Below are 115,343 nucleotides of genomic sequence, written 5' to 3' on the forward strand. Positions count from 1 at the left end.
GCCTCGACGTCGTGTTCTTCCACCCGGTCTCGAAGCCCCAGCTGCTGCGCACGTTCCCGAAGCTCTTCCGCGGCACCCACACCAGCCACCCCGCCTACGAGCACCACCGGGTCCGGCAGGTCACCATCGCGGCCCGCGGCATCGTGGCCTACGGCGACGGCGAGCGGATGGCGTCGCTGCCGCTGACGGTGACGGCGGTCCCCGCGGCCCTGCGTGTCCACGTGGGCCCGGCCGTCGCGGAGACGCCGTGAGCACCCCGTCCGAGCGCTACGCCCGCTTCCGCGCCGAGCAGGGCAACCCCGTGCTCGCCGACTTCCGCGCGATGTACGACTTCGCGCTCGACGACTTCCAGGTGCGTGCCTGCGAGGCGCTGGAGGCCGGCGACGGCGTGCTGGTCGCGGCGCCGACGGGCTCCGGCAAGACGATCGTCGGCGAGTTCGCGGTCCACCTGGCCCTCCACCAGGGCCGCAAGGCGTTCTACACCACGCCCATCAAGGCGCTGTCCAACCAGAAGTACGCCGACCTCGTCGACCGCTACGGCTCCGACCGGGTCGGTCTGCTGACCGGCGACAACACGGTCAACGGCGAGGCGCCGATCGTGGTGATGACCACCGAGGTGCTCCGCAACATGCTCTACGCCGGCTCCGGCACGCTGGCCGGGCTGGGGTTCGTGGTCATGGACGAGGTGCACTACCTCGCCGACCGCAGCCGCGGCGCGGTGTGGGAGGAGGTGATCATCCACCTGCCCGAGTCGGTGGCGGTCGTCTCCCTGAGTGCCACGGTCTCCAACGCCGAGGAGTTCGGCGACTGGATGGCCACCGTGCGCGGCTCCACCACGACGATCGTCGAGGAGACCCGCCCGGTCCCGCTCTACCAGCACGTGATGGTGGGACGACGCCTCCACGACCTCTTCGAGGACGGCTCCGGCTTCGCCGACCCGAGCTCCCGGGTCAACCCCGAGCTGGAGCGGGTGGCGCGCGACGACTGGCGCCGTACCCGCACCACGGACCGGCGCGCCAAGGGCGAGCGGGGCAGGGGGCCGCGTCGCCCACCGCCGCGCGGTGGGCTGCCCAGCCGCTACGACGTCGTCGAGCGCCTCGAGCGCGACGCCCTGCTGCCGGCGATCTACTTCATCTTCAGCCGCGTCGGCTGCGACGCGGCGGTGCAGCAGTGCCTCGACGCCAACCTGCGCCTGACCAGCCCCGCCGAGCGGGACGAGATCGTCGCCTTCGTGGAGGAGCGGTGCTCGCACCTGCCGGAGGAGGACCTGCACGTCCTCGGCTACCACGACTTCCTCGACGGCCTGAGCCGTGGCGTCGCGGCCCACCACGCCGGCATGCTGCCGACGTTCAAGGAGTGCGTCGAGGAGCTCTTCGAGTCCGGCCGCTGCCGCGTCGTGTTCGCCACCGAGACGCTGGCGCTGGGCATCAACATGCCCGCCCGCTCGGTGGTGATCGAGAAGCTGACCAAGTGGAACGGCGAGACCCACGCCGACATCACGCCGGGGGAGTACACCCAGCTCACGGGTCGCGCGGGCCGCCGCGGCATCGACGTCGAGGGCCACGGCGTGGTGCTGTGGAGCCCCGGCATGGAGCCGAAGTCGTTGGCCGGGCTGGCCTCGACCCGCACCTACCCGCTCCGCTCGAGCTTCCGCCCGTCGTACAACATGGCCGTCAACCTCGTGCACCAGACCGGGCGCACCACCGCCCGCGAGCTGCTCGAGTCGTCCTTCGCGCAGTTCCAGGCCGACCGGGCCGTGGTCGGGCTGGCGCGCCAGCTGCGCAAGGCCGAGGAGGGGCTGGCCGGCTACGCCGAGTCCGCCACCTGCGACAAGGGCGACTTCATGGAGTACGCCGGGCTGCGACGCCGGCTCTCCGACATCGAGGCCGGGGCCGCCCGCGCCCGCAAGGCCGACCGGCGCCAGGAGATCGTGACCTCGCTGGAGGCGCTGCGCCCCGGCGACGTCATCGAGGTGCCGACCGGGAAGTACGCCGGCTTCGCGGTCGTCATCGACCCCGGCACCCGCTCCGGGCGCGAGGATCCCCGCCCGTACGTCGTCACCGAGTCGCGCCACGCCCGCCGCCTGACCCTGACCGACTTCAACCGGCCCGCCGAGCGGCTGACCCGGCTCAAGGTGCCGCGCAACTTCAACGGTCGCAACGCCCAATCCCGGCGCGACCTGGCCATCACGCTGCAGATGCGCGCCGGCCAGCTGGACCCGGGCTCGCCGTCGCGGCGCGAGCGGGCGCGCGCGCAGGGCGGGCCCGCCGGAGGCCACGAGGACCCGGAGGTCGCCCGCACCCGCGCCGCGATCCGCTCCCACCCCTGCCACTCCTGCCCGAACCGGGAGAGCCACGCGAGGTGGGCCGAGCGCCACCACAAGCTGGAGCGGGAGACCGCCACCCTGCGGCGCCGGATCGAGTCGCGCACCAACACCATCGCCCGGCAGTTCGACCGCGTCTGCGACGTGCTGACGTCGCTGGGCTACCTGGTCGACGACGAGGTCGGCGAGGCCGGGCGCACGCTCATGCGCGTCCACACCGAGATGGACCTGGTCGCCGCGGAGTGCCTGCGAGCCGGGCTGTGGGACGACCTCGACCCGGCCGAGCTGGCCGCGGCCCTGTCGGTGCTGGTCTTCGAGGCCCGCCGGCCCGACGACGCGCACTCCCCACGACTGCCGCAGGGACGCGTGCGCGACGTCATCGCCGACACCGTGTCGCTGTGGGCCGAGCTGGACCGGCTGGAGCGGGAGAACCGGCTGGACTTCCTGCGTGAGCCCGACCTGGGGTTCGCCTGGGCTGCGTACCGCTGGGCGATGGGGGCCGGGCTCGACGAGGTGCTGAACGAGACCGACCTCGCTGCCGGCGACTTCGTGCGCTGGGTCAAGCAGCTGCTCGACCTGGCCGGGCAGGTGGCCGACGCCGCTGCCACCGGCGGCAAGCCGGCCCTGCGCGAGAACGCCCGGCTGACGATCGGCGCACTGCGTCGCGGCGTGGTGGCCTACTCCTCGCTGACGGAGTAGCCGGCTCAGCCGACGGGGCGCCCCTCGTAGGGCGTCGACAGCACGATCGTGGTGCGGGTGGCGACGTTGGCCACCGCCCGGATGCGGGCGAGCAGCTCCTCGAGGTCGAGGGGGGTGCCGACGCGGACCTTGAGGATGTAGGACTCGTCGCCGGCCACGGACCAGCAGGACTCGATCTCGTCGATGCCGCGCAGCCGCTCGGGGGAGTCGTCGGGCTGGGAGGGGTCGATGGGCCGGATGGAGATGAACGCCGTGAGCGGCAGCCCCACCCGGTCGTAGTCGACCAGCGCGGCGTAGCCGGTGATGAGCCCGCGGCTCTCCAGCCGCTTCACCCGCTGGTGCACCGCCGAGGTCGACAGCCCGGTCGCCCGTCCGAGGTCGGTGAACGACATGCGACCGTCCCCGGCCAGCAGCGTCAGGATCTTGCGATCGGTCTCCTCCACGGGGTCAGGCTAGCGGGCGGCGGCCCTCCTGGGCGGCAACGGCGCCTATGCTCCGGACATGTCCGAACGCCCCGACCGCCTGCTGCTGCTCGACACCGCCTCGCTGTACTTCCGGGCGTTCTTCGGGGTGCCGGACTCGGTGACCTCGCCCGACGGCAAGCCCGTCAACGCCGTGCGGGGGCTGCTGGACTTCATCAGCCGGCTGGTGGGGGAGTACGAGCCGACCCACCTGGCGTGCTGCTGGGACAACGACTGGCGGCCGGCCTGGCGGACCGAGCTGCTGCCGTCGTACAAGGCCCACCGGGTGGTGGCCGAGAAGAAGACGGCGCCCGACGTCGAGGAGGTGCCGCACGCCCTGGACGCCCAGGTGCCGGTGATCCTCGAGGTGCTCGAGGCCTTCGGCATCGCGGTGGTCGGCGCCGACGGCTACGAGGCCGACGACGTGATCGGCACGCTGGCCACCCGCTCGGAAGTGCCGACCGACATCGTGACCGGCGACCGCGACCTCTTCCAGCTCGTCGACGACGAGCGCGAGGTCCGCGTGCTGTACGTCGCCCGTGGGGTGAGCAAGCACGAGCGCGTCACCAACGACGTGGTGCGGGAGAAGTACGGCGTCGACGCCCGTCAGTACGCCGACTTCGCCACCCTGCGCGGCGACGCCTCCGACGGGCTGCCCGGGGTGGCCGGTGTGGGCGACAAGACCGCCGCCACGCTGCTGGGGCGCTTCCCCGACATGGCGTCGCTGCTCGCGGCCGTCGACGACCCGGGCTCCGACCTGGCGCCCGGCCCGCGCCGCAAGCTCAAGGACGCCGCCGACTACCTCGCCGTCGCGCCCCAGGTCGTCAAGGTGGCCTGCGAGATCGACCTCGGCGACCCCGACCTGACCCTGCCCTCGACCCCCGCCGACCCCGACGGCCTGGTGAAGCTCGCCGGCCGCTGGGGCCTCGACAGCCCCACCGCCCGCCTGGTCGACACCCTCACCGCCCTCCACTGACCCTCGGCTGGGGGTGTCGGTTTCACTAGGTACCTAGTGAAACCGGCGCTTCCCGAACGAAGTTTCGTGCGGGAAGCGCCGGTTCAGCTCGGGAAGCACGGCCTCACGAGGTACGACGAGCCGGAGCGGCCGGGCGGTACGTCAGCCACCTGGCCCGCACGCCCGAGCCGCAGCGCAGCGACGTACGGGGCGGGCGAGGGGCAGCTTCCCGCACGAAACCGGCGCTTCCCGAGCGAAGTTTCGTTCGGGAAGCGCCGGAACCACTAGGTACCTAGTGAAACCGGCAGGAGGGACCCCGCCTCAGACGGGGGAGAGGTGGGACCGGGCCTCCTCGGCGGCGTGGTCGCGCCACCAGGCCTGGCCGGACTCGGGCAGGGTGTGGATCGGGTCGTAGTAGGCGTAGGTGCGGCTCAGCGCGTCCTCGGCGGTGGCCTCGATGGAGGTCCGGTAGTTCTTGGTCCACTCCGAGACGCCGCGCTCGGTGTCGTAGCTGGCCAGCTGGTGCACCCAGCGCTTGCCGACGAACGGCACGTCGCACACGATGCGCGGGGTCGCGAAGCCCGGCAGGTAGCCCATGATGTGGTGCTGCAGCCGCTGGGCCTCGGCGACCGAGACCCGCCAGTGCTCCGCGGCGGGGATCATGTCGCACATGTAGAAGTAGTAGGGCATGATCTGCGCGCCGTCGAGCAGTGCGAAGCTGAGGTCGAGCAGCGAGTGCGCGTCAGCGTTGACGCCGTCGAGGAGCACGCCCTGGTTGCGGACGTCACGCACGCCGGCGTCCAGCATCGCCCGCGTCGCCTCGGCCACCAGCGGCGTGACGGTGTTCGCATGGTTGGCGTGGGTGTGGATCGCCAGCGACACGCAGCGGGAGCGCGCCAGGCGGGCGACCCGCTCGAGGCCGGCCACGACCTCGGGCTGCAGCCAGTGCTGGGGCAGCGCCGCCAGCGCCTTGGTGGCCAGCCGGATGTCGCGGACGTTCTCGATCTCCAGCAGCCGGGTGACGAAGTCCTCGAGCCGCGGCCACGGCATGTTGGCCACGTCGCCGCCGGAGACGACCACGTCGCGCACCTCGGGGTGCGCGCGCAGGTAGGCCATCATCGAGTCGAGGCGGTCGACCGGCTTGAGGTCGAACTTCAGCTTGTCGACCGTGGGTGTCGAGTTGCCGACCAGGTCCATCCGGGTGCAGTGCCCGCAGTACTGCGGGCAGGTCGGCAGCAGCTCGGCCAGGACCTTGGTGGGGTAGCGGTGCGTCAGCCCCTCCGCCACCCACATGTCGTGCTCGTGCAGCGAGTCGCGGCTGGAGTAGGGGTGCGAGGGCCAGTCGGTGCGCCGGTCGCTGAGCACCGGGATCATGTAGCGCCGGATCGGGTCGGCGTACAGCGCCTCGGTCAGCGAGCCCGGTCCGCCGGGGACCGCGTGCGGCACCATCGTGTTCATCATCTGCGGCGGTACGAGCATCGACATCGTCGCCCGCTCGCGCTGGTCGCGCTCGAGGTCGGCGTAGAACCGCTCGTCGACGAGGTCGCCCATCAGCTCGCGCAGCTGGCGGACGTTCTTCACGCAGTGCGAGCGCTGCCACTGCGCCGAGCGCCACTCGGTCTCGGTGACGCCGGCCCAGCCCGGGAAGCGGGTCCAGTCCGGCTCGACCAGCTCGGTACGCCGGTACGCGTACGGCTGGGGGTGCACGCTCTCGATCGGGGTGCTGACGGTCATGGGGTGCCTCCTCGTGGGCGTGCTTGTCCGCTCCTGCCCGCTCATGCCAGGCTAGAGGGACATTCTTCGGCATGTCCACAAGCGCGCCGCACGATTTCTTGTCCATACTTGTTCCGAGGAGGTTACGTCCGGTGACTGAGGCCCAGCAGACGCGTGCCGGTGACCCCGTGGGGATGCACCGGGTGATCGCGCCCGTCGGCGTGCTGCCGCAGGCCGCGCAGCTGCTCGACACCCGACGCGAGCTGTGGCCCGACGAGACCCGGGTCCGCGTCGAGCGGCTCAACCTCGACGCCGCCTCCTTCCGGCAGCTGGAGGCCGCCCACGACGGCAACGGGGACGCCGTGCGTGCCGCGGTCCTCGACATCGTGCGCACCCGCGGCAAGATGCAGAACCCGGTCACCGGCTCCGGAGGCATGCTCATCGGCGTCGTCGAGGAGGTCGGGCCGGAGGCGTCCCTCGGGCTCGCGGTGGGTGACCGGGTGGCGACCCTGGTCTCGCTGTCGCTGACCCCGCTCGTGGTCACCGACGGCCTCGCCCGGTGGGACGGACGCGGCGAGCAGGTGCCCTGCGACGGGTACGCCGTCCTCTTCGGCCGCAGCATCGCCGCACGGCTGCCCGACGACCTCGCGCCCGCGCTGGCCCTCATGGTGATGGACGTCTGCGGAGCGCCGGCGCTGACCGCGCGGGTGGTCGGCCAGTACGTCGGAGCCGGGGTCTCGACGAGCTCGACCGACGGGGTCTCGACGAGCTCGACCGACGGGGTCTCGACGAGCTCGACCAACGGGGTCTCGACGAGCTCGACCGACGGGGTCTCGACCGACGTGGTGGTCGCGGTCGTGGGCGGGGCCGGCAAGTCCGGGTCCCTCGCGCTGGCCGCGGCGAAGGACGCCGGCGCCGGCGTCACGGTCGGGGTGGTGCCGCACCAGGGCGAGGCCGACCTGCTCACGGACGCCGGAGTGGCCGACCACGTCGTCGTGGCCGACGCCCGCGACCCGGTGGCCCTGCGCGACGCGGTGGCGTCCGCGGCGCCCGGAGGGGCCCACGTCACCGTGGTCTGCGTCGACGTCCCCGGCTGCGAGGGCGGCGCGCTGCTGACGACCCGCGAGGGCGGCACCGTCGTCTTCTTCTCCATGGCCACCTCGTTCAGCGCCGCGGCGCTGGGCGCCGAGGGGCTGGCGGCCGACGTCACCATGCTGGTCGGCAACGGCTACGTGCCGGGTCACGCCGACCTCGCCCTCGACGTGCTGCGCCGCCACGACGGCGTGCGGAAGCTCTTCGAGCGTCGGCTGGACGGGGGAGGATGAGCCGGTGATCCCCACGAGCCCGACGAACCCCACGACCCCGCCGTTCCGCATCCTGCTGCGCGGCGGCCACGTCCACGGCGCCCGCCCGTCGGCGCCCGCCACTGCCCTCGGCATCGAGGACGGCCGCGTCGTCTTCGTGGGCGACGAGGACCGGGCCCTCGCCTGGACCGGGCACGGCGAGGGTGCGCCCGAGATCGTCGAGCTCGACGGACGCCTGGTCACCCCCGCCTTCGTCGACGCCCACGTCCACACCGTGCCGACCGGCTTCCTGCACACCGAGCTCGACCTGGTCGGCTCCCCGAGCCTGGCCGACACCCTCGAGCGCCTGCACGACCACGTCGCCCACGGCGAGAGCCCCGAGGGCACGGTCGTGCTCGGGACCGGCTGGGACGACACGCTGTGGCCCGAGGGCCGCCCGCCGACCGCGGACGAGATCGAGCGGGCCTGCCCCGGTCGACGCGTCCACCTCTCCCGCGTCGACGCCCACTCCGCCGTCGTCAGCCACGCCCTCGCCGACGCCGTGCCCGGCCTGGTGCACCTCGACGGCTGGGAGGACAGCGGCCGCGTCACCCGCGAGGCCGCCCACGCCGTCACCACCGCCCTGGGCAGCCTCATCGGTCCCGTGCAGCGTGCGGCCGCCGCGCGCCAGGCCATGCGGCTGTTCGCCGCCGCCGGCATCGCCGCGGTCCACGAGAACGCCGCGCCGCACATCGGCCCGGAGTACGAGCTCGACCTCGTCGCGCGCGCCGCCGCGGAGGCCGGGCTCCACGCCACCCTCTACTGGGGCGAGCTCGAGGCGATCGACGCCGTGGCCCGGCTCGGCGTGGTCGGCCTGGCCGGCGACCTCAACGTGGACGGCGCGGTCGGCTCGCGCACCGCCGCGATGCGCGAGGCGTACGCCGACGCGCCCGGCACCACGGGCGCGGCGTACCTCGACGAGGCGCAGGTCGCCGCGCACGTGGTCGCCTGCACCCAGGCCGGCGTCCAGGCCGGGTTCCACTGCATCGGTGACGCCGCCCTCGACGTGATCACCGAGGGGTTCGCCCGCGCCGCCGAGAAGGTCGGGCACGACGCGTTGCGCCGCTCCCGGCACCGGCTCGAGCACGTCGAGATGCCGTCGCGCCGCGCGATCGAGGTGCTGTCGGCCTGCGGCGTCTACGCCAGCGTCCAGCCGCTCTTCGACGCGCTGTGGGGCGGCCCCGAGGGCATGTACGCCGAGCGGCTGGGGGAGCGGTGGCGCGCCATGAACCCGTTCGCCGAGCTCGGGTGGGCCGACGGCATCACCCTGGCCTTCGGCTCCGACACCCCCGTGACCGCGGTCGACCCGTGGGCCACCGTCCGCGCTGCGGTGCACCCCTGGCTGGAGTCGCAGGCGCTGCTGGTCCCGGAGGCGTTCCGCGCCCACACCCGCAACGGGTGGCGTGCCGCCGGTGACGACGAGCAGGGGTCCTTCGTGCGCGACGCCCCCGCGACGTACGCCGTGTGGGACACCCCGGCCGGGCTCGACCCGTCCCAGCCGCCCGGGCTCCCGCTGCCCGTCCTCGACCCCGGCGCCCCGCTGCCGACGTGCGTGCGCACCGTCGTCGACGGCCGGACCGTCCACGACCGACTCGGAGAACCGGCCCCGTGATGGAGCAGATGCAGCCGTGAGCCTCACCCTCGACCCCGCCGCCGTACGCCGTGCCCGGGAGCTGGCCGCCCGGGTCGGCCAGCCCATCGTCGACCTGGCCCGGGCCCACACCACCGTCTCGGTGGAGCGGGCCACCCTGCGCCTGGGCGGCATCACCGGCGCCGACCCCGACGGCACGCCGTGGGCGAACCGCCTGCTCGACGTGGTCCGCGCCGACGTCGGGCTCGAGCACGGCGTGACGCTACCGGTGTGGGACGCGCTCGTGCGCGGCGAGGCGGGCGACCTGACCACGCTGGCGCAGAAGGCCGCTGCCGGCTCCGTCCGCTTCCGGCTGCCCGAGGACGACGCCCGCGCCCAGGCCCTGGCCGCCGGCCGCGCGCAGATCGGGGCCGGGATCGCCCGCGTCGACGAGCGCCGCCGCGAGCGCGAGCAGCTGGTCCGGGAGTGGGGCGACCCGCCGCGCAAGCCGTGGATCTACCTCATCGTGGCCACCGGCGACATCTACGAGGACATCCCGCAGGCACAGGCCGCCGCCCGCGAGGGCGCCGACATCATCGCCGTCATCCGCTCCACCGGGCAGTCGCTGCTGGACTTCGTGCCCGAGGGGCCGACCCGGGAGGGCTTCGCCGGCACCTACGCCACCCAGGAGAACTTCCGGCTCATGCGGGCCGCGCTCGACGAGACCAGCAAGGAGCTCGGCCGCTACGTCCGCCTGACCAACTACGCCTCCGGGCTGTGCATGCCGGAGATGGCGGCACTGGCGGGTCTGGAGCGGCTCGACATGATGCTCAACGACTCGATGTACGGCATCCTCTTCCGCGACATCAACCCGATCCGCACCTTCGTCGACCAGCGCTTCAGCCGCCAGGTGCACGCGCGCGCCGGGATCATCATCAACACCGGCGAGGACAACTACCTCACCACCGCCGACGCCGTCGAGGCCGCGCACACCGTGACCACGAGCCAGCTGCTCAACGAGTTCTTCGCCAAGGAGGCCGGGCTCGAGGACTGGCAGCTCGGGCTGGGCCACGCCTTCGAGATCGACCCGGCGGTGCCGGACTCGTTCCGCCTCGAGCTCGCCCACGCCCTGCTGGCGCGCCACCTCTTCCCCGACGCCCCGCTGAAGTGGATGCCCCCCACCCGGCACATGACCGGCGACGTGTTCCGCGGCTACCTGCTCGACGCGTTCTTCAACCTCGCCGGGGCGCTGACCGGGCAGAGCATCCTGCTGGTCGGGATGATGACCGAGGCGGTGGTGACGCCGTGGCTCTCGGACCGCGACCTGGCCCTGCAGAACGTCCGCTACGTCCTCGACGCCGCCGGCCGCCTGGCCGAGGACTTCCACCCCGCGCCGGACGGCTTCATCGCCCGTCGCGCCGACGAGGTGCTGCGCGAGGCCAACGCCCTGCTCGAGCGCATCGCCGACGACGCGGGCCGGGGGAGCACCGCGGGCGACCCGCCGCTGCTGGCCGCCATCGCCGACGGCACCTTCGGGCTGATGAAGCGACCCGCCGACCGGGGCCGCGGCCTCGACGGGGTGGCGCGCAAGGCGCCCGGCTACGCGAACCCGGCCACCGACATGCTCGAGGAGGAGTGATGGTCTCGACAGGCTCGACCACCGGGGACGGCTCGACCACCGGTGGCGGCTCGATCGTCCGGCCCTACGGCGACACCACCGGCGACGGCATGGTGCAGATGTCGTTCACGCTGCCGGTGCCGCACTCGAAGGTCGCCGAGGGGGGCGCGCTCCAGCTGGCGCAGAAGATGGGCCTGGACGCCGCCATGGTCGTCCACGCCAAGCCGATGGGACCCGACTTCACCTTCTTCGTCGTCTACGGGCGCGTCACCCACCTGGTGGAGCTCGACAAGATCCAGGTCGTCGAGCGCGACTTCCCACTGCTGGCGCCCAAGGAGGCCAACCTGGCCATCCGGAGCCTGCTGGGTCGCAAGCTCACGGTGGTCGGAGCCTGCATCGGCACCGACGCCCACACCGTCGGCATCGACGCCATCCTCAACATCAAGGGCTTCGCGGGCGAGAAGGGGCTGGAGTACTACCGCGAGATCAAGGTGGTGAACCTCGGCGCCCAGGTGTCCGTGCCGGAGCTGGTGGCCCGGGCCCAGGAGGAGCGGGCCGACGCCGTTCTCGTCTCCCAGGTCGTCACCCAGCGCGACGCCCACCTGCTCAACACCCGCGAGATGTCGGCGGCCTTCCGCGAGGCCTACCCCTCGGCGAGCCGTCCTGTGCTCGTCGTGGGGGGCCCCCGCTTCGACGAGGGCAGCACCGCCGACCTCGGGGTCGACCGGATCTTCGTGCGGGGCACCACGCCGGCCGACGTGGCGTCGTACCTCGTGCACCGTCTGACCCAGCGCCGGCAGGGCCAGGCTCCGACCCACCAGGAGGCGTCGTGACCGCGCAGGACCCCCGCACCGGGCTCACGGTGACCCACCGCCGCTACGTGCCGTTCTCGCACGCCCACTACGCCGGGGACCTCGTCGACGGCGCCTACGGGCTCGGCCTGTTCGGCGACGTGGCCACCGAGCTGTGCATCCGCAGCGACGGCGACGAGGGGCTGTTCGCCTCCTACACCGACGTGCAGTTCCGTGCGCCCGTGCGGGCGGGGGACTGCATCGAGGTGACGGCGACGCTGACCCGGGTCGGCACACGGTCGCGCACGATGGACTTCGAGCTGCGGGTGGTGGCCCGCGGCCGCCCGGACCGGGGCGCCTCGTCCGCCGAGCTGCTCGACCCACCGGTGGTGGCCACGACCGCCACGGGCGTGGTGGTCGTCCCGCCCCGGCGTGTCGCGCCCGACACGCCGGAAGGTAAAAGTTTCTCCCCGGGCTGACACCTGCTGCTGACCTGTGCATTTGCACGAAACCGCAGGTCACGTAGGGGTTGACGGGACCCCACCGAGGTCGGCAGTGTGCGCGTGGTCCACCGAGCAGGCCGCAGCCTGGAACCCCTCTCGGATGGCTGCGTGACCCGGTCGGGTTCCACGATCGTGGGCGGGCGCAGCTGTCGGGGAGACCGGTCCGAGGCCGCGGGGTTGGAACGCCGGACAGGTCCGGCGCCCAGTAGACAACGGTGATGACCCAGGCAGCCGGTCTGGGCGTCGTCGGTCCGAAGGGCGCCGGACCTTTTCGGCGTCCGGACCACGGCCGGTAGGTTGGGGCCAGGACCCCCGCCCTCACCAGGGCCGACATCAGGAGCGTCGGTGAACCTCGCGCTGCGCACACTCGGGGCCGCCCTCAGCGGCGCCGCAGCCGCCGCGGCCTTCGAGCCGTACGCCGTCGCCTGGCTGCTCCCGGTGGGCGTCCTCGGTCTCACCCTGGCGTCCCGGGGCCTGCGCGGTCGCCGCGCGCTCCTCGTCGGCCTCGCGTACGGCGTGACGTTCATGGGTGTGCTCGTGCCGTGGCTGCAGGTCATCGGGGTCGACGCCTGGATCGGCCTGACGATCCTCGAGGCCGCCTTCTACGGCCTGCTGGGCGTCGCCCTGGCCCGGGTCGGACGGCTCCGGGGCTGGCCGGTGTGGGCGGCGGGCACGTGGGTCGCGGTGGACGCGCTCCGCTCGGCCGTGCCGTGGGGCGGGTTCCCCTGGGGCCGGCTGGCCCTCGCCACGGTCGACACCCCCCTGGCGCCGCTGATGTCGTGGGTCGGACCCGCCGGCACGTCCTTCGCCGTGGCCCTGCTCGGCACCGGCCTGGCCTGGCTGGTCCTGGAGCGCCCGGTGAGCCTGCGCGGCGCCGCCGTGGTGGGCGGCCTGGTGCTGCTGGTCGTCGCGCCCGCCGCCTGGGGGCCGGCGACGCTGAGCAGCACCGCGGAGGTCCGGGTGGCCGCCGTGCAGGGCAACGTGCCCGGGGAGGGCATGGACGCCTTCTCCGAGCGCCGGGCGGTGCTCGACAACCACGTCGCCGCCACCGAGGACCTCGCGGCCCGTGTGGCCGCGGGGGAGACCCCTCGGCCCTCGTTCGTGCTGTGGCCGGAGAACTCGACCGACATCGACCCCTACGAGGACGCCACCGTCTTCGACGACATCTCGTCCGCCGTGGACGCGGTGGGCGTGCCCACCCTGGTCGGGGCGATGGTCCGCGGCCCCGGCCCGGTCGACGTGGAGAACCAGGGCATCGTGTGGGAGCCCGGCACCGGGCCGTCGGCGTCGTACTCCAAGACCCACCCGGTGCCGTTCGGCGAGTACATCCCGATGCGGGCCCAGCTGGCGAAGGTCTTCGAGCGCCTCGACCAGATCCCGCGCGACATGGTGCCCGGCACCGAGCCCGGTCTGCTCGACCTCGGCGGCACCACGATCGGCGACGTCATCTGCTTCGAGGTGGCCTACGACGACACCATCCGCAACGTCGCCGGCGGCGGACCGGGCGGGGCGGCGGAGGCAGCCGGCATGCTCGTCGTGCAGACCAACAACGCCACCTACATGGGCACCGGCCAGGTGGAGCAGCAGTTCGCGATCGCCCGGCTCCGGGCGATCGAGACCGGTCGCAGCGTCGTCGTGGTGGCCACCAACGGCGTCTCGGGCGTCGTCGGGGCCGACGGCGAGGTGCTGCAGCGGGCGCCCACGCGCGCCACCGCGGTCCTCGAGGCCGACGTGGCGCAGGTCGAGGGTGTCACCCCCGGCATCCGGTGGGGCGGCGCGGTGCAGTGGCTGCTCGTCGCCGGCGCCCTGCTGGCCCAGGTGGCCGTGACGGTGCTGGCGCGTCGACGCCGGACCGGCCCGACGACGCCGAGCGCGGAGCCCGCTCCCGCCCGGGCCGGGTGAGCGGCGTGGACCCGGTGAGCCCCGTGGGCCCTCGCATGGTCATGGTCGTGCCGACCTACAACGAGGCCGACAACCTCGCCTGGATCGTGGACCGGCTCCTGACGGCCGTGCCGGACACCCACGTGCTCGTCGTCGACGACGCCTCGCCCGACGGCACGGGCGACCTCGCCGACGGCCTGGCCGCCGCCGACGAGCGCGTCCGGGTCGTGCACCGCACCGAGAAGGCCGGGCTGGGAGCGGCGTACCTGCACGGCTTCCGCGTCGCGCTCGAGGCCGGCTACGACGTCGTCGGCGAGATGGACGCCGACGGCTCCCACCAGCCCGAGCAGCTGCACCGTCTCCGGGAGGCGCTGGACGCGGCCGACCTCGTCATCGGCTCGCGCTGGGTGCCCGGCGGGAGCGTCGTGAACTGGGACGCGCTGCGCCGCGCGCTCTCGCGCAGCGGCAACCTCTACGCCCGGGTGCTGCTGGGGGTCGCCGTGCGCGACCTCACGGCCGGCTACCGGCTCTTCCGCGCCGACACGCTGCGAGCCATCGACCTGTCCAGCGTCCGGTCGGTGGGCTACTGCTTCCAGGCCGACCTGGCCGTGCGCACGATCGAGGCCGGCCTGCGCGTGGTGGAGGTGCCCATCGACTTCCTCGAGCGCGAGCGCGGCCAGTCCAAGCTGAGCGGCTCGGTCGCCACCGAGTCGCTGCGCCGGATCACCGGGTGGGGCCTGGTGCGACGCCGTGACCAGGTGCGACGCAGACTCGGACTGCTGCCCGCCCCCGCCCGTGACCAGGAGCTGTCCCGATGAGCCGACGCCGCCGCACCGTGCTGCTGGTGCTGACCGCCCTGTTCGTGCTGGTCCCGCTGCTGGAGATCTACCTGATCGTCCAGACCGGTCAGGTGGTCGGGGTGTGGTGGACCATCCTGCTGCTGGTCGCGGCCGGCTTCCTGGGCTCGGTGCTGGTCCGGCGCGAGGGTCGTCGCGCCTGGCGAGCGCTGCAGGAGGCCCTGGGATCGGGCCGCATGCCCGCCAAGGAGCTGGCCGACGGCGCGCTCGTGCTCGTCGGCGGCACGCTGCTGGTGACGCCCGGCTTCGTCTCCGACCTGGTCGGGCTGTTCTGCGTGCTCCCGCTCACGCGCCCCCTGGCGCGGGCGGTGCTGGCCCGTGTCATCGCGCGGCGGATGGCGGCCGGCGCCCTCCGCGGCCCGGGAGCCGCTCCCCGGTCCGGGTTCCCGAACGGCTTCCCCCCCGGGTTCCCGACGGGCTTCGGTACGCGGCCCGGCGGCCCGGACGCAGGAACGACGCCCGGCCCGCCGCGAGGCGGACCCGACGTCGTCCCGGGTGAGGTCGTCGACGACGACCGCTGAGTGAGCGTGTGGAGCCCGCCGGTCAGGCGGTGCGGCTCTTGCGGGTGCGGTGCAGGTGGGCGGGGCCGATGGCGCCGCCGCGGAGCAACTCGAGCCGTTCGGTGAGGATGTCCTCGAGCTCCTTCTCCGAGCGACGCTCGAGGAGCATGTCCCAGTGGGTGCGGGCAGGCTTCTCCGCCTTGGGCTCGGGACGCTCGACGTCGCGGGCGAGCGCCTCGGACCCGCAGCGCGGGCACTCCCACAGCGGGGGTACGTCGGCCTCCATCGCCATCGGGATCTCGAACTCGTGGCCCTGGGAGCAGACGTAGGCCACGCGCTGGCGCGCTGCGAACTCGATGCCCCGCTCGTCCTCGAAGCTCTGTCCGCCCAGTCGTGCGCCGCGCAGGGTGCGCTCAGCCATCTGTGCCTCCGGTGGTTGCCGCTGTGCCCTCGTGGGAGGGCCGGTCGGCGAGGGCTGGTGCGCCGGTCCCCGTCGTGGGGGAGCGGTGCTCGGGTCCGACATCGGACGCCTGCCCTCGCAGAAGTTCAACGTTCGATGATGGCCGAAAAGTTCCCGAACACGCAAAATCGGTGCTTCTAGAGGTGTACCCGCGATGCCCGCGGGCTACACCCGCAGGGCCGACGGGCGAGGGTGGTCCAGGCCGCTCCGGAGTGCTACAGGGTGCTCGGGACCCGGTTCCCCGCCTCCTGCACGCCCCGCTCCGCGTCCACACGGGCCAGGAAGAAGGCCCCGAGGGCGAAGAAGGCGAGCAGCGCGAGGATGGAGGGCCGGTAGGAGCCGGTCAGCTGGAACATGAGGTAGAACACCAGGCTGCCGAACCACGACGTGCCGCGCTCCAGCGCCTGGTAGAGGCTGAAGTACTCGCCCTCGCGCCCGGGCGGGATCAGCAGGCTGAAGAACGAGCGGGACAGCGCCTGGGTGCCGCCCATGACGAGGCCGATGAGCACGGCGAGGCCGAAGAACATCAGCGGTTGCTCCGGCGGCAGGAAGAACCCCAGGGCGACGACGCCCATCCAGGCGAACACACCGGTGCGGATCAGCCTCAGCGAGCCGTGGCGCTGGGCCAGGCGCCCGAACAGCAGCGCTCCCGCGACGGCGACGAACTGCACGAGCAGGATGGTCGCGATGAGCGTCGTGGTCTCCAGGCCCAGCTCGCGCTCGCCGTACACCGCGGCGGTGCCGATGACCGTCTGGATGCCGTCGTTGTAGAAGAGGTAGGCGAGCAGGAAGGTCAGCGTCATCGGGTAGTTGCGCATGTCGCGGAAGGTGTCGGCGAGCTGGCCGAAGCTGCGCCGCAGCAACGACCCCTCGACGGCGACCTGGGCCGTCGGCGGGCGGTCCTTGAGCCGGAGGAACGGGATCAGGGTGAAGCCGCCCCACCAGACCGCGGCGCTGAGCATCGCGATCCGCACGGCGTGGCCCTCGGTGAGGCCGAAGGTCTCGTGACCGGTCACCAGGACCAGGTTGAGCACCAGCAGCAGCCCGCCCCCGAGGTAGCCGAAGGCCCACCCGCGCGAGGAGACGCGATCGCGCTCCTCCTCGGTGGAGACGTCGACGAGCAGCGCCGAGTAGGAGACCAGGGAGCAGCCGACCATGATGTTGCTGACGACGATGGCCACGGCACCGATCTGCCAGCTGTCGCCGGTCATCAGGTAGAGGCTGCCGGCGAAGATCGACCCGATCCAGGCGTAGACCGCCATGTGCAGGCGCTTGCGGGGGGAGCGGTCGACGACGGCACCGACGATCGGCAGCACCAGGGCACCGAGCAGGGTCGAGAACGTCACGAGGTAGCCGCCCAGGGAGCCGGCGGCGACCTGGACGCCGAGCACCTCGAGGGTCTCGACGCAGCCGGGGGTGCCGCAGTCGGGGGCGGCGTTCTCGACGATCGCGATCATGTAGGGCCCGAAGAGGACCGTCAGGATCGTGGTGAAGTACGCCGAGTTCGCCCAGTCGTACCAGTACCAGGCCCGTTGCTCGCGGCTCGACCTCACTGGCCCTCCCAGGCTCCTCGCTCCTCGAGCACCTGCTTGAGGACGTCGGTGCGGTCGGTGATGATGCCGTCCACGCCGAGGTCGAGCAGCTGCTCCATCTCGTCACGATCATCCACCGTCCAGACGTGCACCTGGCACCCCGACGCGTGGGCGCGCCGGACGAATCCCGCGTCGACGACCCGGAGCGGGCCGCGCCGCGCCGGCACCTGGAAGACCTCGCCGCCTCCGCGGACCGGTCCCGGCCAGAACCGGCCGCCGGGGACGAAGCGGACCAGACCGGTCGAGAGCAGCCCGCACGTGGTGGCGACCGGGCGGCTGCAGCCGCGCCGGAAGCGGCGGATGGTGAGCTCGTCGAACGAGCCCAGGCAGACCCGGTCGTGCAGGCCCTGGGCCTCGACCAGCGCGATCATCGGCTCCACTGCCCGCGGCGTCTTCAGGTCGATGTTGAGGCGCGCGAAGGGCAGCTCCTCGAGGACCTCCTGCAACGAGGGGACCGGGTCCGCGCCGCCGACCAGGGCGCCGGCCACCTCGGCGTACGGCAGGGACGCGACGCGGCCCGGGCGGTCGGTGACGCGGCCGAGGTCGTCGTCGTGGAAGGCCACCAGCACGCCGTCGCGGGTGACCTGGACGTCGGTCTCCAGGTAGCGGTAGCCGAGGCCGGCGGCGTGCCGGAAGGCCCGCATGGTGTTCTCCGCGCCGACGAGACCGGGGTGGCCGGCGCCACCGCGGTGGGCGAGCGCCAGCACGGCTCCACGCTCGCGCGGCTCGTCCAGGTAGGGACGCCCCGTGCGCGGGGGTCGTGCGCTCACCGGCTCACAGGTCCCGGAAGGTCTCGATGCTGGCGCCGAGCTGGTTGAGGCGGGCGGCGAGGTCCTCGTAGCCGCGGTTGATGACGTAGACCGAGCGCAGCACCGAGGTGCCCTTGGCCGCCAGCATCGCCAGCAGGATCACGACCGCGGGACGCAGCGCGGGCGGGCAGACGACCTCGGTGCCGGACCAGTGGGTCGGCCCCTCGATGCGGACCCGGTGCGGGTCGAGCAGCTGCACGGTCGCACCGAGCTTGGTGAGCTCGGTGAGGTAGATCGCGCGGTTCTCGTAGACCCAGTCGTGCAGCAGGGTCTGCCCGTCGGCGGTCGCCGCGATGACGGCGAAGAACGGCAGGTTGTCGATGTTGAGGCCCGGGAACGGCATCGGGTGGATCTTGTCGATGGGGGAGTGCAGCGTCGAGGGCAGCGTGACCAGGTCGACCAGCCGGGTGCGGCCGTTGTCGGCGACGTACTCCTCGCTGCGGTGGTAGCGGAACCCCATCTCCTCCAGCAGCGCCAGCTCGATCTCGAGGAACTCGATGGGCACGCGCCGGATCGTGATCTCGGACTCGGTGACGATGGCGGCGGCCAGCAGCGACATCGCCTCGATGGGGTCCTCAGAGGGCGCGTAGTCGACGTCGACGTCGATGGCCTCCACGCCGTGGACGGTCAGCGTGGTGGTGCCGATGCCGTCGATGCGGACCCCGAGCAGGTCGAGGTAGAAGCAGAGGTCCTGGACCATGTAGTTGGAGCTGGCGTTGCGGATGACCGTGACGCCCGGGTGCAGCGCGGCCGCCATCAGCGCGTTCTCGGTGACGGTGTCGCCGCGCTCGGTCAGCACGATCGGGCGCTGGGGCGACACCTCGGGCACGACCTGCGCCTGGTAGCGGCCGTCGGAGGTCTTGACCTCCAGGCCGAAGGGACGCAGCGCGGTGAGGTGGGGCTCGACGGTGCGGGTGCCGAGGTCGCAGCCCCCGGCGTAGGGCAGGTCGAAGCGTGGCTCGCGGTGCAGCAGCGGCCCGAGGAACATGATGATCGAGCGGGTACGACGAGCCGCCTCGGCGTCGATGCCGGCGAGGTCGAGCTGGGCCGGGGGCACGATCTCGAGGTCGTTGCTGTCGTTGAGCCAGCGGGTCCGCACCCCCAGGCTCTCCAGCACCTCGAGGAGACGGTTGACCTCCTCGATGCGGGCGACCTTGCGCAGCGTGGTCCGGCCCTGGTTGAGCAGCGAGGCGCACAGCAGGGCGACGCCGGCGTTCTTCGACGACTTGACGTCGATGCTGCCCGAGAGGGTGGTGGGGCCGGTGACGCGCAGGTGGGTCGGGCCGGTGCCGAAGGTGACGATCTCGGAGTCGAGCGCCGCGCCGATGCGGGCCACCATGTCGAGCGTGAGGTTCTGGTGGCCCTTCTCGATGCGGTTCACCGCGCTCTGGCTGGTGCTCAGCACCTCGGCGAGCTGGCTCTGGGTCCAGCCCCGGTGCCGTCGGGCGTCGCGGATCAGGTAGCCGATGCGGGCCAGGTAGTCCTCAGTCACCACCCGACGTTATCTCACTTGTGAGATGAGGCAACTCGGCGCGCACAGCGGGTCAGACCAGCCGACCGGGCGCGTCGAGGGGTCGGTGCGCGAGGCGTCGCCGGGGGTGCGCCCGGCGTCGGCCTGCGGCGCGAACACCGCGGGTCTAGGGTGATCGACATGCGCGTCGCCACCCTCCACGCCCCCCGCGACATCCGCCTCGAGGACCGTCCCGCGCCCACGATCCAGGAGCCGACCGACGCCATCGTGCGCGTCACGGCCGCCTGCATCTGCGGCTCGGACCTCTGGCCCTACCGCGGCGAGAACGACCTCCCGGACGAGCCCCAGCCCATCGGCCACGAGGCGGTCGGGATCATCGAGGAGCTCGGCTCCGAGGTGACCGGGTTCACGGTCGGCGACTTCGTGGTGATCCCTTTTTGTCACAGCGACAACACGTGTGCCGTGTGTCGCAAGGGCATGCAGGCCGGGTGCCTCAACGGCGGCATGACCACCGGGGGGCAGGCCGAGCACGTCCGCGTGACCCAGGCCGCCGGCAGCATGGTGCGCACCCCCGAGGTCCCCGACGACGCGCTGCTGCCCGCGCTGCTGACGCTCTCCGACGTGATGGCGACCGGCTGGCACGCCGCCGTGTCGGCCGGCGTGACCGCCGGGTCCTCCGTCGTGGTGGTCGGGGACGGCGCGGTCGGCCTGTGCGGCGTCCTCGCCGCCCGCGAGATGGGCGCCGAGACGATCATCGCCATGTCCCGCCACGAGTCGCGCCAGGCCGTGGCGCGGACGTTCGGCGCCACCCACGTCGTCGCCGAGCGGGGCAAGGAGGGCAGCGCGGCCGTCCGTGAGCTCACCGACGGCATCGGGGCCGACGCCGTGCTCGAGTGCGTCGGGACCGACGGGTCCATGAAGGACGCCTTCGGTGCGGCCCGCCCCGGTGCGGGCGTCGGCTTCGTCGGCGTGCCCCACGGCGTGACGCTGCCGGTGCGCACGATGTTCGGCAAGAACATCGGGCTGGCCGGAGGCATGGCGCCGGTGCGCAAGTACCTCCCCGACCTGCTCGAGCGCACGCTGGCGGGGCGGCTGGACCCCAGCCCGGTCTTCGACCTCACCCTGCCGCTGGACGAGGTGGCCGAGGGCTACCGCGCCATGGACGAGCGGAGGGCCATCAAGGTCCTCCTCCAGCCGTGACGGCCGAGCAGGGGTCGCCCACCCTGGTCCTGGGCCCGCTGCTGCGCCACGTCGACACCACCGCCGCGTCGGTGTGGGTGGAGACGTCCGCCGGCTGCGAGGTCACGGTCACCGCGGGGGAGCGCTCCTGGACGGGTCGCACCTTCGCCGTGCACGACCACCACTACGCCCTGGTCGAGTGCGAGGGGCTGGAGCCGGGGACGATCACGCCGTACACCGTCACGATCGGGGGTCGGCAGGTCTGGCCCGAGGACCCCGACGGCCTGGGGCTGCCGCCCTCGGTGATCCCGACGCTCAAGCCCGGCAAGCCGCTGCGGCTCGCCTTCGGCTCCTGCCGCACCAGCGTCGAGCACGACGAGGAGGGCAACAAGACCCACGGGGTCGACGCGCTGCGCGCCTACGCCCTCGCCATGGCCCGGGTCACGGTCCCCGACGGCGACCTCCCCGCCGAGCTGCCCTGGCCCGACATGGTGCTGTTCCTCGGCGACCAGGTCTACGCCGACGAGACCACCCAGGCGATGCGTGACTTCATCGAGTCCCGCCGCGACATCGAGCAGGCACCGTGGGCGGAGCTCAAGGACTGGCAGGAGTACGCCGAGCTCTACCGGCTCGCCTGGTGCGACCCCGTCACCCGGTGGCTGCTGTCGACGCTGCCCAGCGCCATGATCTTCGACGACCACGACATCCGCGACGACTGGAACACCTCCGCGCAGTGGCGGCGCGAGATGGAGCAGACCGACTGGTGGCACGAGCGCATCGTGGCCGGGCTGGGGTCCTACTGGGTCTACCAGCACCTGGGGAACCTGACGTCGCAGGAGCGCGCCGAGGACCCGGTCTGGCAGCGCATCGTGCAGCACGAGGGCGACGACGAGCTCGACCTGACCGAGGAGCTGGACCGCTTCGCCGACCGGGCCGACCAGGAGCCGACGTCGTACCGCTGGAGCTATGCCCGCGACGTCGCCGACACCCGGCTCGTGGTGGTCGACTCGCGTGCCGCCCGCGTGCTGGAGGACGACCAGCGCTCCATCCTCGACGAGGCCGAGATGTCGTGGCTGGACGAGCAGCTCCGCGGCGACGTGGACCACCTGCTCATCGGGACGTCGCTGCCGTTCCTGCTGCCCGAGGGCCTGCAGAACCTCGAGGCCTTCAGCGAGGCGCTCGCCGGGGGAGCGTGGGGCCGCCGGGGCGCGAAGGCGGGGGAGTTCTTCCGCCAGGGCGTCGACCTCGAACACTGGGGCGCCTTCCAGGAGGGCTTCCGCCAGGTCGCCGGCATGGTCAAGGAGGTCGCCGTCGGCGCCCGGGGTGCCGCTCCGCGCACGGTGACCTTCCTGTCGGGCGACGTGCACCACAGCTACGTCTCGCAGGTCGTCGGACCCCGCGACGCGAGCAAGGTGGTGCAGGCGGTGTGCTCACCGATCCGCAACCCGCTGAAGCGCCGCTGGCGCTTCGCCACCGCCGCGCTGTCCTACGGCGTGGCCGGGCCGCTCGGCCTGCTCGCCGCCCGCTCGGCCAAGGTGCCCGACCCGCCGTTCCGCTGGAACCGGCTGCGGGGGCCGTGGTTCGACAACAACCTCGCGACGCTCGAGGTCACCGACGCCGGCCTCGACATGTGGTGGGCCACCGGCAACGTCCACGACGGTCGTCACGACCGCCCGGTGCTCACCTGCGTCGAGACCGTCGAGATCGAGGCGCCGCGCCAGGCATAGGCGGGGAGCGGACGGGAACGTTGAACCTATGACTGTCCCCACCATCGCACTGAACGACGGCACCTCCATCCCGCAGCTCGGGTTCGGGGTGTTCCAGGTCCCGCCCGAGGAGACCGCGGCCACCGTGTCGACGGCCCTCGAGGTCGGCTACCGCCACATCGACACCGCGGAGATGTACCAGAACGAGGCCGGGGTCGGCGAGGCCATCCGCGCCTCCGGCCTGGCCCGGGACGACCTCTACGTCACCAGCAAGCTCAACAACGGCTTCCACGAGCCGGACGCCGCCCGCCGCGCCTTCGACGAGACCATGGACAAGCTCGGGATCGACCAGCTCGACCTCTTCCTCATCCACTGGCCGCTGCCCACGCTCTACGACGGCGACTACGTCTCCACGTGGCGCGTGCTGGCCGAGCTCAAGGAGCAGGGCCGCGTGCGATCTGTCGGCGTGTCCAACTTCGAGCCGGCCCACCTCGACCGCATCGTCGAGGAGACCGGCGTCGTGCCGGTGGTCAACCAGATCGAGGTCCACCCGTTCTTCACCAACGAGGACGCCCGCAAGGGCTCGCACCGCCACGACGTCGTCGTGGAGGCCTGGTCCCCGATCGCGAAGGGCAAGGTCGTCGACGACCCGACCATCCGTGAGATCGCCGAGGCGCACGGCAAGACACCGTCGCAGGTGACGCTGCGCTGGCACGTCGAGCGCGGCGACATCGTCTTCCCCAAGTCGATGAAGCGTGAGCGCATGGAGGAGAACTTCGCGATCTTCGACTTCAGCCTCACCGAGGACGAGGTCGCCCGCATCGGTGGCCTCGACCGGGGCGAGGAGGGTCGCACCGGCCCGAACCCCAACACCTTCGACTACGTCCCCGACTGAGACCGCACGGCAGGAGCAGAGCAGTGCCGAAGACAGCCCAGGCCGACCGGGTGGGGCGCGAGGAGATGCTCGCGTTCGTCCGCCCGCGCCACAAGGCCACCCTGGTGACCCGGCGCTCGGACGGGTCGCTGCAGATGTCGCCCGTCACGTGCGGCGTCGACGAGTCCGGCCGCGTCGTGGTCTCGACGTACCCGCAGCGCGCGAAGGCGGTCAACGCCCGCCGCGACCCGCGCGTCAGCCTCGTCGTGCACAGCGACGACTGGGACGGGCCCTACGTGCAGCTCGACGGCACCGCGGAGGTGCTCGACATGCCGGAGGCCGTGGAGCCGCTGGTGGAGTACTTCCGCTGCATCTCGGGCGAGCACCCGGACTGGGACGAGTACCGCGACGCCATGCGCCGGCAGGACAAGTCCCTGGTCCGGGTGACCGTCGAGCGCTGGGGCCCGGTCGCGACCGGCGGTTTCCCGCCCGAGCGGTCCGGCTGACGGGCAGGATGGCGTCCATGCGCGGATCGGTCAGCCTGTTCATGGACGCCCCACCCGAGGTGGTCTGGGACGTCGTCAGCGACATCACCCGGATCGGCGAGTTCAGCCCCGAGACCTTCGAGGCCGAGTGGGTGGAGGGCTCCGACGGACCCACGGTCGGCGCCCGTTTCCGCGGGCACGTGAAGCGCAACGGCGTCGGCCCGGTCTACTGGAGCGCCTGCAAGGTGACCTCCTGCGAGCCCGGCCGGGACTTCGGCTTCGCGGTCTACGGCGGCGGGAAGCGGCTCAACACCTGGCGCTACCAGCTCGAGCCCCGCGACGGGGGGACCGAGGTCACCGAGTCCTTCGAGCTGCCCTCGTCCCTGCCGACCCGCATCTACTGGCTCCTCCTCGGGTGGGCCCGCGGCCGGACCAACGAGAAGGGCATGCGCCAGACACTCGAGCGGGTGCGGGAGGTCGCCGAGCGCGACGCCCACCGGTCCGACTGAGGCACGCGCACCACGTGCTCATATGTCGGCACGACTAGAAAGTCGACCGAGGGGCACAAGTATCACTGCAGCCAACGAGAACCCCCTACGGAAACGCACAGACGCTCTCTGGAACGTCTCGGAAAGGTGACACATGTCGAACCAGGCCCCTCCGCCGCCCCCCGGCGACCAGCCCTACGGCAACCAGCCCCCGGGCAACCAGCCCCCCGGCGGTCAGTACCCGCCTCAGGGTGGCCAGTACCCGCCGCAGGGCGGCCAGTACCCGCCGCAGGGCGGCCAGTACCCGCCCCAGGGTGGTGGCTACCAGGGCGGCTACCAGGAGCAGCCCCGCAAGGGCGGCGCCGGCCTCGCCATCGCCTCGCTCGTCATCGGCATCCTGGCCTTCTTCGGCTCGTTCATCGTGCTCGGCGGCCTGCTGGCGCTGATCGGCCTCGTCCTCGGCTTCGTCGCCGCCGGACGCGCGAAGAAGGGCCGCGCCACGGGTCGCGGCATCGCGATCACCGGCATCATCCTCAACCTGCTGGCGATCGTCATCTCGGTCCTCATCGGCGTGTTCATCGGCAGCATCTTCGACAAGGCGCAGAACTACGCCGAGTGCGTGACCAACGCCGGTGACGACCAGGCTGCCGTCGACCAGTGCGAGCGGGACTTCCGCGACGAGGTCGAGAACCAGACGAACTGACCTCGGCTCCGCAGCGACGTCCACGGCCCGGCCGATCCTCCAGGATCGGCCGGGCCGTGCCGTCGACCGGGGCTTGCTAGCCTCCGGCCCTGTGAGCACCCACGACGCCCCGACGATCCACCTGACCGAGGTGGGGGAGTCCGGCGACCGGGTGGTCCTGCTCCACGGCCTCTTCGGCCAGGGCCGCAACTTCACCCAGATCGCCAAGGCCCTCGTGCCGGACCTGCACTCGGTCCTGGTCGACCTGCCCAACCACGGGCGCTCGGCGTGGACCGAGGAGCTCGGCTACGAGGAGGTGGCGGCCAGGGTCGCCACCGTGCTGGGGGAGAGGTACGCCGACCAGGGGCGCTTCCACCTCGTGGGCCACTCCATGGGCGGCAAGGTCGCGATGGTCCTCGCCCTGCGCCACCCCGAGCTGGTCGAGCGGCTCGTCGTGGTCGACATCGCCCCGGCCGTCAGCGAGGGGGCGGGGGAGTTCGAGCACCTCCTCGACAGCCTGGCCTCGCTCGACCTCACGACCCTGCGACGACGGGGGGAGGCCGACGAGCAGCTGGCCGGGCTCATCGACGACGAACGGGTCCGCGGCTTCCTGCTGCAGAACCTGCGCAGCGCCAGCGGAGACGGCGGCGGGTTCCGCTGGCAGGCCAACCTCGAGCTCCTGCGCCGCGACCTCGAGGTCATCGGCGGCTTCCCCGAGATCGACGCGTCGTTCGACCGCCCGGTGCTGTGGGTGGCCGGTGAGCGGTCGCCGTACATCCGGCCCGAGCACGACGCCGCGATGCGGCGCCTGTTCCCCAAGGTGCGCTCGGTGACGGTGAAGGGCGCCGGGCACTGGGTGCACTCGGAGAAGCCCGAGGCCTTCGTGACGATCCTGCGGGCCTTCCTGCGCGGCTGAGGCTCTGGCACCATCGCGCAGGTGACCGACACCGCCCACGCCGCCGACCAGCACGACCTCATCCGGGTGCAGGGCGCCCGCGCCAACAACCTCAGGGACGTCAGCCTCGAGATCCCCAAGCGCCGGTTGACCGTGTTCACCGGGGTGTCGGGCTCCGGGAAGAGCTCGCTGGTGTTCGGCACGATCGCCGCGGAGTCGCAGCGGCTCATCAACGAGACCTACAGCGCGTTCCTCCAGGGCTTCATGCCCTCGCTGGCGCGGCCCGAGGTCGACCGGCTCGAGGGCCTGACGACCGCGATCATCGTCGACCAGGAGCGGCTCGGCGCCAACCCGCGCTCGACGGTCGGCACCGCGACCGACGCCCACGCCATGCTGCGGATCCTGTTCAGCCGGCTCGGCGACCCCTACGTCGGCCCCCCGACGGCGTTCTCGTTCAACGTGCCCACCCGGCGCGCGTCCGGGGTGATGTCGACCGACAAGGGCGGTCACGTCGAGAAGACCGTCGTGAAGGACGCCGTCTACCTCGGCGGCATGTGCCCGCGCTGCGAGGGGATGGGCAACGTCAGCGACATCGACCTCACGGCGCTGTACGACGACAGCCTCTCGTTGAGCGACGGGGCGCTGAAGGTCCCCGGCTACTCGATGGACGGCTGGTACGGGCGGCTCTTCGAGGGCGTCGGGCTGCCCATGGACAAGCCGATCAGCGCCTTCACGAAGAAGCAGCTCGAGACGATGCTCTACGCGCCGCCGACCAAGATCAAGGTCGAGGGCATCAACCTCACCTTCGACGGGATCATCCCGAAGATGCAGAAGTCGATGCTGTCGAAGGACCCGGAGGCGATGCAGCCGCACGTGCGGCGGTTCGTGGAGCGGGCCGTGACCTTCCAGCCCTGTCCTGAGTGCGGGGGAGCGCGGCTGACCCGCGAGGCGCTGGCGTCGCGGATCGCGGGAGCCAACATCGCCGAGGTGTCGGCGATGCAGATCAGCGACCTGGCCGACTGGGTGCGCGCCCTCGAGGAGCCGTCGGTCGCGCCGCTGCTCGCCGGGCTGCAGCACCTGCTCGACTCCTTCACCGGCATCGGCCTGGGCTACCTGTCGCTGGACCGCCCGGCGGGGACGCTGTCCGGGGGAGAGGCCCAGCGCACCAAGATGATCCGGCACCTCGGCTCGTCGCTGACCGACGTCACCTACGTCTTCGACGAGCCGACCATCGGGCTGCACCCGCACGACATCGAGCGGATGAACGCCCTGCTGCTGCAGCTGAGGGACAAGGGCAACACCGTGCTCGTCGTCGAGCACAAGCCGGAGACGATCGCGATCGCCGACCACGTCGTCGACCTCGGGCCCGGCGCCGGCAGCGGGGGAGGAACGGTCTGCTTCGAGGGCGACGTCGCCGGGCTGCGGTCGAGCGACACCACCACCGGTCGCCACCTCGACGACCGGGCCGCGCTCAAGGACACCGTGCGGGAGCGCTCGGGGGTGATGGAGGTCCGGGGCGCCGCGACCCACAACCTCGTCGGCGTCGACGTCGACGTGCCGCTGGGGGTGCTGTGCGTCGTGACGGGCGTCGCCGGGTCCGGCAAGAGCTCGCTGATCCACGGGTCGGTGGCCGGACGCGACGGCGTCGTGGTCGTCGACCAGGGCGCCATCAAGGGGTCGCGCCGGAGCAACCCGGCGACGTACACGGGGCTGCTGGAGCCGATCCGCAAGGCGTTCGCGAAGGCCAACGGCGTCAAGCCGGCGCTGTTCAGCTCCAACTCCGAGGGCGCCTGCCCGACCTGCAACGGCGCGGGCGTCATCTTCACCGAGCTGGGCGTGATGGCGACCGTCGAGTCGCCCTGCGAGGACTGCGAGGGCCGCCGCTTCCAGGCCGCGGTGCTCGAGCACACCCTGGGTGGGCGCAACATCGCCGAGGTGCTGGCGATGTCGGTGGTCGAGGCCGAGGCGTTCTTCGCCGACGGCGACGCGAAGGTCCCGCCGGCGCACAAGATCCTCGACCGCCTCGTCGACGTCGGGCTGGGCTACCTCAGCCTGGGGCAGCCGCTGACCACGCTGTCCGGAGGGGAGCGGCAGCGGCTGAAGCTGGCGACCCAGATGGCCGAGAAGGGCGAGGTCTACGTGCTCGACGAGCCCACGACGGGACTGCACCTGGCCGACGTCGAGCAGCTGCTCGGCCTGCTGGACCGGCTGGTCGACTCCGGCCGGTCGGTCATCGTCATCGAGCACCACCAGGCCGTCATGGCGCACGGCGACTGGGTCATCGACCTCGGCCCGGGCGCCGGCCACGACGGCGGTCGGGTGGTCTTCGAGGGCACCCCGAGCGAGCTGGTGGCCTCGCGCTCGACGCTCACCGGCGAGCACCTGGCGGCGTACGTCGGGGCCTGAGCGCCGATGCCAGAGGCCCGCAGCGTGGCACCATGAGCCGGTGCGCAGGGTCCTGGCCGTAGTGGTCGGCGTGGTCGTCGTCGGGCTCGTCGCCGTGCTCACCGCTGTCCTGGTCGGTCGGGGCGACGCGTCCCAGGACGTCGCGCGACCCGCCGAGCAACGGCCCCCTCGGGGACTCGTCCTGCGAGGCGACGACGCCGCCACCGCAGTCGAGGGCGAGGACTACGTCGTGCTCCGGCAGGTGCCGGGCCGGATCGGCTACCAGGCCGAGGTGCTGCTGCCGGACGGGGCGCTCGTGCTCCAGGAGCGGTTCCGCACGGGCCCGGACTTCCGGGACCTCCCGGACCTGGTCCGGGTCTGGCGGCCCGGGACGGGTGACAGCATCCGCCTGCCCACCCCCTGGGGGCCGCGGGCGCGACTCCACCTCACGGCCACGGGCACCGACCACGTCTGGGTCTCGTGGAACGAGCGTCGGGGCGGACGTTGGGTGCGCAGCGCCCTGCGGCTCGACCGCCGTACCGGTGACACCACGACGTACGTCGCACCGCGGGTGCCTCGGGCCCGCTCGCCGCACCTCATGGGGGTGATGCGGCCCGGCGGCGACGGCCGCCTCTACTTCATGACGGGGGACCAGCCCTGCGTCCCGTACGACTGCCCACGCGTCGACCGCCGCGAGCTGTGGTCCTTCGAGCCCGGACGCGCCGGCAGCCTGCGACAGGAGGGCGAGGGTGCGACCGAGTTCGCGGTCTCCGACCGGCTCCTGGCCTACGCCGTGTACGACGGCGAGTCGAGCGTCGTGCGCGTCCGCCGGCTCGACGGCGACCGGGTCCACGAAGCGCGTCTGCGTGAGTGCCCGCTCGCCACCGACGACGTGGAGCCGTCCGTCCTGGCCGGCGACGACGTCGTGCTGGCCGGCTGCGGGGTCGTGCTCGACGACCGGGCCCGGGTCCTCGCCCGGCTGGAGCTCACCGACCACGACCTCCGCGGTGTGAGCGACCGGCGCTGGGTCGCCTACGGCCGCACCGTCTACGACGCCGCCTCGGGACGGCTCCTGCGGGTGGCCGACGAGCGCCGGTGGGAGGACCGCGCCGTGCTGATGCAGGGCGACCAGGTGCTGTTCCCGAGCGGCACCACGCCGCCCAGCACGACCCGGGGCACGTGGACGCTGGCCCGGCTTGCGGGCTGAGTCGCCTGAGCCGCCTGAGCCGCCTGAAGTGCCGTGGTCCTGGAGGCGTACGACCTGCAGCAACACCACACATCGGGTCGGACCGCCCCCGCCCGGATCTAGGGTGTGACGCATGGGACTGAGTGTGAGCCAGGACTCCGGGCGGCGTGGCTGCGTGGACTCGATCCGGGGCCTCCTGGCGGCGGTGGAGTCGTTCGACGAGATGGACCTGCTGGGCCCTTCTCGTTGCCCGGGCTGGACCCGGCTCGACGTCGTCGTCCACGTGGTGGCCGGGTGGCACGAGATGCTCGGCGGTCTCGTGTCGGTGGTGGACGCGGCACCCACGGTGGACGCGGCGTCGTACTGGAACGCGTTCCAGGACGCCGCCGCCGACGAGGACCCCGTCCTGGTGCTGATGGCGCAGCGGCGCCGAACGGCGGCCTACGCGCGACCGAGCTCGGCCACCGCTCACCTGCACGACGTCGCCGAGGCGGTGCTGCGTGGCGTCGACGTCCTCAGCGGCAAGCCGTTGCTCTGGCAGGGGCTTGTCTTCGAGCCCGGTGACTTCCTCACCGCGTGGGCGGTCGAGCACGTCGTCCATCAGCTCGATCTGATGTCCGACGTTGCGGCACCGGCGAGCGCTCTCGACCTGGCGAGGGCGACGGTCGAGTCGTTGGCAGGGGAGCCGCTCCCTGCGGACTGGACCGTCGAGGACGCCGTCCTCATCGGCACGGGTCGGCTCCCGGTCCCTGAGGGAAGCGACACCGACGCCGCCCGGTACCCCGTCCTGGGGTGACGCGACGTCAGTCCAGCCGGACGGGTCCGGTGTGGTGCACCGCGGTGGCGATGCGCTCCACCAGGAGCGGCTTCATCGGTGGCAGGTCCGTGAGCGGGAACCAGGCCACCTCGGACGACTCGTCATCGGCCGGGTGTGCGTCGCCCTCGACGTACGAGCACCGGAAGGTGTGGTCGAGGTACTGCGCCCGGTCGCCGTTGACGTGCACCACCGGCTCGCCGACGTTGACCCAGACCAGCTCCTCGAGCGTGCACACGACGCCGGTCTCCTCGGCGACCTCGCGGACGGCGGTGACAGCCGGGTGCTCGCCGGGGTCGACGATGCCGGTGACCGGCGACCAGGTGCCGTTGTCCGAGCGGCGCACCAGCAGCACGTGGTCGTCGCGGAGCACCACGGCGGTGATGCCGGGCAGCCACAGCGGATCGTGGCCGATGCGATCGCGCAGGGCGATGATGAAGTCGGGGACCGGCACGAGGTCACGCTAGCCGAGCAACCATCGTGACGTTATGTCAACGAACCCGGACGACCACCGGCTGGCCGCGTTCCGGACGCAGGACGGCCCGACCCACGGCGACCCGCTGCGGGACGTCGACGGTCCAGGTCACGGCGCCCAGGTCGCCCGGACCGCTCCGGGCGTCTGCGACACCCAGGGCCCAGGTGCGCCCGTCGCTGCGCAACCTCAAGGTGAGGTCGCGCAGCGTCAGCGGCTCAGGTCCGTGGTCGCACCGGCTGCAGCCCCAGGAGATCGTGCACGACCCGGTGTCTTGGCAGCCGTCGACAAATCCGACGCCATCGATCTGCACCGTCGCACCACGGCGCAGCACCAGGTCGTCGGCGTCGGCGACCGTCGGCGCGGCGCAGGACGCGCTCGCCGACCGCTGACCGACGGGCAGGAGCGTGGCGGCGAGCAACGTCACGAGCAGGAACGTCGGAGGCCTCATGGAGGATGGGACGCACCCCGCTCGACCCCGGTTCCACATCACGGCGTTACGCCGATAATGCACATTATGTCAGGTGAAGCCATGTCAGGCTCCCCCCGACCCCTCCTTCCGCCAGAGCTGTGCCAGCCGACGCACGACCGGTGGGGACGCCAGCAGCGGCCTCACCTCGTTCTCGTAGGAGGCGTACGCGCTCGTCTGCAGGAACGCCGTCGCGGCGGCAGCATCGGCGTAGACCTGGAAGGCGAGAACCGCGTCGGAGTCGTCCTCGTCGAGGCAGTAGACGTACGAGACGTGCCCCTGGTTGGACGCGACAGCCTCCGCCATGTGCTTCATCCAGACGCCGACGACGGCGTCACGCTGGCCGGGCACGGTCTGGTGGCTGACGAGAACGGTCACGTGGTCACGATCCATCCGGGGTCTCCTGGAGGTAGGCGGGTCGGGCTCGCGAAGGACGACTTCGCTGAGACGTGTTCTACGCGCCTCCTCCGACATGACGAGCCCCCGGGCTCATCTCAGCCCGCCACGCAGACGACGTCCGCGGGACTCCCCTGGCCCGCTCACCGCTTCGAACACCTGTTCTCCTCGACCGGCGGCGTCCTAGAGTGGCCGGCACCATGACCACGACCAAGGTCGACTTCAGGAAGACACGGGACTCCTACCGGGCCCGGTCGGGCGAGCTGCGGCTGCTCGACGTGCCGGACACGACGTACCTCATGGTCGACGGTCACGGCGACCCGAACACCTCGCCGGCCTTCGTCGAGGCGGTCACGTCGCTCTACCCGGTCGCCTACGCGCTCAAGTTCGCCAGCAGGCGCGACCTCGGGCAGGACTACGTGGTGCCGCCGCTGGAAGGCCTGTGGTGGGCCGACGACATGGACACCTTCACCGTGGCGCGGGACAAGTCCCGGTGGCAGTGGACGCTGATGATCATGGCCCCCGACTGGCTCGACGGGCCCCACGTCGACGCGGCGCTCGCGCAGGCGGGTCGCCGCAAGGACCGCCCACCCCGGCTCGACGACGTACGGCGGGAGGTGCTGTCGGAGGGACGATGCGTGCAGACGCTCCACGTCGGCTCGTTCGACGACGAGGCGGCCGTGTTGGCGCAGATCCACGACGAGTTCGTCCCGGCCCACGGGCTGGAGATGGTCGGGCGGCACCACGAGATCTACCTGAGCGACTTCCGCAGGGTGGCTCCCGAGAAGCGCCGCACCGTCCTGCGGCAGCCGGTCCGTCCTCGAGGTGCATGACAGGATCGTGACGTGCTCAGCGCTCTTGTCCTCGACCTCGACGACACCCTTGTTGACCACACATCGGCAGCGGGCGCGGCTATCGTGTCGTGGGCACAAGAACTCGGCCTGGAGACTCTGAACCCCCAAGCCTGTTGGGCGGAGATCTCCGCATTCCACTACGCGCGCTACCAGCGTAGTGAGCTGACCTTCGCCCAGCAGCGGCGCGAGCGCGTCCGCGGCTTCCTCGGCCGTGAGCTCGACGACCAGGGCGCCGACGCATGCTTCGACGACTACCTCGCACGCTACGAGGCCGCCTGGCGCGCGTACGACGACGTGGTGCCGGCGCTGCGGCGCGCCCGCACGGCCGGTCTGCGCGTGGGCGTGTTGACCAACGGCGACGCCGAGCAGCAGCGCGCCAAGGTCGACCGTCTTGACCTCGCCCCGAGGATCGACGTCCTCGTGGCCTCCTCCGACCTGCCTGCAGGCAAGCCCGATCCGACGGCCTTCCGCCACATCACCGACCTGCTCGGCACCGCACCGGAGGACACCCTCATGGTGGGTGACTCCCTCACCGACGACGTCCTCGGCGCACTGGCCGCCGGTTTGCAGGCCGTGCTCCTCGACAGACACGACCGCCACCGGTCGGTCGACGTACGGCGAATCTCGTCGCTGGACGAGCTCCTGCGCGACCCCCTCGACGGGACGACCGACCTCGATGAGAATCGCCCCATGGCGAGACCCCTGACACCCCCGACGCCCCGGGCGAACTCATGAGCGGTCCGCTGCACCGTCCCTACCCGCCGGAGAGCTACCACGGCACGACCGGTGAGGTGAGCGCCTGGCTCCACCGGCCCAGCGGCGAGCCCGACACCCGCTCCCCCAACGGCGTGACGTGCGAGTACCTCGCGACCGGCGACCAGACCCAGGGCCGGTTCGGTCTCTACCGGTGGACCTTCGGGCCCGGGGAGTCCGGGCCCGACCCGCACTTCCACAAGACGATCTCCGAGCAGTTCTACGTGCTCAGCGGCTCGGTCCGCATCTTCGACGGCCGGGAGTGGGTGGAGGCGCGCCCGGGCGACTTCGTCTACGTGCCCGAGGGCGGGGTCCACGGGTTCCGCGGGGCCGACCACGCCCAGATGCTGCTGCTGTTCGCGCCAGGGGGACCGCGCGAGGACTACTTCGAGACACTCGCCCGCGGCGAGACGATGAGCCCGGAGGAGCGCGCCGAGTTCATGGTCCGGCACGACACGTGGTGGGTCGACTCCCCCTGACCCGAGCGCTGGCCGGTCAGGACTCCGGCAGCTCGGCGAACGCCCGCTTCATGTCCTTGTACCAACCCATCGACCGCTTCGGGTGGCGCCACCGGCCCTTCATCGCGTCACGCGCCTCCTGGTGGCTCGCGTCGCCGGCCTTCTCGGCCTCCTTGAGGTGACGGTCCTGGGCGTTGATCACGTCGTCGGCGGTCTCGCCACGGAGCTCCAGGTCGCAGGGCCCTCCCAGCTGCTGGCAGGTCATGGTCTTCATGGTTCCTCCTCATTTCTGTCCGTGCTCATCTGGTTGACGTCGGTCGCCGCCCGGTGGTGACCGTGATCAGGTACGTCGCTCCGCGCCCGCCCGGCGCGCCACCGTCGCCAGCACGTCGGGGTCGGCGCGGAACGTGATCGCGTGGACGCGACCGTCGACGACCTCGAAGTCGAAGACGACCTGGGCGCGGCCGCGCTGGAACCACGCGGCGCCCGGCCGGTCACCCACGAACACCGGGAGCGCGGCCTGGGCGCTGCCGTTGAAGAACGACGCCGTGTCGTGCGCCCCCTGGATCCGCTCGGGCGTCCCCAGCAGCCGGGCCGCCTCGTCGGCCGACACGGCAGCGTCGGAGGCCAGCAGCGCGAGCAGCCGCTCGAAGTCGCCCTCGCGGGCCGCGGCCATGAACGCGTCGACGACCTCCCACCGCGCCAGCCGGTCCTCCGGCTGCGGCTGCCCGATCCGGGCGCGCGCCCGGGAGGCGAGCTTGCGCGCCGCCGTCGGGGTCGTGTCCAGCACCTCGGCGATGGTGGCGAACTCGAAGCCGAAGCTGTCGTGCAGCACGAAGGCCACCCGCTCGCGCGGCGGGAGCCGGTCGAGCACCACCTGCAGCGCGACGCCGACCGAGTCGGCGAGGGCGACGGCGTCGGCCGGGTCGGGCGCGGTCCCGAGAGGCTCGCTCTCGTCGAGGTCGGCCGAGGGCACCGGGGTCCGCGCCCGCAACCGGTCCAGGCACAGCCGCGTCGTCACCGTCGTCAACCAGCCCGGCAGGTTCTCGATCGCGTCGCCGGCGGCGTCGGTCCCCTCGGCCCGGTGCATCCGCAGCCAGGCCTGCTGGACGACGTCCTCGGCCTCACCACGGTCCCCGAGGACCTGGGTGGCGAGCCCCAGCAACCGGGACCGCTCCGCCTCGAACCGTGCTGTCGCATCCATGACGCCCACCCTTCCGTCGTACCCGGGCCCCGTCGCCCCTCTCCCCCTCTGACGCACCCGGCCGCCTCGGTGTGACCACCGGCCGGGAACGAGGGGAACGCTCAGAGCCGGTCGCGGTTCGCCCGGACGAACTCCCGCATGTAGGGGATGGTGAAGTCCACGTAGCCCCGCCGCGTCGGCTCGATGATGCCCGCGACGATCAGCCGGCTGCGGTAGCGCGAGACGTAGCCGTGGTCGCGACCCAGCCGTCGTTCGACGTCCGCGATCGCGGACTCCCCCTCGTCCTCGACCATCACCTTCACGAACGCCCGGTCGGTCTCGGACAGGTCGTTGAGCGCGGGCTCGTGCACGAGCGCGCCTACTTCGCGCAACGACGCCTCGACCGCCACCGCGACGTGGTCCTCGGTGATCTCCTCCGACGACGCGTCCTGGCGCCAGGCCTGGTCCCCGACCAGCTGGACCAGGAAGGGGTAGCCGTACGTCGCCGCGGCCGCCCGGGTGAGAGCAGCGCTGCCGATGCGGCGACCGTTGTCCACGACCGGGACCCTCAGGGCCTCCTCCGCGGCGACCGGGGTGAGCGGCTCGAGCACGTAGCGACGCGCGCGACGCAGGAAGGTCGAGACGTCCTCGCTGAGCAGGTCCTGGACCGCGGCGGGCAGACCGGCCGCGGCGAAGGCGACCGGCCGCTCCTCGCGGAAGGCGTGCTGGACGACCGCGCAGAGCTGGGCGACGTCGTCACGCGCGCGCCGGCTGTGCACCTCGTCGAGGGTGAGCAGGAGCCCGGTCCCGTTGCGCTCGAGCTCGTCGGTCAGCGCGTTGAGCTGGGTGCGGAGGCCTCCGGGCGACTCCGCCGCCGGGAGCTCGAAGTCCACTCCCCCGAGGTTCGCCGGCAGGTGCACCCCCGACACCCGGCGCTGCTCGCGCGGGCCCTGCCGCAGCAGGTCGGCCAGCTCGGGCAGGGACTCACGCGTGATCCGGTCCAGCAGGCCGGGGGTGGCGGTCTCCGAGACGACGACCCAGCCGCGTTCCCTCGCGACCGCCTCGCTCTCGTTGAGCATGACCGTCTTGCCGATGCCTCGGTTGCCGGTGAACAGCGCCGCCCGGCCCCGGGCCCCGGGTCCGGAGTCGAGCGCGTCGGCGAACTCGGCCACCACCGCGTCGCGACCGGCCACGGTCGGGGGGTTGGTGCCGAAGGACGGCCGGAACGGGCTCCGCGTCATCGCACCTCCTTCATCAAGTTTCAGCATCGTACACCGCTTTCATCATTCTTCATCGAATGCGGAACGTCAGCGCAGCGTTTCACCCCACCCCGACACTGGAGACGTGACCGACCGACAGACCGGCCAGGACGACGCCGCGTTCAGCTACGACAACCGCACCGGCCGCGGACCGGGCCGCGTCGTCCGCACCCTCGGGCTCGTCATGCCCGGCGTGCGCCACGTCCAGCGCCAGGTCGAGCCGTACGCCGACGCGTGGCGGGCGCGCAACCGCGAGAGCCTCGCGGCGCCGGGTCCGCGCTGGTTCGTGCTCGGCGACTCCATGTCGCAGGCCGTCGGCGCGTCCCGCTTCGACGCGGGCTGGGTCGACCAGCTCGCACGCCGCCTCTCTCCCGCGCTCGACGTCCCCCCGGTGGTGAACCTCTCCGCCACCGGCGCCCGCACCCCCGACCTCATCGAGCAGCAGCTGCCGGCCCTGCGGGCGCTGCGTCCGGGTCCCGATGACCTGGTGACCGTGCTCATCGGCTCCAACGACCTCTTCGCGGGCCGGGTGTTCCGCGACGGCCTGCCCGACGCCTTCGCCGAGCTGGTGCGGCTGCTCCCCCGCGGCTCGGTCGTGGCCACGCTCCCCCAGCCGCGGGCCGCGGCCACCGCGGCCAACCGGCACCTGGAGGTCGCCGCGGCGACGGGCGACCTGCGGCTCGTGGACATGCGCGCCTCCGGCCCGACGTCCTGGCGGGGTCGGGTCGCCGAGGACCGCTTCCACCCCAACGACGCCGGCTACGCCGCCATCGCGGACGCGTTCGAGCCCGTGGTGCGGGCGGCCGTGGCCGACCCGCACGTGGACCGGTGAGCGACCCGCTCAGCCGCGGCTGGAGGCCTCGACCTCGGCGGCGACCTGCTCCTCGGACTTCCCGCGGTAGGTGCGGAAGCTGTAGACGATCATGCCCAGCGCGATGACGGCCGAGCCGATGAGCGTGCCGCCGGTGCCCCAGCCGCCCACGAGCCAGTAGTCGTCCTTCAACGGCCACCACTCCGGAGCCGGCGGGCGGATGCCCCAGTAGATGCCCAGCCCGACGAGCCACACGACGCCGAGCAGCGAGGCGATGATGCGCGGCCAGGTCTGCACGCTGTCGGCGGCGGCCTTCTTGGCCGCCTTCTCGACGGGGCGGACGCGACGCTCGGCCCACGCGTACTGCTGGGAGAGCACCGCGAGACCGGCGAACAGGGCCAGCAGCCCGGGCCCCGGGAGCACGAGCGCGGCGATGCCGACGAGCACCAACGTCCACCCGACGACTTCCAGCAGGATCCGACGCGCTGCGCCCTTGCCACTCATGGGCACACCCTGACAGATTCCGTGAAATCCGTCAGGGTGCGCAGCGCGGAGAGCCTCAGCGCTTCGACTCCTTCTTCACCCGGCGACGCAGCTGCAGGATGCGCAGCGACCCGGCCATCACCGCGATCAGCAGGCCGGCGGCGGTGGCGATCAGCAGCGTCGCGGCGAGCGGCGCCGTGCCGTTCCAGGCCAGGAACGAGACCTCGACGTCCTGGGTGTTCTGCAGCACGAAGACGGCCAGCAGGGCGAGCAGCAGGACAAGGACGACCACGAAGACCCAGGCGCCGCTGGCGCGTGAGCCGCGCAAGGGGTCCTTCTGCCCGCGGGACCCGGAGGTGGTGCCGGTGGCCGGCGTGGCGGGCGTGGTGCCGGTGCCTGTGCCGGTGCCGGTGGAACCGGTCGGGGACCCCGCGGCAGGCGCCGACGAGGCACCGGTGGACGACGCGGGGTTGGACTGCTGCTCGCTCATGTTGCTCCTGTGAGAGACGTTCTTTACATCGTAAGACTCCCCGGTGGGACCGGCGCGAAACGCGCACCCGGGCGACCTGCGGCGTGACGTGGGTCCCCCTCGGCGAGGCGGGCTACGCTCGCGCCATGAAGCTGGCCCGCCGTCCCGGCCCCACGGTCCGCGTCCGCGTCCGGGAGTACGCCGAGGGCCGGTGGCGCTCGCGCGAGGACCGGCTGGCGACCGAGGAGCCGCTGGAGATCCGCCTGGCCTGGCCCGGACGGCCGGCCGAGCGGATCGGCGTCACCATGCGCACGCCCGGGCACGACTTCGAGCTCGCCGCCGGCATGATGGCCGGCCAGGGCGTGCTGGCGGGGACCGAGCTGTCGCAGGTCGCCTACTGCACCGACGTGACGCTGGCGCCCGAGGAGGAGTTCAACGTCGTGACCGTCACCCTGGCCGCGCCGCCCCTCGCGCCGCCCAGCGTGCGGGCCTCCACCGTGCTGGCGACCTCCTCGGCCTGCGGCGTCTGCGGCACGGAGAGCATCGACGAGGTGCTGACGCTCGCCGGGCGCCGCAGCGAGGCAGGGCCGCCGGGCTCGACGCTCCTCACCCCCGAGCTCCTGCAGGTGCTGCCGGAGCGCCTGCGCGAGCACCAGCGGGTCTTCGCCAGCACCGGCGGCCTGCACGCCGCGGCCGCCGTCGACGCCACCGGCCGGTTGAGTGAGGTCCGGGAGGACATCGGGCGCCACAACGCCATGGACAAGGTCATCGGGGCACGCGTGCTGACCGGTCAGGACCCCGGCGTGCCGGTGATGCTCGTGAGCGGACGCATCGGCTTCGAGCTGGTGCAGAAGGCGGCGGTGACCGGCATCGGGGCGCTCGTGGCCATCGGCGCGCCGTCCTCGCTCGCGGTGCGTCTGGCCCAGGAGGCGGGTGTCGGGCTGGTGGGCTTCCTCAGTGCCCGCCGGTTCGTGGTCTACGTCGACCCGGCCCCCACCGGCGTGTGAGAGCCATTCTGTCGGCGGGCCTCCCTACGGTCAGAGGGTGCGCATCCTCCACACCTCCGACTGGCACCTGGGACGTTCGTTCCACGGTGTCGACCTGCTGCCTGCGCAGGCGGAGTACCTCGACCACCTGGTCGAGACGGTGCGCGACGATCAGGTCGACCTGGTGCTCGTCTCCGGCGACGTCTACGACCGCGCGCTGCCGCCCGTCGACGCCGTGGATCTCTTCTCCTCCACCCTGGCCCGGCTGGCGGCGCTCCGCACCCGGGTGGTGGTGACCAGCGGCAACCACGACTCCGCCATCCGTCTGGGCGTCCACGCCGAGCTGGCCGACGCCGCCGGCATCCACCTGCGCACCCGCTGGCAGGACGTCGGCACCCCCGTCGTCGTCGAGGACCGTCACGGCCCGGTCGCCGTCCACGGCCTGCCCTACCTCGAGCCCGACGCCGTGCGCCAGGCCTGGCAGCTGCCCGCCCGCTCCCACGAGGCGGCCCTGCGTGCCGCCATGGACCGGGTGCGCGCCGATCTCGACGCGCGCGACGCCCGCTCCGTGGTCATGGCGCACGCCTTCGTCGCGGGCTCGGTCGACCAGGGCGAGCGGATGCGCTCCGACAGCGAGCGCGACATCTCGGTGGGCGGCGTCCAGCTGGTGCCGACCTCGGTCTTCGCCGACGTGTCCTACGCAGCCCTGGGCCACCTCCACGGGGCCGCCAACCTGTCCGAGGAGGTGCGCTACAGCGGTTCGCCGCTGGCCTACTCGTTCTCCGAGGCAGGGCGCACCAAGGGCGGCTGGCTCGTCGAGCTCGGCGCCGACGGCCTCGAGCGCGCGGACTTCGTCCCGGCACCGGTCCACCGCCCGGTGGCCACCCTGCGCGGCGGCATCGAGGACCTGCTCGTCGACCCCACCCACGCCGGGGTCGAGGACGCGTGGCTGGCGGTCACCCTCACCGACGCCCGCCGGCCCGAGCACGCCATGGACCGGCTGCGCGCCCGCTTCCCCCACACCCTGACCCTCGCGTTCGAGCCCGAGGGCGGGCGCGTCCCGCGCCCGCTGGTGGTCCCCCACGTCAGCGGCCGCAGCGACCTCGACGTCGCGCTGGGCTTCGTGGCCGAGGTGCGCGAGCTCGAGCCCACCTCGGAGGAGGCGCTCCTGCTGCAGCTGGCCTGCGAGTCCTGCCTCGCGGACGAGGACCCCGACGCCGACCGCCGGGGCGACCACCGGCTCGACCTCGTGGGCCGCGCCGACCGCGGCCCGTCCCGGAGCGACCGCGAGGCGGCCGGATGAGGTTCCACCGGCTCAGCGTCACCGCCTTCGGCCCCTACGCCGGCACCGAGGTCATCGACTTCGAGTCCCTCAACGCCGCCGGCATCTTCCTCATGACCGGCAAGACCGGCGCCGGCAAGACCAGCCTGCTCGACGCGGTGTGCTTCGCGCTCTACGGCGTGGTGCCGGGCGAGCGGGGCGTCAAGTCGCTGCGCTCCCACCACGCGTCCGCCGACGCGCGCCCGGAGGTCGTCCTCGAGCTCACGCTGGGCGGCCGGCGGCTGAGGATCCACCGCACCCCGGAGTGGCACCGCCCGAAGAAGCGCGGCACCGGCACGACCAAGGAGCAGGCCGCCGCCCGCCTCGTCGACCTCACCGACGGTCACGAGCGGCTGGTCTCCCACCGGATCCAGGAGGTGGGCCACGAGCTGCGCGAGCTGCTCGGCATGACGTCGGAGCAGTTCATGCAGGTGGTGCTGCTGCCGCAGGGTCGCTTCCAGACCTTCCTGCGCGCGACCAGCGACGAGCGTCAGCAGGTCCTGCAGACGCTCTTCGCCACCCAGCGGTTCTCCCGCATCGAGGACTGGATGCACGACGAGGCCCGGCGGCTGCGCGACCGGTCCGCCGACGGCGAGCGACGGGTCGGGCACCTCCTCGGCGCCCTGTCCAACCGAGCCGGCGTCGCGGTGCCCGAGGCGCTGGGCGACCTCGCCCGGGGCGACGTCGACGCCCTGAGCGAGAAGGCCGCTGCCTGGGCCGACACGGTCGTGACCGCCGCCGCCGAGCGGGCCGTGGCCGCCGCGCGGGACGCCGACGAGGCCCGCTCGACGCTCACCGACCTGGAGGCCCGGCTGGCACGGGCCGAGCGGGAGAGCCCGACGCTGCGCCGCCGGGACGAGGCCCTGCGCACCCTCGCCGCCCTGGAGGACCGCGCCGAAGAGCTGACCGGGGCCCGGACCGGTCTGGCCGCCCACGCCCGTGCCGCGACCGTCGCCCCGCTCGCCGACTCCCTCGACGTGCTCGACCGGGCCCTCGCCGAGGCGCGGTCCGGCGCCGCCCGTCGCCGCAGCGCCCTGCGCGCGCACCTCGCGCCGCCCGGCGCGGACCGCGACCCCGCCGGCGACCGGGCCGACCAGGACGACCGGCCGGAGTCGACCGACGGCGACGACCGGGCCGCCCTGGAGGGCCGGGACAACCTGGGCGCCCACCGGGACGCCCTGCTCAACCGCGTCGCCGAGCTGCGGAGGCTCGCCCCGCTCGCCGAGGAGGTCGTCGAGAGGCGCCGCCGGCTCGAGCTCACGAGGGCAGCCGTCGCCGAGCACACCGCCGACCTGGACGCGCTGGCGACCGAGATGGCCGCCCTGCCCCAGCGCCGGTCGTCCGTGGCGGCCGCCGTGAGCGAGGCCCGCGAGCGGGCGGCCGCCCGGGAGGGCCTCGCGCGCGAGGTCGCCACCGCCCGACGTCGGCACGAGGCCGCGGCGGCCGAGCCCGCTGCCCGCGCCGAGGCCGAGCGGCTGGCCGCCCTCGCCCTGACGGCCCGTGAGGACGCCGCTGCGGCGCACGAGGAGCACCTGGCCCTGTTCGAGCGCCGCCTGCTGGGGATGGCCGACGAGCTGGCCCGCCAGCTGGAGCCCGGCGAGCCGTGCACCGTCTGCGGCAGCCGGGACCACCCCGCCGTCGAGGCCCCGGACGACCCGCACGGTGACGAGCTCACCCTGCCGCTGACGGTCTCGCTGCTGCCCGGTCGCCCGGTCGCCGTCGTCACCGAGGCCGACCAGGCCGCCTCCCTGGCGCGCCACGCCCGGGCGCAGGAGCGGGCCGACGCCGCCCGCAGCGCCGCCGACGCCGCCGCCACCGCGCTGGCCCTGCTCGAGCAGCAGGCCGAGGGCCGGAGCGAGGCCGACGCCCGGACGGAGCGGGACGCCGTCACCGCCGCGCTCGACGCCGCCGAGGCGGCCGCGGCCGAGCTGCCCGACCTGGTCGCCCGGCTGGAGTCGGTGGAGCACGAGCAGACCCGGTCGGCCGCGACGCGCGACGGTCTGGTGCAGGCACGTCGCGAGCACGAGCTGCGGGCCGACCGCCTGGCCGAGGAGCTCACCGCCGAGGAGCAGGTCCTCGCCGCCGCGACCGTCGGTCACGCGTCGGTCGAGGAGGCGCTGGCCCACGAGCAGCGCACCCTGCACCTGGTCGACGCGGTCACGGCCGCCGAGCAGGAGGTGGCAGCGCTGGAGGGGCAGCGCGCCACGGCTGCCGCCCAGACCCACGAGCTGGCCGTCGCCCACGGCTTCGCCGACCTCGCCGACGCCCGCGCGGCGCTGCTGCCCGCCGACCGGGTCGCCCTGCACACCCGCCTGGTGGACGAGCTCGACCGCGTCGCGGAGAAGGCCCGGCACACGCTCGAGGATCCCGACGCCCTCGCCCTCCTCGCCTCCCTGGAGGGCCGCACCCCGGAGGACCCCACGACACTGGGCTCGATGACGGCGCAGGCCCGGGGCCACGCCGCCCGTGTCTCGGACCTGCGGGCGACGACCGCGGACGCCGACGCCGCCCTGACCCGGCTCGCCGAGGACCTCACCACCGCCCTCACGGCCTGGGCCCCCCACCAGGCGCGCCACGCCACCGCGGACCGGCTGGCGCGGCTGGTGCGCGGCATGGGCAGCGACAACCAGCTCCAGATGCGGCTGTCCTCCTACGTGCTCGCGACCCGCCTGGACCAGGTCCTGGACGCCGCCAACGAGCGGCTGGCGCAGATGCGCGACCACCGCTACGAGCTGCAGCGCACGTCGCGGGGACGCGGCGGCACGCGCGTCGGTCTGGGCCTCGAGGTCCTCGACGCCTGGACCGGCCAGGCGCGCGACGCCGCCACCCTCAGCGGCGGCGAGACCTTCGTCGTGTCGCTCGCCCTCGCCCTCGGCCTGGCCGACGTCGTGGGCGAGGAGTCCGGCGGCACCCGGGTGGACACGCTCTTCGTCGACGAGGGTTTCTCCGCTCTCGACCCCGACACCCTCGACGACGTCATGGACCGCATCGACGCCCTCCGGGCCGGGGGTCGTACCGTCGGCGTGGTGAGCCACGTCAGCGAGCTGCGCACCCGCATCCCCACCCAGCTGCACGTCGAGTCCTCCCGCGCGGGCTCGACCGTGCGGATGGCCAGCACCGTCGCGTGAGCGAGGAGGTCCGGCCCCTGGCGGTGATCGACATCGACGGCGTGCTCGCCGACGTCCGTCACCGGGTCCACCACCTCGAGCGGCCCGCGCCCGACTACCGCCGGTTCTTCGCGGCGGCCCCCCGCGACCCCCTGCTGACGCAGGGCAGCGACGTGGTGCACCGGCTCGCCGAGGTCTGCGAGATCGTCTACCTCTCCGGGCGGCCCGAGTACTGCCGCCGCGACACCCTGGACTGGTTCGCCCGCCACGGGCTGCCAGCGGGCGAGCTCCACCTGCGGCCGAACCGCGACTACCGTCCGGCCCGCCTCTACAAGGTCGAGGTGCTGCGCGGCCTGCGCCGTCGGGCGCCCGTGTCCGTGGTCGTCGACGACGACCCCGACGTCATCGCCGCCGTCACCGCGGCAGGGTTCGACGTCCTGCCCGCCACCTGGATGGGTGCCGACGACGCCGCCGAGACCCTGCACCGCGCGCAGGAGCGCGACGGACGCACCTGAGCGGCCGGCCGGTCACGTCACCTCAGGCGCGGCGCGGCACCCCGCCCGGGATGGGCGCGGAGGGGTCGTACGGCGACCGCGTCAGCACGAACGTCGAGCAGCGCAGGTGCCCGACCGAGCCGTCCTCCCGGCGCACCGGGACCAGCTGCTCGCCGTGGTGGTAGCCGCTGGTGCCCACCAGGACTCCGTCCTGGAGGCGGAACGCCGAGCCGCCGGCCGTGCCCTCGAGCGGACCCAGCACGACCCGCCGGCCGTCCCACCGGCACGCCCGCGGGGTGTTGCCCCAGTACCAGACGCCCAGCACCTCCGAGACCTCCCGCGGCACCCGCACGGACGGGCGCCAGGTCGCCGCCATCGTCGGCTCGGCCTCCTCGAGCGTGTCCAGCAGGCGTCCGGCCACCCGGTCGGGCACCAGGCCCGTGGTGCTGTTGGCCAGCACCACCACGCCCGTGCGTCGGGGCCGGTCGACCAGCAGGCAGGCCTGGAAGCCGGGCATCGACCCGGTGTGACCCACCCGGACGCCGGACCCGCCGGGGACCAGCCTCACCCCGAGGCCGTAGCCGGAGTCGAGGCCGTCGGCGCCGGTGCCGGACTGGAGCGACACCATCTCCTCGACGGTGTCGGCCAGCAGCACCTCGTCGCGGCCGCCGATGAGGAAGTCGGCGAAGGTCGCGAGGTCCAGCACGGTGCTCCACACCTGGCCCGCAGGCGCCATGGCCCGGGTGTCGGTCGCCGGCTCGGCCACGAGCTCGCCCGACCAGGGGTGCACCGAGTAGCCGCGGGCGTGCGGGTCGAACGGGTCGTAGCTGGTGCGCAGCATGCCCAGCGGCTCGAGCACCAGCGAGGCCAGGCACTCCCACCAGGTGCGGCCCCGCAGGCGGGCCACCACCTCGCCGAGCAGGGCGTAGCCCACGTTGCTGTAGTGGTGGGTGCGGCCCGGCTCGAACGGTCCGACCGCGGGCAGCTCCGCCACGAGCTCGGCGAACGACCGGCCGGGGCTGCGCTCCCACCAGGGTCCTGCGGGCTCGGCGGGCAGCCCGGAGCTGTGCGCGAGCAGCGAACGGATGCTGAGGGGCACGCCCCGCACCTCCGGGAGGTACGTCGACACCGGGTCGTTGAGCGCGAGCAGCCCCTCGTCACGCAGCTGCATGACGAGCACGGCGGTCATCGTCTTGGTGATCGAGCCGATGCGGTGCTGCAGGTCGGCCGGGGTCAGGCCCGGCTCCCCGGTGGCCTCACCGCGGCTCTCGCGCCAGGCCAGCCCACCGTCGCGGGTCAGCACGCCCGACACCGAGGGCAGACGTCCGAGCGCCTGCTCCTCGGCGAGGACGGCGAGCAGCCGCCGTGCGGTCGACTCGGTCACCAGTCCCATGGGGGTCAGTCTTGCGCAAACGCCTCGGGCGGGGGGCAGGCACAGACCAGGTTGCGGTCGCCGTACGCCTGGTCGATGCGTCCGACCGGCGGCCAGTACTTGTCCGGGTCGTAGCCGGTGGGGAACGCCCCGAGCTCGCGCGGGTAGGCCCGGTCCCAGTCGGCGACGGCCAGCACCTGAGCGGTGTGGGGGGCGTGGCGCAGGGGCGACTCGGTGGCGTCCCACTCCCCCGCCTCCACACGTCGGATCTCCTCGCGGATGGCGACCATCGCGTCCACGAAGCGGTCCAGCTCGGCGAGGTCCTCGGACTCGGTCGGCTCGACCATGAGCGTGCCGGCGACCGGGAAGCTCATCGTGGGGGCGTGGAAGCCGTAGTCGACCAGCCGCTTGGCGACGTCGTCGACGCTGACGCCCGAGCGCTTGGTGATCTCGCGCAGGTCGAGGATGCACTCGTGGGCGACCAGCCCGCCGTGCCCGCGGTAGAGCACCGGGTAGTGCTCGGCCAGCCGCTTGGCGACGTAGTTGGCGCTCAGCACCGCCACCGAGGTGGCCCGGGTCAGGCCCTCGGCGCCCATCATCCGCACGTAGGCCCACGAGATCGGCAGGATCCCCGCCGAGCCGTACGGCGCCGCGCTGATCGGCCCGATGCCCTCGCGCCGCGCGGCGTCCGGGTGGTCCGGGTGGCTGGGCAGGTACGGCGCCAGGTGCTCGCGCACCGCGACCGGACCGACCCCGGGACCGCCGCCGCCGTGGGGGATGCAGAAGGTCTTGTGGAGGTTGAGGTGCGAGACGTCGCCGCCGAACTCACCGGGCCGGGCGTGGCCCAGCAGCGCGTTGAGGTTCGCCCCGTCGACGTACACCTGGCCGCCGTGCTCGTGCACGACGCGGCACAGCTCGGTGATGCCGTCCTCGTAGGCCCCGTGGGTCGAGGGGTAGGTGACCATGATCGCGGCGAGGTCGTCGGCGTGCTTCTCGCACTGTGCGCGGAGGTCCTCGAGGTCCACGGCGCCGTCCGGAGCGGCCTTGACGACCGTCACCGTCATGCCGGCCATGATCGCCGAGGCGGCGTTGGTGCCGTGGGCCGAGGACGGGATGAGGCAGACCCTGCGCTGCTCGTCGCCGTTCGCGCGGTGGTAGCCGCGGATCGCCATCAGGCCGGCCAGCTCGCCCTGCGAGCCGGCGTTGGGCTGGATGCTGACCCGGTCGTAGCCGGTGACCGTGGCAAGCCAGCCCTCGAGCTGCTCGACCAGGGCGTGGTAGCCCGCGGCGTCCTCCGCCGGCGCGAAGGGGTGCAGGTTCGCGAACCCCGGCAGACCGATGGCCTCCATCTCGGTGGTGGCGTTGAGCTTCATCGTGCACGAGCCCAGCGGGATCATGCCGCGATCCAGGGCGTAGTCGCGGCGCGAGAGCCGGGCGAGGTAGCGCAGCATCGCGGTCTCGGAGCGGTGCGAGGAGAAGACCTCGTGGGTGAGGTAGTCGGTGGTCCGGCGCAGCGACTCGGGCAGGCGCAGCGCCTGCTCCTCCCCCGCGCCCCGGCTCTCGTCGGAGCCGTCGAGGGTCAGGTCGGCCTCGACCCCGAAGGCCCGGAGCACCGCCTGCAGGTGGTCGGCACCCGTCGTCTCCGAGACCGAGACCCCGACGCGGTCGGCGTCGACGAGGCGCAGGTGGACGCCGGCTTCGCGGGCTGCGGCCACGACCTCGCCGGCCCGCCCCGGGGCGGTGACCGTGAGGGTGTCGAAGAACATCTCGGAGACGAGCTCGAGGCCGTCGGCGCGCAGGGCGTCGGCGAGCAGGGCGGCCTTGGCGTGGGTGGTGCGCGCGATGCGGCGCAGCCCGTCCGCGCCGTGGTAGACGGCGTACATCGCCGCCACCACGGCGAGCAGCACCTGGGCGGTGCAGATGTTCGAGGTCGCCTTGTCGCGGCGGATGTGCTGCTCGCGCGTCTGCAGCGCGAGCCGGTACGCCGGACGGCCCTGGGCGTCGACCGAGACGCCGACCAGGCGTCCGGGCAGGTGCCGCTGCAGGCCCTCGCCGACGGCCATGAACCCGGCGTGCGGACCGCCGTAGAACAGCGGGACGCCGAAGCGCTGGCTGCTGCCGACGGCCACATCAGCGCCCAGCGCGCCGGGCGACTCCAGCAGCGTCAGCGCCAGCAGGTCGGCGGCCACCACGGCCAGCCCGCCGCGGGCGTGGGTCTCCTCGATGACGGCGCGCGGGTCGCGGACCGCGCCGGAGGCACCGGGGTACTGCACCAGCACACCGCTCAGCTCACCCTCGGGCAGGCCCGTGGCGAGGTCGTGGACGACCACCTCGATGCCCATCGCCTCGGCGCGGGTGCGGACGACCTCGATCGTCTGGGGCAGCGCGTCGGCGTCCACGACGAAGGGCCCCGTGGCGCCGCGCTTGGCGCGACGCACGAGCGTCATCGCCTCGGCGGCGGCCGTGCCCTCGTCGAGCAGCGAGGCGTTGGCCGTGGGCAGCCCGGTCAGGTCGCCGACCATGGTCTGGAAGTTCAGCAGCGCCTCGAGCCGGCCCTGCGAGATCTCGGGCTGGTAGGGCGTGTAGGCGGTGTACCAGGCGGGGTCCTCGAGGATGTTGCGCCGGATCACCGCGGGCGTGGTGGTGCCGTGGTAGCCGAGCCCGATCATCGGCTCCCGTGTGCGGTTCGACCCGGCGAGGTCGGCCAGCAGCGAGGCGGCCTCCTCCTCGGTGACGGCCGCCGGCAGGTCGAGGTCGGCCGCGGAGCGGATCGAGGCGGGCACCGCCGCCTGCATGAGCTCGTCGAGCCCGGCGTAGCCGAGCTCCTTGAGCATCGTCATGAGGCCGGTGTCGTCGGGGCCGATGTGGCGCTCGACGAAGGGCCGCAGCGGCCGGAAGGGGGACGGGTCGACGGGAACCATGGCGGCATCCACTCCGAGGGGTCGGGGACGTGGTGGTCGCCTCCCCCTCTGTCACCCCAGGACGGGCTTCAGAGTTGCCTCGTGCGCGCGGTCCGTGTGCCTGAGAGGTTCCGGGGAGGAATTGCCCCTTCGGCGCTCCGTCGGGAGACTCTCCCGCGCGTGTTCACCAGCAGTGCCGAGGATAGCAAGCGCCTCAGGCGAGGCGGGCCCGCCGCCGCTCCGCGAGCTCGTCGGTGAGGTCGGACGGCGCGCTGGCCTTCTCGCTGGGCAGCTCGGAGAGCGAGCCCTCGATCTCGCGCCAGACCCCGCCGATGGCGATGCCGAAGACGCCCTGGCCGCCTTGGAGCAGGTCGATGACCTCGTCGTTGGAGGTGCACTCGTAGACGCTGGCGCCGTCGCTCATCAGCGTGACGCGGGTCAGGTCGTCGGTGCCGCGCTCGCGCAGGTGCTGCACGGCGGTGCGGATCTGCTGCAGCGAGATGCCGGCGTCGAGCAGACGCTTGATGACCTTGAGCAGCAGGATGTCGCGAAAGGAGTAGAGCCGCTGCGTGCCGGAGCCGGCGGCGCCGCGCACCGTGGGCTCGACGAGCTTGGTGCGGGCCCAGTAGTCGAGCTGGCGGTAGGTGATACCGGCGGCGTTGCACGCGGTCGGGCCGCGGTAGCCGACGTCGTCGGGCAGCGGCGACACGTCGTCGTCGAAGAGCAGCCCCTGCTCGTCCGCCACCGACTCTGCCACCAGCGCGTCGGGATCTGTCCCCAACGCCGGCTTGTCGCCCTGTCCAGCCACGGTGTCCTCCGGTTCGTCTCTTCGTGAACGCAGTTCCGGGAAGGACCGTCGGTGCCCGGCTGGACCACAACGGTGGAACTACAACGAAGACACCCCACCGTAGGCCTGCACGCCGACCCGGTCAAAGACCTCGGCCTCCCCGCCCCCGCGTGTCGCACCCTCAACCAGAGGTTGAGGGTTGCTCGGGTCAGGCTTCCTCGAAGTCCTCCGGGGACACGTTGTCGAGGAACTCGCGGAACTTCTCCACCTCGTCCTCGTCCTCCTCCGGCACGTCGAGGCCGGCCTCGTCGAGGACGTCCTCGGAGCACACGATCTTGGTGCCGGTGCGCAGCGCCAGCGCGATCGAGTCCGAGGGACGCGCGCTCACCTCGACGCCGCTGGCCAGCACGAGGGTGGCGTAGAAGACGCCCTCGCGGACCTCGGTGATGCGGACCTCGCTGAGCTCGTTGCCGGTCGCGCCCAGCACGTCCTTGAGCAGGTCGTGCGTCAGCGGACGGGGAGGCACGACGCCCTGCTGGGCGAACGCAATCGCGGTGGCTTCCACCGCCCCGATCCAGATGGGCAGGTAGCGCGCGCCGGTGACCTCCCTCAGCAGCACGATCGGCTGGTTGGAGGGCATCTCGACCCTGACTCCGACGACATCGACTTCGCGCACACCGCCACAGTACCCCCGCGCCCCGGGTCGAAGCGGGGCGCCGGGCGGTGGACGCCCGGTCGACGGGCAGGCTCAGCGCAGCGAGCGCAGGCCGGCCTTGACCAGCACCGCGTGGAGCCGCACGGAGAGGGCGGCGATCTGCTCCATCGCCTCGGCGGCGCGCCCCTCGGCACCGGCCTCGCGGCTGCGCCTCAGGGGCGAGAGCACCTGCTCGACGAGCCCCACCTCGCGGTCGGCGGCGGTCTTGAAGGCGCGCAGGTGGCGCGGCTCGATCCCGTACGCCGCCAGGTCCGCGACCGTCCGGGCGATGACCACCGCGTCGTTGTCGTAGGGCGCCGACCCCGGCCGCGGCCGGATCAGCCCGTAGGACTCCAGCTGGCCCAGCAGGTCCTCGTCGATCTCGGCGGCCGCCACGAGCTCGCGGCGCGTCAGGCGCAGCCGGGACCCCTCGGCGAAGCTGTCGGCCTGGGGGTAGCCGTCCCCGGCGAGAACCAGCGGCGGCACCCGGGGCTCCGACGGCAGCGCCGGTGGCTCGAGGCCGCGGTCGATGGCGTCGAGGTGCTCGCGGATGACCTTGAGCGGCAGGTGGTGGTCACGCTGGAGCGTGAGGGCGTAGCGCAGCCGCTCGACGTCGTGGTCGCTGTACTTGCGGTAGCCGGCCGCGGTACGGGTGGGCTCGACGAGCCCCATCGACTCGAAGTAGCGCAGCTTGCTCAGCTCGAGGGTCGCGAAGTCCTCGCGCAGCCGGGTGTGGACCTCCCCGATGTTCATCCGCGCGTCGGCGCGTCGGGGCGAGACCGGCTCCGCGTGGTTGGTCATCGGCTCCCTCATCGACCGGCGGGGGTCGGGCCGGCGAAGAAGACCAGGCGGTACTTGCCGATCTGCACCTCGTCACCCCCGCTGAGGACGACGTCGTCGATGCGGTCACGGTTCACGTAGGTGCCGTTGAGCGACCCGACGTCGCTCACCCGGAATCCCTCCGGAGAGCGGCGGAACTCGGCGTGCCGGCGCGAGACCGTCACGTCGTCGAGGAAGATCTCGCTGTCGGGGTGCCGTCCGGCCGTCACCACGTCGGTGTCGAGCAGGAAGCGGCTGCCGGCGTCGGGGCCGCGCTGCACCACGAGCAGCGCGCTGCCCGGAGGCAGCGCGTCCACGGCAGCGGCGTCCTCGTCGTTGAGGGGCCGGTCGTCGGCCTGCTCCGCGGCGGGCGGGCTGCGGAAGGTCATCGTGTCGGTCGCCTCGACGCGCCGCACCTCGCCGGTCTCGCTGCCGGCCGGGGCCGCAGGACCAGCCGGCCCAGCCGGCGCGGCCGGCGCAGGGGCCGGCGACGACGGCGCAGGGGCGGCGATGCGCGTGCCGCACTGCGAGCAGAACCGCGCGTCGTCAGGGTTCTGACGCCCGCACGCGGTGCAGAACGGCATGTCTCCTCCTCGGTCGGCGGACCAGGCTCGAACCTTCACGGTCATGTCGAAGGTGATGGTGGCCCAACGTACCAGTGGGACGGCCCCGGCAGCAGCCGGCCGGACGTCAGCCCTCCAGGCCCTCCTGGTAGGTGGCCGCGTCGAGCAGAGCCGCCACGTCGCCGGCCTCCGCCGGGACGATCTCGAACAGCCAGCCCTCGCCGTACGGGTCCGAGTTCACGAGCTCGGGGGTCTCGTCGAGGGCGTCGTTGCGCGCGCTCACCCGGCCGGCCACCGGGACGTAGACGTCGCTGACCGACTTGGTCGACTCGAGCTCGCCCACGGCTCCGCCGGCGGTCACCTCGGCGCCGACGTCGGGCAGCGACACGTAGACGATGTCGCCGAGCTGCTCCTGGGCGAAGTCGGTGATCCCGACCCGCACCGACCCCTCGGACTCGCCGGGGTCGCGGACCCACTCGTGCTCACGGGTGTACTTCAGGTCGTCGGGGTACACGGCGCTCCTCGGTCGGTGCTCGGTTCGGGTCGACGGCAGGCTACTACTGCTCGGGCGACTCCACCGGCACCGCGAAGCGGTCCGGCGGGAGCTGGGTCGTCGAGGAGACCTCGACGGTCTCGAGCTGCTGGACCGAGACCGTCCCCCCGATGGCCTCCACCTCGTCGATGAAGCCCCCGTCGAAGGTGAGCGCGGTCGCCAGGGTCTCGCTGTCGCCGATGGCGTCGACGATCAGGGGCTGCACCAACGGGGTGCCGTCGACGACGACGTCGGCGCCCTCCTGCACGATGCCGGTCTGGGCGACGACGCGGACCTCGTCGTTGAGCTCGATGGCCTCGGCACCGGCGTCCCTGAGCTCCTGGAGCCCGTTGAGGAGCTGGTCGGTGCCGACTCCGGCCCGGCCGGCCTGCACCGTGATCCGCACGCCCGGACCGGTGGCGGGGACCTGGCCGGCGAGGATCGCGAGCGTCTCGATCCGGGTGCGCGCCAGCTCGACCGCGGTGTTGCTGGCCTCGGTGTCCACCCGGAGCGAGTCCCGCGTGCGCTCGAGGTCGGCGATCTCCGACTCCGCACGGTCGGTGGCGAGCGAGAGCGAGTTGATGAGCGCGATGAGGTCGGACTGGCGGGCACCGGTGAAGCTGTCGGAGGCGTCCTGCGAGCGGACCTGCACGGCCGAGGCGAACCCGAGCGCCCCGAGCAGCAGCGCCGCGATCCACTGGCCGCGCCCGCCCGGGCTGCGCAGCGAGCGGACCAGCCGGTCGCGCCCGGTCAGCGGCTCGGTCGGGTCAGGCATGGAAGACGTGGCGTCGGATCGCGGCCACGTTGGAGAAGATCCGGATCCCCAGCACCACCACGACGCCGGTCGAGAGCTGGCCCCCGACGCCGAGCTGGTCGCCGACGTAGACGATGAGGGCGGCGATCGTGACGTTGCTGACGAAGGACACCACGAAGACCTTGTCGTCGAAGATGCCGTCGAGGAAGGCCCGGAAGGCACCGAAGACCGCGTCGAGGGCGGCCACCACCGCGATCGGGAGGTAGGGCTGGAGCCACAGCGGCACGTCGGGCTGCAGGAAGAGACCCAGCAGCAGTCCGGCCACCAGTCCGGCGGCGGCGATCACCGGGGCTCACCCGCCCGGTCGGCCGGGCCGGCGGAGCCGGGTCGGTCCTCGCGGGCATGGCGCAGCGCGAATTCGGGAGCGGCCGGCACGGTGAGCTCGTCCTCCGTGGTCATCTCGAAGGTCAGGTCGTAGATCGACTTCAGATTCAACCACCACGTGCCGCCCGCGGACTCCACGAAACGCGCGGCGAGGTCGTCGGGGTCCCCGAGGGCGGTCACGACGTAGGGCCGGGCCAGGGAGCGGTAGTTGACGGTGATCGCGTCGCCGGCGATCCGGATCGCGCTCAGCGAGGTGATGCGCTGGCCGTTGACGGCCACCGCCTCGGCCCCCGACACCCACAGGCCGTTCACGAGGATCTGCAGGTCGGTGTCGAGCACGACCTGCGGGTCGGCGACGTCTGTCGGTCCGTCGTCGGCCGTGATCAGCAGCCCCGGGCCGGTCAGTGCGAGCGAACCCGCCGCCGTGCCGAGCCGGTCGAGCCGGTCGCTGAGCGCGCGGCCGCGGGTCGAGGCCTCCAGGGCCGCGGTGCGACCGGCCTCGAGGTCGGCGCGGAGGTCGGCGGTGCGGGTGCGGGTGTCGGCCAGCTCCCGGCGCAGGTCGCGGACCTGCTCCACGAGCTCGTCGCGGGACGCCTCCCCGACCGGCTCGTTGCGCGCCGCCTGCTGGAAGGCCACGCCCACGAGGAGGCCGAAGGCCAGGAGGCCGACGAGCGCGAGCGGGTGCAGGCGTCGTCGCGGGGTCGCCGGCTCCCCCGCGGGGCTCCGCTCCCGCCGTTGCGCCGCGACCACCTCGTAGTCCTCGTCGAGAGAGTGGGCCGTGACGTAGTTGAGCAGCCCCATCGTCACCTGGGGCGGCAGCGGACGGCCCGACGGGTCGCGGGGAGTGCTCACGAGCGACGCCTCGGGGTGCTCACCACCAGGGTCCGGACCTGCCAGGCGTACAGCAGGCCGGCCCACCAGTACATGCCCACGCCCCAGATCGCGAAGGCCCACCCGAACACCCGGGCCGCGTCGGCGACCAGGTGCGTCCCGTCGCCGAGCAGCAGCAGGGGGAAGGCGTAGAGCAGCGCCGCCGTCGCGGCCTTGCCGAGGAAGTGCACCGGGAGCGCGCTGTAGCCACGGGTGCGCAGGATCGGGACCAGCCCCCAGAGGAACAGGTCGCGGGCCGGCAGGATCAGGGCCAGCCAGAGCGGGATGATGTCGCGCATCGCCAGCCCGACGACGGTGGCCAGGATCGAGAGCCGGTCGGCGACCGGGTCGAGGATCGCCCCCAGCTTGGAGGTCTGGCCCCACCGTCGCGCGAGGTAGCCGTCGAGGTAGTCCGAGAACCCGCTGACCATGAGGACGACGACTGCGAGGCCGTCCTCCTCGGGCCCGAGCACCAGCCACAGGAACACCGGCAGCAGGGCCAGCCGCAGCATGCTCAGCAGGTTGGGCACCGTCCAGACGCCCAGGTCGGCGGTGCCAGGGGTGTCGGTGGTGCCGGTGGGCCCGGACCGGTCGGGGGCGGAGGGGTCCGCTGCGGCCGTGGCGTCCGACGTCGACCCGTCGGTCCCCCCGGTCCGTGCTGCCTTGCCCACGCCTCGCCTCGCTGCCCGCTCACCGCGCCGATACGACCTGTCGACGCCACCCTAGTGGCGCCCACCCCCGCCCGGGACGCAGGTGAGGCGTCGGCGGCCGGTGGGTCGTGCGGCGCGCCGGACGGCGGCGCGGGGCGTGCTGCTCAGGCGCGTGGCTCAGGGCGCGTGGATGGACCGCCCGCAGCGCGGGCAGTGGGAGCGGCTGCAGCAGTCGAGCTGCTGTCCGCACCGGCATGCCGTCGCGCGACTCGAGCGCGCTGTCGTCGTCCGGGCGTTGTCGGCCCGTCCTCCCGTGGCGAGGGTCTTGGTGACCACGCTGACCTCCCAGTCGAGCTGGTGCGTGCGACCGGTCCTCACCCTGAGCGACGCTGTGTCCACACACCGTGTGTCTTCCACCACACCGTCCTCGCCGTGGGGGTCCGGATCAACGAGCCACGCCGACACCAGACGAACTACGTGCACCGCTCGGCAGGGCCGATCACCTCCCCGGGTCGCTCCGGGTCGAGGACGGGCCGGGTCCCGGGCCGTTGGTCCGTGGCGGCGTCGCTCTGATAACCGGCATACTGGACATGCACCGCAGCCGTCGCTGCGGGCACCGGCGAGGCGCCCCGGGAAGGCGCCGCAGGGGAAGGGGTTCCCCGGGCCGGTTCGACCAGGGGTGGGAGACACTGTGGGAGTCACGACGATCCAGCGCCGTCACGCGCTGCGCACGATGCTGGTCCGGGCCGAGGCCGCCGGGGAGGCCGAGTCCCCCTGGGAGACGGTGTCCGCCGTCGCCAGCACCGACGAGCACTTCGACGGCGAGGACGACGTCCTGGCCGAGCTGCACCAGGAGTGGGTGCGCCTGCTCAGCGCCCGGCTGCACCGCGGCCAGATCGTCGCGAGCCGCACGGCGCTCAACGTCCGCGACCTGTACGACGAGCTCTGCGCCGAGCACGCCACCATGCGCGGCATCCTCGACGCCCACCACACCCACCCGGCCCTCTGGGAGCCGACCTCGCGCGAGCACGGGCTGCTGGCCCGCATCGCCGGCCTGGTGGCCGACGACGCCACGTGGGAGCAGGCCGCCACCCAGGGGCGTGCCCTGGTGATGCAGCGGATCCCGGTGCAGCGCGCCGCCCTGCGCTGAACCGACCCGGAGGCCGGAGCGCTCCCCTAGCCTGTCGGGCGTGGACACCACCCCCGGCACCGCAGGCACCCCGACCGCACGCACCGTCTCGGCCCTCGTGGTCGGAGCGGGCTTCGGGGGCATCGCCGCCGCCGTCGAGCTGCGCAACCGCGGCGTCACGGACCTGACCGTGCTGGAGAAGGCCGACCGCGTGGGCGGGGTGTGGCGCGAGAACACCTACCCCGGCGCCGCCTGCGACGTGCCGTCCTCGCTGTACTCCTACTCCTTCGCCCCCAACCCCGACTGGCCCCGGCGCTACGCCGCGCAGCCGGACATCCTGGCCTACATCGAGCGCGTCGCCCGCGAGGAGGGGCTCGACGACCTCGTCACCACCGGCACCGAGGTCGTCGAGGCCCGCTGGGACGACGGCGCCCACCGGTGGACGGTGCGGACCCGCCGCGACGGGTCCGAGGGGCCGACGTACGAGACCGACGTGCTCGTCTTCGCCCAGGGCCAGCTCTCGCGGCCCGCGGTCCCGGACCTGCCCGGCCGCGACACGTTCACCGGGCCGGCCTTCCACTCCGCCGCGTGGGACCACTCCGTGGAGTGGAGCGGCAAGCGGGTCGCCGTCATCGGCACGGGCGCGAGCGCCATCCAGTTCGTGCCCCACCTCGCCGAGGCGGTGGGCGACACCGGGCGGGTGACGGTCTTCCAGCGGTCCGCGCCGTACGTCGTGCCGAAACCGGACCGGGGCTACACCCGCGCGCACCTGCAGGCCTTCGAGAAGGTCCCGCTGACCCAGGCGTTCGGTCGCGAGCTGACCCGCTTCGGCAGCGAGCAGCTCAACCGGACCCTGGGCGAGCAGGGCCGGATGACCTCGCTGCTCGAGACCGCCTTCCGGCTGCACCTGCGCCACCAGGTGTCCGACCCGGCGCTGCGCGCCAAGCTCCAGCCGGACTACCCCATCGGCTGCAAGCGGCTGCTGTTCTCCAACGACTGGTACCCGGCCCTGGTGCGTGACAACGTCGACGTCGTGACCCACGGCGTCGCGGGCGTCGACGCCGACGGGGTCGCGACCGACGACGGCGCGCACCACGACGTCGACGTCATCGTCTGGGGCACGGGGTTCCGGGCCACCGAGTTCCTCGCGCCGGTCGAGGTCGTCGGCCGCGACGGCCACCCGCTCGCCGAGGAGTGGCGCGGCGGCGCCCACGCCCACCTCGGCATCTCCGTGCCCGGCTTCCCCAACGCGTTCGTCGTCTACGGCCCGAACACCAACCTCGGCGGCAGCTCCATCATCTCGATGATCGAGTGCCAGACCGGCTACCTCGGGCAGGCCGTGGCCGCGCTGCAGGAGGGCCGTGCCGACGTCGTCGAGGTGCGGCGCGACGTCGCCGAGCGCTACGACGCCGAGATGCAGGACCGGCTGTCACGCAGCGTGTGGGCGTCGGGCTGCTCCAGCTGGTACCAGTCCCCCGGCGGGCGGGTCACCACGAACTGGCCCGGCCAGGTCCAGGAGTACCGCGAGCGCACCGCCGAGCTCGACCTCACCGAGTTCCGGTTGGAGCGTGTGCCAGCGGGTACGTTCCCGGCCACACGCTGATCTCCCGGCCCGTCAGGGTCGGGCGCTCGGCACCACAGGGCGCTCCGGCGCCCGACTCGGGAGGAGAACCATCGTGGCAACCGTTCTGTGGCTCATCGCCGTCGTGCTCGTCATCGCCGGCATCGTCCAGATCGTGCGGGGCGGGCTGATCCCCGGCATCGTTCTCATCGTCGTCGGTCTGCTCGTCGGACCCGGCGGTGTGAGCATCTTCAACGTCTGACGGTCCGGTCGCCGGCCGCCGGGGTCCCACCCCGACGGCCGGCGCCTGGTTCCTGCCCGGATCCCCCCCCCCATGCCACGACTCCGCACCGTCTCCACCCAGCAGCCCGGATGGACGCGCGTCCCCCACGGCCGCGGCTTCCGCTACCTCGACGACCAGGGCAGGCCCCTCGAGGCCTCCGACGTCGCGCGCATCAAGGCGCTGGTGATCCCGCCCGCCTGGCGCGAGGTGTGGATCTCGCCGTACCCGAACGGCCACCTGCAGGCGGTGGGCACCGACGAGGCCGGCCGCCGGCAGTACCTCTACCACGACGAGTGGCGGCGCAAGCGCGACGAGGCGAAGTTCGACCGGGTCCTCGACATGGCCGCCCGGCTGCCCCGCGTGCGCAAGCGCGTCCGCGCCGACCTCGCCCTCGCCACCACCGCCCGCGAGACCACGCTCGCCGCGGCGGTGCGGCTCATCGACCTCGGCTGCTTCCGGCTCGGCTCCGACTCCTCGGTGGAGGAGCACGGCAGCTACGGCCTGACCACTCTGGAGCGGCGCCACCTCAAGCGCCGTGAGGCGGGCTGGACCTTCTCGTTCGTCGGCAAGGCCGGCGTCGAGCACGACATCGACGTGCGCGACCCCGACCTCTGCAAGGTCCTGGAGCTGCTGGCCGGGCGACGGCGCGGTGACGCCCGGCTGCTGTGCCACCAGATGAGCCGCCGGTGGGTCCCCCTCCAGGCCGGCGACGTCAACGACCACATCCGTGAGCTCTTCGGGATCGAGGTCACCGCCAAGGACTTCCGCACCTGGCACGCCACCGTCCACGTCGCGGCCGAGCTCGGGCGCAGCACCGCCACCAGCAAGACCGCGCGCAAGAAGGCGGTGCGCTCCGCGGTGGTCAGCGCCAGCGAGCTGCTGGGCAACACCCCGACCGTCTGCAAGAGCTCCTACGTCGACCCGCGGGTGCTCGACCTCTACGAGCACGACGTGACGATCGACGAGTCGCTGGCCCGTCTGCCGCGCGACGAGGACAAGGCCCGCGACCGGTTGGACCGGGCCGTGCTCAAGCTGCTGACCGACTGACCTGCACGAGCGACGTCTCGCGGGTCAGCCCTGGGGCGCCAGCTTGAGCAGCCCGACGAGGGTCTGGGCCGCGTCGGCGCCGTCGGGGCCGCCGCCGAGCGCCAGCTCGACGCACGCCGGCACGTCGAGGTCGTCGCGCAGGCGCTCGCGCACCGGCTCCGACGGAGACTCCTGGGTGCTGCCGGCGGCTGCGGCCACGAGCGCGGAGAGCACGCGGTCGGCGTCCTCGAAGACGCGCTCCTCGCAGTCCCACGGCTCCGACCAGCGTCGGTGCAGCAGCGCGAGGCGGATCGCGCCGGGGCGGTAACGCTGGAGCAGGTCGTCGACGAGGACGAGGTTCCCGATCGACTTGCTCATCTTGACGCCCTCGACCCGCACCTCGCCGACGTGGATCGTCGCGCGCGCGAACGGCGTGACGCCGGTCGCCGCCTCGGCCATGCCGCGCTGGTAGACGTGGTGCGGGAAGGCGAGGTCCGAGCCGCCGAGCAGGACGTCGACGGAGCTGCCGAAGGAGCTCATCGCCATCGCGGCGCACTCGGCGTGCCACCCCGGGCGGCCCCAGCCCCACGGGCTCGGCCACGCCGGGTGGTCCTCGGTGGAGGGTCGCCACACCGGCACGTCGAACCGTGACTCCCGGCCCGGGACGGCGGCCTGGTCGCCGTACTCGGTGGACAGGCGCAGCGCCTCGGCCTCACCGAGGCCGACCTGCGCGGGCAGGTGGTCGCCGCGGAAGTAGACGAAGCCGCCGCGCTCGTACGCCGCCCCGCGGGCCAGCAGCGCCGCGGCCAGCCGGACGACGGCGCCGACGTGGTTGCGCGCGTGCGGGGTCTGCGTCGGGGGCGCCACGGCGAGGGCCCGCATGTCGCGGTCGAAGCGGAACTCCTGGGTCAGGGCCAGCTCGTCGAAGGGCAGCCCCTGGCGCCACGCGGCGTGGGTGAGCACGTCGTCGACGTCGGTGACGTTGCGCGCGACCTCGGTGGCCACGCCGTCCGAGCGCACGACGGAGCGGACCAGGTCGGCCCAGACGAAGGTGGCCGCGTGACCCACGTGCGTGACGTCGTACGGCGTGATGCCGCAGGCGTACATGCGCAACGGGCCCACCGGCACCAGGTCGGTCCCGGCCAGCCGCAGGACCGACGTCGACGGCTCGTGCAGGGGGTAGCGGCCCTCGGCGCCGAGGATCCCGGAGGTGTCTCGCTGTGCTGGCACCCGACGATGATGCCCTATGCCGGGGGTGCCCCGCCCATCAGCGCCTCCGGGTCGTCGGCCGGAGTGGTGACCGCCTCCTCGGGCTTGCGCGTCAGCACCGTGTCGATGTAGTCCTGCGCGGACTCGAAGAAGTCGATCTCGTGCCCGGCGCGCTCGGAGAGCAGCCACCGGTGCACCAGCACCTCGTGGAAGATCTCGGGCGGCTCGAGGCGACCGCGCATCTCGCGCGGCACCATCTGCACGAGCGGCTCGTAGACCTCGGTCAGCCAGCGGTTGGCCAGCGCCTCGCGCGGCAGGTCGTGGCTGAAGTGGGCACCGTAGGAGGCCATGTCGTTGAGCAGCCGACGGGCCTGCCCCTCCTCGGTCTCCAGCCCGGTGAGCGACCACAGCTCGCGCCGGTGGTGCCCGGCCTCGACCACCCGCGGCTGCAGCCGGACCCGCTCCCCCGGGCCCTCGGAGACGATGTCCATCTCGTCGACGTCGAAGCCGAGGTCGTTGAGCGACTCCATCCACTCCGCGATCTTCCACATGCCGGTGTCGCCACCGCTGAACGTCTCCGGCCGGGTCAGCGCGGCCCACAGCGCGTCGTAGCGCTCGCTGAGCATCTCGATCACCTCGGTGGGGTCCGACTCCTCGCCGACGAAGCCGCCGGCCTGGAGGTCCAGCAGCTCGGCGAAGACGTTCTCGGTGGCCACCGTCAGGTCGTGGCGCCGCTGTCCGTCGGACAGCTGCGGACGCAGCTCGCCGGTCTCCGCGTCGACGAGGTACGCCGCGAACTCGCCGGCGCTGCGCCGGAACAGCACGTTGGACAGCGAGACGTCGCCCCAGAAGAAGCCGGACAGGTGCAGCCGGACGAGCAGCACCACCAGCGCGTCGACGATCGACGGCAGGCTGTCGGCCCGCATGCCGTGCGAGAACAGCGACCGGTAGGGAAGCGAGAAGCGCAGGTGGCGCGTGACGAGCGCGCTGGGCAGCTCCTCCCCCGCGCGGGTCCGGCGCCCGGTGACGACGGCCTGCGGCACGACGGTGGGCAGGTCGAGGCGTCGCAGGTCGCGCAGCAGCTCGTACTCGCGACGCGCGATGGGCTCCTGGGTCTCCTTGACCGCGCACGCGTGCGTGCCGACGCGGACGATGCGCACCACATGGCGCGAGATGCCGCGCGGCAGCGGCAGCACCACGTCCTCACCCCACTCCTCCAGCGGCAGGTGCCACGGAAGCCGGACCAGCTCGGGGTTGGGCTTGGTGGCGAGCAGCCTCAGGGCCATCGGCTCAATCCTTCGCGGGGGCGAGCACCAGGACGAGGTCGCCGCCGTCGACCTGCTGGGTGCCGGCCAGCGCCACGCGCTCGACCGTGCCCGCGACCGGCGCGGTGATCGCCGCCTCCATCTTCATGGCCTCGATGGTGGCGACCGTGTCCCCCTGGGCGACGGTCGCGCCCTCCTCGACCTGGGGCGTGACCACCCCGCCGAACGGCGCCGCGACGTGGCCCACCTTCGTGGGGTCGGCCTTCTCGGCGGTGGGCGCGTCGTCCGCGACGGAGCGGTCCCGGACGTTGACCGGGCGGAGCTGGCCGTTGATGGTGCACATGACCGTGCGGATGCCGCGCTCGTCGGGCTCGCTGACCGCCTCGAGGCCGAGCAGCAGCGTCTTGCCCTCCTCGAGGCGGACCTGGTGCTCCTGGCCCGGGCGGAGGCCGTAGAGGAAGTCGACGGTGGAGAGCGCCGAGACGTCGCCGTACTTCTCGCGCGACTCGGCGAACTCCTTCGTGGGCCCGGGGAAGAGCAGCGCGTTGAGGGTCGTGCGGCGGTCCTCGGCCAGCCCGCGGCGCTGGTCGTCGGTCAGGTCGGTGACGCTCTGACGCGTCGCGCGGCCGGCGAGCGCCTTGGTCCGGAACGGCTCGGGCCACCCGCCGGGCGGGTCGCCGAGCTCGCCGGAGAGGAACCCGATGACGGAGTCGGGGACGTCGAACTTCCGCGGGTCCTCGGCGAACTCGTCGGCGTCGGCGCCGACGCCGACCAGGTGCAGGGCCAGGTCGCCGACCACCTTCGACGACGGCGTGACCTTGACGATGTTGCCGAGGATGCGGTTGGCGGCGGCGTACATGTCCTCGATCTGCTCGAACTTCTCCCCCAGCCCGAGCGCGATCGCCTGCTGGCGCAGGTTGGAGAGCTGTCCGCCTGGGATCTCGTGGGTGTAGACGCGGCCCGTCGGCGAGGGCAGCCCGGACTCGAAGGGCGCGTAGACCCGGCGGGTGGCCTCCCAGTAGGGCTCGAGGTCGCAGACGGCGGTGAGCGACAGGCCGGTCTCGCGCTCGGAGTGGTCGGTGGCGGCGACGAGCGCCGACAGCGACGGCTGGCTCGTGGTGCCGGCCATCGGCGCGGAGGCGGCGTCGACCGCGTCGACGCCGGACTCGATCGCGGCGAGCAGGGTGGCGAGCTGGCCACCGGGGGTGTCGTGGGTGTGCAGGTGGACCGGCAGCTCGAAGCGGTCGCGCAGCGCGGAGACGAGTCGGCGGGCCGCGGGCGGGCGCAGCAGCCCGGCCATGTCCTTGATGGCGATGACGTGGGCGCCGGCGTCGACGATGCGCCCGGCCAGGTCCAGGTAGTAGTCCAGCGTGTAGAGCGTCTCGCCCGGGTCCGACAGGTCGCCGGTGTAGCAGAGCGCGACCTCGGCGACGGCCGTGCCGGTGTCGCGCACGGCCTCGATCGCCGGACGCATCTGCTCGACGTCGTTGAGCGCGTCGAAGATGCGGAAGATGTCGATGCCGGTGGCGGCGGCCTCGTGCACGAAGGCCTCGGTCACCGCCGTGGGGTACGGCGTGTAGCCGACCGTGTTGCGCCCCCGCAGCAGCATCTGCAGGCAGATGTTCGGGGTGGCCCGGCGCAGCCGCGCCAGCCGCTCCCACGGGTCCTCGGAGAGGAACCGCAGCGCCACGTCGTACGTCGCCCCGCCCCAGGCCTCGACCGAGAGCAGCTCGGGCGTCATCCGGGCCACGTGACCCGCGACGGCCTCGAGGTCGGTGGTCCGCACCCGCGTCGCGAGCAGCGACTGGTGGGCGTCGCGGAAGGTGGTGTCGGTGACGCCGACGTCGTTCTGCTCGCGCAGGTGCCGCGCGAAGCCCACCGGCCCGAGCTCCTGGAGACGCTGGCGGCTGCCGGCCGGCGGCTCCCCCGGCCCCAGCCGCGGCAGCTTGGCCGCCGCGTCGAGGTCGACCGGCGAGGCGCCGTGCGGCTGGTTGACGGTGACGTCGGCGAGGTAGGCCAGCAGCTTGGTGCCGCGGTCCGCGCTCGAGCGGGCGGTGAGCAGCTGGGGCCGGTCGGTGATGAACGAGGTCGTGACCCCGCCCCGGCGGAAGTCCGGGTCGTCGAGGACGGCGGCGAGGAACGGGATGTTGGTCGCCACCCCCCGGATGCGGAACTCCGCGATCGCGCGGCGGGCGCGCTCGACGGCGGTGGTGAAGTCGCGGCCGCGGCAGGTCAGCTTGGTCAGCATCGAGTCGAAGTGCGCCGACACCTCCGCCCCGGTGTACGTCGTGCCGCCGTCGAGGCGGATGCCGGCGCCGCCGGGCGAGCGGTAGGTCGTGATGACGCCCGTGTCCGGGCGGAACCCGTTGGCGGGGTCCTCGGTGGTGATGCGGCACTGCAGGGCGGCGCCGCGCAGCCGGACGTCGTCCTGGCTCAGCCCGAGGTCCGCCAGGGTCTCCCCGGACGCGATCCGCATCTGGGCGCGGACGAGGTCGACGTCGGTGACCTCCTCGGTCACCGTGTGCTCGACCTGGATGCGCGGGTTCATCTCGATGAAGACGTAGTCACCGGCCTCGTCGAGCAGGAACTCCACCGTCCCGGCGTTGACGTAGCCGATCTCGGTGGCGAAGCGGACCGCGTCGGCACACATGCGCTCACGGGTGGCGGCGTCCAGGTTCGGCGCCGGCGCGATCTCGACGACCTTCTGGTGGCGGCGCTGCACCGAGCAGTCGCGCTCGAAGAGGTGCAGCACGGTGCCCTCGGCGTCGGCCAGGATCTGGACCTCGATGTGGCGCGGGTTGACCACCGCCTGCTCGATGAACACGGTCGGGTCGCCGAAGGCGCCGTCGGCCTCGCGCATGCAGGACTCGAGCGCCTCGCGCAGCTGGGCGGGCTCGTCGACGCGTCGCATGCCGCGCCCGCCGCCGCCGGCGACGGCCTTGACGAACAACGGGTAGGGCATGTCGGCGGACGCCTGCACGAGAGCGTCGACGTCGGTGCCCGGCTCGACGCTGCTCAGCGTCGGGACGCCGGCGGCCTTGGCCGCGGCGATCGCACGCGCCTTGTTGCCGGTCAGCGTCAGCACGTCGGCGCTCGGGCCGATGAAGGTGATGCCCGCGGCGGCGCAGGCCTCGGCCAGGTGCGGGTTCTCCGAGAGGAAGCCGTAGCCGGGGTAGACCGCGTCAGCGCCGGCGCGCACTGCCGTCGCCACGATCCCCTCGGGGTCGAGGTAGGCCCGGACCGGGTGCCCGCGCTCACCGATCTCGTAGGCCTCGTCCGCCTTGAGCCGGTGCTCGGAGTTGCGGTCCTCGTGGGGGAAGACCGCCACGGTCTCGGCCCCCAGCTCGTACGCCGCGCGGAAGGCTCGGATCGCGATCTCGCCGCGGTTGGCCACCAGCACCTTGGAGAACATGCAGCTCCTCGTGACGGATCAGGGCCGCAGCTGCGGCAGACATCCGGAGCGGTCAGCCTAGCCAAGCGCGCCGGTCACGTCGCCGGAGGTCCGCTGTGTGACCTCTGGCACGCTCGCTCGTTGGAGGGGACGTGACGACACGACGAAACGCTCTCGCCAGCGCCGCCGCCCTCCTGGCCGCGGCTCCGCTCGCCCTCGGCCTGGCCGTGCCCGCCTCGGCCCACGGGGGCTCGGACCTCGACGAGCGCCCCGCGCTGCGCGAGCGCGCCAGCGCCGCGCCGGTCGAGAGCGACCGGATCGAGCACGTCTCCCAGGTGCCGGGGCTGCCGTCCCAGCCGGGCACGGCGGGCATCTCCGGCTGCTTCATGAAGACCGCCCCGCTCTTCGTCACCAGCGGCGTGGAGAGCGTGCGGGTCTTCAACGTGCGCAACCCCGAGGAGCCGCGCCTGGTCGGCACCCTGCCCAACGCCGTCTTCGAGAACGAGGCGATGAACTGCGGCGAGCGTCGTACGGCGAACGGCGTCCAGCGCTTCGCCCTCATCGGGGTGGACCTGGTCGACGCCGCGCCCACGCAGCCCGAGCACACGAACGCCGGCGGCAACGAGCTCATCGTCGTCGACGTCACCCGCCCGGCCGCGCCGCGCATCATCAGCACGGCCCCGGGCACCACCTCCACCCACACGGTGGCCTGTGTCGACGAGCGCGACTGCCGGACGGCGTACAGCGCCGGCGACAGCAGCTCGGGCACCTTCAGCGTCTTCGACCTGCGCGACCTGCAGAAGCCCCGCGAGGTCGACGCGAACGCGAACCGCGCCGGGGTCCAGCCCTTCTCCTCCCCCACGTCCGGTCACAAGTGGAACTTCGACGAGGCCGGCTTCGGCACGCACACCGGCTTCGACGGCGCCTCGATGTGGCGCACGACGAAGCCGCGCAACCCGCAGCTGGTGACGACCACCGGTCGGGCCGGACGCGGTGAGGACCCCGCCTACCCGGGCTGGAACGACTTCATCCTGCACAACTCCTTCCGTCCCAACGCCGACGCCTTCCGCGCCGGTGCCGCGCCCTCCATCGCGAACGGCAACGTGCTGCTCGTGACCGAGGAGGACTACGAGAACCCCGACTGCGCCACCGCCGGCTCGTTCCAGACCTGGTGGGTCAAGCGTCTCGACGGCAGCCCGTCGGCGATCGTGCCGCTCGACAAGGTCGAGCTGGCCGACCTCGGCAGCTTCCCCTCGCCGGTCGGGGCCTTCTGCTCGGCGCACTGGTTCGACTTCCGCCCCGGCGGCCTCGTCGCGGCCGGCTTCTACGGGGGTGGCACCCAGCTGCTCGACGTGCGCGACGCCCGCGACATCAAGCCCTACGCGCACTCGGTCTGGGGCGCCTCCGAGGTCTGGGACGCCATGTGGGTCCCGGTCTACGAGAACGGTCGCCAGACCAAGCGCCGCACCGACGTCGTCTACGCGATCGACCTGGTCCGCGGCCTCGACGTGTACGACGTGCGCGTGCCGGGCGAGCGCGCCCCGGCCGGTGCCGCGGGCGACGACTCCGCCGCGCTGCCGCTCGGACAGATCGCCCCGATGGGCCTCGTGGGCGGGGCGCTGTTCGCATCGCTGCTGGTGCGTCGCCGCCGCGCCTGATCCGAGGAACAGCGCCAGGAGCGGCGCCTCGCCCTGTTAGGTTCTCGAGGCGCCCGGCAGCCGGCCCCGGGCGTTCCCTCGGATCGCCGGCGACGGGGGAACGTCATGAAGCTGCTTGCCCTGCTCACCGGCCTGCTGGCCCTGGCGCTGGCGGTGCTGGCGCCGACGCCCACCGTGGCGGCGCCGGCCGAGCGCGACGCGGAGTCGGGCCGGGCGAACCCCTCGGCGCCGGCACCCAACGTCGTGCTGATCACGGTCGACGACATGCGCGCCGACGACGTCTACGTCATGACGCGCACCCGGGAGCTCGTCGGCCAGCTCGACCTCACCGACTTCATCAGCAACCACCCGCTCTGCTGCCCTGCGCGAGCCCAGCTCCTCACGGGCCAGTTCGGCCAGAACAACGGCGTCCACCACAACAACGGCGGCGTCTCCTGGGCGGGCTACAAGGCGCTCGAGGCGAAGAACAACACGTTCGCGCGGTGGTTCCGCGACGGCGGCTACGCGACCGCGATGGTGGGCAAGTTCCTCAACGGCTACACCCCCGCGTCCCAGCCCCGCCCGGGCGGCTGGGACCGGTTCACGCCTCTCGTGGGCGAGTCCTACAGCGCCTACAACTACTCCTACCTCCAGGGCACGACCGAGGTCCCGGCGCCCGCGAAGCTGCACACCAACGACTTCGTCACGCGCGAGACCGAGGCCTGGGTGGACGCGGCGGAGGCCCGCGACGACCAGCCGTTCCTCATCTGGTCCTCGTACGTCGCGCCGCACACGATGTCCAACGCGGCCGGCGGCTTCCGCCTCCCGCTGCCGGCCGGCCGGCACCGCGGCGACCTCGACGGCGTGGTCCCGACGTCGGAGCAGAAGCCCTCCTACGAGGGCCCCGGCGGCGCGGAGCGAGCCCGGGCGATGTACCAGGACGCGCGGGTCGCACCGACCTCGCGGGAGCGCGCCCGCGCCGCCGCCCCGACGGTGCGGGAGCTGAACCAGGCGCGGCTGGAGTCGCTGCTGTCGGTCGACGAGGGCGTCGAGCGAATCATCGACACGCTGAGGCGACGTGGCGAGCTCGACCGCACGATCGTCGTCTTCACCTCCGACAACGGCCACATGCTCGGTGAGCACGGGCAGATGGGCAAGAACACCTACTACGAGGAGGCGCTGCGGGTGCCGTTCCTCGCCCGCGGTCCGGGCGTGGGCACCGGCGACAGTGCCAAGGGGTCGATGATCGTCGACATCGCGCCGTCGCTCGCGGCGCTGGCCGGCGTGAGGGTGACCCGCGCGGTCGACGGTCGCTCCGACCTGTTCGACACCACCGGCGGCTGGACCGACCAGACCGGCACGCTCATCCAGGCCGGCAGCCTCAAGCGGCCGTGGATGTGGCGCGGGACCCGCACCAGCCAGTGGACCTACGTCCGCACCCGGTCCCTCGGTCCCCTGCTCTACGACCGTGCCGAGGACCCCTTCCAGCTGAAGAACCTGGCCGGGCGGGGCCTGCCCGCCGAGCAGCGCCTCGCCGACCGGACGCCGGGGCTCAACCAGGACTGACCCCCACAAGAGGGGGTCGCCTGACGGGCCGTTCGACCTCGAACTGACCACGGAGCGGTGCTAGTTTCGCTGCAACGCGCGGCCGACCCGGCTGGGCACCGCAGTGCTTCGGGGGAAGTCCGTGAAACGTCGTGCCGTCCTGCTCGTCCTCGCCCTCGTCGTGGTCTGCGCGTTGGCGGCGGCTCCTCCGGCGCCGACCGCCACCGCCGCGCCGCCGCGGCCGAACGTCGTGCTGATCACGGTCGACGACATGCGCCTCGACGACCTCGCCGTCATGCCCCGCACGCGCGAGCTGCTCGGGCAGCTGGAGCTGACCGAGTTCCTCAGCAACCACCCCGTCTGCTGCCCCGCCCGGGCCCAGCTGCTCACCGGACAGCTCGCCCAGCACAACGGCGTCCACCACAACGACGCCGCCACGCCGTGGGCCGGCTACAAGGCACTGCGGGCCAAGAACACCACCTTCGCCCGCTGGTTCCAGGACGCGGGCTACTCCACGGCCCTGGTCGGCAAGTTCATGAACGGCTGGAAGCCGAGGACGAGCGCGCGCCCGGCCGGGTGGTCGCAGTTCATGCCCCTGGTGAAGAACGCCTACAGCCCCTACCTCTACTCCTACTTGTCGGGCTCGGCCGTGAAGCCCGCTCCGGAGGGGCTGCACACCAACGACTTCGTCACCAGCCGGACCGAGGCCCGGATCAAGGCGGCTGAGGGACGTGACTCCCAGCCCTTCCTGATCTGGAGCTCGTACGTCGCGCCCCACCACATGACCGTCTACCCCGGCGGCTTCGGGCCCCCGGTCCCGGCCGAGCGGCACCGGGGCGACCTCGCGGGCGTCGTACCGACCTCGGAGGCGAAGCCGTCCTACGAGGAGCCGACGGACCGTGCGCAGGCCCGGGCCGCCTACGAGGACGCGAGCAGCGCCCCGACCGCCGGCCAGCGTGCGCGTGCGACGGAGCCGAGCCTCCGGGAGTTCAACCAGGCCCGGTTGGAGTCGTTGCTGTCGGTCGACGAGGGCGTCGGGCGCATCGTCGACGCCCTGGCCCGCCGCGGCGAGCTCGAGCGCACGATTATCGTCTTCACCTCCGACAACGGCTTCCTGCTCGGCGAGCACGGCCAGATGGGCAAGAACTCCTACTACGAGGAGTCGCTGCGCGTGCCCTTCCTGGCCGCCGGGCCCGGCGTGGCCTCGGGCAGCAGCGCCAAGGGCTCGATGATGGTCGACGTCGCCCCCTCGCTCGCCGCCCTGGCGCGCGTCCCGGTGAAGCGTGCCGTCGACGGCCGCACGGACCTGTTCTCCGCCGGCGGGGGGTGGGGCGACGACATCGGCACGCTCATCCAGGCCGGGAGCGCCGAGAGCCCCTGGATCTGGCGCGGCACGCGGACCAGCCGGTGGACCTACGTCGAGACGCTCGACGCCGGGACGCTGCTCTTCGACCGCACGGCCGACCCCTTCCAGCTGGACAACCTGGCCGGCACCGGGGAGCCGGCCGAGCAGGACCTCGCACGGCTGACCCCGGGCCTCGACGAGGACTGAGCACCCGACCCCGACGGGCCCGAGCACCGGCTGTGGGCGCCTGGCTACCGTGGCCGGGTGACGACGCCGACCGGGGAACGGGCCCCTGAGCAGGACGACCAGGAGCCGGACCCGCGTCGCTGGCGGGTCCTCGCCGTCACCCTGCTCGTCGGGTTCATGGCGCTGCTCGACGTCACCATCGTCAACATCGCCCTGCCCTCGATCCGCACCGGGCTGGGCACCAGCGCGGGCACCGTGCAGTGGGTGGTCTCGGGCTACGCGCTCGCCTTCGGCCTCGTGCTGGTCACCGGCGGACGCCTCGGCGACGCCTGGGGCCGCCGCCGCCTCATGCTGCTGGGCCTGAGCGGCTTCATCCTCAGCAGCGCCGCCGCCGGCCTCGCCCCGAGCATCGAGGTGCTGATCGCCGCCCGGCTGCTCCAGGGCTTCTCCGCCGGGCTGCTGACACCGCAGTCCTCGGGACTGATCCAGACCCTCTTCCGCGGACCCGAGCGCGGGGTCGCCTTCGGGCTCTTCGGGCTGACGGTGTCGGTCTCCTCCGCGATCGGACCGGTGCTGGGCGGGGTGATCATCGCCGCCGTCGGGGGCGAGGACGCCTGGCGCTGGATCTTCCTGGTGAACCTGCCCATCGGTCTCGTGGGTCTCGTCGCGATCGCCCTGATGGTGCCGGCCGCCCGGCCGGACCGGGCCGACCCGCGCCTGGACGTGGTGGGCGCCCTGCTGCTCGGCGGCAGCGTGCTGTGCCTGCTCTTCCCGGTCATCAGCCTCGAGAGCGGGGCACGGCTGCCTCTGCTGCTGCTCCCGGTCAGCGTCGCGCTCGTCGTCGGGTTCCTGCGCTGGGAGCGCCGCACGGTCGCCCGTGGCGGCGCGCCGCTGCTCGACCTCGCTCTGCTGCGCGAGGTGCCCGGCTACGCCCGCGGCATCGTCATCGGCTCGCTCTACTTCACCGGCTTCACCGGGGTCTTCCTCGTCCTCAGTGTCTTCCTGCAGGACGGCCTCGGCCTGTCGCCGCTCGACGCCGGGCTGCTGCTCACGCCGTTCGCCGTCGGCTCGGCCGTGGCCAGCCCGGTCGCCGGGCGCCTGGTGTCCCGGGTGCGCCGGCCGCTGACCGTCGTCGCGCTGCTGCTGATGATGTCCGGTCTCGTCGTGTTGGCCGCGCTCGTGCCACGCTCGGAGGACGGCGTCTCGCTGTGGCTGGTCGTCGCCCTGCCGCTGCTGCTCGCCGGGCTCGGTGGCGGCGCCGTGGTGTCGCCCAACTTCACCCTGACGCTCGCGGACGTGCCGCCCCGCATGGGCGGCGCCGCCGGAGGCGCGGTGCAGACGGGCCAGCGGCTGGGCGCCTCCTTGGGGGCGGCGCTGCTGGTGACCTCCTACGAGCTGTCGATCGACGGCACCGGCAGCCCCGTCCGGGCGCTGCAGGTCGCGCTGGCCCTCGCCCTCCTCATCCTCGCCGCGGCCCTGGTCGTCGCGGTGCGCGGCTCACGCCGGCCCGCCTCGTCCGGCGCACCGACGCCCGGCCCCTAGACTCCCGGGCCATGGCTGCTCAACGGGTGTACCTCCACGTGGGGGCGCCGAAGTCGGGCACGACGTACCTCCAGGCACGGCTCGCCGCGAACGCCCGCTCCCTCGCGCGCCGCGGGGTGCAGGTGCCGACCCCGCGCCGCACGCTCCCCCGCTCGCGCGCCCACTTCCAGGCCGCGCTCGACCTGCTCGACCAGGACTGGGGCGGCCCCCCGGGCCACGCCGTCGGTGCCTGGCCCCGCCTGCTCGACGCCGTCGACCCGCGCGCCGCCGCGGTCGTGGTGTCCCACGAGATCCTCGCCCCGGCACCCGCCACCGTCGTACGGCGCGCGCTGGCCGACCTCGCCGGCGCCCGCGGCACCCGAGGCACCGGCACCCGGGAGGTGCACGTCGTGCTGACGGCCCGCGAGCCTTCGGGTGCGCTCGCCTCGGCGTGGCAGGAGTCGCTCAAGCAGGGCCGCCGCTGGTCCTTCGCCCGGTTCCTCGACCTGGCGGAGTCCCGTCGTGGCTGGTGGTACCACGCACTCGACCTGCCCGCCGTGCTCGGGACGTGGTCGGCCGACCTGCCGCCCGAGCGGGTGCACCTGGTCACCGTGCCGCCCGTCAGCGGGGGCCAGGACGAGCTGTGGCGCCGCTTCTGCGAGGCCCTCGCGTGCGACCCGAGCGCCGGTCCGCGCCGTCCCGAGGCCTCGAACCCCTCGCTCGGCGTGGTCGAGGCCGCGGTCCTGCGGCGGCTCAACGAGACCAGCGGACGTGAGCGCGCCGACGACCTCCGCGCGCAGCGGATCGACACGCTGCTCGGACCCGGGGGTCTCGAGGAGCGCCGCTCCCCGCGGCTCGGCCTGCCCCCCGGACGCCGCCGCTGGGCCGCGGGCGAGGCCGACCGGTGGCACGCGTGGCTGACCGAGCACCCGGTCACGGTCCACGGGAGCCTCGCGGACCTGCTCCCGGCGCCGGCCCCGCCGGCGGACACCGTGCCTGACCCCGCCGACCCCGCCGACCCCGCTGACCCCGACGCCGTCCCCGACGCCGTGCTCCTCGAGCGCGCCGCGGAGGTGCAGCGCAGCCTCGACCTCGCTGGGTCCGGTCACGTCGACAGCCTGCGGCGCCGGACCCGGCTGGTGCGCGACCTGCTGCGCGGGGACGGCTAGCCCGCGCGACCCGGCAGGGTGAAGGTGGACCCGCGCCCGGTGGTGAGCGTGACGACGTCCGCGACCTGGCTGTTGTACGACGTCTGGTCGGTGGTGCACACCACCAGCCGCACCCGGTGGCCGGCGCCGAAGCGGTGCGCGAAGCCGGCCAGCTTCAGCCGCACCGGGCTGGGCTCCGCGGCGTCGACGGATCCCGCGGGCACCCGCACAGGGGCGATGAGGCGGTGGATCAGCTCGGTCCCGCCGTCCGGGGCGACGTCGTACACCTTGGCGAACAGCACCAGGTCCTGGCCGTTGGTGTGGCTGACCCGCAGCCGCGCCGCGGGCACGCCCACCGAGCGGAGCGGGCGCCGCAGGGCCCGGGAGGTGAAGGAGACGTGCTGGCCCTCGACCTCCTGCGGCGGGACGTCCGCCGAGCTGGGCTCGGAGTCAGGACCGGAGAAGTTCGAGGTCTCCGAGTAGGCCGCGGGGCGGCCGTCGGCGGGGTTGACGATCGACACGGTCCCGCGCCGCGCGACCCGGGCCGGCGTGAGCTGCGAGGTGCCGGACAGGGTGAACCGCGTGCGCTGCGGCAGCGGGAAGCCTGACGCCGTGCCGTACTGCTCGTCGGCCGGGCCGGACCCGCCGTACCTCGTCCAGTCGCGGTACCAGGCGAACCCCGGACCGCGTCCGCCGTCGCGGCCCTTGAGCCAGTGGTCCATCCACTGCACCGCGCGCCGGGTCAGGTAGCAGCGGTCGAGCTCGGCGACGGTGCGGTCGACGCCGTCGTAGACCTCGCACTCGCCGGGCTGCGAGCTGTAGCCGCCGTGCCCACCCGAGTTCCAGATCATGCCGACGGGCACGCCACGGCGCTTCAGCCCGGTGTACGTCGCCACCGCGTCGTTGAGGTTGAACAGCGTGTCGCTCTGCCCCTGCACGAGCAGCACGGGCACGTCGACGTCGTCGAGGAAGCTGGTCGCGGCGGCCCGTGCCAGCAGCCGGCGCGCGGCCGGGTCGGAGTCGCCGGTGGAGCTGAGCAGCGCGTAGGTGCGGCACAGCTCGAGGTAGTAGCCAGGGCACGACGACGCGCCGGCGAGCTCCTCGGGGTCCGCCTCGACGGCCTTGGCCTCCGGGCATCCGCCGTTGCCCTGGGCCGGCTGGGTGTTGCCCGAGGCGTAGAAGAGCGAGGTCCACTGCTGCTTGAACACGCCCTGGGTGTTGCGGGTCTGCGCGAAGCCGCTGCGGTCGCCCGGGACGATCCGGTTGTTCGGGTCCAGCGAGTAGGCCAACGAGCTCCAGGTCCGGCCCGGGACGGCCGTGCGGATCCGGTCGTCGGCGGCCGCCAGGGGCAGCTGGATGCCGCCGCCGTAGGACCCGCCGATGGTCCCCACCACCACACCGCGGCGGTCGCGCTTCACGAACGCCCGCGGCTCCAGCACCTCGTCGATGAGCTGGCGCGCGCTCGGGACGTCCCAGTCGGCCGACTGCAGCGTGATGCAGCCGCCGCTGTCGCCGAAGCCCGAGGAGGTCCAGGTCAGCACGACGTACCCGTGGGAGGCGAAGAGCTCGGCGGTGTCGACGACCTCCGTGGCGTCCTTGGTCAGCCCGAAGCCGTGGGTCATGAGAATCGCCGGCTTGGGGCTGCGGGCGGTGGCGCTGTCGGGGACGTAGAGGCGGGTGTCGAGCTCGAGGGGGACGTCGCGGTCCGGTCCGGTCTGCACCGGCACCATCCGCTCCTCGGTGCGCCACCCGTCGCCGGCGCGTGCAGCCGGGGCTCGGGCGGGCGCCCGCGAGGTCGTCGCCGCCGTCACCGAGGGGGCGGCCGACGGCGTCGCGGCGCCCGCGGTCGCCGGGACGACCGGCACCAGCGCGACCAGGGCGAGCACCAGGAGGAGGACGAGCGGACGAGTGCGCGTGACAACGCGTGCGGTCATCCTCGCACCGTACGCCCGCAGGGCTGGCGCGGCGCGGGTTCTCGGGATGGAATGACCCCGCACCCGTCCCCTCCGGCCCCCGGGCCGCCGCGAAGGAGCCGTCGATGTTCTACCCCCTCACCGTGCGCGACTTCATCGACCGGGCGGAGACGGTCTACCCCGACCGGGTCGCGGTGGTCGACGAGCCGGACCAGCCGGCTGCGAGCCTGGGCACCCTGACCTACCGCGAGGTGGCCGCTCTCGCCCGGGCCCAGGCCGCGCGGCTGGACGCCCTCGGGGTGCCGGTGGGCGGTCGCGTGGCGGTGGTGTCGCACAACAGCGCCCGGTTGCTGACCTCGTTCTTCGGCGTCAGCGGCTCGGGGCGCGTGCTCGTGCCGGTGAACTTCCGCCTGAGCGTGAAGGAGATCCAGTACATCGTCGCCCACTCCGGCGCCGAGGTCGTGTACGTCGACCCCGAGCGGACCGACGTGCTCGAGGCCCTCGACGTGCCCCACAGGTTCCTCCTCGGCGACGACGACGCCCTCTACCTGCGCGACGTCGAGCCGCGACCGTGGGACGAGCCCGACGAGGGCGCGACCGCCACGATCAACTACACCTCCGGGACCACCGCGCGACCCAAGGGCGTGCAGCTGACCCACCGCAACCTGTGGCTCAACGCGACCGTCTTCGGGCTCCACACCGGGGTCAACGACCGCGACGTCTACCTGCACACGCTGCCGATGTTCCACTGCAACGGCTGGGGCATGCCCTACGTGACGTCGTCGATGGGTGTCCCCCACGTGGTGCTGCGCAAGGTCGACGGCGCCGAGATCCTGCGCCGTGTCGAGCACCACGGCGTCACGCTGATGTGCGCCGCCCCGGCGGTCATCAGCGCGGCCCTCGAGGCCGCCGGCTCCTGGGACGGCGAGGTCCCCGGCCGCGACCGGGTGCGGATCGTGGTCGCCGGTGCCCCTCCCCCGACGCGCACCATCGAGCGCGTGATGGAGGAGCTCGGCTGGGAGTTCAACCAGATCTACGGTCTGACCGAGACCTCGCCGCTGGTGACGGTCAACCGCAAGCGGGCCGAGTGGGACGAGCTGTCCACCCACGACCTCGCGGCACGGCTGGGACGCGCCGGCGCACCCGCGCTCGGCGTACGTGTCGAGATCGACCCGCACGGCGAGGTGCTCACCTCCTCGAACCACAACCTCGACGGCTACTGGGAGCAGCCGGAGGAGACCGAGCGCGTGCAGGCCGGGAACACGTTCCACACCGGCGACGGCGGCTACCTCGACGAGGACGGCTACCTGGTGATCTCGGACCGCAAGAAGGACGTGATCATCTCCGGCGGGGAGAACGTCTCCTCGATCGAGGTCGAGGACGCCCTGATGTCGCACCCCGCCGTCCGCGAGGTGGCGGTGATCGGCATCCCGGACGAGAAGTGGGGCGAGCTGGTGACGGCGCTGGTGGTCACCGACCCCGACGCCGGCAACGGTGATGGCAGCGGTGATGGCAGCGACGGCAGCGGCCGCGTCACCGCCGAGGACGTCATCGCGTTCTGCCGTCAGAGCCTGGCCGGCTACAAGTGCCCCAAGCGGGTGGACTTCGTCGACGAGCTGCCGCGCACCGCGACCGGCAAGCTGCAGAAGTTCAAGCTCCGCGAGCCGTTCTGGCGCGACCAGCAGCGCCAGGTCAACTAGGAGCCATCCCCCGGCCGGGGGACGCCGACGGTTCGGCGCGCCCCCAGCGGGTAGGGAGTCTGTGACCACGCTCACGCCATCCGGGAGGCCCCGTGCCGAATCTCGCGACCCTGCTCACCACGACCGCCGAGGAGCACGGTGACCGCCCCGCGGTGAAGCTCGACGACACCGTGCTCAGCTACGACGAGCTGCTCGACGGCGCGCGTCGGGTCACCGCCCTGCTCAAGGCCAAGGGCATCGGGCCGGGCGACCGCATCGGCCTGGTGCTGCCGAACGTGCCGCACTTCCCGGTGATCTTCTACGGCGCGGTCGCCGCCGGGGCCGTCGTCGTCCCGATGAACCCGCTGCTCAAGGGCCGCGAGGTGCAGTACTACCTCGAGGACTCAGGCGCCTCGCTGGTCCTGGCCTGGCAGGACATGGCCGACGAGGCCACCAAGGGTGCCGAGGCGGTCGGGATCGAGTGCATCTCCGTCGAGGCCGAGGGCTTCCTGGGCCTCCTCGGTGAGCACGAGCCGGACGACGAGATCGTCGAGCGCGACGGCGACGACACCATGGTCCTGCTTTACACCTCCGGCACCACCGGGCAGCCCAAGGGCGCCGAGCTGACCCACGACAACATGATCTCGAACGCCCTCACCAGCGCGGAGACCCTCGTGGAGCTGACGCACGAGGACGTTGTCATGGGCTGCCTCCCGCTGTTCCACTGCTTCGGGCTGACCTGCGGGCTCAACGCCGCGGTCGCCAAGGGCGCCTGCCTGACGCTCATCCCCCGCTTCGACGCGGGCAAGGCCCTCGAGGTCGTCGCCCGCGACCAGGTCACCGTTTTCGAGGGCGTCCCCACGATGTACGCCGGCATCCTGCACGCCGACGGGGCCGAGGACGCCGACATGTCGTCGCTGCGGACCTGCATCTCCGGCGGCTCGGCGATGCCGGTCGAGGTGATGAAGAACTTCGAGAAGACCTTCGACTGCATCGTGCTCGAGGGCTACGGCCTGTCCGAGACCTCCCCGGTCGCCTCCTTCAACCGCCCCGACCTCGAGCGCAAGCCCGGCACCATCGGCACCGCGGTGCGGGGCGTCGAGATGAAGCTGCTCGACGACGACGGCGAGGACGTCACCGAGGACGGCGCCGTCGGCGAGATCGCCATCAAGGGCGAGAACGTCATGAAGGGCTACTGGGAGCGCGAGGAGGCCACCGCGGAGTCCATCGTCGACGGCTGGTTCCGCAGCGGCGACATGGCCACCGTCGACGACGAGGGCTACTTCACCATCGTGGACCGCAAGAAGGACCTCATCATCCGCGGCGGCTACAACGTCTACCCCCGCGAGGTGGAGGAGGCGCTCTACGAGCACGACGCGGTCGCCGAGGTCGCCGTCATCGGGCTCCCCCACGACGAGCTCGGCGAGGAGGTCGGTGCCGCCGTCGCGCTCAAGGACGGCCAGCAGGCCGACGAGGACGAGCTGAAGGAGTTCGCCAAGGAGCGCCTGGCGGCGTACAAGTACCCGCGCCAGGTCTGGCTCGTCGACGAGCTGCCCAAGGGCCCCACCGGCAAGATCCTGCGGCGCGAGGTCAGCGCCCCCGGCGACGAGAGCGCCGACAGCAACGACAGCACCGACAACAACGCCGACGAGAAGAGCGAGGCCTCCGCGTGACCGCCGCCCCCACCGAGAAGGAGTCCGCGGCCCAGGCCCGCCTGACCGAGGCCGAGCAGCCGCCGGGCGAGGACAGCAGCGAGCTGTCGATGCCGCTGGACCTGCTGCTCGCCGACGCCGGCCGGAGCACGCTGCGGCGCTTCCTGCCCGGGGTCTCGGGCGTGAAGTTCGCCGCCGGGCTGGCCCGCCGGCCGCACAAGGTCGCCGGACGCGCGGCCGGGCTCGGGGTCGAGCTGGCCAAGGTCGGCCTCGGGCGCTCCGAGCTGGAGCCGCACGCCAAGGACCGCCGTTTCTCCGAGGAGGCGTGGGCGCGCAACCCGCTCTTCAAGCGCACCCTGCAGGGCTACCTCGCGTGGGGCCAGGCCGTGCGCGGTCTCGTCGACGACGCCGAGCTCGGCTGGGGTGACGAGCAGCGGATGGGCTTCATCGTCGACAACCTCGTCGAGGCCACCTCCCCCAGCAACAACCCGTTCCTCAACCCCAAGGTGCTCAAGCGCACGCTCGACACCGGCGGCGGCAACCTCGCCGAGGGCGGCCGGCGGCTCGTGCGCGACTTCGCCACGGCCCCGCGGGTGCCGTCGATGGTGGAGCCGGACGCGTTCGAGGTCGGGGTGGACATCGCTGTCACGCCCGGCGCGGTCGTCTTCCGCACCGACGTCTTCGAGCTGATCCAGTACACCCCGCAGACCGGCAAGGTCCGCCAGGTGCCGCTGCTGATCGTGCCGCCGACCATCAACAAGTACTACGTGATCGACCTGGCCGAGCAGCGCAGCCTGGTCGAGCACCTGGTGCAGAACGGCCAGCAGGTCTTCTGCATCTCCTGGCGCAACCCCGACGCCCGGCACGCCGACTGGGGCCTGGACACCTACGGCCAGGCCATCCTCGAGGCGATGCAGGCGGCCCAGGACATCACCCGGCAGGAGAAGGTCGCGATGCTCGCGATCTGCTCGGGCGGGATGATCGCCTCGATGGTGCTGGCGCACCTCGCTGACACGGGCCAGCTGGACCGCGTCGCGGCCTTCAGCCTCGCCGTGACGGTCCTCGACCAGGACCAGGCCGGTCTCCCGAGCGCCCTGCTGTCGCGCAAGGCGGCCGCGGCGTCGACCCGCGCGTCGCGGGAGAAGGGCTACCTCGACGGGCGCGCGCTCGCGGAGATCTTCGCGTGGCTGCGACCCAACGACCTGATCTGGAACTACTGGGTCAACAACTACCTGATGGGCCACGCCCCCAAGGCCTTCGACATCCTCTACTGGAACGCCGACCCCGTGCGGATGAGCGCCGCCATGCACCGCGACTTCATGGACCTCGCGATCCGCAACGCGCTGACCGAGCCCGGCGCCGCGGAGATGCTGGGCACCAAGGTCGACCTCTCGAAGGTCGACGTCGACTCCTACGTGGTGGCCGGCATCGCCGACCACCTCTGCAAGTGGGAGTCGTGCTACCAGACGACCCAGCTGCTGGGCGGCACGTCGAAGTTCGTGCTCTCCACCAGCGGCCACATCGCCGCTATGGTCAACCCTCCGGGCAACGAGAAGGCCAGCTTCCAGACCGCGAGCACCAACCCGCCCGAGGCGGCGGCGTGGCTCGAGAAGGCCTCCAAGGTGAAGGGCAGCTGGTGGGAGGACTACGTGGAGTGGTTGGCCGAGCGCAGCGGGGCGGAGCGCAACAAGCCCCGTCGGCTGGGGTCGGCGGAGTACGAGCCGCTGTGCGACGCCCCCGGCACCTACGTCCACGACCGCTGAGCCGGCTCGCGTGAGCCCGGCCCAGCCGACCGCCTCCACCACGACCGGCACCCCGACCGACGTGCCCGCCTGCGCCCCGGATAGAGTCCGCACCATCTCGGTGCGGGGCGTGTCGGTGCGCGTCTCGGAGCGTCGGGCCTGCGGCGAGCACATCGGCGACCCGCCCCTGCTGCTCTGCAACGGCATCGGCGTCAGCTTCGAGGCGCTGCAGCCCTTCGTCGACGCGCTGCACCCCCACCGCGGCGTCGTACGGTTCGACGTCCCCGGCGTCGGGGGCAGCCCGCTGCCGCCGTACCCCTACGCGATCGCGGGGCTGGCCTCCTGGCTCACCGCGGTGATGACCACGCTCGGCCATCCCCGCTTCGACGTGCTCGGGCTGTCGTGGGGCGGTGGTCTCGCGCAGCAGCTCGCGGTCCAGGCGCCCCGCCGCGTGCGCCGCGTCGTGCTCGCCGCCACCGGCACCGGCTGCCTCATGGTGCCGGCCAGGCCCGGCGTCCTCGGCAAGATGATGACGCCGCGCCGTCACCGCGACCCGGCGTACGCCGCCTCCATCGCGGCCGACATCTACGGCGGCTCGATGCGCACCCACCCGGAGCGGGGCGCCCGGCTGCTGCACGCCGCGACCCGGTCCGGGCCGAAGCGCGGCTACTACTACCAGCTGCTGGCGATGGCGGGCTGGACGAGCCTGCCGTTCCTGGGCCTGCTGCGCCAGCCGACGCTGGTGCTCGGCGGCACCGACGACCCGATCATCCCGGTCGCGAACCCGAAGCTGCAGGCGCGGCTGATCCCCCGCGCCCGCCTCCACCTGTACGACGGTGGCCACCTCGGGATCGTGACCGAGGCCGACGACATCGCCCCCGTCGTCGACGCCTTCCTGGACGAGGAGCGCACCCCATGACCGACCAGACCGGGCTCGACGAGCTCACGCTCGACGACTCCCCCGCCTCGGACTTCCTCGGCTTCGAGCTGCTGCTCGAGGACGCCGACCGCGAGCTGCTGAGCCGGGTGCGCGCCTTCATGACCCGCGAGGTCGAGCCGGTGATCAACGACTACTGGACCCGGGCGGCGTTCCCGCACGAGCTGGTGCCGGGACTGGCGAAGCTCGGCATCGCCGGCCTCGCGTACGACGGACCGGGCTGCCCGGCCCGCGGCGCCCTCGTCGACGGCCTGGTCAACATGGAGATGTCGCGCACCGATCCCTCGATGGGCACGTTCCTCGGGGTCCACGGCGGCCTCGCCATGGGGTCGATCCAGCTGTGCGGCTCCGACGAGCAGCGCGAGCGCTGGCTGCCGGCGATGGCCCGCATGGAGCTGATCGGCGCCTTCGGCCTGACCGAGCCCGACGTCGGCTCGGCGATCTCCGCCGGCCTGGCGACGAGCGCGACCCGCGACGGCGACGACTGGATCCTCAACGGTGCCAAGAAGTGGATCGGCAACGCTGCCTTCGCCGACCTGGTGATCATCTGGGCCCGCGACACCGACGACGGCCAGGTCAAGGGCTTCGTCGTCGAGAAGGGCACCGACGGCATGGAGTTCCACAAGCAGGAGGACAAGATCGCCCTCCGCGTGGTCCAGAACGCCGAGATCCACCTGAGCGACGTCCGGGTCCCCGAGACGAACCGGCTCCAGAAGGCCGACAGCTTCCGCGCCACCGCCGACGTGCTGCGGGTGACCCGCATGAGCGTGGCGTGGGCCGCCACCGGCACCGCCCGCGGCGCCTTCGAGCACGCCCTGCGCTACACCAAGGCGCGCGAGCAGTTCGGCCGGCCGATCGCGTCGTTCCAGATGGTGCAGGACCTGCTGGTCAAGATGCTCTCCAACGTCACCGCGGCGACCGCGATGAACGTGCGCGCGTCGCAGCTGCAGGAGGCCGGGCTGCTGCGCGACGAGCACGCCTCGCTGTGCAAGGCGCACAGCACCGTGCGGATGCGCGAGACGGTCGGCTGGGCGCGTGAGGTGCTCGGCGGCAACGGCATCCTGCTCGAGCACCACGTCGGGCGCTTCGTGGCCGACGCCGAGGCGCTGTACTCCTACGAGGGCACCCGCGAGATGAACACCCTCATCGTGGGCCGGGCCATCACCGGCGAGAGCGCGTTCGTCTGAGCCGTCCAGGCGGCCCGGTCGCGGTCGCGACCGTCAGCCCAGGTCGTCGCGCAGCACCCGCTTGAGCAGCTTGCCGCTCTGGTTGCGCGGCAGCTCGTCGACGAAGTGCACCCGCTTCGGCACCTTGTACGCCGCCAGGTGCTCGCGTGCGTGCGCCCGCAACGTCTCGGCGTCGGCCGTGGCGCCGTCGCGGAGCACGACCACCGCGGTGACCGCCTCGATCCACCGCTCGTCGGGGGTCGCGACCACGGCCACCTCGGCGACGTCGTCATGGGTGTAGAGCGCGTCCTCGACCTCGCGGCTCGCGACCAGCACGCCGCCGGTGTTGATCACGTCCTTGATGCGGTCGACGACGGTGATGTAGCCCGCCTCGTCGCGCACCACCATGTCGCCGGAGTGGAACCACCCGCCGCGGAAGGCCTCCGCGGTGGCGGCGTCGTCGTCCCAGTAGCCGGTGCACAGCTGCGGTGAGCGGTAGAGCAGCTCGCCGGGGGTGCCCGGGTCCACGCGGTCGCCGTCCTCGTCGACGACGTCGATCTCGACGAACGTGACCGGCCGGCCGCACGACTCCGGGCGCTCGGCGTGCTCCTCGGGGCGGAGCACCGTCGCCAGCGGGGCGATCTCCGACATCCCGAAGCAGTTGAAGAAGCCGAGCTCCGGCAGCCGACCCTGGAGCCGCTGCAGGACCGGCACCGGCATGATCGAGGCGCCGTAGTAGCCCTTGCGCAGCGAGGACAGGTCGCGCGTCGCGAGCTCCTCGTGGTTCGCCAGCGGCACCCATACCGTGGGTGCGAGGAACAGCGCGGTGACGGCGTCGGCCTCGACGCGACGCATGATCTCCCCGACGTCGGGCCGGGTCAGCAGCGCGCTGGTCGCGCCGACCATCAGCGAGGGCAGCAGGAACACGTGCATCTGCGCCGAGTGGTACAGCGGCATGCTGTGCAGCGGCCGGTCCTCCTCGGTGAGGTCGAGGGCGATCACGCAGGAGACGTACTCGTGGACCAGTGCCCGGTGCGTCATCATCGCGCCCTTGGGGTTCCCGGTCGTGCCGGAGGTGTAGAGCAGCTGCACCAGGTCGGTGTCGGCCACCTCCGACGCGACCTCCGGGACCTCGCCGGCGGACCAGGTGGCCAGCACCGCGTCGTCGTCGCCGTGCAGCGTCAGCACCTGCCCGAGCGACGTCTGCTCGCGCACCGCCTCGACGTTGGCGCGCAGGGCGGGGTCCACGAGCGCCACCTTGCTGCCGGACTGGGCCAGCACGTAGCCCAGCTCCCGCCCCGTCAGGGCGTAGTTGACCGGCACGTGCACCAGCCCGGCACGGGCGCAGCCGAGGAAGGCCAGCAGGTAGGCGTCGGAGTTCGCCCCGACGGTCGCCACCCGGTCGCCGTGGGACAGCCCGAGCGAGAGCAGGTGGGCCGCGGCGCGCGAGACGGCCGCGTCGAGCTCGGCGTACGTCCAGGAGCGGTCCTCGTAGGTGAGCGCGACCCGGTCCGGGGTGCGGGCGGCGCTGCGGTGGACGATGGCGTCGACGGTGCTGCTGCGCGGGTCGCTCATCCGCTCACCCTGCCACGCGGCGGGCTACCGTCGGGGTGAGACGACCGCGGAGGAACCCATGGAGACCCTGACCGGCATCATGCCGACCGACCGCCCCGAGCGCTACGCCAAGCAGCTGCTGAGCCACTGGTCCGAGCGCGGGACGCAGAGCGACGACGGTACGTCCTCGCGGATGGACTGGCACGACGGGCAGGTGCTGGTCCTCACCCCGCGCGAGGGCAGTCTCGACATCGAGGTCTCGGTCCCGGACGGCGAGGACGTCGTCCGGTTCGCCGAGGTGGTGGCGCGCCACCTCGAGCGGTTCGGCCAGCGCGACGAGCTGGTGGTCACCTGGGACCCCGCCGGCGGCTGACCCGCCCCGCTGCGGCGCTGGGCTTGGCTCGACCGAAGAGGCCGGGCTGGGCTCGGCCGAGAGGGGCGGGCTGGGTTCGATCGGGCTGGGCTCGCTCGAGCGGGGCGACTCAGCGGCCGGTGAAGACCGGCGCGCGCTTCTCGGAGCGCGCCGTCGCCGCCTCGCGTACGTCGTCGCTGGCCCAGCACGCGTCGAAGCTCGCCTGCACCGCGTCGTCGGCGCCCCCGTTGAGGACCAGCTTGTTGTGGGCGAGCGTCAGCGGCGCCAGGGCGGCGATCTCGTGGGCCCAGGTCAGCGCGTCCTCGAGGGTGCCGGCCCGGTCGGCGAGACCGCACCCCAGCGCGGCGTCGCGGTCGACGGTCTCCGCGGCCAGCATGAGCCGGCGCGCGACTCCCCCGCCGGCGACCGCGGCCAGGATGCGCATCGTCCAGGCGTCGACGGCCATCCCGTTGCGCGCGGTCGGTACGCCGAACACCGCCGACGTGTCGGCCACCCGCAGGTCGCAGGCCAGCGCCAGCTGGGTGCCGGCGCCGATGGCCGGTCCGTTCACTGCCGCCACGACGGGCACCGGCAGCCGCGTCAGGCCGTGCAGCATCCCGTAGAGCGCCTCGATGAACTCGTCGCCGTACACGCCGCCCAGGTCGGCACCGGAGCAGAACGCCGTCCCGGCACCGGTCACCACGAGCACGCGCGCGCCGTCGTCCACCGCCCTCTGCGACTCCGCGGCGAGCGCGCGGCACAGGTCGAGGTCCAGGGCGTTGCGGCGCTCCTCGCGCTGCAGCTCGAGCACCGTCACGGGTCCGTCACGTCGGGTCGCCAGCATGCTCGGAACCCTAGGCGGAGCGTCCGGGCCGCGGGGACGCGTCCCGCCTCCGACCGGTGTGAGGTTCCTCGCCGTCCCCGGCCGCGCGTGCTCCCGGTCGTCACCCGATCCCGCCCGGGAAGGGCCGGACGGCCTGGAAATCGTGGCGCCGGTGCGTGCACCGTCGAGGGCAGGCTGCCCGGACCCGCAGCCACCGACCACGGGGAGGAACCATGAAGCACCTGTCCGGTCGCCGGTACGGCGGCCTCGTCCTGCTCGGAGCGCTGACGGCGCTCGCCGTGCCCGCGGTCGCCGCGACCGTCAACGGCACCAGTGGCGACGACGTCCTGCGCGGCACCGCGCGAGCCGACACGATCCGCGGGTTCGCCGGCAACGACCTCGTGACCGCCCGGGGCGGCGACGACCAGGTGCGCACCGACGGTGGCGCCGACCTGGTCCAGCTGGGCGACGGCGCCGACCGGCACGTGAACCCGCCCGGCATCACCGGCGGCCAGGACATGGTGCAGGCCGGGCCCGGGCCCGACACGGTGATCGACGCCTGGGCCGCGGACCTGGGCGACGGCGACGACCGCTACTTCGCCAGTGCCCGTGGCTGCCTCGCCATCGAGCTCGGCGCCGGAGACGACCGGGCTCCCGGGTCAACGGCCGACTTCTACGGCGGGCGGGACGACTGCGTCATCCGCGGCGGACCCGGCGACGACGTCATCGGCTGGAGCGGGTACGACGGCCCGCCCGGACCGAGGCAGACCGTCCTCGACGGCGGTGCTGACGACGACGTCCTCCGGGGCGGCTACAACGAGGACGTGATCCTGGGCGGGCCCGGCAACGACGTGATCGTCGCCGCCGAGGACTACTGGCCGCGCTCGGACATCATCGTGGCCGGGCCCGGTGATGACCAGATCGAGACCGACTGGGAGGGCAACGGCAGCCCGATCGACTGCGGCGCCGGCACCGACGTCGTCCGTGGCGTGGGCCCGTCGCGCATCCTCATCGGCTGCGAGGTCGTCAACCCCTGAGCGAGAAGGCCGGCGGCCGCGCCCCCGACGCCCGGCCCTCGTGACTCACGACCAGCCGGGGCGGCCCCTACCCTGGGGCGATGCTGCCCGCCACGTGGATCGAGTGCCGCCGTACCGACGGTGAGCGGGTGGGGTGGGCCGTCCCCGCGGGCGAGGGGTTCCACGCCGTCGACCTGCTCGGGCGCCGGCGCACCGAGACGCCCCTCGACTGGCTGGAGACCGAGGAGACGCTGACCGAGCTCGGGATCGGCTACCTCGCCGACCGCTACCACCTCACGCTCCCCAGCGGGGAGACGCGCGTGGTGCGCATCGGCGAGGCCGGCACGTCCGGCATCGTCGTCGTCGCCGACGAGCTCGGCGCCGCCTCCGCCGTCGGGGCCGAGCCGGACACGTTCGACCTGCCGTTCCCCGCGCCACCGACGTTGACTCCTGCCGGCTAGTGCCTCAGGGGCGCCGCTCGTGGGGCGCGGTCGATGCTGACCCGTCCGGGGCCGAGGCGTTGGACGTGGTGGTCGGGGTGGTGGGCCAGCGTGTGGTGGCGCCCGCAGAGCAGGACACCGTCGGCGACGTCGGTGCGCCCGCCCCGAGCCCAGCCGTCGAGGTGGTGGGCGTCCGCCCAGGCCGTCGGCCGGTCGCAGCGCTCCACCGCGCAGGTGAACCCCTGCTGCACGGCCATCGCGACCCGCTGCGGCTTCGAGAAGAGTCGCGCCCGGCGCCCCAGGTCGAGCAGCTGGCCGCGCGACCCGAGGACGGCGGGGATGACGCCCGCCGCGCAGGCCATCCGGCGGGCCTCCCCCGGCGCGATGCGGTCGCCGGAGTCGAGCGTCGCGGCGCCCAGACCGCCGAGCAGCGTCTCCAGGCTCATCGTGACCACGACCGCGGCGTTGAGCCCGCCGCTGCTGGGCAGGTCGTCGGGATCGAGTGACTCGAGCAGCCGGCACAGCGCCTGCCCCATGACCTGCGGCTGGGTCCGGTCGGTGCGCGGGATCGCGTCGGCCAGCTGGGGGTTCGCGATCGCGTGCAGCGCCTTGCGCAGCATCACGCCGCGGCTGGTCGGCAGCTTCGCCCAGACGTTCGTGGTGCCCGTGCCGTCGTCCCACATCGACAGGGACGTCCGGGCGTCGGCGACGTCGGCCTCGGCCTGCAGGCGCCGGGCCTCCTCGGCCTCGGCACCCGCGGGGTCGACGACCTCCAGCAAACGCCGGCCGACCGCGCGCAGCTGCACGGCGTCGAGGCGCGACGCCTCCTCGAGCATGTGCCTCTCGGCCCTGGCCCGGTCCTCGGCCTCGACCCAGTCGGGCAGCCGGTTCACCGCCTGGACCACGGCTCGTGCCTGGGCCGCGTCGATGCGCCCGCCCAGCAGGGCGTCCGCGGTCGCCCGGTAGCGATCGCTGAGGTCCTCCGCCAGGCGGACCTCGGCGTGCGCCGCACGCGCATGGATCAGCGCCGTGGCGGTCAACCACCCGGCAGTGTCCCCCGTCGCCGGGCCCGGGACGTTGCGGGCCAGGTCGATCGCGTCGCCGTGCGCGAGCACCGCCAGGCGCAGCCCCTCGAGCCGCGCGATCACCCTCCCCAGCTCGAGCACGGTCTCGGCCGCCTCCGTCGCGTCGAGGCAGCCGACCGCCACCCCGCCGACCCCCGCGCCCGTCACCTCGTCGAGCGAGGCCAGCAGCCGTCCGGCGTACCGGTGGAGGCGCTGCGGGCGCTCCTCGACCGGCCGTGCGGTCGCTGCGTCCCTCGTCATGCGACCACGGTGCCAGGACCCTCCGACACAATACGATCAGACGTTCGAGGAGCGGCAGCGGATCCGACGCCCTTTTCCGCGAAGGCTCCGACGACCCCGTGCCGCGGCCGCCGCCCGTCGCGGGAACCGCGGCGAACGCACGTACGTCGAACTGTCATGCCGACCCCGGACATCAGCATCTCGGCCCCTGGCAAGACCCGCTCCCTCGCCGCTGGCCGAACCATCCGCGGGGCCGCGCGCCTCGGCCTGGTCGCCGCGGCTCTCGCCCTCGCCGGGTGCGCCGTGCCCGGGTCGGGCACCGCCGCGGCGGACCGCCCGCAGGTCAGGGCCGACGAGCTCACGGAGGCCGGCGGTCGCCCCTGCCCGAGGACGCTCCCGGTCGGCGAGGACCCGTCGGGGCACGGGTTCGGCACCCAGGAGGTCGCCGACGAGATGCCGACCCTTCTCGAGCCGGACACGGCCTGGGTGTGCGAATACGGCAGCGTCGATGTCGGGACGACCTCCTCCGGAGGGACCGTCCTCGGATGGAGACGCGCGGGTCGCCCCGAGCCCGTCACCGACCTCTCCCGACTGACGAGAGCCCTGGACGGCCTCGCCCCCGCAGACCGCAGCGGCGGGTGCACCGACGACCTCGGCCCCCGCTGGATGGTCGTGTCCAGCCACGACGGCGACCTGACCGGGGCGGTGGTCGACGACTACGGTTGCCGCGACGTGCGGCTGACCGACGACCCCCACGCGACGCCGCCAGGAGCGGGGGGCCAGGACGGGACGGTCGCAGGCGTCCTGGACGGCGGCACCGCGGTCCTCGACGCCCTCGGCGTCGGCCGCTCGGGCTGAGCCCGCACCCGGGGGTCGGCCGGGCCCCGCTCAGAACGGCACCTGGGTGCGCAGCAGGCCCTCGGCCGGAGCCCGCCCGCTCAGCGCGCGGCAGAAGTCGAGCGCGTCCAGGGTGAGGCGCTCCCCCTCGCCACGCTGCCAGCGCCCGCCCGCCGGGCCGGTCAGCTCGAGGTCGTACGCCGCACCGTGGCGGTCGGCCCACTCGGCCACCACGTCGGCCACGATCGCGCCCTCGTGCTCGGGGCTCAGCACCATCTCGGCCCCCGTGGCGCGCGTCAGGTCGACCCGGTGGAGGAACGGGTCGCGGGTGAGGATCACGTCGAACAGGTAGCCCAGGGTCCACCACTCGTCCCCGTCGGGGATCGTCTGACGCCTCAGCAGACCCGGCGCCCGCGACCGGCCGCGGACCGCCCGGGGAGCGAGACGACGCATCTCGGCGATCAGTCCCTCAGGGGCCAGGGACGCGTTCTTGTCGACCTGGAGGGCCGTCAGCGCGTCCACCAGCACGACGCCGTCACGCTTCGCGCGTCGACCGGCTCCGACCTGCTGCCGCACCATCTCCGGCACGCTCGCGACCATCTGCACCATGCCGAGCATGTGGCCGGCCATCGCCCGCACGTCCCAGCCCGGGCACTCGGTCGGCCGCCGCCACTGCTCGGGGCCCAACGTCTCGAGCAGGGCCACGACGCGTGCGTACTCGGTCGCAGCACGACGCGTCGCGTCCTCCCGCGTGACCTGGGGCAGACGCGAGTCCTGCTTTGTCCGGTGCCGCTGCGGACTGCTGGACACGAGAGGAGTGTGCGCGCGTCACCGGCGGCTGTCCAGGGACGCGACCGAGTGGTCCGGACCTGGGAGGCGAGGGCTCCGACCCGCGTTCGGCGGCCGGTCGCGGACCCCGTGGGAACAGCTCAGGAGTCGTCGTGGACGCGGTGCACCTTGTGCTGCGCGGCCTGCGCGCGGGGCCGGATCACGAGCTCGTCGATGTTGACGTGCGAGGGGCGCGTGACCATCCAGGTGATGGCGTCGGCGACGTCGTCGGCGGTCAGCGGCTCGGCCACGCCGGCGTACACCGCGTCGGCCTTCTCCTGGTCGCCGTCGAAGCGCACGAGCGCGAACTCGTCGGTGCGCACCATCCCCGGCGCGATCTCGCAGACCCGCACCGGCTGGTCGAACAGCTCCAGGCGCAGCGTCTCGGTGACGACCTGGGTGCCGTGCTTGGCCGCGGTGTAGCCGCCGCCGCCCTCGTAGGCGATGCGTCCTGCGGTCGAGCCGACGTTGAGGATCACGCCCGCGCCGCTCGCGACCAGCGCCGGCAGCAGCGCCTTGGTCACCTGCACCAGCCCGATCACGTTGACCTCGTACATCGCGCGCCAGTCCTCGGCGCTCGCCTCCGACACGGGCGACGCCCCGAACGCGCCACCCGCGTTGTTCACGAGTACGTCGAGCCGCTCGCCCACGCGCGACGCCAGCGCCGCCACGTCGTCGGGGGACGTGACGTCGCACGCGATCGCCGTGCCGCCGATCTCCGCGGCCAGCGCCTCGATGCGCTCGAGTCGTCGGGCGGCGCAGACCACGTGGAAGCCCTCGGCGGCGAGGTGGCGGGCGGTGGCCGCCCCGATCCCGCTGCTGGCTCCGGTGACGACGGCGGTGCGTGCGGAGGTGGGCGAGGCAGAGGAGGTCATGGGGCCATTGTGGCGCGCCCCCACTCACGACCAGGATGGGCACCCACCCGCGACCGCCGCCCCTGCCCCAGATGGAGAGCCCGCCCGTGCACCTCGACCGCTTCGACCGCTACCCGTTGCTCTTCGGCCCCAGCCCGGTCCACCGGCTGGACCGGCTGACCGCCCACCTCGGCGGCGCCGAGATCTGGGCCAAGCGGGAGGACTGCAACTCCGGGCTGGCCTACGGCGGCAACAAGACCCGCAAGCTGGAGTACATCGTCCCCGACGCGCTCGCCCAGGGTGCGGACACGCTGGTGTCCATCGGCGGCTACCAGTCCAACCACACGCGCCAGGTGGCGGCGGTCGCGGCCAAGCTCGGCCTCAAGGCCCGGCTGGTGCAGGAGAAGTGGGTCGACTGGCCCGACGCGGTCAACGACAAGGTCGGCAACATCCTGCTGTCGCGCATCATGGGCGCCGACGTCCGCCTCGACCCGGCCGGCTTCGACATCGGCATCCGCTCGTCGTGGGAGGAGGCGATGCAGGAGGTCCGGGACGCGGGCGGCACGCCGTACGGCATCCCGGCCGGTGCCTCGGAGCACCCGCTCGGCGGGCTCGGCTTCGCGCAGTGGGCGCAGGAGGTGGCCCAGCAGGAGGCCGAGCTCGGCGTCTTCTTCGACACGATCGTCGTCTGCACCGTCACCGGCTCCACCCACGCCGGCATGGTCGCCGGGTTCGCCGGCCAGGACCGGCCCCGCCGCGTCATCGGCATCGACGCCTCGGCCACGCTCGAGAAGACCCGCGCCCAGGTCGCGCGCATCGCGCGCCACACCGCCGACCTCATCGGCGTCGGCCGGGAGCTGCGCGACGACGAGATCACCGTGCTCGAGGGCTGGGCCGGCGACCTCTACGGCATCCCGGTGCAGTCGACGATCGACGCCATCCGGCTCTCCGGCTCGCTCGAGGGGATGATCATCGACCCCGTCTACGAGGGCAAGTCGATGGCCGGCCTCGTCGACCTGGTCCTCGACGGGGAGATCGCGCGGGACTCGACGGTGCTCTACGCCCACCTCGGCGGGCAGCCGGCGCTCAACGCGTACAGCGGCATCTTCTAGGCCAGCCCGTCCTAGGGCAGCGCGGGGGCCGGGAGGGTCGGCGAGGAGCCGGTCGCGGCGCTCGGGCAGGATGGCGCGCATGAGCGCCTACTGGATCAGTCTGTACGTCGAGGTCACCGACGAGGCCAAGCTGAAGAAGTACGCCGAGCTCGCCGGCCCGGCCCTCACGGGCGCCGGCGGGACCTTCCTGGCCCGGGGAACGCCCCGGGCCACCTACGAGGCCGGCCAGACCACCCGCTCGGTGCTCATCCGCTTCGACTCCGTCGAGGCCGCGCAGGCCGCCCACGACTCCCCCGCCTACCAGGAGGCGCTGGCCGCCCTCGACGGCGGCGCCGTCCGCGACCTGCGCATCGTGCCCGGCATCGACTGACGCCCGACCGGCCCGACCACCGGGTGCTCCCCTCAGGCCACCCGCTGCGACGGCACCTCACGCGGACCGCGGGACTCCCCGAGCTCGGCCACGCGCCCGCAGCCGCGGCAGACGACGAGCCCGCCCACCACGTGGGGGTGGGTGAGCACCCGAGGCGTGCAGCGGTGCGAGCGACCCTCCGGTCGCGGCGCCCGCGGGATCCGCGAGCGCCTCGGTCCAGCAGCGGCAGCGCCGCTTCCGGGTCCCGCGGCTGGTCCGTTCCCTGCTCCGATGATGTCGGCGAGGCGGGCCGAGGAGGTCGGGCGGGAGGTGGTGTCCTGGGTCATGGCGGCCACGTTGGCACGCCCGATCGTCGCTCCCTTTGCCCCCGTGTGACAGCCGTGTGACACCAAGCGTGACCAGCACGCGCGCCGGCGCGCGACCCCGCGCGTGACCGCGCGGCGTGCCCACTCCTCGTCACGTCGCACCGGGGGCACGCCGAGTCCCTACCCTGGAGGCATGACCCCCCGCAGTGGTGGCCCCGACTGGGCCCACCTGGACGCCGTGCTGTTCGACCTCGACGGCGTCATCACGCCCACGGCGGAGGTCCACATGCGGGCCTGGTCGACGATGTTCAACGACTTCCTGGCCGCCCGCGGCAGGCAGGACCGCCAGGACGGGCAGGCCGGCCAGGACGCACAGGCGCCGTACACCGACGAGGACTACTTCGCCCACGTCGACGGCAAGCCCCGCTACGAGGGCGTGGCGGCGTTCCTGGCCTCGCGCGGCATCGACCTGCCCCACGGCGACCCCTCCGACGGCCCCGAGGCGGAGACGGTGTGCGGGCTCGGCAACCGCAAGAACGACGCCTTCGGCGAGGTGCTGGCGCGCGACGGCGTCGAGGCCTACCCCGGCTCGGTCGACCTCCTGGAGCGCCTGCTCGAGCGCGGGGTGCGCGTCGCGATCGTCTCCAGCTCCGCCAACGCCCCCGACGTGCTGCGCGCCGCCGGCCTGCTCGACCGCTTCGAGACGGTCGTCGACGGCCGGGTCGCCAAGGAGCAGGGGCTCCCGGGCAAGCCCGAGCCCGACACCTACCTCTACGCCGGCCGTTTGCTCGAGACCGAGCCGGCGCGCGCCGTCGTGGTCGAGGACGCGATCTCGGGCGTCCGTGCCGGGGCCGCCGGCGACTTCGGGCTGGTGATCGGCGTCGACCGCGGCGCCGGGGCCGACGCCCTGAGGGAGAACGGTGCCGACCTCGTCGTCGCCGACCTCGCCGAGCTCGTGCCCGGCCTGCTCGCGGAGCGGGAGGCCACCGCGTGAGCGTCGTCGGCGCGGCCCACACGCCGACCCCCGCCCGCGACCGCCTCGACCGGCACGTCTACCCGATCGATCCCTGGCGCCTGGCCGAGTGCCGCTACGACGGCGCCCACCTGGGCCGCAACGAGACGCTGTTCGCGGTCGCCAACGGCTACCTCGGCATGCGCGGCAACGTCGAGGAGGGCCGCGACAGCCACGAGCACGGCACCTACATCAACGGCTTCCACGAGACCTTCACCATCCAGCACGCCGAGGAGGCCTTCGGCTTCGCCCGCGTCGGCCAGACGATGGTCAACGTGCCGGACTGCAAGCCGATCCGGCTGTACGTCGACGACGAGCCGCTGCTGCTGTCGGTGGCCGACCTCGACACCTACTCGCGCACGCTCGACTTCCGCGACGGGCTCGTCCGCCGCCGGCTCGTGTGGCGCACGCCGGGCGGCAAGCGCGTCCAGGTCGACTCGACCCGCATGGTCTCGATGTCCGACCGCCACCTCGCGGTGATGACCTTCGAGGTCACCCTGCTCGACGCCCCCGCGCCGGTCGCGATCTCCTCGCTGCTGCTCAACCGCCAGGACGGCGAGGACGAGTACTACGTCCGCACCGCCGCGCTCGCCGCCGCCGTCGACCCGCGCAAGACCGAGGTCTTCGACCGCCGCGTGCTGATCCCGCAGCCCCTGGGCGTCAAGGAGGAGACCGGCCGCTTCGTGCAGGGCTTCCGCTGCGCCGAGTCGGGCATGACGATCGCGGTCGCGGTCGACCACGAGCTAACCACCGACAACGAGTTCTCCTCCAACTACCACCACGACGACCCCAACGCGTCCCGCATCACCTACCGCGTCGACGCGCAGGTGGGGGTCCCGGTGAAGCTCGTCAAGGTGGCGACGTACCACACCTCGCGCAGCATCCCCGTGCCCGAGCTCGTCAGCCGCTGCCGCCGGACGCTCGACCGCGCGGTGTCGGAAGGTGCCGACCTGCTCCACGAGCGCCAGCGCGCGTGGTACGACGGCTTCTGGGAGCGCTCCGACGTCGAGGTCGAGGGACCGCCCGAGGTGCAGCAGGCGGTGCGGTGGAACCTCTTCCAGCTCGCGCAGGCCGCGGGCCGGGCCGAGGGCGCCGGCGTGCCGGCCAAGGGCGTGACCGGCAGCGGCTACAGCGGCCACTACTTCTGGGACACCGAGGTCTACACGCTGCCGTTCTTCACCTACACCTCGCCGGAGTGCTCCCGCGCGGCGCTGCGGTTCCGCTACGGGCTGCTGCCCGCCGCCCGGCTCCGCGCCCAGCAGATGACCCAGCGCGGGGCGCTGTTCCCCTGGCGGACGATCAGCGGCGAGGAGGCCTCGGCCTACTACGCCGCGGGGTCGGCGCAGTACCACATCGACGCCGACATCGCCTTCGCGCTCAACCAGTACGTCGAGGCCACCGGCGACCGCGACTTCATGGCCAAGGAGGCCGTGGACATCCTCGTGGAGACCGCCCGGCTCTGGGCCGACCTCGGGTTCTGGCGGCGCAACGGCGACGGCGTGTTCCACATCCACGGCGTGACCGGGCCCGACGAGTACACCACCGTCGTCAACGACAACCTCTTCACCAACGTGATGGCGCGCGACAACCTCCGCAACGCCGCCAAGACGGTGCGCTGGCTGGCCGACCACCGGCCCGAGGACCACGCCGCCGTGGTGGCGCGGCTGCACCTCGAGGACGACGAGGTGTCGGAGTGGGAGCGCGCCGCGTCGCGGCTGATGCTGCCCTACGAGGAGCACCTCGGCATCCACCCGCAGGACTCGCAGTTCCTCGACCGCGAGGTGTGGGACCTCGAGGCCACCCCGCGGGAGAACCTGCCCCTGCTGCTCAACTACCACCCGCTCGTGATCTACCGCTTCCAGGTCATCAAGCAGGCCGACGTCGTGCTGGCGCTGCTGCTGCAGGGCGACTCCTTCACGCCCGAGCAGAAGCGCGCCAACTTCGAGTACTACGACCCGATCACCACCGGCGACTCGACGCTGTCCGCGGTGGTGCAGTCGATCATCGCCGCCGAGGTCGGCTACGCCGAGCTCGCGCTGCGCTACTTCTACCAGGCGATGTTCGTCGACCTCGCCGACATCCACGGCAACGCCAGCGACGGGGTCCACGTGGCCTCGACGGGCGGCGTGTGGAGCGCGCTGGTCTACGGCTTCGGCGGGTTCCGCGACCACGGGGGCGTGTTCACGCTCGACCCGCGCCTGCCCGAGACCTTCGACGCCCTGACCTTCCGGATCACGCTGCACCGCAGCCGGGTCCGGGTGCGGGTGGAGGCCGACGCCGTGACGCTGACCCTGGAGACCGGTGAGGGCGCAGAGCTCGTCGTGCGCGGGCAGGAGGTCCGCGTCACCGCCGGTGCGCCCGTCGTCGTACCCCTGGACGGGCACGGGGACCGGATCCCCGGCCTGCCGAAGCCCTGGGGCACCGAGGGTGTACGCCGCAGCGACGGCTCGGTCATCACCGCGTCCCTCCCCCGCGCCACCTGAGGAACGGGCGAGCCGTCAGGCGCCGGACTTGGTGTCGACGGTGATCTTGGCGATCCCCACCAGCAGGCCCGGCTTCACGGCCTTGGTCTTGAAGGTCGTGTTGAGCAGCTGGGCCGCCACCGGGGACACCTTCACCTTGGTGCCCTCGAGCGTCGCCGTGCGCGCCGCGCTCGCCAGGGGCTTGAGGGACCGCCCGTCGAGCTGGAAGATGAAGGCGCTCGAGGCCGCCGACTTCCCGTTGACGCTGACGTCGCCGTAGACGCGCGAGACGCCCGGGTCGACGTTGAGGTTGGTGATCCGCACCGTCGTGCCGCCCGCAGCCAGCGAGAAGCCGGACCCCTCGTGCTGCAGCTGGCCGATCACGTACGGCGACACCTCGCCGGGCTCGAAGACCGTCACGTTGCCGCCGGTGATCGGGAAGCGCAGGGCACCCTTGACCAGCTTGCCCGAGCCGACGGTGCCGGGCTGGAGCCCCAACTGACCGAGCGCCTTCACGAAGCCCTTGTCGAGGGTGACCTGCGTGGTGTCGCCCGTCACGGCGTCGATGCTGGCCACCGGCTCAGGGGCGTCGCCGCCGAAGACGCCGCAGGCACCGAGACCCAGACCGGCGGTGAGGCTGAGGGCGAGGGCAGCCGCGGCGCGACGGGAACGGGCGGACGAGACGGTTCGAGACATGGGGAACTCCTCTGGCGGGATGCACCGACAGCTGTGCCGGCACAGGAGGTTCGCGTCCCTGCCGCCCGCGGACGGGTGGAGCGACAACATCATTTGTCAGCTCACCGCGCTTGAAGCTTCCAGAACCGATCGTCCCTTGACCGCGAACCCCGTTGTCATCACGATGACAAGAAGGACGGAACGAGCGGGCCGTCGTGATCGGGGTTTGTCATGGCTGAGGATTCCTGGGGCCGAGTCGCACGCACGTCGTTGGGACTCATCCGGATCGTCAACGGGGGCTTGGGTCTCGTCGCCCCGAACCTCCTCATCTCACGGATCGACCCGGACGACCCCCCGAGCCCTGCGGCGGTCTACGCCTTCCGGCTCTTCGGCATCAGGACGGTGCTGATCGGCCGCGACCTGCTGCGGCGACCGGGTGAGGCGCGCTCGCGCAGCGTCGCCGAGGCGCCCCTGATCCACGCCTCCGACACCGTCACTGCCACGTTGCTCACGGTCCAGCGGGCCGTGCCACCACGCTCCGGCGCGATGCTCATCGGCATCTCCGGCCTGAACACCCTCCTGGCCCTCGTGGCCTCCCGTCGCGCCGGCGCCTGACCCCGGCCGATGGAGACCGTCGACTTCGTCATCGTCGGGTCGGGCGCCGGTGGCGCGCCCCTGGCGGCGAACCTCGCCGAGGCGGGCTACGAGGTGCTGGTGCTCGAGGCCGGGGGCGACGACACCCCCGACGTCTACCCGGTCCCGGCCTTCCACGCGTTGGCCTCCGAGGACGCGGCGATGAGCTGGGACGTCTTCGTCGAGCACTACGCCGACGAGCAGCGTGCCGACCGCGACTCCAAGCGCGTGCCGGGCAAGGGCGTGCTCTACCCCCGCGCCGGCACCCTCGGGGGCTGCACCGCCCACAACGCGATGATCACCGTCTACCCCCACAACAGCGACTGGGACGGCATCGCCGAGCTGACCGGCGACCGCTCCTGGGGCGCCGGGGCGATGCGCAGCTACTTCGAGCGCCTCGAGCGCTGCACCTACCGCGACCGCCCGCGCATGCTGCCGCGGCAGCGCTGGCTGGCACGGATCCTGGCCGAGCTCCCCCTGGTCTCGGACCGCTACGTCAACAAGAGCCGCCACGGCTTCGACGGCTGGCTCGAGACCCGCCTGGCCGACCCGGCCCTGGTGGTGCGCGACTCCGCGCTGCGCACGGTCCTCCTCGAGGCCCTCGAGTCGTCGCTGGCTGCGCTGCTCGGCCGGCCCCTGTCGGCCACCGAGCCGCTGGCTGCGAAGACCGACCCCAACGACTGGGAGACGGTCAAGCACGGCGGTGAGGGGTTGTGGCAGGTCCCCACCTCGATCACGGCCACCGGCCGCACGGGTGCCCGGGAGCGGCTTCTCGGCGCCGCCCGGGCGCACCCGGACCGGCTCACCGTCCGCACCGGGGCGCTCGCGTGCCGGGTGGTGATCGACGAGCACGGCGCCGCGACCGGGGTGGAGTACGCCGTCGCCCCGCGCTCCTACCGGGCCAGCCGGGAGCCCAGCGAGGCCGACCTGGGGACCCGGACCGTGGTCCACGCCCGACACGAGGTCGTCGTCAGCGCGGGCGCGTTCAACACCCCGCAGCTGCTGATGCTCTCGGGGATCGGTCCGCCCGAGGAGCTCGCGCGCCACGGCATCGCCTGCCGGGTGCCCCGGCCGGGGGTCGGCCGCAACCTCCAGGACCGCTACGAGGTGGGCGTGGTCAGCGAGGCCCGCGACGACTTCGCCCTGCTCGAGGGCGCCGCCTTCCGGCCCTGGCGCGACGGCGACGAGCCCGACAGCCACTGGGACGAGTGGAAGCAGGGCAAGGGCATCTACGCCACCAACGGGGCGCTCGTGGCCCTGGTGCACAAGTCCCGCCCCGAGCTGCGCGACCCGGACCTGTTCCTGTTCGGGCTCCCGGCCGACTTCCGCGGCTACGCGCCGGGCTACTCCGCCTCGCTGTCGCAGAGCCGACGGCGCTTCACCTGGGCCGTGCTCAAGGCCCACACCGGCAACACCGCCGGGACGGTGAGGCTCCGCAGCGACGACCCGCGCGACGCCCCCGCGGTGTGCTTCTCCTACTTCGACGAGGGCGCCGACGACGGCCCGCCCGGTCAGGGCGACGTCGCGCAGGACCTCGACGACGTGGTCCGCGGCGTCGAGATCGTGCGCGAGCTCAACCGCAGCACCTCCGACATCTTCGTCGAGGAGGTCGTGCCCGGTCCCGCGGTCGCGACGCGCGAGCAGCTGCGCCGGTTCGTGGCCGACGAGGCGTGGGGCCACCACGCCTCCTGCACCGCCCGGATCGGGCGCGCCGACGACCCGATGGCGGTCGTCGACTCCGAGTTCCGGGTCCACGGGGTGGACCGGCTCCGGGTCGTCGACGCCTCGGTCTTCCCCCGCATCCCCGGCTTCTTCGTCGTGCTGCCCACCTACATGGTCAGCGAGAAGGCCAGCGACGTGATCCTCCGCAGCGCGCGCGAGCGCGGCACGGCACCCACCCACCCCAGCAAGGAGCACGCATGAGCACGTACCGCACCTCGGGCTTCTGGCGGACCTACGTCAAGGTCGCCGAGTACGTCGACCACCGCCGTGGGTGGCACCGGCTCCCCAAGCCGCTCGGGCTGGCGGTGCTGGTGGGGGTCCGGACCCGGCTGCGCCAGCAGAACCTCGCCGACACCCAGCTGCTGCCGACGCAGGACCCACCGGTCCCGTCGCCGCCGGACCCGAGGCGACGCACCCAGCGCACCCCCGACGGCAGCTGGAACGACCTCGACGACCCGGCCATGGGCATGGCCGGCAGCCGGTTCGGGCGCAACATCCCGCTCGCGGCGATCCCGGAGGTCACCGAGCACGACGTGCTGACGCCGAGCCCGCGCGAGGTGAGCCGACGCCTGCTGACCCGGCACGAGCTCGCGGCCGCCGAGGGGGTCAACTCGCTGGTCGCGGCCTGGCTGCAGTTCATGATCCACGACTGGTTCAGCCACGGCTCCAGCCCGCAGGAGAACCCGTGGGTGGTCGAGCTCGCCGACGACGACCCCTGGCCGGACCGGCCGATGACCGTGCTGCGCACCCGGCAGGACCCGACCCGGCCGCCCGGGACCACCGGTGCCCCCACCACCGTCAACGTGCTCACGCACTGGTGGGACGGCTCCTCGATCTACGGCGAGAGCGAGGAGGCGGCGCACGCACGGCGCAGCCACGTCGACGGCAAGCTGCTGCTGACCGAGGACGGCCACGTCCCGCGCCCCTCCGACCCCGAGCAGGATCCCGCCTCGATCCCCGGCTTCTGGGTGGGCCTGGCCCTGCTCGTCACGCTCTTCGCCCGCGAGCACAACGCCATCTGCGACCGGCTGCGCCGGGAGTACCCGCAGTGGAGCGACGAGGAGCTGTTCCAGCGCGCGCGGCTGGTCAACGCCGCCCTGCTGGCCAAGATCCACACCGTCGAGTGGACACCGGCCGTGATCAGCCACCCCACCACCGTCACGGCGCTGCGGGCGAACTGGTTCGGGCTGGCGGGCGAGCGCGCCGCCCGGCTCTTCGGCCGGCTCAGCGACAGCGAGATCGTCAGCGGGATCCCGGGCAGCCACGCCGACCACTACGGCGTGCCCTACTCCCTCACCGAGGAGTTCACCTCCGTCTACCGCATGCACCCGCTGCTGCGCGACGACTGGACGCTGCGCCGGGTCGCCGACGACGCGGTGACCCGCGACCTCACCTTCGCCGACCTCACCGGACCGCAGGCCTACGACGTCATCGGCGAGCACGGGCTGACCGACCTGCTGTACTCCTTCGGCACCCAGCCCCCCGGGCTGGTGACCTTGCACAACTTCCCGCGCTTCCTGCAGGAGTTCACCCGGCCCGACGGTCGCGTCATGGACCTCGGCGCGGTCGACATCCTGCGGACCCGCGAGCTCGGCGTGCCCCGCTACAACGAGTTCCGCCGGCTCATGCACCTCGAGCCGTTCCGCACCTTCGAGGAGCTGGCGGCCGAGCCGGAGTGGGCCCGCGAGATCAGCGACGTCTACGGCGGCGACATCGAGAGGGTCGACCTCAGCGTCGGTCTCTTCGCCGAGCGCCGGCCCCAGGGCTTCGCCTTCAGCGACACCGCCTTCCGCGTCTTCGTGCTGATGGCTTCGCGCCGGCTCAACAGCGACCGCTTCTTCACCGACTACTACACCCCGGCGGTCTACACCCAGGTCGGCCTGGACTGGATCCGGGACACCTCCATGGCGAGCGTGCTGCTGCGTCACCACCCCGAGCTGCGTCCGGCCCTGACCGGGGTCGACAACGCCTTCGCCGCCTGGCGGCGTACCCACGCCTGAGACGGGAGCGGACCCGTGACCGACACCCTCACCCCACCCGGCCCCCCACCCGGCCCCCCACCCGGCCCGCGGACGGACGCCGGGCAGGTCGTCCTCGACCACGGCACGTTCGCCGCCGACGTCGTCCCCGACGTGTTCGACGAGCGTGACCTGCAGTTCCGGCCACGGCTCCAGGCCCTGCCCCCGGAGCTCGAGTGCCGCCCGGCCGACCGCTTCGTGCTGCGCCAGGAGGGCAGCTCGTGCACCGGCCACGCCGTCGCGGCGATGATCAACGCGGTGCTGGCCGGTCAGGACCCGGCCGCCGGGGTGCACGTCAGTCCCTACATGCTCTACGCCCTGGCCCGTCGCTACGACGAGTTCGAGGGCGAGGCCGAGGCGGGCTCGTCGCTGCGGGGCGCGCTCAAGGGCTGGTACTACCACGGGGTCCTCCGCGACTCCGACTGGCCGCGGCTCGACACCAGCCCCGAGCCGGACCTGGAGGACCCCGCCGTCCTGGCCGCGGCCGCGCGCCACCCGCTCGGCGCCTTCTACCGCGTCGGCACCGCCCGTCTCGACGACGTCCAGTCGGCGGTGGCCGAGCTGTCGGCCGTGGTCGTCTCCGCCGCCATCCACGACGGCTGGAACCACCCCGTCCCGCTGGTCCGCACCGTCGACGGCGTCGAGCAGCGGCTCACCGTCATCGACCGCACCCCGGCCTCGCGCTCCCTGGGCGGTCACGCCTTCTGCATCGTCGGCTACAACGACGTCGGCTTCCTGGTGCAGAACTCCTGGGGGCCCGAGTGGGGCAAGGGCGGCTTCGCCACGCTGCCGTACGACGACTGGCTCGACTCCGGCTACGACGCCTGGGTCGCGCGCCCCGGCGTCCCCGCCGTCGTGTCCGAGCGCACCCGCCGCAAGATCCTGGCCACCTCCGGGGGACTCCTCGTCGACGCCCCGGGGCCGGACCTGCAGCGCCTGGGCGACCACGTCGTCAACCTCGGCAACGACGGCCGGCTGTCGCGCACCGGCCGCTTCACCAGCAGCCCGGCGCAGCTCGACCGCATCGTGACCCGGATGGCCGAGCGGCACCGGGGCTGGACCGACACTCCCCCGCGCATCGTGCTCTACGCCCACGGCGGGCTCAACAGCGAGCGCTCCGGCCTCGACGTCGCCCAGCGCCAGCTCGGCTGGTGGCTGCGCAACGAGATCTACCCGGTGACCTTCGCCTGGCAGACGGGTCTGGCCGAGACCATCGAGAACGAGCTGCGCGACCAGCTCGGCCGGCACCAGCCCGCCGGGGCGTGGTCGCTCGACCTCACCGAGGGCGTGGACCGCTGGGTGGAGAACCGCGTGCGCTCCCGCTTCCGCTGGATCTGGCGCGAGATGAAGGACAACGCCGACGCCGCCTCCGCCGCTCCGCTGCCCGACCCCACGGCCACCGACGACCTGCCGGGCGCGTCGATGTTCGTCGCCCGGCTGGCCGCGCACCTCGCGACCTACCCCGAGGACGGCTCGCAGGGGCCGCGTCCCGAGGTGCACCTGGTCGGCCACAGCGCCGGGGCGATCTTCCTGGTCGGCGTGGCCGAGCGGCTGGCCGAGGCCGGTGTCCCGGTGGCGAGCCTGACCTACCTGGCCGGGGCGCTGCGCACCGACGTGTGGACCGAGCGCGTGCTGCCCGAGATCGCCGCCGGGCGGGTGCAGCGGTTCACCGCCTTCGGGCTCGACCCCGGCGCCGAGCTCGACGACTCGCTCCCCCTGGGACCGGTCACCGCCTACCACAAGTCGCTGCTCTACCTGGTCGCGCGCGGTTTCGAGGCGCCCGAGCGGAACCGCAGCGAGGTCCCCCTGGTGGGCATGGCGCGGTTCGCCACCACCGACGTGCAGGGCGGCACGTACGCCGACCGCGTCGCGTCCGCGGGCGGCGAGCTCGTGTGGACCGGCTCCGGGACAGAGCCCGACCAGCAGTCGGAGTCCACCACCCACGGCGGGTTCGACGACGACAGCCCCACGATGACGTCCGTGGTGCTGCGCATCGTCGGTGAGGAGGCGGTGAGCGCCCGGCGCAAGTACGCCCCGCACCTGCCGGCCGAGGCCACCGCCGCGAGCGTGGTCACCGACCCGGTCGGCGTCGACGACCAGCCGCCCGAGGCGGTGACCGCCGAGGTGCAGGCGCCCGTGCAGCCGCTGGCCGGCGCGAGCGTCACCACCACGACCACCACCGCCGTGCGGCCGCCCGACCCGTCCTCCACGACGCCCAGCCGGGTGATGTCGGCCCTCGCCCGGCACGGCTGGACCTCCCCGCCCGCGGCACCCTCAGCACCCTCCTCCCCCTCAACCCCCTCCGCGCCACCCGCACCCCAGCCCGAGGACCCGACATGAGCGACCAGCCCCGTCCGCCCCTCGCCGAGTCCCTCCCCCGGCTCGCCCGCCGGCTCGGGGCGTCGTACCCGCGGCTGGGGCCCGGCCCCACCTCCCGGCTGCCCGGAGTGCTGGGGCGCTTCACCTCCGTGCCCGCCCTGCGGCGCGCGGCGAGCGCCACGTTCATCAACTACTACGCCTACGCGACGCCGCCGCGCCCGCGCGCGCTGACCATGCACGCCGACTACACGACGTGGACGGGACTCAACGACGCGCAGTACACCGGCCGCCACCTGCCCCCGGCGACACCGGAGGAGGTCGCGGCGTGGCCGGACGAGAAGGACGTGGTCGCGCTCTTCCGCCGCGAGCGCGAGATCCCGTCGACCGACACCAGCGTGTGGTTCATGTTCTTCGCCCAGTGGTTCACCGACAGCTTCCTGCGCACCAGCCGCGAGGACTTCCGCCGCAACACCTCGACGCAGAACATCGACCTCTGCCAGATCTACGGCCTCGGACCGCGCCAGACCCGGATGCTTCGCTCGGGTCACGGCGGGCGGCTCAAGAGCCAGCTCATCGACGGCGAGGAGTTCCCCACCTACCTGCTCACCGACCGGGTCGCCGGCGAGCCGCGGCGCTTCCGCCCCGAGTTCGAGGGCCTGCACGACGAGCGCTTCGTCATCGACACCATCCTCGGTGGCGCGGGCGACGAGCGCAGCGACCAGGTCTTCGCCGTCGGTCTCGAGCACGGCAACGCCACCATCGGCAACACGCTGTTCAACGTCCTCTTCCTGCGCGAGCACAACCGGGTCGCCGGGCTCCTGGCCGGCGCGCACCCCGACTGGGACGACGACCGGCTCTTCGAGACGACCCGCAACGTGCTCATCGTGCTGCTGCTGAAGGTCGTGGTGGAGGACTACATCCGCCACATCGGGCCCTTCGACTTCGCGCTCGAGGCGGTGCCGTTCATCGCCGACAAGGAGCGCTGGAACCGGCCGAACCGGATCGCGATCGAGTTCAACCTGCTCTACCGCTGGCACTCGCTCGTGCCGGAGTCGATCGGCACGGGTGACGCCCGGCTGCGACCGTCGGACTTCCTCAACAACAACGCGCTCGTGGTCGACCGGGGCTTCGACGCCCTGGTCACCCAGTGCTCGCAGTCCCCCGCCGCCAAGATCGGGCTCTTCAACACCCCGACCTTCCTCGTCGACCGCTCACGCCCCGACCACCCCTCGCTGGAGGAGCGGACCGTGGCGCTGATGCGCAAGGCGCGGCTCGCGTCGTACAACGACTACCGCGCCTCCTACGGGCTGCGCCGGATGCGGTCCTACGAGGACCTCACCAGCGACGCCGTGGTCCGCGAGCGGCTGCAGGCGCTCTACGGCCCCGACATCGACGCCCTCGAGTGGTACGTCGGCATCTTCGCCGAGGAGTACCCCGACTACCTGATGATGGGCGACCTGCTCATGACCATGGTCGCCAACGACGCCTTCACCCAGGCCCTGACCAACCCGCTGCTGGCCCGGAGCGTCTTCAACGCCGCCACCTTCTCCGCCGAGGGCCTGGAGGTGATCACGGGCACCGCGTCGCTGGCCGACATCGTCGCCCGCAACGCCGGTCGGCCCGACGACGTCGTCGCCACGTTCACCTGTGCCCCGCGCGGGGGCTGACCCGCTCCCCGTCCACCCACCCAGGAGGTCCTCATGTCCGCCGCCACCCCGTCCGCCACCCCACCTGCTGACGCGCCCGCCGGCCGGCCCCCGGCCGGTCTCACCCTCAACCTCAACCCGCCGACCCGGCTGAGCGTCTACGTCCTGTGCGCGCTCGGCTCGATCATCGTCGCCTACGGCAGCGCGAAGGGCTGGGGCTGGCTCGGCGAGGCCGAGATCGGGGCGTGGTCGAGCATCGTGGCCCTGGTCAACGGCCTGGCGGCGGTCAACGTCCGCAGCAAGTGAGGCAGGGGCCGCGGCTCAGCTGTGGGCCTGCACCCAGCCGACGACCTCGGCCACGACCTCGTCGCGGTCGGTCTCGTTGAAGACCTCGTGGCGGGCTCCCTCGCGGACGCTGACGGTGACGTCGGCGACCCCGGCGTCGCGGTAGCGCTGCCCCAGGAGCTGGACGAGGTCGCCCCCGCCGGCGAGCGGGTCGGCCTGGCCCGAGACGACGAGCAGCGGCAGGTCCGAGCGGATCGCGGCCAGCCGCTGGGGGTCGGCCAGGGTGCCGGCCGCCCCGAAGAGCGACGGCACGGTGGCCTCGGGCAGGTCGAAGCCGCACAGCGGGTCGGCCACGTAGGCGTCGACCTCGGCCTCGTCGCGCGAGAGCCACTCGTAGCCGGTGCGGTGCTCGAAGCCGGCGTTGAAGGCCTCCAGCCCGGCGGGCTCGTCGGACCGGGCCGCCGCCTCCGCCATGCCGGCCGCCAGCACGTCGAGGGCGGTCGACCCCGACAGCACCACCGCGGCGTACTGCCCGGAGTGCTCGAGCAGCACCGACTGCGCGGCGAAGGAGCCCATGGAGTGCGCGACCAGCACCAGCGGGAGACCCGGGTGCTGCTCGGCCAGGTGGGCCCCGAAGGCCGCGACGTCGGAGATCAGGCCGTCGAAGCCGGCCTCGCCGAAGTCACCGGGCACCTCGGTGATCGAGTGCCCGTGCCCGCGGTGGTCCGCCGCGTGCACGACGTACCCCGCCGCGTTGAAGGCCTGGGCCACACGGTCGTAGCGCGCCGCGTGCTCGGCGAGCCCGTGGGCCACCTGCACGACGCCGCGCGGCTGCGCGACGTCGGTCCAGGCGTACGTCGCCAGGCGCGTGCCGTCGACGGGTGAGGTGAACTCCCCGGTGGTGAACGTGGTGGAGGGCATCGATGACATGGCCCGATCGTGCCACCGATCGACCGCCGGAGGACCCTGCTCAGCCGATGAGGTGCGGCTGCTCCTCGGCGCGGTTCTGGAAGGCGAGCACGGCGGGGTTCATGATGCGCCCGTCCCACACGTCCACGGCCCGGCTCAGCGTCTCGTCGCCCGCCCACGACTGCGGACCCTCGAGGACCGGTCGCAGGAACGGGATGAGCGCGGCGCTGTTCTCCCAGGTCGCCGAGGCCCAGAGGTACGACGGGCTGTGGTCGACGGCGTAGTAGTGCACCCGCTCGCCGACCTCGATCATCGGCTCGTCGAAGCTGGTCGGGCGCGCCCAGCTGAAGCCCATGCCCTCGTCGCACGACACGTCGACGACGAGGCTGCCGGGGCGGAACGACACGAGGTCCTCCGACTGCAGGTAGACCAGCGGCGCCGCGGTGTCCTGCAGGGTGCAGTTGACGACGATGTCGTTCTCCGCGAGGTACGCCGCCAGCGGCTCCCGGCCCCGGTCGGTGATCACGTGGCTCACCGTCGGGTCGTCGGGGTCGTGGTCGAACTGCCGGATCCGCACGGAGTGGATCGGCGAGCCGACGGCTGCCACACCGCGGTTGGTCAGCACCGCGACCTCGTGCACGCCGTGGGCGTTGAGCGCCGTGACCGCCCCGCGGGCCGTCGCCCCGAAGCCGATGACGACGGCCGACAGCCGGCGACCGAAGTCACCGGTGGTGCCGACGAGCTGCAGCGCGTGCAGCACCGAGCAGTAGCCGGCGAGCTCGTTGTTCTTGTGGAACACGTGGAGCCCGACCGCCCCGTCGCGGGTCCAGTGGTTCATCGCCTCGAAGGCGATGACGGTCAGCCCCCGGTCGATGGCCAGCTGGGTGAGAACCGTGTCCTGCACGCAGTGCGGCCACCCCCACAGCACCTGGCCCGGCCCCATCGCGGCGACGTCGCCGTGCTGCGGCTTGGGCAGCAGCACCACGTCCGAGGTCGCCAGGATCTCCTCCCGGCTGGCGAACCCGGCCACGACCGGGGCCAGCTGGGCGTCGGGCACGCCGAAGCCCTCGGCGTACCCGTGCTCCAGCGTGATGCGGGCGCGCAGGTCCGCGTCGAGGTGCGGAAGGTGCTCCGGGTGCAGCGGGAGCCGGCGCTCGTTCTCCTTCGCGGAGGTGCCGACGACACCGAGACCCAGCAGCGTCACTTCTTCTTCGCGTTGATGAGCGTCGTGGGCTCGGGGTTGGACTTCGCGCGCTTGTCGGCGCGCTTCTCCTTGAGGGACTTGCCGGACTTCTTGGTCATGCCTTGCCTGGGCGACTTGTCGCTCATGGTGGCTCCCTGGTCGGAAGCCTGGATGGCTCCGTACCTCCCACCGTACGCCGGGTGGGAAGAGGGTCTGGACCGGCCGTGGCGGGAGGGGGCCGCAGTGCCTAGCGTCGAAGGACCGGCACCTCACCGGGAGGTGCCCGACGATCGGAGACCGGGATGTTCATCCAAGTGATCCAAGGGCCCTGCACCCGCCACGACGAGCTGCGAGCACTCGCGGAGTCGTGGCGGACCGAGATGGCCCCGCACGCGCCGGGCTGGCTGGGCGGCACCTACGGCTTCACCGACGACGACATGTTCATCGGGGTCGTCCGCTTCGAGTCGCGCGAGGCGGCGATGGCGAACTCCGACCGCCCCGAGCAGGCCGCCTGGGCCGAGCGGATGCGCGCCCTCATGGACGGCCCCGTCGAGTTCCACGACTGCGACGACGTGACGCTCTTCCTGGACGGTGGCTCCGACGAGGCCGGCTTCGTCCAGGTCATCCGCGGCCGGGTCAGCGACCCCGAGCGGGCCAAGGCCATGCTGGCCGAGGCCTCGATGCTGCGCGACCTGCGGCCCGAGATCATCGGCGGCACGCTGGCGCTGGAGGCGGACGGCACCTTCATCGAGACCGTGGCGTTCACCGACGAGGCGTCGGCCCGCCAGGGCGAGCAGACCGCCGCGCCCGCCGAGGTGGAGGACCGGCTCCGCGAGCTCCTCCAGGACGCCCGCTTCTACGACCTGCACCACCCCTGGTTCGCCTCCGCACCCTAGGGGGTGCCGTCTGCGCCGGAGGTGGTCGATGATCGAGGGGTCCCTCCCCCCAGCCGTAGGAGAACCGCATGCGTCCCACCGACCGTCCGTTGATCGTGCGCCTGACCCGCCGGCTCGAGGAGGCCTCGGTCCTCGACGGTCCGGTGCGGGCCGTGGAGGGACCCGTCACCGCCGCCTTCGGCACCGGCCGGCGCGCGTCGCTGCTGCGCGGTGACTGGCTCGGGCACGCCGTGCACCCGGTCCTCACCGACCTTGTGCTCGGCTCCTGGACCTCGGCGACCGTGCTGGACCTCGTCGGCGGCAAGGACTCCGCACCGTCGGCCCAACGACTGGTCGGCACCGGCCTGCTCGCCGTCGGACCGACCGCGTGGACCGGCTGGGCGGAGTGGACGCAGACCGGGACCCGTGACAGACGCGTCGGGCTCGTCCACGCCGTCACCAACGCCACCGCGGCCGGGGTCTACACCGCCTCGTGGCTCGCCCGGCGGCAGGGACGGCACGCCGGCGGAGCACGGCTGGCCCTGGTCGGCGCGGCCGTCGCGGGTCTCGGCTCCTACCTGGGCGGCCACCTCGCCGCGGGGCGCGGGGTCGGCACGAGCCACCCGGCGTACGCCACGGCCGACGCCTGAGCCGTCGAGCAACCGGGCGCCGCTCAGGCCACCGCGACGCCGAGGGTGTCGGCCCCCAGCACCTTCGGCGCGCCCTCCTCGTAGAACACGTCGACCTCCCGCAGCGTGAAGCCGGCGGCCTCGAGGAGCGGCACGATCTCGCGGGTGAGGTGACAGCCGCCGACCATCCGCTTCTGCAGCGGCTCGAGCCGGTGCTGCCAGCGCGCGACCCCGGCGTCGGGGGCGAGCCCGTGCTCGACGAAGTGCAGCGTGCCGCCGGGTCGCAGCACCCGCCGCAGCTCGCGGAGCGCCTGCTCCACGTCGGGGATCGTGCACAGCGTCCAGGCCGACACCGCGCTGTCGAAGGAGTCGTCGCCGAACGGCAGGGACGCACCGTCGAGCCCTGCCCTCGTGATCGGCACGCTGCTGGCCGCTACCCGGTCGGCGGCCAGGCGCCAGCCCACGTCGGCCGGCTCGACCGCCGCCACCGAGCGGACCGCGGCCGGGTAGAACGCGACGTTGTGGCCGGACCCGAAGCCGACCTCGACCACGTCGCCGGTGAGCCCGGCACAGACGCGTTCGCGCAGGGGCGCGACCACCTTCATCCCGCACGCCACGTCGAGGATGCGCGGCAGCACGTGCTTCTCGTAGACGCCCACGACGGTCCCTTCGTCGGGACCTGACGCTACTCCGGACACCGACGCGCGGGAAGCCTCACGTCGGCAACGACCTCAGACCCCCGTCCCCACGTCGTCGACGACGTGCGGCGCACCGCGCGCAACGCACGGAGGCCGGCGTACGACGCCCCGGGTCACCCCGGGTGCCGTACGCCGGCCTCTGTGTCAGCCGTTCAGCCGTTCAACCGGTCAGCGCAGGTCGAAGCGGTCGAGCTCCATGACTTTCGTCCACGCGGCGACGAAGTCGTGCACGAGCTTCTCGCGCGCGTCGTCGCTGGCGTAGACCTCGGCGAGGGCCCGCAGCCGCGAGTTGGAGCCGAAGATCAGGTCGACCGGCGTCGCGGTCCACCGTGTCTCACCGGAGGCGAGGTCCTTGATCTCGTACACGTTCTCCTCCGACTCCGACGCCTTCCACCGGGTCCCGGTGGTCAGCAGGTTGACGAAGAAGTCGTTCGTCAGCGCGCCGACCTGGTCGGTGAGGACACCGTGGCCGGTGCCGGACGCGGTGACGCCCAGGGCCCGGAGCCCACCCACGAGGACGGTCATCTCGGGCGCCGTGAGGTCGAGCATGTAGGCCCGGTCGACCAGGAGCTTCTCCGGCTGCTGCTTCTCACCGGCCCGCAGGTAGTTGCGGAACCCGTCGGCCCGCGGCTCGAGCACGCGGAACGAGTCGGTGTCGGTGTCCTCCTGCGAGGCGTCGGTGCGACCGGCGTGGAACGGCACGGAGACCTCCACGCCCGCGTCGGCAGCGGCCTTCTCGACCGCCGCCGAGCCGGCCAGCACGATGAGGTCGGCGAGCGAGACCTGGGCGCCGCCGGCGGCGTTGAAGTCGCGCTGCACGCCCTCGAGCACCTCGAGCACGCGCCCGACGCCCTCGTTGACGGCCCAGCCGCGCTGGGGCTCCAGGCGGATCCGCGCGCCGTTGGCGCCACCGCGCTTGTCGGTGGAGCGGAACGTCGCCGCGGACGCCCACGCCGTGCCCACGAGCTCCGAGACGCTCAGGCCGGAGTCGAGCAGTCGGGCCTTGAGGTCCGCGACCTCGGAGTCGGAGACGAGGGCACCCTCGGCCGTCGGGACCGGGTCCTGCCACAGCTGCGGCTCGGCGACCCAGGGCCCCAGGAAGCGGGAGACCGGCCCCATGTCGCGGTGCAGCAGCTTGTACCAGGCCTTGGCGAAGGCCCGGCCGAACTCGTCGGGGTTGTCCTTGAACCGGCGCGAGATCTTCTCGTAGGCCGGGTCGACCCGCAGGGCGAGGTCGCTGGTGAGCATGGTGGGACGACGCTTGGGCGAGTCCGGCGTCGGGCCGGGGATCACGGCCTCGGCGTCCTTGGCCACCCACTGGTGGGCACCGGCGGGGCTCTTCTCGAGCTCCCACTCGTGCGCGAAGAGGAACTCGAAGTAGTCGTTGCTCCACTGCACCGGGGTGCGGGTCCAGGTGACCTCGAGGCCGGAGGTGATGGCGTCCGCGCCCTTGCCGGAGCCGTGGCTGCTGCGCCAGCCCAGGCCCTGCTCCTCCAGCGGGGCACCCTCCGGCTCCGGGCCGACGAGGTTGGCGTCACCGGCACCGTGGGTCTTGCCGAAGGTGTGGCCGCCGGCGATCAGCGCGACGGTCTCCTCGTCGTTCATCGCCATGCGGGCGAAGGTCTCGCGGATGTCGCGGGCCGAGGCCAGCGGGTCCGGGTTGCCGTTCGGGCCCTCGGGGTTGACGTAGATCAGGCCCATCTGGACCGCGCCGAGGGACTCCTCGAGCTCGCGCTCGCCGGCATAGCGCTCGTCGCCCAGCCAGGTGTCCTCGGGACCCCAGAAGATCTCCTCCGGCTCCCACACGTCCTCACGGCCGAAGCCGAAGCCAAAGGTCTCGAGGCCCATGTCCTCGATCGCGACGTTGCCGGCGAGGACGAGCAGGTCGGCCCACGACAGCTTCTGGCCGTACTTCTTCTTGACCGGCCACAGCAGGCGGCGGGCCTTGTCGAGGTTGCCGTTGTCGGGCCAGCTGTTGAGCGGGGCGAAGCGCTGGCTGCCGTCGCCGGCGCCCCCGCGGCCGTCGTAGATGCGGTAGGTGCCGGCGGCGTGCCAGCTCAGGCGGATCATCAGGCCGCCGTAGTGGCCGAAGTCCGCGGGCCACCAGTCCTGGGAGGTGTTGAGCACCTCGACGACGTCAGCCTTGACGGCCTCGACGTCGAGCCCGGCGAACGCCGTCTTGTAGTCGAAGTCCGCTCCCAGCGGGTCGCCCTGCGGCGAGTGGACGCTCAGCGGGGACAGGTCGAGGGAGTTGGGCCACCAGTCCTGCACGGTGCGCGGCCGACCGCCGGTCTGCGGGGTCGGGGAGTCCAGGGCGGGGTTCTCGCTCTCGCTGCCCTGCGCCGTCGCCGAGTCGTGCATCACCGGGCAGCCGTCCTCGGCCTTGCGGTCCACACCCTGCGGGCTGGCGTTCTCGTCGCTCATCTCGTTCCTCTCTCGGGTTCAACGGGGGTCGGTGGTGCGGTTTCGTCAGGTGGTGCGGGCGGCCGCGGCGCAGGCGGGGCAGCGGCCCCACCAGACGACCTCGGCCTCGTCGATCTCGAACCCGGCCGCGGCGTCGACGTCGGGGTCGGCGTCGCCATCGGGGCTCGCGTCCAGGTCCGGGTCACCGCTGCCGGGCGTCAGGCACGGGGCGTGCCCGACGGCGCAGTCGACGTCGGTGATGGCGCCGCAGACGCGGCACACCAGGTGGTGGTGGTTGTCGCCGACGCGGGACTCGTAGCGCGCGACGGAGCCGGCGGGCTGGATGCGGCGGACGAGCCCGGCCGCGGTCAGCGCGCGCAGCACGTCGTACACCGCCTGGTGGGAGACGTCGCCGAGGGTCGCGCGCACGGCGCCGATCACCGAGTCGGTGTCGACGTGCGGGCGCTCGTGGACGGCGGCCAGCACCGCCAGGCGCGGGCGGGTGACGCGCAGCGACGCGTCGCGCAGCTGCCGTTCGAAGTCCGTGGACGAGGACACCCCGGCAGTCTGGTGCACTTTCTTGAACGAATCAAGTACTCCGTCGCGCCAGGCTGAGCGCGGCGCGGCGGACCAGCTCGGCCTCCTCCGGGTCGGTGACCGCCCGCTCGGGCACGGCGCCGCCGAGCAGCGCGGCGGGTTGCGTGAGCCAGGCCCACACGCGCCACGGGTCCGTCCCTGCGGCCAGCAGCGGCTCCAGCACCGGCAGCAGCTCCGCGCGCGGCTCGCCCGCACCGGTGAGCTGGAACGCCGGCACCAGCGTCCGGCCCTGGGGGGCGACCAGCAGCAGCCGGTGCGCGGCCGCGGCCTTGTGCACCTGGAAGCGGGCCGCGTTCAGCTCGACCCCGCGCAGCTCGGCCAGGCTCGCGTAGGTGTGGGTCGGCGTCGCGAGCAGCTCCTCGTGCAGCCGCGCCTGTCGCGCCAGCAGCACCAGCGCCACCGGTACGGCGTGCTCGGGCTCGTCGCCCTGCTGGCGCAGCAGCCGCTCGAGCTGGTCGAGCTGGTCGGCGTCGAGCGGCTCGCCCGTGTTCGGGTCCGTCCAGACCGCCCGCCCCTCGAGGTCGTGCGACAGCGAGGGCAGCCCCGCCTCGTCGAGCTGGCCGGCGATCCCGAGCCCCTCGAGCCACCCCGCCAGCCGCTCCCCCGCCGGGAGCGCGGCCGGGTCGACGGCGAGCACGGCGTACCCGAAGCCGGCCACCTCGAGGCCGCCGGCTCCCGCGTGCTCCGCGGCGTCCGCGGCGTCCGCGGCGTCCGCGGACACCGTGACGCCGTCGCCCCAGAGCACCACGGCACCCCGGGTCTCGGGCACCACGAGCCGGGCCGGCTCGCGCCGGGGGTTGACGACGACGAGGTGGGTGCCGCCGCGCACCCAGGCGAAGGGGTAGCCCTCAGCGACCACGCGCGTCGACGGTCCGACCCGCAGGGCCGGCACGGCCCGCCGCAGCGCGGCCAGCTCCCGGACGAGCGTCAGCACCGACCCCGGCTGGCCGTCCTGGCCCGCGACCGTCGGTCGTCCCGGGTCGGGGTCGACCGGGAGGTAGAGCCGGTCGGTCTCAGCGGTCGAGAAGCCGGCGTGCGGCCCGTCGTCCCACTGCATCGGGGTGCGGCAGCCCGCCCGGTTGTAGGTGGGGTTGCAGACCGCGCCCTCGACGTCCGGCATGTCCGGCAGGTAGCGCATCCCGATCTCGTCGCCGTAGTAGAGGCAGGGCACGGTGCCCCAGGTCAGCAGGAAGGTGAGCGCCGCCCCGAGCTGCTCGGCGGTGCGGGAGCCGCAGGCGAGCCGCGAGAAGTCGTGGTCGGCGCTGGACAGCAGCACCGGACGGTCGGGGTGCTCACGCCGGGCCTCGCGCCAGGTCTCCAGGAAGGTGCGCGTGCTGCCGGCGCCCTCGGCGTCGAAGTACGGCGGCTGGTGCTCCTGGAAGGGCAGGACGCCCGCCCCCTGGTTGTCGAAGAGGCTCGCGTGGGCGGCCATGATCACGAGCGCGAAGTCGGCGTGGAAGGCCAGCGGCTCGGTGGTCCGCGGCTCGAACCCCTCCGGGACGATCACGGCGTCGGGGTGCTCGGCGTCGAGCCAGGCCCGGATCTCGCGCCACACCCCGGTGGACGCGGCCAGCGCCGCCTCCTGGTCGAGGTCCTTGACCAGCGAGAAGGCCATGTCGACCCGGAAGCCGGAGACGCCGCGCTCCAGCCAGAACGCGATGACCTCCTGGAGTGCGGCGCGGTTGCGGCGCGGGCCCGGGTCGTCGACGGCGTCGCGCCAGGGCTCGTCGCCGGGCAGGGTCACCCAGCCGAAGTTGAGGGCGGGCTGCTCGTCGTAGAAGTTCTTGAGGTACCACCCCGGGCGCGGCCCGGGCGAGCGCACCCACGCCGGGGTGCCGGGCAGGTCAGAGGCCCACGCCTCGCGCGGCTCGTCGGTGCGCCACACGTAGCGGTCCCCCTCCGGCGACGGCCCGTCGGCGGCCAGCTCGCGCTGGAACCACGCGTGCTCGATCGAGGTGTGGCCGGCGACGAGGTCGAGCACCACGCGGATGCCGCGCTCCCGGGCCTTCTCCACCAGCTCGACGAGGTCGTCGTTCGTGCCGTAGCGCGGCGCGACCGTGAGGTAGTCGGCGACGTCGTAGCCCGCGTCGACGAAGGGCGAGGCGAAGCAGGGGTTGAACCAGATCGCGCCCACCCCCAGCGAGGCGACGTGGTCGAGGTGGTCGATGACGCCGCGGAGGTCGCCGACGCCGTCGCCGTCGGAGTCGGCGAAGGACTGCGGGTAGATCTCGTAGAACAGCGCGTCCTTCAACCACTCGGTGCCCACGGCTCCCTTCCCGCGCGGGAGGCTCCCGTCGCGTCCGCAGGCTACCGAGGCCCGACGACGCCGGACGAGGCCCGACGGGTTCGGGGTCCGCAGGGACGGGTAGGTCGTCTGCGACCCATCCCCCGACCTCCGGAGCTGACGTGCACCACGACTACGACCTCCTCATCGTCGGTGGCGGCATGGCCGCCGACGCCGCCGCCCAGGGCTACCGCGAGCAGGGCGGCACCGGCTCCGTCGGCATCGTCGGCGCGGAGGACGAGGCCCCCTACGCGCGACCGCCGCTGAGCAAGGACCTGTGGTCCGAGGAGGGCGCCGACCCGTCCAGCGCCGCGCTGGGCACCGACGGCGACGACGGCCCGGGCGTGACGCTCCACCTGGGCGACGCCGTGGCCACGCTCGACGTCGAGGCCAAGCGGGTCGTCACCGAGGGCGGCGACACCTTCGGCTACGGCTCGCTGGTCCTCGCCCCGGGCGCCGACCCCCGCACCCTCGACGCCCTCCCGGCCGGCGACCGCGTCGTCTACTACCGACGGCTGGCCGACTTCCGCCGGCTCTCCGGGCTGGTCTCGTCGGGCACCCGCGCCGTGGTGGTGGGCAGCGGCTTCATCGGCACCGAGATGGCGGCCGGTCTGACCAGGCGGGGCGCCCAGGTCACCCTGGTGCACCCCGGCCAGGAGGTCGGCGACCACGCCTTCCCGCCGTTCGTCACGCATGCGCTCGCCGCCGAGCTGCGCAAGCACGGCGTCACCGTCGTGGACGGGGTCCAGGTCACCGGCGGCACGGTCGCCGGCGACGGCGTCTCGGTGGAGCTGTCCGACGGCGAGAGCCTCGAGGCCGACGTCGTCGTCCTCGGGCTGGGCGTCGAGCCGGCCGTCGGCTGGCTCGCCGGAGCCGTCGACCTCGCCGACGACGGCGGCATCGCGGTGGACGCACGCCTCGCCACGTCCGCCCCCGACGTGTACGCCGCCGGCGACGCTGCGTCGTACCCGGACAAGCGGCTGGGCCGTCGCCGGGTGGAGCACGAGGACGCGGCGGTGTCGATGGGCAAGGCCGCGGGACGGATCGTCGCCGGCTCCGACGAGGAGTTCGACAAGACGCCGATGTTCTACTCCGACGTCTTCGACCTCGGCTACGAGGCCGTCGGCGACCTGTCGACGAAGCTCGACCACCACGTCCAGGAGCTCGACGACGGCCAGGCCTTCGTGTTCTACGCCGACGACGAGCGGGTGCGCGGGGTCCTGCTGTGGGCCTTCGCGCCGGGTCTCGATGCGGCCACCGAGCTGGTCGGCACGCCGCGGCCGAGCGACCTGTCCGAGCTGGAGGGCCGCGTGTCCTGACCCCCGGGACGTCAGGGCCGTCAGGGCCGCCCGGGCCGCCCGGGACGTCAGGGACGTCAGGGACGTCAGGGGACGAGGATCGCGCGGCCTCGGACCGTGCCGGCGTCGAGGTCGTGCAGCGCCTGCACGGCGTCGTCGAGCGCGTAGGTCTGCGTGTGCAGCGTGACCTTGCCGGCCTCGGCGAGCGCCATCAGCTCCACGAGGTCGTTGTAGGTGCCGACGATGTTGCCGATGATGTTCCGCTCGGTGGAGATCACGTCGAGGGTCGGGATCTGGAGCGTGCCGCCGTAGCCGATGACGAAGCACGAGCCCGCCGGTCGCGTCATGGCGAAGGCCTCGTTCTCGGCGCCCTGCTCGGCGACGAAGTCGAGCACGACGTGGGCGCCGCCGCCGGTCAGGTCGAGCACCGCCTCGACGTGGGAGCCGTCGGCGACCACGGTCTCGTCGGCGCCGAGCCGCTTCGCCAGCTCGAGGGCGTCGGGGTTGGCGTCGACCACGACGATCCGGGTCGCGGTCAGGGCGGCCAGGCACTGGATGCCGATGTGGCCCAGCCCGCCGGCGCCGAGCACCACGCACGTCGTACCGGGCGGGAGCAGCGGGATCGCCTTGCGCACCGCGTGGTACGCCGTGATGCCGGCGTCCGCGAGGGCGGCGACGTCCTTCGGCTGGGTGCTGGGGTCGAGCTTCACGCACGCCCGGGCCGACGTCAGCAGGTAGTCGGCCATGCCGCCGTCGTGGTCCGACAGCCCGGGGAAGAACGCGTCCTCGCAGTGCATGTCGTTGCCGTAGCGGCACGCCCGGCACAGCCCGCAGCTCGGCTGGGGGTGCAGGATCACGGTGTCGCCGACCGCGACGTTGGTGACCGCCGAGCCGATCTCGTGCACCCAGCCGGCGTTCTCGTGCCCGATCGTGTAGGGCAGCGTCGGGTCCTGCGCCTCGGCCCACTGGCCCTCCATGATGTGGAGGTCGGTGCGGCACACCCCGGCGCCGCCGATCCTCACCACCACGTCGAAGGGCCCGGAGACCGTGGGGTCCGGCACCTCCTCGACGACCGGGTCCTCGTGGTAGCGGTGCAGGCGTACGGCGCGCATCAGGTCTCCTCGGTCGGGTGGGGGTGGTGGACGGGGGTCTGGACGGGCGGCGCCGCTTGACGAGCCATCTGCACGCCTCGGGCCACGCCGCCGGTGACGATCCCGCTCGACGGCTCGTAGGTGTCCACCCGCACCGGCACCACGCGCGCTCGAGCGGTCTCGGGTCGTTGGTCGTGTCCCCCGTCCATGGGGCCATCCTGACCCGATCGGCGCCGCTGTGACCAGGTTTCGCCGGCCTGTGGCCCGCCGCGCGACGCACCGGTGTGGCAGGGTCCGGGGATGAGAAGTCGTCCGGCCGGGGCCGTCGTGCACGAGCGCCGGGACTCCGTGTGAGCCCGCTGCCCTACGAGGAGCTCGCCTGGGCCGACACCCC

At 73.1% G+C, this 115,343-nt stretch carries 105 protein-coding genes and 1 riboswitch (2 of these 106 cut by a window edge); of the genes, 61 read left to right on the forward strand and 44 right to left on the reverse strand.

Annotation, left to right across the window (positions count from 1 at the left end):
- On the forward strand, positions 1–251 hold the final stretch of the coding sequence (locus G7072_RS08840) for a YegS/Rv2252/BmrU family lipid kinase (protein WP_166085532.1). It extends 646 nt beyond the left edge of the window; 251 of the gene's 897 nt are visible here — the last part of the coding sequence; the start codon falls outside the window, past its left edge; its stop codon occupies positions 249–251.
- The gene (locus G7072_RS08845) at positions 248–3,022 is read left to right on the forward strand and encodes a DEAD/DEAH box helicase (protein ID WP_240917224.1); all 2,775 of its coding nucleotides are present in this window, start codon (positions 248–250) and stop codon (positions 3,020–3,022) included. Before G7072_RS08840 ends, G7072_RS08845 begins: the two co-directional genes overlap by 4 nt.
- Before the next feature lie 5 nt (positions 3,023–3,027).
- Here G7072_RS08845 and G7072_RS08850 read toward each other — a convergent pair whose 3' ends face one another.
- Positions 3,028–3,465 (reverse strand): Lrp/AsnC family transcriptional regulator, encoded by a 438-nt coding sequence (locus G7072_RS08850; RefSeq protein WP_166085534.1) that lies wholly within the window; start codon positions 3,463–3,465, stop codon positions 3,028–3,030.
- Between the two features lie 58 nt (positions 3,466–3,523).
- On the opposite strand from G7072_RS08850, the gene G7072_RS08855 reads away from it, so the two are divergent.
- A complete protein-coding gene (locus tag G7072_RS08855) occupies positions 3,524–4,459 on the forward strand; it encodes a 5'-3' exonuclease (protein ID WP_166085536.1) in 936 nt (311 codons plus the stop codon).
- Between the two features lie 300 nt (positions 4,460–4,759).
- Here the strand turns inward: G7072_RS08855 and G7072_RS08860 are convergent, their stop codons facing one another.
- Complete coding sequence (locus G7072_RS08860) at positions 4,760–6,172, reverse strand: lysine 2,3-aminomutase (protein ID WP_166085539.1); 1,413 nt, start codon at positions 6,170–6,172, stop codon at positions 4,760–4,762.
- 173 nt (positions 6,173–6,345) lie between these two features.
- On the opposite strand from G7072_RS08860, the gene G7072_RS08865 reads away from it, so the two are divergent.
- From G7072_RS08865 to G7072_RS08900, 8 genes are all read left to right on the forward strand, one after another.
- Positions 6,346–7,476, forward strand: a complete 1,131-nt coding sequence (locus G7072_RS08865; protein WP_206063423.1) for an L-erythro-3,5-diaminohexanoate dehydrogenase — start codon at positions 6,346–6,348, stop codon at positions 7,474–7,476.
- 4 nt (positions 7,477–7,480) lie between these two features.
- The gene (locus G7072_RS08870) at positions 7,481–9,106 is read left to right on the forward strand and encodes an amidohydrolase family protein (RefSeq protein ID WP_240917225.1); all 1,626 of its coding nucleotides are present in this window, start codon (positions 7,481–7,483) and stop codon (positions 9,104–9,106) included.
- 16 nt (positions 9,107–9,122) lie between these two features.
- Positions 9,123–10,703: a lysine 5,6-aminomutase subunit alpha gene (locus G7072_RS08875; RefSeq protein ID WP_166085541.1), complete on the forward strand. Its 1,581-nt coding sequence runs from the start codon at positions 9,123–9,125 to the stop codon at positions 10,701–10,703.
- On the forward strand, positions 10,703–11,515 hold the full coding sequence (locus G7072_RS08880; protein WP_166085543.1) for an OAM dimerization domain-containing protein: 813 nt from the start codon (positions 10,703–10,705) through the stop codon (positions 11,513–11,515). Before G7072_RS08875 ends, G7072_RS08880 begins: the two co-directional genes overlap by 1 nt.
- Positions 11,512–11,952, forward strand: a complete 441-nt coding sequence (locus G7072_RS08885; protein ID WP_166085545.1) for a hotdog domain-containing protein — start codon at positions 11,512–11,514, stop codon at positions 11,950–11,952. Before G7072_RS08880 ends, G7072_RS08885 begins: the two co-directional genes overlap by 4 nt.
- 369 nt (positions 11,953–12,321) lie before the next feature.
- On the forward strand, positions 12,322–13,878 hold the full coding sequence (gene lnt, locus G7072_RS08890; protein ID WP_166085548.1) for an apolipoprotein N-acyltransferase: 1,557 nt from the start codon (positions 12,322–12,324) through the stop codon (positions 13,876–13,878).
- A 35-nt stretch (positions 13,879–13,913) separates the two neighbouring features.
- Entirely contained in the window at positions 13,914–14,675 is a 762-nt protein-coding gene (locus G7072_RS08895) for a polyprenol monophosphomannose synthase (RefSeq protein ID WP_206063426.1), read from the forward strand.
- On the forward strand, positions 14,672–15,235 hold the full coding sequence (locus G7072_RS08900) for an FxsA family protein (protein ID WP_166085550.1): 564 nt from the start codon (positions 14,672–14,674) through the stop codon (positions 15,233–15,235). The genes G7072_RS08895 and G7072_RS08900 overlap by 4 nt, the downstream gene beginning before the upstream one ends.
- A gap of 22 nt (positions 15,236–15,257) precedes the next feature.
- On the opposite strand, the gene G7072_RS08905 is transcribed toward G7072_RS08900, so the two are convergent.
- The 4 genes from G7072_RS08905 to G7072_RS08920 all read right to left on the reverse strand — a co-directional run bounded on the left by G7072_RS08905 (position 15,258) and on the right by G7072_RS08920 (position 19,567).
- On the reverse strand, positions 15,258–15,635 hold the full coding sequence (locus tag G7072_RS08905) for an RNA polymerase-binding protein RbpA (RefSeq protein WP_166085552.1): 378 nt from the start codon (positions 15,633–15,635) through the stop codon (positions 15,258–15,260).
- A gap of 254 nt (positions 15,636–15,889) precedes the next feature.
- A complete protein-coding gene (locus tag G7072_RS08910; protein WP_240917226.1) occupies positions 15,890–17,227 on the reverse strand; it encodes an MFS transporter in 1,338 nt (445 codons plus the stop codon).
- Positions 17,224–18,036, reverse strand: a complete 813-nt coding sequence (locus G7072_RS08915; protein ID WP_166085554.1) for a glycerophosphodiester phosphodiesterase — start codon at positions 18,034–18,036, stop codon at positions 17,224–17,226. The genes G7072_RS08910 and G7072_RS08915 overlap by 4 nt, the downstream gene beginning before the upstream one ends.
- 4 nt (positions 18,037–18,040) lie before the next feature.
- A complete protein-coding gene (locus tag G7072_RS08920; protein ID WP_166085556.1) occupies positions 18,041–19,567 on the reverse strand; it encodes a UDP-N-acetylglucosamine 1-carboxyvinyltransferase in 1,527 nt (508 codons plus the stop codon).
- A 159-nt stretch (positions 19,568–19,726) separates the two neighbouring features.
- On the opposite strand from G7072_RS08920, the gene G7072_RS08925 reads away from it, so the two are divergent.
- The 10 genes from G7072_RS08925 to G7072_RS08970 all read left to right on the forward strand — a co-directional run bounded on the left by G7072_RS08925 (position 19,727) and on the right by G7072_RS08970 (position 30,222).
- On the forward strand, positions 19,727–20,746 hold the full coding sequence (locus G7072_RS08925) for a zinc-dependent alcohol dehydrogenase family protein (protein ID WP_166085558.1): 1,020 nt from the start codon (positions 19,727–19,729) through the stop codon (positions 20,744–20,746).
- Positions 20,743–22,452, forward strand: a complete 1,710-nt coding sequence (locus G7072_RS08930; RefSeq protein ID WP_240917227.1) for an alkaline phosphatase D family protein — start codon at positions 20,743–20,745, stop codon at positions 22,450–22,452. Before G7072_RS08925 ends, G7072_RS08930 begins: the two co-directional genes overlap by 4 nt.
- A gap of 28 nt (positions 22,453–22,480) precedes the next feature.
- Positions 22,481–23,326, forward strand: coding sequence for an aldo/keto reductase (locus G7072_RS08935; protein ID WP_166085560.1), 846 nt, complete (start codon positions 22,481–22,483; stop codon positions 23,324–23,326).
- Positions 23,327–23,349: 23 nt separating this feature from the next.
- On the forward strand, positions 23,350–23,811 hold the full coding sequence (locus tag G7072_RS08940) for a PPOX class F420-dependent oxidoreductase (protein WP_240917228.1): 462 nt from the start codon (positions 23,350–23,352) through the stop codon (positions 23,809–23,811).
- Between the two features lie 17 nt (positions 23,812–23,828).
- Complete coding sequence (locus G7072_RS08945; protein ID WP_166085562.1) at positions 23,829–24,299, forward strand: SRPBCC family protein; 471 nt, start codon at positions 23,829–23,831, stop codon at positions 24,297–24,299.
- A gap of 133 nt (positions 24,300–24,432) precedes the next feature.
- Complete coding sequence (locus G7072_RS08950) at positions 24,433–24,981, forward strand: DUF4190 domain-containing protein (protein WP_166085564.1); 549 nt, start codon at positions 24,433–24,435, stop codon at positions 24,979–24,981.
- Between the two features lie 91 nt (positions 24,982–25,072).
- A complete protein-coding gene (locus G7072_RS08955) occupies positions 25,073–25,876 on the forward strand; it encodes an alpha/beta fold hydrolase (RefSeq protein ID WP_166085566.1) in 804 nt (267 codons plus the stop codon).
- A gap of 21 nt (positions 25,877–25,897) precedes the next feature.
- On the forward strand, positions 25,898–28,261 hold the full coding sequence (locus G7072_RS08960; RefSeq protein ID WP_240917229.1) for an excinuclease ABC subunit UvrA: 2,364 nt from the start codon (positions 25,898–25,900) through the stop codon (positions 28,259–28,261).
- 40 nt (positions 28,262–28,301) lie between these two features.
- Positions 28,302–29,447: a hypothetical protein gene (locus G7072_RS08965; RefSeq protein WP_166085569.1), complete on the forward strand. Its 1,146-nt coding sequence runs from the start codon at positions 28,302–28,304 to the stop codon at positions 29,445–29,447.
- Positions 29,448–29,559: 112 nt separating this feature from the next.
- Positions 29,560–30,222: a maleylpyruvate isomerase N-terminal domain-containing protein gene (locus G7072_RS08970; RefSeq protein ID WP_166085571.1), complete on the forward strand. Its 663-nt coding sequence runs from the start codon at positions 29,560–29,562 to the stop codon at positions 30,220–30,222.
- Between the two features lie 7 nt (positions 30,223–30,229).
- On the opposite strand, the gene G7072_RS08975 is transcribed toward G7072_RS08970, so the two are convergent.
- The 3 genes from G7072_RS08975 to G7072_RS08985 all read right to left on the reverse strand — a co-directional run bounded on the left by G7072_RS08975 (position 30,230) and on the right by G7072_RS08985 (position 31,574).
- Positions 30,230–30,694: an NUDIX domain-containing protein gene (locus G7072_RS08975; protein ID WP_166085573.1), complete on the reverse strand. Its 465-nt coding sequence runs from the start codon at positions 30,692–30,694 to the stop codon at positions 30,230–30,232.
- 37 nt (positions 30,695–30,731) lie between these two features.
- Entirely contained in the window at positions 30,732–31,163 is a 432-nt protein-coding gene (locus G7072_RS08980) for a hypothetical protein (RefSeq protein ID WP_166085575.1), read from the reverse strand.
- An 84-nt stretch (positions 31,164–31,247) separates the two neighbouring features.
- A complete protein-coding gene (locus G7072_RS08985; protein WP_166085577.1) occupies positions 31,248–31,574 on the reverse strand; it encodes an antibiotic biosynthesis monooxygenase in 327 nt (108 codons plus the stop codon).
- 203 nt (positions 31,575–31,777) lie between these two features.
- Here G7072_RS08985 and G7072_RS08990 point away from each other — a divergent pair, with 203 nt between their 5' ends.
- From G7072_RS08990 to G7072_RS09000, 3 genes are read left to right on the forward strand one after another with little or no spacing between them, the layout of a single operon-like run.
- On the forward strand, positions 31,778–32,410 hold the full coding sequence (locus tag G7072_RS08990) for a GyrI-like domain-containing protein (RefSeq protein WP_166085579.1): 633 nt from the start codon (positions 31,778–31,780) through the stop codon (positions 32,408–32,410).
- A 12-nt stretch (positions 32,411–32,422) separates the two neighbouring features.
- Positions 32,423–33,166 (forward strand): HAD family hydrolase, encoded by a 744-nt coding sequence (locus G7072_RS08995; protein WP_166085581.1) that lies wholly within the window; start codon positions 32,423–32,425, stop codon positions 33,164–33,166.
- Entirely contained in the window at positions 33,163–33,663 is a 501-nt protein-coding gene (locus G7072_RS09000) for a cupin domain-containing protein (protein WP_166085583.1), read from the forward strand. The genes G7072_RS08995 and G7072_RS09000 overlap by 4 nt, the downstream gene beginning before the upstream one ends.
- Before the next feature lie 16 nt (positions 33,664–33,679).
- Here G7072_RS09000 and G7072_RS09005 read toward each other — a convergent pair whose 3' ends face one another.
- From G7072_RS09005 to G7072_RS09015, 3 genes are all read right to left on the reverse strand, one after another.
- On the reverse strand, positions 33,680–33,916 hold the full coding sequence (locus tag G7072_RS09005) for a hypothetical protein (protein ID WP_166085585.1): 237 nt from the start codon (positions 33,914–33,916) through the stop codon (positions 33,680–33,682).
- 66 nt (positions 33,917–33,982) lie between these two features.
- Entirely contained in the window at positions 33,983–34,846 is an 864-nt protein-coding gene (locus G7072_RS09010; RefSeq protein WP_166085587.1) for a sigma-70 family RNA polymerase sigma factor, read from the reverse strand.
- A 101-nt stretch (positions 34,847–34,947) separates the two neighbouring features.
- A complete protein-coding gene (locus G7072_RS09015) occupies positions 34,948–36,066 on the reverse strand; it encodes an ATP-binding protein (RefSeq protein ID WP_166085589.1) in 1,119 nt (372 codons plus the stop codon).
- Between the two features lie 103 nt (positions 36,067–36,169).
- Here G7072_RS09015 and G7072_RS09020 point away from each other — a divergent pair, with 103 nt between their 5' ends.
- On the forward strand, positions 36,170–36,916 hold the full coding sequence (locus tag G7072_RS09020) for an SGNH/GDSL hydrolase family protein (protein ID WP_166085591.1): 747 nt from the start codon (positions 36,170–36,172) through the stop codon (positions 36,914–36,916).
- 9 nt (positions 36,917–36,925) lie between these two features.
- Here the strand turns inward: G7072_RS09020 and G7072_RS09025 are convergent, their stop codons facing one another.
- Together G7072_RS09025 and G7072_RS09030 are read right to left on the reverse strand one after the other, a co-directional pair.
- Entirely contained in the window at positions 36,926–37,399 is a 474-nt protein-coding gene (locus G7072_RS09025; RefSeq protein ID WP_166085593.1) for a PGPGW domain-containing protein, read from the reverse strand.
- A gap of 55 nt (positions 37,400–37,454) precedes the next feature.
- Complete coding sequence (locus tag G7072_RS09030) at positions 37,455–37,868, reverse strand: lipopolysaccharide assembly protein LapA domain-containing protein (RefSeq protein ID WP_166085595.1); 414 nt, start codon at positions 37,866–37,868, stop codon at positions 37,455–37,457.
- A 125-nt stretch (positions 37,869–37,993) separates the two neighbouring features.
- Between G7072_RS09030 and G7072_RS09035 the strand changes: the two genes are divergently transcribed.
- From G7072_RS09035 to G7072_RS09050, 4 genes are read left to right on the forward strand one after another with little or no spacing between them, the layout of a single operon-like run.
- A complete protein-coding gene (locus tag G7072_RS09035) occupies positions 37,994–38,854 on the forward strand; it encodes a formate dehydrogenase accessory sulfurtransferase FdhD (RefSeq protein WP_166085597.1) in 861 nt (286 codons plus the stop codon).
- Positions 38,855–38,891: 37 nt separating this feature from the next.
- Complete coding sequence (locus G7072_RS09040) at positions 38,892–40,136, forward strand: exonuclease SbcCD subunit D (RefSeq protein ID WP_166085599.1); 1,245 nt, start codon at positions 38,892–38,894, stop codon at positions 40,134–40,136.
- Positions 40,133–43,282, forward strand: coding sequence for an SMC family ATPase (locus G7072_RS09045; RefSeq protein ID WP_166085601.1), 3,150 nt, complete (start codon positions 40,133–40,135; stop codon positions 43,280–43,282). The genes G7072_RS09040 and G7072_RS09045 overlap by 4 nt, the downstream gene beginning before the upstream one ends.
- A complete protein-coding gene (locus tag G7072_RS09050; RefSeq protein WP_166085603.1) occupies positions 43,279–43,776 on the forward strand; it encodes a hypothetical protein in 498 nt (165 codons plus the stop codon). Before G7072_RS09045 ends, G7072_RS09050 begins: the two co-directional genes overlap by 4 nt.
- 22 nt (positions 43,777–43,798) lie before the next feature.
- On the opposite strand, the gene G7072_RS09055 is transcribed toward G7072_RS09050, so the two are convergent.
- From G7072_RS09055 to G7072_RS09105, 11 genes are all read right to left on the reverse strand, one after another.
- Positions 43,799–45,148, reverse strand: coding sequence for a serine hydrolase domain-containing protein (locus G7072_RS09055; RefSeq protein ID WP_206063329.1), 1,350 nt, complete (start codon positions 45,146–45,148; stop codon positions 43,799–43,801).
- Positions 45,149–45,153: 5 nt separating this feature from the next.
- The gene (gene gcvP / locus G7072_RS09060) at positions 45,154–48,048 is read right to left on the reverse strand and encodes an aminomethyl-transferring glycine dehydrogenase (protein WP_166085605.1); all 2,895 of its coding nucleotides are present in this window, start codon (positions 48,046–48,048) and stop codon (positions 45,154–45,156) included.
- A 78-nt stretch (positions 48,049–48,126) separates the two neighbouring features.
- A riboswitch (glycine riboswitch) is annotated at positions 48,127–48,214 on the reverse strand.
- Positions 48,215–48,241: 27 nt separating this feature from the next.
- Positions 48,242–48,808 carry a MerR family transcriptional regulator gene (locus tag G7072_RS09065; RefSeq protein ID WP_346766229.1) on the reverse strand — a complete coding sequence of 189 codons (567 nt, stop codon included), beginning with the start codon at positions 48,806–48,808 and terminating at the stop codon, positions 48,242–48,244.
- A gap of 214 nt (positions 48,809–49,022) precedes the next feature.
- Positions 49,023–49,490, reverse strand: a complete 468-nt coding sequence (locus G7072_RS09070; RefSeq protein WP_166085607.1) for a bifunctional nuclease family protein — start codon at positions 49,488–49,490, stop codon at positions 49,023–49,025.
- Positions 49,491–49,562: 72 nt separating this feature from the next.
- Positions 49,563–50,309, reverse strand: a complete 747-nt coding sequence (locus tag G7072_RS09075) for a MerR family transcriptional regulator (RefSeq protein WP_206063330.1) — start codon at positions 50,307–50,309, stop codon at positions 49,563–49,565.
- Between the two features lie 8 nt (positions 50,310–50,317).
- Positions 50,318–50,911: an FHA domain-containing protein gene (locus G7072_RS09080; RefSeq protein WP_166085609.1), complete on the reverse strand. Its 594-nt coding sequence runs from the start codon at positions 50,909–50,911 to the stop codon at positions 50,318–50,320.
- Positions 50,912–51,017: 106 nt separating this feature from the next.
- Complete coding sequence (gene gcvH, locus G7072_RS09085) at positions 51,018–51,404, reverse strand: glycine cleavage system protein GcvH (protein WP_166085611.1); 387 nt, start codon at positions 51,402–51,404, stop codon at positions 51,018–51,020.
- Between the two features lie 43 nt (positions 51,405–51,447).
- Positions 51,448–52,197 carry a DUF881 domain-containing protein gene (locus G7072_RS09090; protein ID WP_166085613.1) on the reverse strand — a complete coding sequence of 250 codons (750 nt, stop codon included), beginning with the start codon at positions 52,195–52,197 and terminating at the stop codon, positions 51,448–51,450.
- Complete coding sequence (locus G7072_RS09095; protein WP_166085615.1) at positions 52,190–52,522, reverse strand: small basic family protein; 333 nt, start codon at positions 52,520–52,522, stop codon at positions 52,190–52,192. The genes G7072_RS09090 and G7072_RS09095 overlap by 8 nt, the downstream gene beginning before the upstream one ends.
- A complete protein-coding gene (locus G7072_RS09100) occupies positions 52,519–53,412 on the reverse strand; it encodes a DUF881 domain-containing protein (protein ID WP_166085617.1) in 894 nt (297 codons plus the stop codon). Before G7072_RS09100 ends, G7072_RS09095 begins: the two co-directional genes overlap by 4 nt.
- Positions 53,409–53,942, reverse strand: coding sequence for a CDP-alcohol phosphatidyltransferase family protein (locus G7072_RS09105; RefSeq protein WP_206063429.1), 534 nt, complete (start codon positions 53,940–53,942; stop codon positions 53,409–53,411). The genes G7072_RS09100 and G7072_RS09105 overlap by 4 nt, the downstream gene beginning before the upstream one ends.
- 829 nt (positions 53,943–54,771) lie before the next feature.
- On the opposite strand from G7072_RS09105, the gene G7072_RS09110 reads away from it, so the two are divergent.
- The 4 genes from G7072_RS09110 (at position 54,772) to G7072_RS09125 (ending at position 58,100) form a co-directional block, all read left to right on the forward strand.
- A complete protein-coding gene (locus G7072_RS09110; RefSeq protein ID WP_166085621.1) occupies positions 54,772–55,230 on the forward strand; it encodes a hypothetical protein in 459 nt (152 codons plus the stop codon).
- A 40-nt stretch (positions 55,231–55,270) separates the two neighbouring features.
- Positions 55,271–56,812, forward strand: a complete 1,542-nt coding sequence (locus G7072_RS09115) for an NAD(P)/FAD-dependent oxidoreductase (RefSeq protein ID WP_166085623.1) — start codon at positions 55,271–55,273, stop codon at positions 56,810–56,812.
- 73 nt (positions 56,813–56,885) lie between these two features.
- Complete coding sequence (locus G7072_RS09120) at positions 56,886–57,032, forward strand: GPGG-motif small membrane protein (protein WP_166085626.1); 147 nt, start codon at positions 56,886–56,888, stop codon at positions 57,030–57,032.
- Positions 57,033–57,104: 72 nt separating this feature from the next.
- Entirely contained in the window at positions 57,105–58,100 is a 996-nt protein-coding gene (locus G7072_RS09125) for a DNA topoisomerase IB (protein ID WP_166085629.1), read from the forward strand.
- A gap of 24 nt (positions 58,101–58,124) precedes the next feature.
- Here G7072_RS09125 and G7072_RS09130 read toward each other — a convergent pair whose 3' ends face one another.
- The 3 genes from G7072_RS09130 to G7072_RS09140 are packed head-to-tail and all read right to left on the reverse strand — an operon-like array spanning position 58,125 to position 63,965.
- On the reverse strand, positions 58,125–59,309 hold the full coding sequence (locus G7072_RS09130; protein WP_166085631.1) for a cysteine--tRNA ligase: 1,185 nt from the start codon (positions 59,307–59,309) through the stop codon (positions 58,125–58,127).
- A gap of 14 nt (positions 59,310–59,323) precedes the next feature.
- On the reverse strand, positions 59,324–60,574 hold the full coding sequence (locus G7072_RS09135) for a DUF4032 domain-containing protein (RefSeq protein ID WP_166085633.1): 1,251 nt from the start codon (positions 60,572–60,574) through the stop codon (positions 59,324–59,326).
- A gap of 4 nt (positions 60,575–60,578) precedes the next feature.
- Positions 60,579–63,965, reverse strand: a complete 3,387-nt coding sequence (locus G7072_RS09140) for a pyruvate carboxylase (RefSeq protein ID WP_166085636.1) — start codon at positions 63,963–63,965, stop codon at positions 60,579–60,581.
- A gap of 131 nt (positions 63,966–64,096) precedes the next feature.
- Here G7072_RS09140 and G7072_RS09145 point away from each other — a divergent pair, with 131 nt between their 5' ends.
- The 5 genes from G7072_RS09145 (at position 64,097) to G7072_RS09165 (ending at position 71,347) form a co-directional block, all read left to right on the forward strand.
- Positions 64,097–65,602, forward strand: a complete 1,506-nt coding sequence (locus tag G7072_RS09145; protein WP_166085638.1) for a hypothetical protein — start codon at positions 64,097–64,099, stop codon at positions 65,600–65,602.
- A gap of 105 nt (positions 65,603–65,707) precedes the next feature.
- Positions 65,708–67,147, forward strand: a complete 1,440-nt coding sequence (locus G7072_RS09150) for a sulfatase-like hydrolase/transferase (RefSeq protein WP_166085640.1) — start codon at positions 65,708–65,710, stop codon at positions 67,145–67,147.
- Positions 67,148–67,268: 121 nt separating this feature from the next.
- Complete coding sequence (locus G7072_RS09155) at positions 67,269–68,678, forward strand: sulfatase-like hydrolase/transferase (RefSeq protein ID WP_166085642.1); 1,410 nt, start codon at positions 67,269–67,271, stop codon at positions 68,676–68,678.
- Positions 68,679–68,735: 57 nt separating this feature from the next.
- Positions 68,736–70,199 (forward strand): MFS transporter, encoded by a 1,464-nt coding sequence (locus G7072_RS09160; protein WP_206063331.1) that lies wholly within the window; start codon positions 68,736–68,738, stop codon positions 70,197–70,199.
- Positions 70,200–70,210: 11 nt separating this feature from the next.
- Entirely contained in the window at positions 70,211–71,347 is a 1,137-nt protein-coding gene (locus G7072_RS09165; protein ID WP_166085644.1) for a hypothetical protein, read from the forward strand.
- On the opposite strand, the gene G7072_RS09170 is transcribed toward G7072_RS09165, so the two are convergent.
- Positions 71,344–73,260, reverse strand: coding sequence for a CocE/NonD family hydrolase (locus G7072_RS09170; RefSeq protein WP_166085646.1), 1,917 nt, complete (start codon positions 73,258–73,260; stop codon positions 71,344–71,346). The genes G7072_RS09165 and G7072_RS09170 overlap by 4 nt on opposite strands.
- A 104-nt stretch (positions 73,261–73,364) precedes the next feature.
- Between G7072_RS09170 and G7072_RS09175 the strand changes: the two genes are divergently transcribed.
- From G7072_RS09175 to G7072_RS09195, 5 genes are all read left to right on the forward strand, one after another.
- On the forward strand, positions 73,365–74,939 hold the full coding sequence (locus G7072_RS09175) for an AMP-binding protein (RefSeq protein ID WP_166085648.1): 1,575 nt from the start codon (positions 73,365–73,367) through the stop codon (positions 74,937–74,939).
- A gap of 92 nt (positions 74,940–75,031) precedes the next feature.
- Positions 75,032–76,591 (forward strand): long-chain fatty acid--CoA ligase, encoded by a 1,560-nt coding sequence (locus tag G7072_RS09180; RefSeq protein ID WP_166085650.1) that lies wholly within the window; start codon positions 75,032–75,034, stop codon positions 76,589–76,591.
- Positions 76,588–78,333: an alpha/beta fold hydrolase gene (locus G7072_RS09185; protein ID WP_206063332.1), complete on the forward strand. Its 1,746-nt coding sequence runs from the start codon at positions 76,588–76,590 to the stop codon at positions 78,331–78,333. Before G7072_RS09180 ends, G7072_RS09185 begins: the two co-directional genes overlap by 4 nt.
- A gap of 10 nt (positions 78,334–78,343) precedes the next feature.
- Positions 78,344–79,231, forward strand: coding sequence for a poly(3-hydroxyalkanoate) depolymerase (gene phaZ / locus G7072_RS09190; protein ID WP_206063333.1), 888 nt, complete (start codon positions 78,344–78,346; stop codon positions 79,229–79,231).
- Positions 79,228–80,436 (forward strand): acyl-CoA dehydrogenase family protein, encoded by a 1,209-nt coding sequence (locus tag G7072_RS09195; RefSeq protein WP_166085652.1) that lies wholly within the window; start codon positions 79,228–79,230, stop codon positions 80,434–80,436. The genes phaZ and G7072_RS09195 overlap by 4 nt, the downstream gene beginning before the upstream one ends.
- 33 nt (positions 80,437–80,469) lie before the next feature.
- Here G7072_RS09195 and G7072_RS09200 read toward each other — a convergent pair whose 3' ends face one another.
- Complete coding sequence (locus G7072_RS09200; RefSeq protein ID WP_166085654.1) at positions 80,470–81,990, reverse strand: fatty acyl-CoA synthetase; 1,521 nt, start codon at positions 81,988–81,990, stop codon at positions 80,470–80,472.
- Between the two features lie 58 nt (positions 81,991–82,048).
- Between G7072_RS09200 and G7072_RS09205 the strand changes: the two genes are divergently transcribed.
- Positions 82,049–82,342, forward strand: coding sequence for a DUF2218 domain-containing protein (locus G7072_RS09205; protein WP_166085657.1), 294 nt, complete (start codon positions 82,049–82,051; stop codon positions 82,340–82,342).
- Between the two features lie 109 nt (positions 82,343–82,451).
- Here G7072_RS09205 and G7072_RS09210 read toward each other — a convergent pair whose 3' ends face one another.
- Positions 82,452–83,165 (reverse strand): enoyl-CoA hydratase, encoded by a 714-nt coding sequence (locus G7072_RS09210; RefSeq protein ID WP_166085659.1) that lies wholly within the window; start codon positions 83,163–83,165, stop codon positions 82,452–82,454.
- 212 nt (positions 83,166–83,377) lie between these two features.
- Between G7072_RS09210 and G7072_RS09215 the strand changes: the two genes are divergently transcribed.
- Both G7072_RS09215 and G7072_RS09220 read left to right on the forward strand, forming a co-directional pair.
- Complete coding sequence (locus tag G7072_RS09215) at positions 83,378–84,181, forward strand: hypothetical protein (protein WP_166085661.1); 804 nt, start codon at positions 83,378–83,380, stop codon at positions 84,179–84,181.
- An 80-nt stretch (positions 84,182–84,261) separates the two neighbouring features.
- Positions 84,262–84,621 carry a hypothetical protein gene (locus G7072_RS09220; protein ID WP_166085663.1) on the forward strand — a complete coding sequence of 120 codons (360 nt, stop codon included), beginning with the start codon at positions 84,262–84,264 and terminating at the stop codon, positions 84,619–84,621.
- Here the strand turns inward: G7072_RS09220 and G7072_RS09225 are convergent.
- Positions 84,618–85,925: an HNH endonuclease signature motif containing protein gene (locus tag G7072_RS09225; RefSeq protein ID WP_166085665.1), complete on the reverse strand. Its 1,308-nt coding sequence runs from the start codon at positions 85,923–85,925 to the stop codon at positions 84,618–84,620. The two genes, G7072_RS09220 and G7072_RS09225, sit on opposite strands and share 4 nt — an antisense overlap.
- A 156-nt stretch (positions 85,926–86,081) precedes the next feature.
- Here G7072_RS09225 and G7072_RS09230 point away from each other — a divergent pair, with 156 nt between their 5' ends.
- On the forward strand, positions 86,082–86,762 hold the full coding sequence (locus tag G7072_RS09230) for a hypothetical protein (RefSeq protein ID WP_166085667.1): 681 nt from the start codon (positions 86,082–86,084) through the stop codon (positions 86,760–86,762).
- Between the two features lie 30 nt (positions 86,763–86,792).
- Here the strand turns inward: G7072_RS09230 and G7072_RS09235 are convergent, their stop codons facing one another.
- Both G7072_RS09235 and G7072_RS09240 read right to left on the reverse strand, forming a co-directional pair.
- Positions 86,793–87,551: a maleylpyruvate isomerase family mycothiol-dependent enzyme gene (locus G7072_RS09235; RefSeq protein ID WP_166085669.1), complete on the reverse strand. Its 759-nt coding sequence runs from the start codon at positions 87,549–87,551 to the stop codon at positions 86,793–86,795.
- Positions 87,552–87,670: 119 nt separating this feature from the next.
- Positions 87,671–88,444 (reverse strand): SDR family oxidoreductase, encoded by a 774-nt coding sequence (locus G7072_RS09240; protein WP_166085671.1) that lies wholly within the window; start codon positions 88,442–88,444, stop codon positions 87,671–87,673.
- Positions 88,445–88,515: 71 nt separating this feature from the next.
- Between G7072_RS09240 and G7072_RS09245 the strand changes: the two genes are divergently transcribed.
- The 4 genes from G7072_RS09245 (at position 88,516) to G7072_RS09260 (ending at position 93,705) form a co-directional block, all read left to right on the forward strand.
- Positions 88,516–89,535, forward strand: a complete 1,020-nt coding sequence (locus G7072_RS09245; protein WP_240917230.1) for a 1-aminocyclopropane-1-carboxylate deaminase — start codon at positions 88,516–88,518, stop codon at positions 89,533–89,535.
- A gap of 79 nt (positions 89,536–89,614) precedes the next feature.
- Entirely contained in the window at positions 89,615–89,905 is a 291-nt protein-coding gene (locus tag G7072_RS09250) for a DUF1330 domain-containing protein (RefSeq protein ID WP_166085673.1), read from the forward strand.
- Between the two features lie 498 nt (positions 89,906–90,403).
- On the forward strand, positions 90,404–91,204 hold the full coding sequence (locus tag G7072_RS09255) for a beta-phosphoglucomutase family hydrolase (protein ID WP_166085675.1): 801 nt from the start codon (positions 90,404–90,406) through the stop codon (positions 91,202–91,204).
- Positions 91,201–93,705 (forward strand): glycoside hydrolase family 65 protein, encoded by a 2,505-nt coding sequence (locus tag G7072_RS09260; RefSeq protein ID WP_166085677.1) that lies wholly within the window; start codon positions 91,201–91,203, stop codon positions 93,703–93,705. Before G7072_RS09255 ends, G7072_RS09260 begins: the two co-directional genes overlap by 4 nt.
- Positions 93,706–93,720: 15 nt before the next feature.
- Here G7072_RS09260 and G7072_RS09265 read toward each other — a convergent pair whose 3' ends face one another.
- Positions 93,721–94,380, reverse strand: a complete 660-nt coding sequence (locus tag G7072_RS09265) for a hypothetical protein (RefSeq protein WP_166085679.1) — start codon at positions 94,378–94,380, stop codon at positions 93,721–93,723.
- Between the two features lie 210 nt (positions 94,381–94,590).
- Here G7072_RS09265 and G7072_RS09270 point away from each other — a divergent pair, with 210 nt between their 5' ends.
- The 6 genes from G7072_RS09270 to G7072_RS09295 are packed head-to-tail and all read left to right on the forward strand — an operon-like array spanning position 94,591 to position 103,003.
- Positions 94,591–94,974 carry a hypothetical protein gene (locus G7072_RS09270; protein WP_166085681.1) on the forward strand — a complete coding sequence of 128 codons (384 nt, stop codon included), beginning with the start codon at positions 94,591–94,593 and terminating at the stop codon, positions 94,972–94,974.
- Between the two features lie 9 nt (positions 94,975–94,983).
- On the forward strand, positions 94,984–96,915 hold the full coding sequence (locus tag G7072_RS09275) for a GMC oxidoreductase (protein WP_166085683.1): 1,932 nt from the start codon (positions 94,984–94,986) through the stop codon (positions 96,913–96,915).
- Complete coding sequence (locus tag G7072_RS09280; protein ID WP_166085685.1) at positions 96,912–98,714, forward strand: peroxidase family protein; 1,803 nt, start codon at positions 96,912–96,914, stop codon at positions 98,712–98,714. The genes G7072_RS09275 and G7072_RS09280 overlap by 4 nt, the downstream gene beginning before the upstream one ends.
- A gap of 15 nt (positions 98,715–98,729) precedes the next feature.
- The gene (locus tag G7072_RS09285; RefSeq protein WP_166085687.1) at positions 98,730–101,072 is read left to right on the forward strand and encodes a C1 family peptidase; all 2,343 of its coding nucleotides are present in this window, start codon (positions 98,730–98,732) and stop codon (positions 101,070–101,072) included.
- The gene (locus G7072_RS09290) at positions 101,069–102,718 is read left to right on the forward strand and encodes a peroxidase family protein (protein ID WP_166085689.1); all 1,650 of its coding nucleotides are present in this window, start codon (positions 101,069–101,071) and stop codon (positions 102,716–102,718) included. The genes G7072_RS09285 and G7072_RS09290 overlap by 4 nt, the downstream gene beginning before the upstream one ends.
- A gap of 33 nt (positions 102,719–102,751) precedes the next feature.
- Positions 102,752–103,003 (forward strand): hypothetical protein, encoded by a 252-nt coding sequence (locus G7072_RS09295; RefSeq protein WP_166085691.1) that lies wholly within the window; start codon positions 102,752–102,754, stop codon positions 103,001–103,003.
- Between the two features lie 15 nt (positions 103,004–103,018).
- On the opposite strand, the gene G7072_RS09300 is transcribed toward G7072_RS09295, so the two are convergent.
- Genes G7072_RS09300 through G7072_RS20205 form a run of 3 tightly spaced genes read right to left on the reverse strand, consistent with a single transcriptional unit; the run spans position 103,019 to position 105,220 of the window.
- Positions 103,019–103,912 carry an alpha/beta hydrolase gene (locus G7072_RS09300; protein WP_206063334.1) on the reverse strand — a complete coding sequence of 298 codons (894 nt, stop codon included), beginning with the start codon at positions 103,910–103,912 and terminating at the stop codon, positions 103,019–103,021.
- Positions 103,913–103,952: 40 nt separating this feature from the next.
- The gene (locus G7072_RS09305; protein WP_166085694.1) at positions 103,953–105,095 is read right to left on the reverse strand and encodes a N(5)-(carboxyethyl)ornithine synthase; all 1,143 of its coding nucleotides are present in this window, start codon (positions 105,093–105,095) and stop codon (positions 103,953–103,955) included.
- Complete coding sequence (locus G7072_RS20205; protein WP_277343410.1) at positions 105,092–105,220, reverse strand: hypothetical protein; 129 nt, start codon at positions 105,218–105,220, stop codon at positions 105,092–105,094. The genes G7072_RS09305 and G7072_RS20205 overlap by 4 nt, the downstream gene beginning before the upstream one ends.
- 156 nt (positions 105,221–105,376) lie before the next feature.
- Here G7072_RS20205 and G7072_RS09310 point away from each other — a divergent pair, with 156 nt between their 5' ends.
- Positions 105,377–105,970 carry a hypothetical protein gene (locus tag G7072_RS09310; protein ID WP_166085696.1) on the forward strand — a complete coding sequence of 198 codons (594 nt, stop codon included), beginning with the start codon at positions 105,377–105,379 and terminating at the stop codon, positions 105,968–105,970.
- 68 nt (positions 105,971–106,038) lie between these two features.
- The gene (locus G7072_RS09315; protein ID WP_166085698.1) at positions 106,039–106,599 is read left to right on the forward strand and encodes a DUF2231 domain-containing protein; all 561 of its coding nucleotides are present in this window, start codon (positions 106,039–106,041) and stop codon (positions 106,597–106,599) included.
- A gap of 23 nt (positions 106,600–106,622) precedes the next feature.
- On the opposite strand, the gene G7072_RS09320 is transcribed toward G7072_RS09315, so the two are convergent.
- The 4 genes from G7072_RS09320 to G7072_RS09335 all read right to left on the reverse strand — a co-directional run bounded on the left by G7072_RS09320 (position 106,623) and on the right by G7072_RS09335 (position 112,542).
- Entirely contained in the window at positions 106,623–107,237 is a 615-nt protein-coding gene (locus G7072_RS09320; protein WP_206063335.1) for a class I SAM-dependent methyltransferase, read from the reverse strand.
- Positions 107,238–107,444: 207 nt separating this feature from the next.
- A complete protein-coding gene (katG, locus tag G7072_RS09325; RefSeq protein WP_166085700.1) occupies positions 107,445–109,700 on the reverse strand; it encodes a catalase/peroxidase HPI in 2,256 nt (751 codons plus the stop codon).
- A gap of 45 nt (positions 109,701–109,745) precedes the next feature.
- Complete coding sequence (locus G7072_RS09330; protein ID WP_166085702.1) at positions 109,746–110,237, reverse strand: Fur family transcriptional regulator; 492 nt, start codon at positions 110,235–110,237, stop codon at positions 109,746–109,748.
- Between the two features lie 31 nt (positions 110,238–110,268).
- Positions 110,269–112,542, reverse strand: a complete 2,274-nt coding sequence (locus G7072_RS09335; RefSeq protein ID WP_166085704.1) for an alpha-amylase family glycosyl hydrolase — start codon at positions 112,540–112,542, stop codon at positions 110,269–110,271.
- Between the two features lie 140 nt (positions 112,543–112,682).
- Between G7072_RS09335 and G7072_RS09340 the strand changes: the two genes are divergently transcribed.
- Complete coding sequence (locus G7072_RS09340) at positions 112,683–113,879, forward strand: FAD-dependent oxidoreductase (RefSeq protein ID WP_166085706.1); 1,197 nt, start codon at positions 112,683–112,685, stop codon at positions 113,877–113,879.
- A 65-nt stretch (positions 113,880–113,944) separates the two neighbouring features.
- Here the strand turns inward: G7072_RS09340 and G7072_RS09345 are convergent, their stop codons facing one another.
- Positions 113,945–114,970, reverse strand: coding sequence for an NAD(P)-dependent alcohol dehydrogenase (locus G7072_RS09345; protein ID WP_166085708.1), 1,026 nt, complete (start codon positions 114,968–114,970; stop codon positions 113,945–113,947).
- The gene (locus G7072_RS09350; protein ID WP_166085710.1) at positions 114,970–115,158 is read right to left on the reverse strand and encodes a hypothetical protein; all 189 of its coding nucleotides are present in this window, start codon (positions 115,156–115,158) and stop codon (positions 114,970–114,972) included. The genes G7072_RS09345 and G7072_RS09350 overlap by 1 nt, the downstream gene beginning before the upstream one ends.
- A gap of 141 nt (positions 115,159–115,299) precedes the next feature.
- Here G7072_RS09350 and G7072_RS09355 point away from each other — a divergent pair, with 141 nt between their 5' ends.
- Positions 115,300–115,343, forward strand: partial view of a spermidine synthase gene (locus G7072_RS09355; protein ID WP_206063336.1) — the 5' portion only. It continues 667 nt past the right edge of the window; the window shows 44 of its 711 coding nt (coding positions 1–44); its start codon is at positions 115,300–115,302; its stop codon lies beyond the right edge, outside the window.

This window comes from Nocardioides sp. HDW12B, assembly GCF_011299595.1.
Lineage (GTDB): Bacteria > Actinomycetota > Actinomycetes > Propionibacteriales > Nocardioidaceae > Marmoricola_A.

Coding starts and splice junctions, on each gene's coding strand:
- G7072_RS08855 (WP_166085536.1), top strand. CDS start 3,524: ATGTCCGAACGCCCCGACCGCCTGCTGCTGCTCGACACCGCCTCGCTG.
- G7072_RS08860 (WP_166085539.1), bottom strand. CDS start 6,172: ATGACCGTCAGCACCCCGATCGAGAGCGTGCACCCCCAGCCGTACGCG.
- G7072_RS08865 (WP_206063423.1), top strand. CDS start 6,346: ATGCACCGGGTGATCGCGCCCGTCGGCGTGCTGCCGCAGGCCGCGCAG.
- G7072_RS08880 (WP_166085543.1), top strand. CDS start 10,703: ATGGTCTCGACAGGCTCGACCACCGGGGACGGCTCGACCACCGGTGGC.
- G7072_RS08895 (WP_206063426.1), top strand. CDS start 13,914: ATGGTCATGGTCGTGCCGACCTACAACGAGGCCGACAACCTCGCCTGG.
- G7072_RS08900 (WP_166085550.1), top strand. CDS start 14,672: ATGAGCCGACGCCGCCGCACCGTGCTGCTGGTGCTGACCGCCCTGTTC.
- G7072_RS08905 (WP_166085552.1), bottom strand. CDS start 15,635: ATGGCTGAGCGCACCCTGCGCGGCGCACGACTGGGCGGACAGAGCTTC.
- G7072_RS08925 (WP_166085558.1), top strand. CDS start 19,727: ATGCGCGTCGCCACCCTCCACGCCCCCCGCGACATCCGCCTCGAGGAC.
- G7072_RS08935 (WP_166085560.1), top strand. CDS start 22,481: ATGACTGTCCCCACCATCGCACTGAACGACGGCACCTCCATCCCGCAG.
- G7072_RS08945 (WP_166085562.1), top strand. CDS start 23,829: ATGCGCGGATCGGTCAGCCTGTTCATGGACGCCCCACCCGAGGTGGTC.
- G7072_RS08950 (WP_166085564.1), top strand. CDS start 24,433: ATGTCGAACCAGGCCCCTCCGCCGCCCCCCGGCGACCAGCCCTACGGC.
- G7072_RS08970 (WP_166085571.1), top strand. CDS start 29,560: ATGGGACTGAGTGTGAGCCAGGACTCCGGGCGGCGTGGCTGCGTGGAC.
- G7072_RS08980 (WP_166085575.1), bottom strand. CDS start 31,163: ATGAGGCCTCCGACGTTCCTGCTCGTGACGTTGCTCGCCGCCACGCTC.
- G7072_RS08985 (WP_166085577.1), bottom strand. CDS start 31,574: ATGGATCGTGACCACGTGACCGTTCTCGTCAGCCACCAGACCGTGCCC.
- G7072_RS08990 (WP_166085579.1), top strand. CDS start 31,778: ATGACCACGACCAAGGTCGACTTCAGGAAGACACGGGACTCCTACCGG.
- G7072_RS09000 (WP_166085583.1), top strand. CDS start 33,163: ATGAGCGGTCCGCTGCACCGTCCCTACCCGCCGGAGAGCTACCACGGC.
- G7072_RS09005 (WP_166085585.1), bottom strand. CDS start 33,916: ATGAAGACCATGACCTGCCAGCAGCTGGGAGGGCCCTGCGACCTGGAG.
- G7072_RS09010 (WP_166085587.1), bottom strand. CDS start 34,846: ATGGATGCGACAGCACGGTTCGAGGCGGAGCGGTCCCGGTTGCTGGGG.
- G7072_RS09015 (WP_166085589.1), bottom strand. CDS start 36,066: ATGACGCGGAGCCCGTTCCGGCCGTCCTTCGGCACCAACCCCCCGACC.
- G7072_RS09025 (WP_166085593.1), bottom strand. CDS start 37,399: ATGAGTGGCAAGGGCGCAGCGCGTCGGATCCTGCTGGAAGTCGTCGGG.
- G7072_RS09030 (WP_166085595.1), bottom strand. CDS start 37,868: ATGAGCGAGCAGCAGTCCAACCCCGCGTCGTCCACCGGTGCCTCGTCG.
- G7072_RS09035 (WP_166085597.1), top strand. CDS start 37,994: ATGAAGCTGGCCCGCCGTCCCGGCCCCACGGTCCGCGTCCGCGTCCGG.
- G7072_RS09045 (WP_166085601.1), top strand. CDS start 40,133: ATGAGGTTCCACCGGCTCAGCGTCACCGCCTTCGGCCCCTACGCCGGC.
- G7072_RS09055 (WP_206063329.1), bottom strand. CDS start 45,148: ATGGGACTGGTGACCGAGTCGACCGCACGGCGGCTGCTCGCCGTCCTC.
- gcvP (WP_166085605.1), bottom strand. CDS start 48,048: ATGGTTCCCGTCGACCCGTCCCCCTTCCGGCCGCTGCGGCCCTTCGTC.
- G7072_RS09075 (WP_206063330.1), bottom strand. CDS start 50,309: ATGACCAACCACGCGGAGCCGGTCTCGCCCCGACGCGCCGACGCGCGG.
- G7072_RS09080 (WP_166085609.1), bottom strand. CDS start 50,911: ATGCCGTTCTGCACCGCGTGCGGGCGTCAGAACCCTGACGACGCGCGG.
- G7072_RS09090 (WP_166085613.1), bottom strand. CDS start 52,197: ATGCCTGACCCGACCGAGCCGCTGACCGGGCGCGACCGGCTGGTCCGC.
- G7072_RS09105 (WP_206063429.1), bottom strand. CDS start 53,942: ATGCTGCGGCTGGCCCTGCTGCCGGTGTTCCTGTGGCTGGTGCTCGGG.
- G7072_RS09125 (WP_166085629.1), top strand. CDS start 57,105: ATGCCACGACTCCGCACCGTCTCCACCCAGCAGCCCGGATGGACGCGC.
- G7072_RS09135 (WP_166085633.1), bottom strand. CDS start 60,574: ATGGCCCTGAGGCTGCTCGCCACCAAGCCCAACCCCGAGCTGGTCCGG.
- G7072_RS09140 (WP_166085636.1), bottom strand. CDS start 63,965: ATGTTCTCCAAGGTGCTGGTGGCCAACCGCGGCGAGATCGCGATCCGA.
- G7072_RS09150 (WP_166085640.1), top strand. CDS start 65,708: ATGAAGCTGCTTGCCCTGCTCACCGGCCTGCTGGCCCTGGCGCTGGCG.
- G7072_RS09165 (WP_166085644.1), top strand. CDS start 70,211: ATGGCTGCTCAACGGGTGTACCTCCACGTGGGGGCGCCGAAGTCGGGC.
- G7072_RS09170 (WP_166085646.1), bottom strand. CDS start 73,260: ATGACCGCACGCGTTGTCACGCGCACTCGTCCGCTCGTCCTCCTCCTG.
- G7072_RS09175 (WP_166085648.1), top strand. CDS start 73,365: ATGTTCTACCCCCTCACCGTGCGCGACTTCATCGACCGGGCGGAGACG.
- G7072_RS09195 (WP_166085652.1), top strand. CDS start 79,228: ATGACCGACCAGACCGGGCTCGACGAGCTCACGCTCGACGACTCCCCC.
- G7072_RS09200 (WP_166085654.1), bottom strand. CDS start 81,990: ATGAGCGACCCGCGCAGCAGCACCGTCGACGCCATCGTCCACCGCAGC.
- G7072_RS09205 (WP_166085657.1), top strand. CDS start 82,049: ATGGAGACCCTGACCGGCATCATGCCGACCGACCGCCCCGAGCGCTAC.
- G7072_RS09210 (WP_166085659.1), bottom strand. CDS start 83,165: ATGCTGGCGACCCGACGTGACGGACCCGTGACGGTGCTCGAGCTGCAG.
- G7072_RS09215 (WP_166085661.1), top strand. CDS start 83,378: ATGAAGCACCTGTCCGGTCGCCGGTACGGCGGCCTCGTCCTGCTCGGA.
- G7072_RS09220 (WP_166085663.1), top strand. CDS start 84,262: ATGCTGCCCGCCACGTGGATCGAGTGCCGCCGTACCGACGGTGAGCGG.
- G7072_RS09225 (WP_166085665.1), bottom strand. CDS start 85,925: ATGACGAGGGACGCAGCGACCGCACGGCCGGTCGAGGAGCGCCCGCAG.
- G7072_RS09230 (WP_166085667.1), top strand. CDS start 86,082: ATGCCGACCCCGGACATCAGCATCTCGGCCCCTGGCAAGACCCGCTCC.
- G7072_RS09240 (WP_166085671.1), bottom strand. CDS start 88,444: ATGACCTCCTCTGCCTCGCCCACCTCCGCACGCACCGCCGTCGTCACC.
- G7072_RS09245 (WP_240917230.1), top strand. CDS start 88,516: ATGGAGAGCCCGCCCGTGCACCTCGACCGCTTCGACCGCTACCCGTTG.
- G7072_RS09250 (WP_166085673.1), top strand. CDS start 89,615: ATGAGCGCCTACTGGATCAGTCTGTACGTCGAGGTCACCGACGAGGCC.
- G7072_RS09255 (WP_166085675.1), top strand. CDS start 90,404: ATGACCCCCCGCAGTGGTGGCCCCGACTGGGCCCACCTGGACGCCGTG.
- G7072_RS09265 (WP_166085679.1), bottom strand. CDS start 94,380: ATGTCTCGAACCGTCTCGTCCGCCCGTTCCCGTCGCGCCGCGGCTGCC.
- G7072_RS09270 (WP_166085681.1), top strand. CDS start 94,591: ATGGCTGAGGATTCCTGGGGCCGAGTCGCACGCACGTCGTTGGGACTC.
- G7072_RS09275 (WP_166085683.1), top strand. CDS start 94,984: ATGGAGACCGTCGACTTCGTCATCGTCGGGTCGGGCGCCGGTGGCGCG.
- G7072_RS09280 (WP_166085685.1), top strand. CDS start 96,912: ATGAGCACGTACCGCACCTCGGGCTTCTGGCGGACCTACGTCAAGGTC.
- G7072_RS09290 (WP_166085689.1), top strand. CDS start 101,069: ATGAGCGACCAGCCCCGTCCGCCCCTCGCCGAGTCCCTCCCCCGGCTC.
- G7072_RS09295 (WP_166085691.1), top strand. CDS start 102,752: ATGTCCGCCGCCACCCCGTCCGCCACCCCACCTGCTGACGCGCCCGCC.
- G7072_RS09300 (WP_206063334.1), bottom strand. CDS start 103,912: ATGTCATCGATGCCCTCCACCACGTTCACCACCGGGGAGTTCACCTCA.
- G7072_RS20205 (WP_277343410.1), bottom strand. CDS start 105,220: ATGAGCGACAAGTCGCCCAGGCAAGGCATGACCAAGAAGTCCGGCAAG.
- G7072_RS09310 (WP_166085696.1), top strand. CDS start 105,377: ATGTTCATCCAAGTGATCCAAGGGCCCTGCACCCGCCACGACGAGCTG.
- G7072_RS09315 (WP_166085698.1), top strand. CDS start 106,039: ATGCGTCCCACCGACCGTCCGTTGATCGTGCGCCTGACCCGCCGGCTC.
- katG (WP_166085700.1), bottom strand. CDS start 109,700: ATGAGCGACGAGAACGCCAGCCCGCAGGGTGTGGACCGCAAGGCCGAG.
- G7072_RS09345 (WP_166085708.1), bottom strand. CDS start 114,970: ATGCGCGCCGTACGCCTGCACCGCTACCACGAGGACCCGGTCGTCGAG.
- G7072_RS09350 (WP_166085710.1), bottom strand. CDS start 115,158: ATGGACGGGGGACACGACCAACGACCCGAGACCGCTCGAGCGCGCGTG.